This is a genomic window from Micromonospora lupini (assembly GCF_026342015.1).
GTDB lineage: Bacteria > Actinomycetota > Actinomycetes > Mycobacteriales > Micromonosporaceae > Micromonospora > Micromonospora lupini_B.
In genome coordinates this window covers 737,641-850,494 of sequence record NZ_JAPENL010000002.1, presented here as the reverse complement: position 1 = coordinate 850,494, position 112,854 = coordinate 737,641, and the positions used below count along the sequence as shown (strand labels likewise).

Here is a 112,854-nt window from a genome sequence, read left to right as displayed (position 1 = left end):
GATCCCCGGTCCATGCCCGGCCTGCCCGCGAAGGAGATGGGCGGCGAGCGCCGCAAGACCTGGGCCCGTACGCAGGTGGAGCTGGTCGGCGAGGAGCTGGGCCGGCAGCAGGAGATGCTCTTCGCGATGGCCAAGGCCGGCTCGGCGCAGCCGGCGCATCGGGTGCTGCTGGTGCTCCAGGCGATGGACTGCGGCGGCAAGGACGGCACGATCAAGCGGGTGGCCGGCGCGATGAACCCCCTGGGCCTGCACATCCGCTCGTTCGGTCCGCCGACCCCGCAGGAGCTGCGGCACGACTTTCTGTGGCGGATCCGCCGGGCGCTGCCGCCACCCGGGTACGTGGGCATGTTCAACCGCTCGCACTACGAGGACGTGTTGATCGCCCGGGTCGGGTCGTTGGTGCCGAAGGCGACCTGGCGAGCCCGCTACGACCAGATCAACTCCTTCGAGCGGCACCTGGTCGACGACGGGGTGACGGTGCTCAAGGTGATGTTGCACATCTCGTACGCCGAGCAGGGCGAGCGGCTGCTGGAGCGGCTCACCGACCCGCAGAAGCACTGGAAGTACAACCCCTCGGACATCGACTCCCGGTCGCACTGGGACGACTACCAGGCCGCGTACGCCGAGGCGCTGAGCCGGTGCACGACGGACGCCGCGCCGTGGTTCGTGGTGCCGGCGGACCGCAAGTGGTATCGGGACTGGGCGGTGGCCCACCTGCTGCGGGAGACGTTCGACACGCTCGATCTGGGGTATCCGCCTGCCGATTTCGACGTGGCGCGCGAGCGCGAGCGGTTGGCCGCTGGGGGAGCGGGGACGGTTGGGACGCCCGAGATGAACAGCAGGTGAACGAGCGGTGAATGTCGCCTGGCCAGGGGTGGGCCGGCGAATTCGCGGTTCTGGCGTTTCCTAGCATTCACCGAGCGGACGCCTACGGACGCCGCCACCCTTCCACCGACGCGACGAGGTCTGTGCTGTGAAGTTTTCCTTCCGCCCCACCGAGGGCGCCTTCTACGAGCTCTTCACCAGGGCCGCGCAGAACCTGGTCCGGGGCACCGCGCTGTTGAACGAGCTGGCTCTGCCCGGTGTCGATGTGCAGTCGGTCAGCGAGCGGCTGACCGAGGTCGAGCACGACAGCGACCAGATCACGCACGATCTCTACAAGAAGATCAACTCGACCTTCATCACGCCGTTCGACCGGGAGGACATCTACCGGCTCGGCTCGCTGCTGGACGACGTGATGGACCACCTGGAGGCGGTCGGCGACCTGCTGTACCTGTACGGGCTGACCGAGCTGCCGGCACTGCCCCGGGAGCTGCACGAGATGGTCAACGTGCTCGACCAGCAGGCCAAGCTGACGGCCGAGGCGATGCCCCGGCTGCAGTCGATGAAGGACCTCGAGGACTACTGGATCGAGTGCAACCGGCTGGAGAACGAGGGCGACCGGATCAACCGGCAACTGCTCGTCCGCCTCTTCTCGGGTGAGTACGACGCGTTGACCGTGCTGAAGATGAAGGAGGTCGCCGACGAGCTGGAAGCCGCCTGCGACGCCTTCGAGCACGTGGCCAACACGGTCGAGACCATCGCGGTCAAGGAGTCCTGAGCCGGTGACACCCGAACTCATCGCCGTGCTGGCGGTGATCGTCGCCGCCATGGCGTTCGACTACACGAACGGCTTCCATGACGCGGCGAACGCGATCGCCACAAGCGTCTCCACCCGGGCGTTGACACCCCGGCTCGCCCTGCTGCTGGCCGCGGTCGGCAACTTCATCGGCGCGCACTTCGGCGCCGGGGTGGCCAAGACCGTCGGTGACGGCCTGGTCACGCTCCCGACCGGCGTGAGCAGCCTCGGCGTGGTCTTCGCCGGTGTGCTGGGCGCCATCGCCTGGAACCTGATCACCTGGTACTTCGGCCTGCCGTCGTCCTCCTCGCACGCCCTCTTCGGTGGCCTCGTCGGCGCGACCCTGCTGTCCGCGGGCGGTGTGGTGCAGTGGGCCACCATCGGCGAGAAGGTCATCCTGCCGATGGTGCTCTCCCCGATCGTCGGCCTCACCCTCGGCTACCTGCTGATGCTCGCCATCCTCTGGCTGTTCCGGAAGGGGCAGCCGGGCAAGCTCAACCGGGGGTTCCGGTGGGCACAGACCCTGTCGGCGGCGGCCATGTCCGTCGGCCACGGCATGCAGGACGCGGCGAAGACCATGGGCATCATCGTGTTGGCGCTCTACACGGGTGACTTCCAGAGCGACAAGACGCACATCCCGGGCTGGGTGTTCTGGACATCCGCGACGATGCTTGCGCTCGGCACCTACTCGGGCGGCTGGCGGATCATCCGTACCCTCGGCCGCAAGATCATCGACCTCGGTCCTCCGGAGGGCTTCGCCGCCGAGACGGTGGCCAGCGCGGTGCTCTACTTCAACGCCCTGGTGTTGAAGGCGCCGATCTCCACGACCCACACGATCACCTCGGCGATCATGGGTGTCGGCGCGACCAAGCGCCTCTCCGCGGTCCGCTGGAACGTCGCCGGCAACATCGTGCTCGCCTGGATCATCACCTTCCCGGCGGCCGCGCTGATCGCCTGCGTCGCCTACCTGCTGGTCCGGCCGCTCTTCGGCTGACCCGTCCCCGCACGCAGGAAGGCCCCCGGTCCGGGGGCCTTCCTGCGGTCACTCGTACCGCACGCCGATCTGCTCGCGGACCGTGTCCAGCAGGGTCATCACCTCAAGCGTCGTGGTGTGCGGCACCAGCGGGCTCTCGGTCAGCCCGGCGGCCAGGCAGCGCTGCACCTCGATCGCCTCGTACTGGTAGCCGTTGCCGGCCTCCTCGGCGGAGATCGTCTCGGGCTCGAAGCCGTCCCGGTGCAGGGTCACCGAACCCGGCCGGAAGAACGGGTCCGGCAGGTCGATGCGGCCCGTGCTGCCGGTGATCGAGGCGGACAACTCGCTCGCCCCGACCATGCCGCAGCTCAGCGTGGCCACCGCCCCGCTGTCGTACCCGAACAGGATGCCTGTGTTCTCGTCGGTCCCCTCCGGGCCCAGGTGCGCCCAGGAGCGGACGTGCTGCGGCACGCCCAGCAGCAGGTGGGCCAGGCTGATCGGGTAGATCCCGAGGTCGAGCAGCGCGCCTCCGCCCAGCGCCGGGTTGCGCATCCGGTGCTCCGGCGGGAACGGCCCGGCAACCCCGAAGTCGGCCCGGACGGTGCGCAGCGTGCCGATCGCCCCCTGCTCGACCAGCTCGACCACCCGCCGGATGATCGGATTCAGGCGCATCCACATGGCCTCCATCAGGAAGACCCCGGCCGCGCGGGCAGTGTCGACCAGCTCGGTGCTGGTGGCCAGGTCGAGGGTGAACGGCTTCTCCAGCAGCACCCCCCTGCCGGCGGTCAGGCAGGTCATCGCCGCCTCGTGGTGCGCGGCGTGCGGCGTGGCCACGTAGATCACGTCGATCTCCGGGTCGGCGGCCAGCTCCACCCACGAGCCGTACGCGCGCTTCGCGCCGTACGTCTCGGCGAAGCGCTGCGCGCTGTCGGCGGCGCGGGAGCCGACCGCCACCAGTTCGGCGTCCGGCACCAGCCGGAGGTCTTCGGCGAAACGGCTGGCGATGTGGCCGGTGGCCAGGATGCCCCAACGAGTCATGCTCGGCACGCTAGCCGAGCCGGGTGATCCGTAGGCCCGCCGGCCCTTACCTGATCAACACGAGGTCGGCGATGTCGCGGTATACCTCCGCGTCGGATGCCCCCACATCGCCGATCTCGCGTCGATCAAGCCACGAAGAAGCGCGCCGTCTTGGGGAACTAGGCTCGCGGCATGACGATCGACAGCGAGGGCTTCGCCGCGCCGGCCGCCCTGGTCGAGCACGCCCGCCGGTTCCGGACCGAGGGCGGCACCCCGGCGACGCCGCGCGTCGCCGCCACCGTGCTGCTGCTGCGTCCGACCGGCGCCGACTTCGAGGTGTACGTCATCCGCCGCGTCGCCGCGATGACCTTCGGCGGGATGTACGCCTTCCCCGGCGGCGGGGTGGACCGCTCCGACTCGGCGGCGCACCTGGACTGGGCCGGCCCCACGCCGACCGAGTGGGCGGGGCGGCTCGGGGTGGCCCCGGACGCCGCCCAGGCGGTGGTCTGCGCCGCCGCCCGGGAGGTCTTCGAGGAGGCCGGCGTGCTGCTCGCAGGGCCGGACCCGGCGACCGTGGTGGGTGACGTGAGCGACGACGACTGGGAGGCCGCCCGGCAGGACCTGGAGGGGCGCCGGGTGGGCTTCGCGGCGCTGCTCGCCGACCGGCACCTCACGCTGCGGTCGGATCTGCTGCTGCCGTGGAGCCGCTGGGTCACCCCGGAGTTCGAACCGCGCCGCTTCGACACCTACTTCTTCGTGGCCCTGCTGCCGGCGGGGCAGCGGACCCGCGACGTCTCCGGCGAGGCCGACCACACCCTGTGGATCCGCCCGGCGGACGCGCTGGCTCGCGCCGAGGCGGGCGAGCTGACCATGCTGCCACCGACCCTGGTCACCCTGGCCCAGGTGGCGGCTGCCGGGGACCTGGCCGGCGTGGCCCGCGCGGCGGCCGAGCGGGACGCCGCCACCCCGATCACCCCGCGCCTGGACCTCCCGGCCGACGGCGAACCCCGCTTCGTGCTCGGCTGAACCGGCCGGCGGTCCGCCGTACCCCTGCGGGTACGGCGGACCAACGGCAGGTCAGTAGTGCCCGACGTATCGGTAGTTGGCGTTGAGGCTGCCCGGGGCGGCGTGCGCCGGCGCCAGCGCGTCGAACGGCGACACCGTGAGGAAGCGGACGAACTGCTCGTCCGGCTCCTCGTTCGGCGCGAAGGTGAGGACGTCGATGTCGCCAGGCGCGACGTCGCGTTCGACCCAGTCCATCAGCGGCTGGAGGAACTCCGGGATGCCGACCTCCGACGGGTGCTCGGTCGGCTCCGGCCCGAACAGGCAGTGGTAGCCGGCGGGGACCATGTACAGCCGCGTGAACGCCTCGCTGCCGCCGCGCCGCTGCACCGCCGCGTAATAGTCGACTGTGGAGAACGGCGGGACCGACGGGTCCGCCCAGCCGTGGTAGAGGATGAGCTTGCCGCCCTGGCTGCGGAACGCGGACAGGTCCGCGTCGGTGGCGTTGTAGATGGCGTCCCCGAGCACGTTCAGCCGGTCGAAGGTGGCCCGGGTGAACCGCACGTCGGTCAGCCGAAAGTCGGCAGGTGGGTTCTGCGGGTACGCGAGGTACCTCAGGTAGTTGAGGGCGATCTTCCCGGCAATGCCGTCCACGGGGGAGCCGGAGCGCACCACGAACTGGTCGATCCAGCCCAGCTCCGACCCGTACGGCATGCCCCCCGGGTAGAGGCCGTTCGGCCCTCGGTAGAACGCCACCACGGCCGCCACCTGGGCCGCCGTGAGGCAGTCCGGCCGGTCCGTGCCACGCGGACAGCGCAGCGACGACGGCTGGAAACCGCACCGCCGCGGATCCTCGATGACCGCGCCGCACTTCTCGACCACCGCCTCGTGCAGCGCCGGAATCTTCTCCGGGCCGAGGATCTGCCGGCCCGCCGCGTCCGTGTTCCGCAGCGCCACCCAGGCGTTCAGCAGCGCCATCGGCGCCAGGTTGTGCACCGGCGCGCCGGCCAGGATGCCGTCGAAGTCGGCCGGGAACCGCTGCGCCAGCATCAACCCCTGCCGCCCGCCCGTCGAGCAGCCGTCGAAGTACCGGTACGTCGGGCCGTGCCCGTAGTACGCGACCATCACGGCGTCCGCGACCCGCCGCAGCCGGTGCTCGGACAGCAGCCCGAACTCCAGTCGGGCCCGCGGATCGGCGCCCCAGGTCGCCGGCTCGCTTGTCATCGGATCGCCTGCGTGCCCGGTGTCGTCGGCGGCCAGCACCAGCCGGCCGTCCCGGGCGGCCGCGCACTGGAACCCGAAGAGCGGCAGGGTGAGGTCGGGCACCGTGCCACACAACCCGCCACAGCCCTGTTGTACGTACTGCCCCGTCCATCCGGAGACGGGGAGCTTGACGGTGAACCGAGTCTGGGGCCGGATCACCCCCTGCACCACGCAGAACTCCTGGCCCTCGTCGTTCGTGTCGCGCTCCGCCGAGGACACCGACACCTGCGGGATTCGCGCCCCGGCCAACCCCGCGCAGCGGTCGGCGGGCGGGTCGGTGGCGGCTCCGGGCGTGACGAGCAGTGGTACGGCGGCCAGCAGTGCCAGCACTGAACGGATCATGCTTCCCTCCTCTTTGGAGGGAGATTAGGCAGCTCGGCGGGTCCGCCGGATCGGTCCCGGGACGGGACTCCCGGTCATCCCCGAGGCGGAGCGGTGCCCGGCCGGACCAGGCCGCACTCGTAGGCGAGCACGGCCGCCTGCACCCGGTCGCGCAGGCCGAGCTTGAGCAGGATCGCCGACAGGTGGGTCTTCACGGTGGCCCGGCTGAGGACCAGACGCTCGGCGATCTCGTCGTTGGAGAGCGCCCGGGCGACAAGCGTGAGCACCTCGATCTCCCGGGCGCTGAGCGCGTCGAGCGTCGGCGGGGGAGTGCCGCCGGGCAGTTCGTTGGCGAACCGGTCGAGCAGCCGCCTGGTGACCGTCGGCGCGAGCAGTGCGTCACCGCGTGCCACCACCCGTACGGCAGCGGCCAGTTCGTCGGGTCGGATGTCCTTGAGCAGGAAGCCGCTGGCGCCGGCCCGCAGCGCCGCGAACACCGGCTCGTCCAGGTCGAACGTGGTCAGCATGATGATCCTCGCCGGCTGACCGGAGGCGACCAGCCGACGGGTCGCCTCGATGCCGTCCAGCCGGGGCATCCGCACGTCCATCAGGATCACGTCGGGTCGCAGGCGTCCCGCGAGCGCGACGGCCTCCAGACCGTCGCCCGCCTCGCCGACCACCTCGAGATCCGCGCGGCTCTCGATGATCATCGCGAAGCCGGCTCGGACGAGGGCCTGGTCGTCGGCGATCAACACCCGGATGGCAGTCGTCGTCATGCCGGGGTGAGCGGCAGGTCCGCCCGTACCCGAAAGCCGCCGCCCGGCACCGGCCCGGCGTCAAGCGTCCCGCCCAGCAGGCGGGCCCGTTCCTGCATACCCACGATGCCACGGTGGGCGGAACGGTCGACCCTGCCGCTCGGACGGGCCGGACCGTCGTCGCGGATCTCCAGCCGCACCGACCGGGGCGAGCATCGCACCGTCACCCGGGCCTGGGTGGCCTGGCTGTGCCGCAGCGTGTTGGTGAGCGACTCCTGCACGATCCGGTACGACGAGAGGTCCACAGCCGCCGGCAACGGCGACACGGCCGGTTCCCGGTCCAGCTCGACGGTCAGCCCGGTGGCCCGCAGCGACGCCGCGAGGGTGTCCAGTTGCGCCAGGCCGGGCTGCGGGGTTGCCGAGTCGGGTTCGGTGTCGGCGCTCATGGTCTGCAACAGCACCCGCAGTTCGGAGAGGGTGGACCGGGCCGCCAGATCGATCGAGGTGAGCGCCGCGCGGGCCAGGTCGGGCCGGCGGTCGAAGATGTCCTGGGCGGCGCCGGCCTGCACCACGATCACCGACACCGTGTGCACCAGCACGTCGTGCAGCTCGCGGGCGATCCGTTCGCGCTCCTGGGCGACGATGCGGCGCTCGGAGTCCTGCCGGCGCAGCGCCCGGGTCCGGCCCAGCTCACCGAGGGTCCAGCCGAGCGCCGGGCCGGCTATCGCGAGCAGGACGTTGCGCCAGTCGCCGTGGGCCAGCTTCCACGGCGTACCGGCGACCAGCAGGCCGAGCACCCACAGCGACCGCGACGGCGACCGCATCCGCGCGTACGCGGCCAGCACCGCGGCGACCTGGCCGAGCCAGCCGATGGCCGGAGCGAGCGACTCGATGCCGATCCCGGCGAGGATGGCCGCCGCCATCGCGCCCTCCGGGTGGCGGCGCAGCACCGCGATGGTGCTGGCCTGCACCGCCGCCAACGCGACGGCGGCGGCGTAACCGATCAGGTGGTGCGGGCCGTTCGGCGTGACCAGGATCAGTGTCGCGAGCACCACGAACAGGCCGACGGCGACCCGCAGGTCGGGCCGACATCCGCGCGGGAGTCCACCGGGCGTACGCACCCGGTGATCGTAGGCAGCGCACGGGGCGACGGTCATCCGCCGCGGGAACGACGAAGCGGTCCGTCCGGAGACGGACCGCCTGCGTCGCGGAGGACAGTGGAGGAGACCAGCGGCTCAGCCGAAGCGGCCGGTGATGTAGTCCTCGGTCTTCTTCACGCTCGGGTTGCTGAAGATCTTCTGGGTGTTGTCGTACTCGATCAGGCGGCCCGGGTCGCCGGTCTTCTCGATCGAGAAGAAGGCGGTCCGGTCCGACACCCGTGCGGCCTGCTGCATGTTGTGCGTCACGATGATGATCGTGAACTTGTCCTTGAGCTGGAACATCAGGTCCTCGATGGCCAGCGTGGAGATCGGGTCCAGGGCCGAGCACGGCTCGTCCATCAGCACGACCTGCGGCTCGACGGCGATGGTCCGGGCGATGCAGAGCCGCTGCTGCTGACCGCCGGAGAGGCCCGCGCCGGGCTTGCCGAGCCGGTCCTTCACCTCGTCCCACAGGTTCGCCGAGCGCAGCGCCTTCTCGGCCGCCTCGTCCAGGATCGACTTCTTCCGGACGCCGTTGAGCTTCAGCCCGGCCACCACGTTCTCGAAGATGCTCATGGTGGGGAACGGGTTCGGCCGCTGGAAGACCATGCCGATGGTGCGCCGGACCGCCGTGACGTCCACGTCCCGGTCGTAGATGTCCTGGTCGTCGATGGTCAGGCTGCCCTCGACACGGGCCCCCGGCAGCACCTCGTGCATCCGGTTGATCGACCGCAGGAAGGTGGACTTGCCGCAGCCGGACGGCCCGATGAGAGCGGTGACAGTCTTCGGCTCGACGGTCAGGTTGATGTTCTCGATCGCCTTGAACCCGCCGTAGTAGGCGGTGACGTTCGAGGCGGAGACGCGCTTGGCCATTGTGGTACCTCCGGGGTTCATCGGCTGAGCCTGTTGCGACGGGCCAGCAGCTTCGCCGCGATCGTCAGGATGAGCACGAGGGCGACCAGGGTGAGTGCCGCGGTCCACGCCCGTGCCGGCGCGTACTTCGACGCGTCACCGGCCTGCTGGTAGACGAAGAGGGACAGCGACGACTGGTTGTTCTCGAAGGGGTTGGTGTTGATCGCGGCGCCGCCGCCGGCGACCAGGAGCACCGGCGCGGTCTCGCCGGCCGCGCGGGCGATGGCGAGCATGACGCCTGTGACGATGCCGGGCAGCGCCGTCGGCACCACCACGCGCAGGATGGTCTTCCACTTGGGTACGCCGAGCGCGTACGCGCCCTCGCGCAGTGGCGCCGGGACGAGGCGGAGCATCTCCTCGGTGGACCGGACGATTGTGGGCAGCATGAGCACGCTCAGCGCGAGCGCGGCGGCGAAGCCGGAGAAGCTCGGTCGGCCGTCGTTGAACCACGGCGACACGACAAGCACCCAGAAGGCCAGCACGAAGAGGCCGGAGACGATCGACGGGATTCCTGTCATCACGTCCACGAAGAACCGGATCGCGAAGGCGAACTTGCCCCGCCCGTACTCGACGATGTAGATCGCGCAGAGAACGCCGAGCGGGACCGTGATCAGGGTGGCGATGCCTACCTGCTCCAGCGTGCCGACGATCGCGTGGTACGCGCCGCCGTTCGGATCCCGGGCCCCGATGTTGTTCATCGAGGTCTGGAAGAAGTTGCCGTCCAGCCGCTCGGTGCCCTTGCTCACAAGCGTCCAGACCACCGAGACGAGCGGCAGCACCGCCAGCACGAACGCGGAGTGGATCAGCGCGCTCCAGGTGCGGTTGCGAGCAGACCGGCGTCCCTCGACCACGTTGGCGGCGGCGAAGAGCCCCACCAGGTAGAGGATCGCGCCGAGGACGACGACGAGGACCGGGCCGCCGATGTCGGCGCCGTAGACGAGCGCGGCGGAGAGCGCGAGAGCCGCCACGGCGATGGCCGGAGCGGCGTACCGGGGCAGCCGCCTGGTCCGCAGCGAGGCGGGCTGGGCCGGCGGCCGGGTGCGGTGGGAGGTGACGGTTGTGGTCATGCGGCCGACTCCGTGAACTCCCGGCGGCGGTAGATGATCGCCCGCGCCGTGATGTTGACGATCAGCGTGATGGTGAACAGCACCAGGCCGGAGGCGATGAGCGCGCCCCGGCCGGTCTCGTTCGCCTCGCCGAACGCGTTGGCGATATTGGCGGCGATGGTGTTGCCGCCGTTCTGGATCAGGTTGAACGAGATGCCGAACGTGATGCCGAGGGTCAGCGCCAGGGCGATTGTCTCGCCGAGCGCCCGGCCCAGGCCGAGCATCACCGCGGCGATGATGCCGGGGCGGCCATAGGGGAGCACCGCGGTGCGGAGCATCTCCCAGCGGGTGGCGCCCAGGGCGAGGGCGGCCTCCTCGTTCGCGGTCGGCGTCTGGAGGAACACCTCGCGGGAGAGCGAGGTGATGATCGGCAGCACCATGATGGCGAGCACCAGGGCGCCCAGCATGATCGACTTACCGAACGGGCCGTCGCCGCCGAAGATCGGGAGCCAGCCGAAGTACTCGTTCAGCCAGACCGAGAAGTCCCGGACCGGGTTGCTGAAGATGTCGCGCCCCCAGAGTCCGAAGACCACGCTCGGCACGGCGGCGAGGAGGTCGACCAGGAAGCCGAGCGCGGTGCCCAGCCGGCGGGGCGCGTAGTGCGAGAGGTAGAGCGCGATGCCCAGCGCCACCGGCACCGCGATCAGCAGCGCCAGCGCCGAGCTGAGCACGGTGCCGAAGGCGAGCGTGCCGATGCCGAACTTGGGCTGTGTGTCGTTGGGGGACCAGCCCTCGTATGACCAGAAGTTCTCGGTGTTGGCGCGTAGGGCCGGCACCGCCTTGGCGATCAGGAAGATCGCGATGGCGGCGATGATGACCAGAACGGCGGTGCCGGCGGCCAGTGTGAGGCCGCGGAAGGCCCGCTCGGCGCCGAACTTCCGGCTGCGCGGCAGCGCGCTGCCGCCGCCCAGCCCGGCGCCGCCCGGGGAACGGGTGCTGACTGGTGCCTCGGCCACACGCGCCGAGGCACCGGCGGGCCACTCGTGACTCTGCGTCACGCGCGTCCCACCGGTGCCGGCGTCGGCCGAGCGGTGAGGGGTTTCACCCATCTGCTCGCTCGATTCGGTTGCGGAGGTGTGGGGTCGGGTCAGGAGAGGTTCTTGACCGCGGTCTCGACCTTGGTGCGGACCGTCTCGGGCAGCGGGGCGTAGCCCAGGTCGGTCAGCGAGTTCTGGCCCTCGGTGCTGGCGGCGTAGCCCAGCAGACCCTTGACCAGCTTGAGCTTGTCGGCGGCGAGGCCCTTGCTGCAGACGATCTCGTACGTCGCCAGGACGATCGGGTACGCCCCGGCCTCCTTGGTGTTGTAGTCGATCGACAGCTTGAGGTCGTCGCCCTGGCCCTCGATCTTGGCGCCGGCGATGGTCTTGCCAGCCGCCTCGGCGGTCAGCGCGGCGAACTCGCCGGCGCCGTTACCGATCTTGGCCATCTTCAGGCCGGCGTTCTCGGCGAACGACAACTCCATGTAGCCGATGGAGCCGTCCGCGCCCTTGACCGAGCTGGCCACGCCGTCCGAGCCCTTGGCGCCGGTGCCGCCCGGGGCCTTCCATGCCTTGGCGTTGCCAAGCGTCCAGTCCGCCTCGGAGGTCTTCGAGAGGAACTTGGTGAAGTTGTCGGTGGTGCCCGACTCGTCCGAGCGGTGGACGGTCTGGATGGTGGTCGCCGGGAGCTTGGCGTCCGGGTTGTCGGCCTTGATCGCCGCGTCGTCCCACTTGGTCACCTTGCCGGCGAAGATCTTCGCCAGGGTGGCCGGCTTGAGCTGGAGGTTGTCCACGCCGCTGACGTTGTAGGCGACGGCCACCGGGCCGATCACCATCGGCAGGTGGATGGCCTTGCCGCCGACGCACTTGGCGTCGGCCTTCGGCTGCTCCTCCGGCTTGAGCGCGGAGTCGGAGCCGGCGAAGTCGGCGGTGCCGGCGATGAACGCCTGGATGCCGGCGCCCGAGCCGGAAGCCTCGTAGTTGATCGTGGTGCCGGCGCACTTCTGCTGGTACGCCTTGATCCACTCGGCCATGGCGTTCTTCTGTGCCGACGAGCCCTGAGCGTTGACCGTGCCGGTACCGCAGTCGACCGCGGCGGCGGAGCCCGAGGCGCTGGCGCCGGAAGTGGGCTCGTTGTTGTCCGAGCCGCATGCACTGAGGCCGAGCGTCGCGGCAAGAGCGAGGCAGGCAATAGTGCCGTACCGCTGGAGCTTCACCTGAGGGGTTTCCCTTCGCGTCTGACTTGGCGCCCCGATACCGGGGCCCGAGGACCGGCACTGACCGGCTGACACGAAAGTTAGGAGGGCCAGGTAGCCGGTTCGCCGGTCGCAAGTGAACGCAGGGTGAACACGTACGGCCCCCGAGATGACCGCTTGCTGAGGGTGAGTTGTCCGTTAAGTGAACCGGGGTACACCTGTCGGAAGTATGGGTATATTTCCGGTTCGCTGTTATGCCGCCGAGGCTCGGCCGTTACCCGTCGGTGACCCGGTCCTCGCGGTGCCCGCGCGTCAGCCCAGGTGGTAGTTGATGTGCGCGGACCAGCGGGCGAAGCCCAACCGCTCGTAGAGCGCGACCGCACCGGTGTTCGAGTCGTCCACGAAGAGCATCACCCGGTCGAGACCGCGCTTGTCCCGCAGGTAGGCGAGTCCCGCGGTGGTCAGTGCCCGACCGAGCCCGCCGCCGTGCGCGGTCGGCTCCACACCGAGCACGTACACCTCGCCGATGCGGGCCGACCCGGGCCGCTCGTGCACCTTCGTCCAGTGGAAGCCGAGCAGCCGCCCGGTCGAGGTCTCCTCGGCGAGCAGGAAGCCGGCCGGGTCGAACCACGGCTCGGTGAGGCGGACCCGCAGGTCGTCCGACGTCCACCGACCCTGCTCGGGGTGCTCGGCGAAGGCCCGCGCGTTCAGGGTCAGCCAGGCCCCGTCGTCGGCCCCCGGCCGGAACGCGCGCAGCGTCACCCCGTCGGGCAGGCGCGGCTCGCCCAGCGGGGCGGCCAACGGCCTGCGGAGCTGCCAGAGCACCCGGGCCCGGGTGAACCCGAGGTCCACGGCGAGCGCCGCCGCCGACGGGTGGTCGCCGTGCGCCCACGCCCGCAGCGGTCCGGTGGCCGAGGCGAGCACGCCCCGGGCCAGCGCCCGACCGGTGCCCCGCCGCCGGTACGCCGGATGCACCACCAGCTCCACCCCGATCCCGCCCACCGGATCGGTGGTGTCCAGGTGGGCGTACCCGGTGAGGGTGCCGTCGTCGGCGCGAGCCAGCAGGTGCACCGCTGGCGCCTCCGGATCGCGCAGGCGGAGCAGGACGTGCTCGTCCAGCGGGTCCGCGCCGTCGGTGTCGCCCGCCGTTCGGGCCAGGGCCAGCACGCCGGCGATCTCCGTCGGGGCCAGTCGGTCGGTCCGGGTCACCTGGTCGCTGGTCGGCTCCGCGCTGCTCATTCCGTCACCGTAGCGGCTGCGCCTCGTACGCCCCGGAGGGTCGCCGAGTAACGGGCCGTGGGTCACGTCGGGTTGGTGGGAAGTGCCTCCAACTCGAACCGCGCGCTGAGTTCGGGCAGGATCTTGCGCAGCGCGTCGACGGTGCCCTGCCGGTCCCCACCGGCGTCGTGCATGAGGACCACCCCACCGGGTCGCGCCTGCGTGAGCACCGTCGTGGCGATCTTGCTGGCACCGGGCGCCTGCCAGTCCGACGGGTCCACCGACCAGTGCAGCGGGGTCATGCCGAGCCCCGTACACACCGACACCACGGGATGGGTCCAGGCGCCACCGGGTTGGCGGTACCAGACGATCGGCGCGTCCGGTACCGCGGCGCGGATCGCCTCGTTGGTGCGTACCAGGTCGGCGCGGATCTGGTCGGCGGAGCGGTTGCCCAGGGAGACGTCGTGGTGCCAGGAGTGGTTGCAGAGGGTGTGGCCGTCGGCCACGATCGCCTGGATCAGGTCGGGATGGTCCTGGGCGTTCTCGCCCACCACGCAGAACGTGGCCTTGACGTCGTACTCGCGCAGCGCCGCGAGGACCTGCGGGGTGTAGCGCGGGTCCGGCCCGTCGTCGAAGGTCAGCGCGACTCGGCCGCTGCCGGTGCTGGTGTGGGCGCCGAACAGTCCACCGCCGCTGGTGTCCTGCCCCGAGCCGTCCTGGCCGGCCTCGCTGGGACCGGCGCTCTGCCCCGTGGTCGGGATGCCGGTCGGAGTGCCGGCCGGGGTGTCGGCCGGGGTGTCGGTCGACGGCTTTTCGGCAGGCTGGTCGGCGTAGTGCGGCCCGTCGCCCTCGGTGGTGACACCTGTGGCGTGCTGCTGGGCCTGGTCGGGGACGAGGCTGCGGCCCAGCACGTACGCCGAGCCGAGCAGCGCGACCACCACCACCGTCACGATCCCCGCCGCCCGCGCGGTCGAGCTGACCCGCGTCACGGCTTCCACCCGGCCGGCCGGACGTGCCGGCCCCTCGCCCCCGTGCTACCTGCCCGCACAGTCGCCCCCCTTTTCCGACAAACCCGGCAGTCAGAATAGGACTGGCGAGCAGCGCAAAAGGGGCATATGGGAAATCGCCCCAGGCGGAGGGCTAGACGGGCAGCGGCGCGTGCTCCGTCTCGGGCAGGGAGCGCGACGGCGGCACGACGAACTTGTAGCCCACCTGGCGGACCGTGCCGATCATCGACTCGTACTCCGAGCCGAGCTTGGCGCGCAGACGCCGGACGTGCACGTCCACAGTCCGGGTGCCGCCGAAGTAGTCGTAGCCCCAGACCTCGCGCAGCAGTTGATCGCGGGTGAACACCCGGCCCGGGTGCTGGGCCAGGAACTTCAGCAGCTCGAACTCCTTGTAGGTGAGGTCGAGCGGACGGCCCTTCAGCTTGGCCGCGTACGTGTCGGGGTCGATGTTCAGCTCACCGGCCCGGATCGAGCCGCCGGCGCCGGCTGTCGCGTTGCTCAGGCGGCCGACCGCGAGACGCAGTCGGGCCTCGACCTCGGCGGGACCGGCCGACGCGAGGATGACGTCGTCGACGCCCCAGTCCGCGTTGAGCGCGATCAGGCCGGCCTCGGTCACCACCGCGACCAGCGGCACCCCGAGCCCGGTGGCGTGCAGCATCCGGCAGGTCGCTCGGGCCTCGCTCAGCTCCGAGCGGGCATCGACGAGCACCGCGTCGGGGCTGGGCCCGGCAACCAGGGTGCGGACGTCGCGCGGCGCGGTGCGAACCGAGTGTGGCAGCAGGTCGAGCGCCGGCAGCACAGCCGACGGCTCCCCTGCGCGCGCGGTCACCAGCAGCAGGATCTCCACGATCACCTCCGTCCCGGCGGCGCGAGGCCGCACGCGACCAGACACACTCGTGGCAGAGTGCGCTGAGAAATTGCGTGGTCCCGGCGTCGCTGACGGGCGGGTAACGCGTTGAGAGTAACCGATCGCCTCGGCCGCGCCTTCAGGTCATTTCCCGTTTGTCTAGCTTGCCCCTGATCGTGGCGCAGGTTTTAACGTTGCGGAAACCCGTGACCGCCGTGTCGGGCAGCCGATCTGGCACGATCGGGGCGTGTTCCCCTCCACCTCGCCCGACGCCGGCCGCGAATCGTGGTCCGACGGCCCCCGCCCGGGTCCGGCCGCTCCGACCCGTGGCCAGCCCCCCGCGCCTCGCACCGGACCGGCAGTCGCCGACGGCGAACGTCGTGAACGGGGTAAGCCGCGCCGGGCCCGCCGCGCAGGGGAGCCGGCCCGCAAATCCGAGGACGAGGTCGACGAGCCGGAGGAGGAGGCCGCCGTCCCGGTGGACGTGCACCGCCCGCTGGCGTTGACAATCGCCGGTTTCGCCGCGCTGCTCGGGGTGGGCCTGGTGCTCGGCGCGCAGACGTCCGGGCCCGGTCACCGCCTGCCGTTCGCCTTCATCGTCTTCGGCGTCCAACTGCTGTTCGTGCTCGCCTGGACGATGGCCATGCGCCCACCCGCGCTGCTGCTGGTCGGCGGGATCAGCGCCGTGGTCGCCGCCGCCGCCGACATCGCCGCCGTCCAGAGCGACGTCGCCGGCCTGGCGCCGCTGGGCTACCTCGCCGTCGGCGGCTTCCTGGCCGCCGTGCTCGGCCAGCTGGTCCGCCGGGTCGACCGCGTCCGGGTCACCGACTCACTCGGCGCCACACTGCTCATCGTGGTCGGGGTCGTCGCCTTCGGCACCCTGATCGTGCTCAGCCGCATCCCGGCCGGCACCCAGGCGATCACGGTCTGCCTGACCGCGAGCGGGGTGGCGCTTACCGTCGCCAGGCTCACCGACGCCGTGCTGCCGTGGCCCCGACTGGCCCCGCAGGTGCCCCGGGGCGCGGCCGGCGTCGTCGCCGGCGCGATGGTGGGCACGCTTGGCAGCGCGGTCCTCGGCAGCTATCTGGTGGCCCCCTTCACGCCGACCCGGGCCGCCGTGATCGGCCTGGTCGCGGCCGTCACCGCCGTCCTCTCCGATCTCGCCGTGGGGTACGCGGAGGCGGGCCGCCTGATGGCCGGCGAACCGCCCACCATGTGGGTCGCCCGGCACATGCAGGGTCCGCTCGGCGGGTTCGCCCTGGCCGCGCCCGCCGCGTACGCCATGTGCATGCTGTTCCTCTGAGCCCACGGTTGAGGCAGGTGTCGGTCGGGTACCTACGGGTGCGCCGCGCTGCGGCACCGGTTCGGACGTCCCGTCGCATCGCGGCGGGCGAAGACAGGAGGCGGCGTGGCCCAGGAGTATCCGGCTGGCGAAGCCCGGCCCCGACGGCGCGGCCGCAAGCTGCTCATCGGCCTGGTCGTCCTGCTCCTGGTGGTGGCGGGCCTGCTGGTGGTCGCCGACCGGGTGGCGGTCGGCGTGGCCGAGCGGCTCATCGCCGAGCGGGTCAGCCAGGAGATCAGCAAGCAGGGGGCGCAGTCGGCCAAGCCCGACGTCGAGGTCGCCGGGACGCCGTTCCTCACCCAGGTGCTGGACGGCCGGTACGAGCGGATCTCCATCACGCTGCGTGACGTGCAGGCGTCGGTCGAAGGTGACGCCGTACGGCTGCCGGTGCTTGACGTGGACGCCCGCAACGTGCGGGCCTCGCTGGACACGCTGCGGTCCGGGCAGGGCGACGTCGTCGCCGACACGGTCAACGGCACCGGCACGATCAGCTACGAGAGCCTCGCCGCGCTGCTGAACCGACCCGGGCTCACCCTCGGCGAGCAGGGCGGCAAACTCGCCGTCACCGCCCCGGTCGACATCCTCGGCCAGAAGTTCACAGTGGCCGGCACCGCCGACGTCACAGTCGCCAAGAACGGCGCCGTGGCCCTGCGCTTCAGCAACCTGGACGCCGCCGGCCTGCCGAACCTGCCGCTGGCCCGCACGATCCTGAACAAGTACGCCGAGGGCATCTCCATCGACGTGCCGCTGCCCGACCTGCCGTTCCAGCTCGCGGTCCGGGAGGTTCGGCCGTTGCCCGAGGGGCTGGCGGTCACCGCCGACGCGAAGAACGTGCCCATCAACTCTGCCGGCTAAGCGGCGCGTCAATGGTCCGGACCGCGGGACGCCGCAGCGGCCCCGCGGCCCGGACGATCCCGGATGGTGGTCGGTCCAGTGGCAGCCCGGTCACTGGCTGGTAGGCTCCGTGCTCATGGGGACCCACCTCACCAAACGGCGCGCGGTCGACCTGTGCCGCGTGGCCACCTGCCTGTGTCGCCCTGTCATCTGACGGCGGGGCTGTTTCTGGCCGCCTGACGGCGGCCACCGGCACGCAGGGTCCTCGACCCTTTGCGGTGATCCCACCGAACGCCCGGCAGCGGCGCCGTCGCACGAACCAGTGATCCCGTCCTTCCGCTGGGTCCCGCGCGCGGTGCGACAGTTCAACCCATCGATATTCGCGCGTTGGCTCACCATCCATCCTCACCAGGGAGTGATTCGATGAGTCGCGACACCGCACTCGTCTCGGTCGAGTGGGCCGAGAAGAACCTTGACGCCCCGGGCGTCGTCTTCGTCGAGGTCGACGAGGACACCTCGGCCTACGAGACCGGCCACATCGCCGGCGCCATCAAGATCGACTGGAAGACCGACCTCCAGGACCAGGTCCGCCGCGACTTCGTCAACAAGACGCAGTTCGAGGCGCTGCTGTCCGAGCGGGGCATCAGCAACGACGACACCGTCATCCTGTACGGCGGCAACAACAACTGGTTCGCGGCGTACGCCTACTGGTACTTCAAGCTCTACGGCCACCGCGACGTGAAGCTGCTCGACGGCGGTCGCAAGAAGTGGGAGCTGGACGCCCGGCCGCTGGTCACCGAGACGGCGACCCGCCCGGCCACCCAGTACGTCGCGCAGGAGCCGGACACCTCCATCCGGGCCTTCCGCGACGAGGTCGTCGCCGCGATCGGCACCAAGAACCTTGTCGACGTGCGCAGCCCCGACGAGTTCGCCGGTCGGCTGCTCGCCCCCGCCCACCTGCCGCAGGAGCAGGCGCAGCGGGCCGGTCACATTCCGACCGCGATCAGCGTCCCGTGGTCCAAGGCCGCCAACGAGGACGGCACCTTCCGGTCCGACGACGAGCTGCGCAAGATCTACGGCGACGCGGGGCTTGACGACGGCAAGGAGACCATCGCGTACTGCCGGATCGGCGAGCGTTCCTCGCACACCTGGTTCGTGCTGCAGGAGCTGCTCGGGCACCGCAACGTGAAGAACTACGACGGTTCCTGGACCGAGTACGGGTCGCTCGTCGGCGTGCCTGTCGCGCTCGGCGACGAGCCCGGGGAGGCGTGATCGCCATGACTGCTCCCACAGCTGCGGGTTGCGCCGCACCCGACCAGGCCGCGCCGCTGCCGGCCAGCCTGGACCTGGAGAAGGAAACCGTCATCACAGGCATCGTCCGCTCGGCGGAGGACGAGGCCGTGCCGGGCGCGTACGTCCGACTGCTCGACTCGACAGGTGAGTTCACCGCCGAGGTGGTCACGTCGGCGGCCGGCCAGTTCCGGTTCTTCGCCGCGCCGGGTTCCTGGACGTTGCGGGCGCTGTCCCGGCACGGCAACGGCGACGCCGCCGTCACCGCCGGCCGGGGCATCAACGAGGTAACAGTCACCGTCGCCTGACCCACTGCTCTGATCGACCGGGGCCGGTCACCCTCCTGGGTGACCGGCCCCGGTCGTCGTCACCGCAGGTGGCCGGGGACCGAACGGTCGCCGGCCACCCGCTGGTGTCGGTCAGATGCCAGTGGCTTTCGTGCAGGGCGAGACCGGGTCGAGGGTGACGTCGAGCGTGTCGACGATGCCGGCCTCGATCCGCGTGCGCTGCGTCTGCGGCACCCAGGCGTCCTTGGCGACGATCACCTCGTAGCGGCCCTTCGGCAGCCACCAGGCGTACCGGCCCTGGGCGTCCGCGATCAGGGTGTAGCCGGTCGTCGTACCCTGCAGGTTCACCCGGACCGTCGCCGCGACGCCGACGGTGGCTCCTCGGCAGGTGACCCCGGTGACGGTGCCCTGGATCCTGCCCCAACTGGCCGGCGGCGACACGTTCATTCGCACCGGCACCGCTGCGACCGGGTACGGCGTGTCGGAGGCGACGCCCAGCTCACCGGAGTAGGTGCCCGGCTGGGCCACGCCGGCAGTCGCCGTGGCGGTCAGCTTGACGGTGACCGTGCGGGAGGAGCCCGGGGCCAGGGTGAAGGTGCCGGGCGTGGTGGCGAGCCAGGGGAGGTCCGCCTCCCCGCCGCACAGGTCCAGGCCGCTGAGCCGCTCACTCTCGGCGCTGCCGACGAAGGGCGTCGGCGAACCACCGATCTTGTACGCGCCGCAGGCGGCGGCGCCCCGGTACCTGCCGAACTGGACGTTGGGCAGGTCCCGCCAACTGCCGGCCACCGGGTCGTACGCGATGGTCCGGTTGGTCACCGTGGTCGAAGCGCCAGTGACCCCGCCGGCCAGGACCAGCAGGTCACCGGCCGCCGTGTACTGGGAACCCCAGAGGTCCACGGGCAGGTTCCGCAGCGGATGCCAGGTGTCCGAAGCTGGGTCGTAGCGGTAGGCGTCGGTGTGCTCGGTGCTGCCGGTGCCGCCGGCGCAGTAGATCGCGCTGCCGATCCCGCCGCAGGAGAGCCAGGAGACCGGATGCGGGTAGGCGGCGCCGGTGTGGAACGCGCCGGTCGACGGGTCGAAGACGACGAGCCGGTCCGAGTCGGTGCAGTCGCTGTCCAGGCAGCCACCGACCAGGTAGACCTTTCCACCTGTCACCGCGCCGCCGGCCGCCGCGGCCGGGAACGGGTTGGTCGCCCCGGCCACCGTGCTCCAACTCCCCGTGGCCGGGTCGAACACGTCCACCGAGGCGACCGTGTCGTCGTCGGCGCCCCAGCCGCCGAGGACGTAGAGCTTGCCGCCGACCGCTGCCGCGACCGGCTTGGCCCGGGCGGTCGGCAGGTCGGGCAGCGCGGCCCACGCGTCCGTGTCGGGGTCGTAGCGCCAGGCCTTGCCCTCCAGGCCACTGCCGCCGCCACCGCCGACGGAGTAGACCTTGCCGTCGAGGGTGGCCGCCGCGTTGTCGTAGACCGCCGCCGGCAGGTCGGCGATCCCGGTCCAGGCGTCCTGTGCCCGGGGCGCGGCCGAGGTCCTCGCCCCCGCCCCGCCGTACGCGGTGCCCGCGCGGGCCTTGCTGACCCCCTTCATCTTCTGCTCCCGCAGAGGCGCACCGGCCCTGGACAGCCTGTCGAACCGCCCGCCGCGCTCCACCAGGTTGACGGCGGCCGGCGCGCTGCCGGTGTTGCGAACCGTCACCGTCGTGGTCCGGTTGCTGGCGTACGGCTGGTACGACTCGACGCTCGTCGGGCTGACCGTGAGTCGACCGGCGGCCAGCGCGACGTCAAGCCGTCGGGCCTCGTCGGCGGTCACTGTCGCCGTCTTCGTGCTCGTCTGGTACGGATTTCGGCCGGCGGTGAACGGATGTGCCCCGGTCAGTCCGGAGAAGAGCCAGTAGAAGCCGTCTGGCAGGGTCGGGTCGTCAGGTGTCGACGCCGACGTCCCGTGGTCGGTCGGCCGGTCGGCGCTGACCACGGCGACCCCGTTGAGCGGCGTGCCGGTGTTGCGGTCGGTGGTCACGCCGAGCAGCAGACCACCGGCGGCCGGCACGCAGTCGCGGTTGACCAGTTGTACGTCGTCCACCTGCCACCACCAGGCGAAGGTGCCGTGGAAGCGGAACCGGACCCGCACCGTGGAGGCTCCCGCCGCCGGGTCCAGGGGCACCTCCTCGAGCAGCGGTCCACGCCGACTGCCGGTCTGGTGCCAGACCGTGGTCCAGGTGGCGCCGCCGTCGGTGGAGACGTCCACGTCGGCGGCGTCGGTCACGCCTACCGCCCGCCAGTCGCTGCGGAAACGCAGCACCGGCGCGGGCGTGGCGCGCAGGTCGACGGTCGGGGACACCAGGTCGGTGTCCTGGGTCTTGCCGGAGCCGAGACGGTCGCTGTCGGCGATGGCGAAGGCACCGCTGCCGCCTGTGAGGTTGCCCCGCTCACCGGGGTCGGTGAAGGCCCAGCCACCGTCGTCGGTGCGGTTGCGCACCGACCAGCCGTCCGGCGCGGTGCCGCCGTCGAAGCTCTCGGCCAGCACCGGGGCGCCGAAGCTGCTGGCGTAACCGGAAGCCGTGCAGACGGCCTCAACCGGTACGGCGACGTCGGCCGTTGCCGGCCCGGCGCCGGTGACCACGTCCCGGGTGACCGTGCGGTAGCCGGGGTAGCGGGAGGTGACGGTCAGCCGGTACGTGGTGTCGCCCGGCACGGTGAACGAGTACCGCCCGGTGGCCGGGTCGGTGAACACCGGTCCACCGGGACGCCCGGCGACATCGATCCGGGCGTACAGCGGCCAGCCGTGCCCCGAGCCGTCGGTGACCCGGCCGCGCACGGTGACCGACGGGTTCGCCGCCAGGGCGAAGTCCTCGGTGACAGTGCCGCCGTCGGTGACGGTGACGGTGGCCGTCTGCCCGGCGTACCCGTAGGCGCTGACGGTGACAGTGGCCTCGCCTGCCGGCAGGGTGAGCGCGTACCGGCCGTCCGTGCCGGTGGTGACACTGCGGGTGCCGTCGCCGACTGTCACGCCGACGATCGGGTCGCCGTTCCCGGCGGCGGTGACCGTGCCGATGATCCGCCCGACGGCGCCGCGCGGGGCGGCCCGCACCGCCGCGTACGCGTCCAGCCGGCCCTCGCCGAAGACGTTGTTGTCGGCGGCGGTGCCTCCGCAGGCGGTGGCGTCGACGTCGCGTGCGGTCCGGTCCAGCAGCTCCTCGGTGGCCGTGACGTCACCCTTCAGGCTCGGAGCCGCCGACCAGAGCAGCGCGACGGTGCCGGAGACGTGCGGCGCGGCCATCGAGGTGCCGTCGAAGGCGGCGTAGGTGTTGCCCGGGACGCTCGAGCGCACGTTGCTGCCCGGAGCGGCGACGTTCGGCTTGTACGAGCGCGCGTCGGTGCCGTCGCCACGGCCGGAGAAGTCGGAGATCGCGTCGTGCACGTCGTACGAGCCGACCGCGTACGCGTTGGCGTTGTCTCCGGGTGAGCCGGCGCTGCCGCAGTCCGGGCCGTCGTTTCCCGCCGAGAAGACCCCGAAGATGCCGGCCGCCCGCCAGGCCGCGATGGTCTGCTGGAACCACGGGTCGCCGCCGGCGCCGCCCCAGGAGTTGTTGACCACGTCGGGGCGCAGGTCGGGGCGGGGGTTCTGTCCGTTCAGGTCGGTCGGGGCCAGCACCCACTGGCCGGCCGCGAGCAGCGAGGCGTCGGTGCAGGAGTCGGTCTCGCACCCCTTCGCGGTGATCCACTTCGCGCCGGGGGCGACACCGATCTGGTTGCCGGCGTGGTCGTCGCCGACCATCGTGCCCATGGTGTGCGTGCCGTGGCCACTGTTGTCGCAGGGCTCGGCGCTCGGGCACACGCCGGCCGGGTCGTACCAGTTGTGGTTGTGGTCGAAGGCGCCACCGCCGAGGTTCCCACGGTACGCCCCGACCAGCGCCGGATGGTCGTACTGGACGCCGCTGTCGATGTTGGCGACCACCAGGCCCTCGCCGCGGTCGCCGAGCTCGTTCCACACCTGCGGGGCGTTGATGTTGGTGAGTCCCCACTCGGTGCCGTCGGCGTCGACGTGGCTGGCGGCGGTCGGTGTCGGGCGCACCAGGCGGTAGCTGCGGGTCGGCTCGATCCGGCCGACCTCGGGCCGCTTGGCGATCTCGTCGAGCAGCGTGCGGTTGCCTGTCACGCGTATCGCGTTGGCGATCCAGTAGGCGGTGTGTGGCGCCTTGCGGGTCGTGAGCAGCGAGCGCAGGCCCTTCTGGGTGCGCTGCGCGGTCGTCGTGAGCAGCCGGTGCACCTCGCGCGCCCGGTCGTCCGGGTCGCGCAGCTTCGCGGTCCGCGCCACCGGCGCGGTGTCCCGCAGGTAGACCAGGAAAGTCGCGCTGCCCGTCGTGCCGAGCTGGCGGATCAGTCGCTGGTCCACGCGGGCCGGCGCGGGCGCGGGTCGGGCGGCGACGGCGGGCTGGGCGGTGAGGGCCAGCAGGGCCGCGCCGCAGGCCACGGCCGTCCGCCAGAGAGCGGACCTCAGGGTTGATGGTCGGAGCACTGTTCCTCCCCACATTGGGTCCCGATGTGTTCGGGACTGGCGCGCACCGCCGGGACGGCCGCGCAGCGGGCGGTTGGGGTGGGGTGGCGCCCCCACGTCCGCTGACAGTCCTGCTCAGGCGTGCTCGGACGGTGCTCACTGAATAACGCCGTTCGGTACCTGGTCAGTGACGTGGCGTCGTTTCGGGAGTGGACGGGGTCCCGAAATACATCGGCATGCGTCACTATCATCGGGTGGTGGTCGCGGGTGGTGCAGAGGTCCCGATCGTCGTCTGCGTCAGTGCGGACGTCTCGGTGCGCGAGCGGGTGCTACGGCAGCTCGACGGGATCGGGCCGGTCGTGACCTGTGCCGACCTGACCCAGCTGCGGGCAATGCTGTTCCCACAGTCGGGAGGCTCGACGCCGGCCGTCGGGCCGACCACCCCGCCGGCGCCGCCGCAGGGGCGGGTCAGTTGGGGTGAGCTGGTCGTCGACCGGGCCGGGCACCTGGTCACCTGGCGCGGCGATCCACTCCCGCTCACCCGTAACGAACGGGAGCTGCTCGCCCGGCTCGTCGGTCCGCCGCTTGTGGTGTGGAGCTACGAGCAGCTCTTCGCCGCGGTCTGGGCCGGCGCGTACCTCGGCGACACGGCGATCCTGCACTCCGCGATCAAGCGGCTCCGGCACAAGCTGCGCGGCCTTCCGGGAGGGCCACGGGTGCACACCGTGCGCGGGGTCGGCTACCGGCTCGATCCGCCGCCCCCGCCGGCCTGACCCGTCGTCGTCCCGGCCCCCGACCGCTGCCTCCGGCGCGGCGGACCGCCCGTGACACCATGGCCGGGTGAGCGGTGCTGTCCAGACGGGGTGGGCCCCGTCGAGCGATCCCGCCACGCCGGCACCCGCCCGGCGTGGGCGGCGCTGGCTGCTGGTCGCGACAGTGCTGTGGGCCGTGCTGTTGGCCGGGCTCGCCTGGATGTCGGTCCGCGACGACCCGCCGACCGTGCGCGAGCAGCGCTCCGTCGACGAGGCCGCCCCGGTGGTCGACCGGGCGGTCGGTGAGCTGGCCCGGGCCGCCGGCGCGGCCGGGCTGCTGGAGCTGGGCGCGATGCGGATCAACGCCGGCTGCCGTGTCACCCCGTTCTCCGACGGGGCGGCGTTGCGCCGCGAGGTCGGCGTGCTCGCGGCCGTGGGCACCGAGCAGGCCGTGCTGAGAGGCATCGCCGATCGGCTTCCAGCGACCTGGCGGGCCGGGGTCGGCCCCGGCCTGGACGGCCCGGAACTGCACGCCGACGCCGGGGACTTCGTCGCCGTCGAGGGGCGACCGACCGGGGACGGCCGGCTCCGGTTGACAGTCGACACCGGCTGCCGTCCGCTTGGCGCCGGTTACGACCCGAAGCCCGCCACCGGCGCCGGCCCGGAGGCCACCGCCCTGACGGCCGCCCTGACCGCGCTCGACCGCTCGAGCGACGCCGCGCCGGAGCTGGTCACCGCGCCGTGCCCGGACGGCGCCCTGGCCCGTACCGCACGGTCCGCCGCCGGGTCCGGCCCGGCCGCGGCCGGCGCCCTCGCCCCGCTTGCCGGCGGCACCCCGCTGCTGGACAACCCCCCGGTGTACGCGTACCGCGCCGGCGACGTCACAGTGCTTGCCGAACTCGGCCCGGACTCCGCACGGGTGGCCGCCACCGTCGGCTGCCCCGGTTGAGCCGGGCGTCGCGTCCGGGTCAGCCGTCCGTCTCCTGATCCTGCGGACCGCGGCTGCGACCCAGGGCGTCCACCCGGCCCCAGCGACCGGGAATGTCCAGCAGCTCCACCCGGCCCATGCCCGGTGGCACGGCCGGATCGATGATCAGGTGCTCGCCCTGCGGCTCCAGCCCCAGTATCACCCGCAACAACAGCAGCGGGGTGCCGCTCGACCAGGCCTGCGGGCTGCACGCGGTCGGATACTCCACCGGGTAGCCGGTGCGGCTGCGGGCGTAGCCGGCGAACGCCTCCGGCAGCCGCCCGTCGAAGTAGTGCGACGCCGCGAGCATCGCGTCGCAGATCCGCCCGGCCTCGTCCCGGTAGCCGTACCGGCCCAGGCCCCAGGCGATGATCGAGTTGTCGAACGGCCAGACGGTGCCCACGTGGTAGCCGATCGGGTTGTACCGACCCTCACCCTCGGCGAGGGTCCGCACCCCCCAGCCGGAGAACAGTCGCGGCCCGAGCAGGTGGTCGACCACCTTGCCGGCCCGGGACTCGTCAACGATCCCGCTCCACAGCAGGTGCCCGATGTTCGACGTCAGCGCGTCCACCTGCCGGCCGTCGGCGTCCAGGGCGAGCGCGTAGTACTCCCGGTCGGCGATCCAGAAGTCGTGGTTGAACCGCTGCTTGAGCGCCGCCGCCTCCCGCTCCAACCGGTCGGCGTACTCCGGATCGTTCCAGACCTTCCGAGCCAGCCGGGCGGCCCGGACCTTCGCGTCGTACGCGTAGCCCTGCAACTCGCAGGTGGCCCGGGGGAAGTCCGGCATCCGACCGTCGGCGTACGAGATGGCGTCCCAGGAGTCCTTCCAGCACTGGTTCTGCAACCCGGTCTCCGGGTTACGGGTCCGATACCAGAGATAGCCGGTGCCGAGCAGGTCGCCGTACGTGTCGATCCACTCCAGGGCCGCCCGGACCTGCGGCTCCAGCCGCTTGACAAGCGCGGTGTCGCCGGTCCAGCGCTCGTACTCGTCGATCAGGATGACGAACAGCGGCGTCGAGTCGGCCGACCCGTAGTACGGCGAGTGCGGCTGCTCCTCGAAGCCGGCGGTCTCGCCGTACCGCAGCTCGTGCAGGATCTTGCCGGGCTCCTCGTCCCGGAAGTCGTCCACCCGGTGCCCCTGAAGGCCGGCCAGCATGAGGATCGTCGGCGGGATCAGCTCCGGCAGGAACGGCAGCACCTGCAACGAGGTGATGATGCTGTCCCGGCCGAACAGGGTCATGAACCACGGCAGACCGGCGGCGATCAGCCGTACGCCGAGCGCGATCGACTCGTACCGCAGAGCGGCCAGGTCGTTGAGGCTGCGCCGGTACGCCCCGGCCAACGGCTCGCAGTCACAGCCGAGCTTCGGGGCCCGGTCGATCAGCTTCTGCTGCTCGGCGCGGATGGCGTCGCCGCCGCGGCTGCCCGCGTACGGCAGGGTGGCTCGGATGTCCTCGCCGCGGGCCCCGTAGACGACTGTGGAGACGTGCAGCCCTGTGGTCCACTCGCTGTTGCTGTCGATCCGGACCCGGAAGGTCATCCCGGAGGCGTCCACCTGCGCCGGCACCGTGGAGCGGACCACTGTCTCCCGGTGGAACGCCTCCCGCCGGTACGTCAACCGCAGCTCGTTGTCGGTCACCGCGATTGTCGTCCGCCCGACCTTCTCCTGGGCGTGCTTGATCTCGAACAGGTCGGCGAAGTCACTGCCCATCTCGAGTCGGACTGTGAAGTCGACCTCCTCGCCGGAGTGGTTGAGCACGGTCAGCTCCTCGTCAAAGCTGCCCCCGATCGCTCGGCTGCGGATCACCGACGCCTTGGCGTCCAGGTAGTGGGTGGGTTCGCCGGGGGCGAGGAAGAACGTCGTCCGGTACGACTCGCTGTCGTCGACGGAGAGGGCGTGCAGGCGCTCGCCGTTGAGAGTGAGCACCCAACTGGACAGGAAACGCGTGTCGAAGGAGAACAACCCGGTCGGGAAGGCGAAGGACGGTTCGATGTCTCCGCGACGGTCGCTGACCAGGAAGGTGTTGCCGTCCAGGATGCTGACGAGATCCTTCACGCCCGCCGCCCGACTGCCTCCCGGGCCACCTCGCGTGGGTCGCGGGTGCCCGGAGGGCTCGGGAAGAAGCGGCGGAAGGCCAGGAAGAGCACCACGTCACCGCTGAACGTGCTCTCGTTGCGCAGCACCGCCGCGAGCGCCTGAGCTTCTCCGCTGATCAGCCTGTCGAACAGGGCGGAGCTGCTGTACCAGATGGCGTCGGCCGGGCCCCGCTCACGGCTGCTCTGTACCGCCCCCGGCCGCATCCGGACCAGCCAGTGCTCGGTCCGGTGGTCGGTGCCGAGATCGATCTGGAGGGTCCCGGTGGCCAGGCCGCCCAGGACGGCGGGGGTACGCGTCGGCAGTGATTCGAAGAACCTCTCCGTCGCCTCGGTCACATCCGAATCGTAGGCAGCCGTCCGAGATGTCGGGTCGGTATCCGTACTCCGCCCACGCCGCAGCCCGAGGGGTGCCGGTGGTCAGTAGACAAGTGCCTGCGCGCCCTCGGCCAACGCCTCCTCGACGAAGACCGCGGCGCCCGCGATCCGCACACCGGGCAGTACGTCGTCCGGGCCGATCTCCCGCCGGGCCGCGCACTGGGTGCAGGCGGTGACCCGACCGCTGGTCAGGATGACGTGCAGCAGCTCGGCCAGCGGCGCGGAGTGCGGCAGCTCGAACTCCTGGGCGCGGCCGGGCAGCGCGAACCAGGTCGACTCCCCGGTCAGCCAGAGCGAGACGTCCACACCGGCGGCGACCGCCGTGGCGGCGACCGTGAACGCCTGCGCGCACCGTTCCGGGGCCTCCGCCCCAGCGGTGACCTTGACGACGAGAGAGCGGGCCATGAGACCCAGCATAGGATGGTCACGATGGTTACCGAGATCGGGTTCGTCAGCCTGCTGGTCGCCGGCCTGGGCGGGCTCGCGGGTGGCCTGGTCTACCTGGCCGTACGCATTTCGAGGGGACGCTGGTGAGCGACGAGAACCCGCTGCAGCCACCGTGGCTGAACGCGCCGCCGGTCGAGGAGTACCCGTTCGAGGAGAGTCACGACCTGCGGGTCGGCCCGAAGCTGCACCCGGCGCTCGACGGTCTGCTGCCGTACGTCGGTCTGTGGCGCGGCCGGGGCAAGGGTGGCTTCCCCACCATCGAGGACTTCGACTACGCGCAGGAGATCCGGATCAGCCACGACGGCCGGCCGTTCCTGCACTACGAGTCGCGTGCCTGGATCCTCGACGAGCAGAGCAGGCCCGTCCGCCCGGCCGGGCGCGAGGTCGGCTGGTGGCGACCGGTGCTGGTGGACGGTCGGGCGACCGACGAGCTGGAGGCCCTGCTCACGACCCCCACCGGGGTGATGGAGCTGCACCTCGGCAAGCGCACCGGCACCCAGATCGAGTTCGCCACCGACGCGGTGGTCCGGACGGCGACCGCCAAGGAGGTCACCGGCGGGCTCCGCCTCTTCGGCATCGTCGAGGGCGCGCTGCTCTACGCCCAGGAGATGGCGGCGGTGGGTCACCCGCTCAGCCCGCACCTCTCGGCCCGGCTCGTCCGGGTCGGCGGCTGACGCTCACCGTCCGGGTCGACGGCTGACGGTCAGTCGACGGGGAAACCCAGCAGCGCGTGCAGGGCGGGAGTCCGCGGGCAGCGGTCCCGGCGCACCCCGTCCAGCGTGTGCACCTCGGTGAGCCCACGCACCGACGAGGCGAACCACACCCCGTCGGCGGCGTGCAGCTCGGCCGGCGTGACCATCCGTTCGGCGGCGCTCAGGCCCAGCTCGCCGACGTGGGCGAGCAGCCAGGCGACTGTCGTTCCGGGCAGGATGCCGGTGCTGGCGGGCGGCACCGTACGGAGCGTGTCCCCGGTGAGCCACACCACGTTGGCCGTGGGTCCCTCCAGGGCGTACCCGTCGGAGGAGACCCAGAGCACGTCGTCCACCCCGTTGCCGCGCGCCCAGCGGCGGGCGGCGCTGTTGACGGCGTACGAGGTGGACTTGATCCCGGTGGGCAGCCAGGTCACCTCGGCGCGGGCGGTGGCGGGCACCCCCAGCGGCAGGGTCGCGACGCTGATCCCGTCCCGTCGCGCCCCCCGCGCCGCCACCGGCACCTCGCTCAGCGTGGCGTAGACCGTCGGCCCGCCGCCCTCCGGGCCCCGCGTGCAGACCAACCGCAGCGCTCCCTCGACACGCGCCGGCCAGTCGGCGCAGACCGTGTCGAGCAGGTCGGTGAGCGCGGCGGCGTCGGGCAGGGCCAACTCGATGGCGGCTGCCGACGCGGCCAGCCGGGCCAGGTGCTCGTCGCGCAGCCACGGCCGGCCCTGGCGCAGGTGCATGCTCTCGAAGAGCCCGTCGCCGTGCAGGACGCCACGGTCGTCGCCGCGTACCACGGGCTCGGCGGCGGGGACCGGGCCGTGTCCGAGTACGGCGATCCGCGTGGTCGGGCCGACCGGGTCCGGGTCGGTGAAGGACGTCGCCATGAGGGTCGAGGGTAGCGACGGCAGTCGCGCGGCGGGGCAGTCACGGCTGCCGAACTATGATCGGACGGTGTCCGAATCCTCCCTCGCGGAAATGCTCCGGGCCCGTGGGCTGCGGCTGACGGCCCAGCGGCAGCTCGTCCTCCAGGCTGTGCTCGATCTGGGCCACGCCACCCCGGAGCAGGTGCACACCGCCGTCCGGGAGGTCGCCGCCGGCGTCAACATCACCACCATCTACCGCACGCTGGAGCTGCTGGAACGGCTCGGCCTGGTGACCCACACCCACCTCTCGCACGGTTCGCCGACCTACCACGCGGCGGGTGAGCACCAACACGTTCACCTGGTCTGCCGGGAGTGCGGCGCGATCGACGAGATCGATCCGGAGCTGCTCCGCCCGCTCGCCGAGCAGTTGGCAGCGCAGCGGGGTTTCCGGGTGGACATCGGGCACGTGTCACTCTTCGGTGTCTGCGACCGCTGCGAGAACGGGGATCACAAATGATCGACATCGCGGGCGCGGTGGCCGTCGAGAGCATCGACGAGGCCAGCCGCGACCAGCCGGACCCGGCGCACGTCGCGGCCGGGGTGCGGGGGGTGGCCGCGCACTACGGCGACCCGCTGCGGGAGCAGCGCACCCTGGACACCGAGGTCGGCCTGGTCGACAGGTCGCACCGGGGGATCATCGCGGTGCCCGGCGAGGAACGCGCCGGCTGGCTGCACACGATCACCTCGCAGCACCTGTCGACGCTGGCCGCCGGCGAGGGCACCGAGCTGCTGGTGCTCTCCCCGCACGGGCACGTCGAGCAGCACGCCCTGGTCGCCGAGGACGGCGAGACCACCTGGTTGGACACCGAGCCGGGCGCGACCGAGGGTCTGCTGTCGTACCTGGAGAAGATGCGGTTCTTCAGCAGGGTCGAGCCGCGCGACGCGACAGCCGAGCGGGCGCTGTTGTCGCTTGTCGGGCCGGCGGCGACGGAGGCGCTGGGCACGCTGGGCGTGACCGGGCTGGCCGCACCGGACCTGGTCCCGGTGCCGGGTCCGAAGTTCGCCGCCGGGGCCGTGCCGCCCCGAGCGGGCATCCGGTACGACGTCCGACCGCTGCCCATGGGCGGCTGGGCGCGACGTGGCGTCCTCGGGGTGGACCTGCTGGTCCCCCGTTCGGCGATGGAGCAGGTGGTGGCGGAGCTGCGCGGCGCGGGCGTGCCGGCCGCCGGCCTCTGGGCGTACGAGGCGATCCGGGTCGCCGCCCGGCAGCCCCGGGTCGGGGTGGACACCGACCACCGGACGATCCCGGCCGAGGTGGACCTCATCGGCCCGGCGGTGCACCTGGACAAGGGCTGTTACCGGGGTCAGGAGACGGTGGCCCGCGTGCACAACATGGGCCGTCCGCCGCGTCGCCTCGTACTGCTGCACCTGGACGGGGTGACCACCGACCAGCCGCCGGCCGCCGGTACGCCTGTGACCCTCGACGGCCGGGCGGTGGGCTTCGTGGGCACCGCCGTGCTGCACCACGAACTGGGTCAGGTCGCCCTCGCGGTCCTGAAGCGGAACGTCCCGGACGACGCCGCGCTGCTGATCGGCGAGACCGCGGCGGCGATCGACCCGTCCTGAACGTGGCGTCTAGGATCGCCGGCATGACGACAGGGACGTTGATCACGGTGGCGCCGACCGGCGCGGAGTCGGCCAAGGCGGAGGTGCCGGCGCTGCCGGTGACCCTGGACGAGCTGCTGCTCACCGCCAAGGAGTGCGAGGCGCTCGGCGCCGCCGTGATCCACGTCCACATCCGCGACGACGCGGCGCGGCCGACCCTCGACCCGGCCCGACTGGCCGAGACGGTGGCGGCACTGCGGGAGAGCACCGACCTGATCGTGCAGCTCTCCTCCGGCGGCGCGGTGACCGACCCGGAGGCGTCCCGGCTGGCCGTGCTGAACGCGGGTCCGGACATGGCCTCCTGCACCATGGGCACCGTCAACTTCGGCGACGACGTCTTCCTCAACCGCTGGGAGTTCATCGTCGACCTGCACACCCGGATGCAGGAGCGCGGCATCGTGCCGGAGTACGAGATCTTCGACCTCGGCCACCTGTCCGCGTTGCAGCGGCTGCTGGGCAAGTACGGCCTGCCGGCGGGCGGGCACGTGCACGTCGACTTCGTGATGGGGGTGCCGGGCGGCATGCCGGGCACCACCGAGACGCTTGTCGCCGCCCATCGGATGCTGGCGGACCTGCCCGCGGGCACCACCTTCTCGGCCACCGGCATCGGCCGCAGCACGATCCCGGTGCTGTTGGCCTCGCTGTCGACAGGCGGGCACCTGCGGGTCGGCATGGAGGACACGGTGACGTACGCCAAGGGCCGCCCGGTCGAGTCCAACATGCAGTTGGTCGCCCGCGCGGTCGGCTTCGCGCAACTCGCCCAGCGACCGCCGCTGACCACAAGCGAGGCCCGCGAGTTGCTCGGGTTGTAAGGCCGGGTCGGTTGCGCGCTCCTGTCACCCGGGCGGTGGACCCGCTGGTCACCCCGCCGTCGAGCACCCCCGGACCGTCGGTACCGTCCAGCGCGTGACGAAGACGTACGAGGGCGGCGTGCCGCTCGCCGAGGTGGTCCGGTCCGGTTTCGTGGAGGGCGGCCACCGTGGCTCGGTGGTGGTGCTGGACGCCGCCGGGGAGCCGCTGGCGACCGCCGGTGACGTGACCGCGCCGATCTTTCCGCGCTCGGCCAGCAAGCCGATGCAGGCGATCGGGATGCTCCGCGCCGGCCTGATGCTCACCGACCCAGCCGACCTGGCGTTGGTCTCGGCAAGCCACGCGGGGGAGGACTTCCACCTGGCCCGGGTCGGCGCGCTCCTCGACCGGGCCGGGCTGGACGCCTCGGCGCTGCACTGCCCGCCCGACCTGCCGGCGGGCGCGGCGGCCCGGGAGGCGGTGCTGCGGGCCGGGGGCGGGCCGAGCCGGGTGCAGATGAACTGCTCCGGCAAGCACAGCGGAATGCTGCTGACCTGCGAGGCCGCCGGTTGGCCGCGGGACGGCTACTGGCGGCCGGAGCACCCGTTGCAGCAGGGGTTGCGCGCCGCCATCGAGGAGTTCACCGGCGAGCAGGCAGCGGCTGTGGGAGTGGACGGCTGCGGCGCTCCGGTGCTCGCGGTGTCGCTGACCGGCCTGGCCAGGGCGTACCTCCGGTTGGTCGACGCCGAGCCCGGCTCGTCGCCCCGCGCGGTGGCCGACGCGATGCGCGGCCACCCGGAGATCGTCGGTGGCACCCAGGCCGACGACACCCGGCTGATGCGCGGTGTTCCGGGCCTGCTGGCCAAGGTCGGCGCCGAGGGCGTGTTCGCGGTGGGACTGCCGGGCGTCGGCGCGGTGGCCCTGAAGATCGACGATGGGGCCGACCGGGCCCGGATGCCGGTGCTGGTCTCCGCGCTGCGCCGGCTCGGCGTGGACGCCCCGGTGCTGACCGAGTACGCCGAGGTGCCGCTCTTCGGCGGTGGCCTTCCGGTCGGGGCGGTCCGCCCGCTCTGGTGACCCCGCCGGCCGCCTGGCCCGCCGCCCGTCTGGCCCGCCGCCCGTCTGGCCCGCCGCCCGTCTGGCCCGCCGCCCGCCTGGCCGGCGGCCGATGACTGGTCGAGCGCTATACCTCACAGGTATGAATATGACTCTGAGGTATAGCGCTCGTCGGGGCGACAGTCACCCGTCAGCGGCGCGAAGGCGCGGGGCCGCGCTCAGCTCAGGAAGTTCAACAGCGCGGCGCTGACAGGTTCGGGGCGTTCCAGCGGCAGCAGGTGCGCGGCGTCCGGCACGTCGGGCAGCCGTGTCGCGTGGGGAACCTCGGCGGCGATCCGGTCGGCGAGCCGGCTGATGTCCGGTACGTCGGCGGCGCCGGCGGTGACCAGGACCGGCACCCGCAGCTCGCCGAGGCGGCCGATCGCCGGAGGGGTCAGCTCGCCCACCTCCACCGCGCCCAGCGCCAGCTCGGCGGCAAGGGCGCGCTGGTCCATCTCCTGCGCGAACGCCAGCAGTTCGGGGTCGACGTCGGCGGGCTCGCGGCCCGGCCCGACCACCCAGAACCGCACCTCGCCGGCCGCTCCGGCGACGAAGTCGTCCGGGTCGACCTCGCCGACCAGGTCGTCCCAGAGGTCGTTGGCCTCGTCGGACCACTCGTTGCCGGAGACCGCCGTGTCGAAGAGGGCGAGCGCGCTCACCCGGTCCGGATGCGCGAGCGCGGTGTCGACGGCGACCGACCCGCCGAAGGAGCAGCCGACCAGTGCGGCCCGGGGCAGGTCGAGGGCGTCCAGCAGGCCGGCCACGTCGTCGTGGTGCGCGAACGGTGTCGGCGGCAGCCCGGAGTCTCCGTATCCGCGCAGGTCCGGGACGATCACCCGGTGCCGGGCGGCGAGCGCGGGCACGACGCCCCGCCACATCCGCCGGTCCGCGATGCCGGCGTGCAGCAGCACGACTGGCGAACCGGTGCCGGCCTCGTCGTACGCGAGAAGTGCTCCGTTGACTGCGATCTTGTGCACCAACGGACCGTACGGATCCGGCGAGCGGCGCGCAAACGGGATGCTGAGACCTTGCTAACTATGGCTAGCATTTCGCTTGCAGGAGCTAGCAGGTCGCACTAGCGTCGGGGCCATGGCCACACCCAAGGACCTTCCCGATGTCGGCGGGTTCATCCGCGATCTACGGCGTAACGCCAAGATCTCGCTGCGGCAGCTCGCCGAGCAGGCGGGGGTCAGCAACCCGTACCTCAGCCAGATCGAGCGCGGGCTGCGCAAGCCCAGCGCCGAGGTGCTCCAGCAACTGGCCAGCGCGCTGCGGGTCTCGACCCCGGCGATGTACCTGCGGGCCGGGCTGCTCGACGACAAGGAGGGCCACGGCGTGCTCGCCGCCATCGCGGTGGACCCCGACCTCACGATGGCCCAGAAGCAGTCGCTCAGCCAGATCTACGAGACGTTCCGCCGGGAGAACGCCCGGCTCTCCGAGGCCCAGGCCGCCGCCGAGGGCACGGCCACCGGGAGCCCGGCCGCCGAGGGCGCGACCACCCCGACCGACGTCGCCGACGAGCCGGCCGACGTGGCCAACCTCGCCGCCACCGGCCCGACCACCGCGGGCGGCACTCCGACCGAGGCCGTGCTCGAGTCGGTAGCCGTCACCGAGGCGGGCGCCGCCCCCGCCCCGAGCAGCACCAGCACCCCCGCGAAGAGCAGCACCAGCACCCCCGAGAAGAAGGCCGCCGGACCGGCGGTCCGGAAGGCCGCCGAGGCGGCCGAGGAGGAGACGTCATGACCGAGCCGAAGACCAACCGCATCCCCGCCCCGATCTACGCCGCCGCCGGTGCCGCCGAGCTGGCCCTCGAGCAGTTGCGCAAGCTGCCCGCGGCCGTCGGTGTGCACGGCACCCGGGTCGTCGCCGACCTGGGCGGTCGGGCCGTGCTGACCGGCTTCGAGCTACGCCAGAAGGCCACCGAGACGCTGCGTACCGCAAACGAGACCGCCGGCACCCTGCGTGGCCGCGCGCAGGCCGAGCTGGACCTGACCAAGCTGCGCGAGTCGGCAGACCTGGCCAGGCTCCGCGAGGTCGCCGACCTCGCCAAGCTCCGCGAGGTCGCCGACATCGACAAGCTGCGGGCCGCCGCGACCCGCAACGCCGCAGTCGTGGTCGCCGGCGCCCAGGCCGCGCAGGAGCGGGCGTTCGCCGCGTACGGCGCGCTGGTGGCCCGTGGCGAGCGGGTCGTCGGCGCCGGCGTGCTGGAGGCCGCCGAGACGGTGAACGCCGACATCGAGGCCACCCAGGCTGCCCCCGTCGCGACGACGGCCCCGACGACGGCCGCCCCGACGGAGGTGCCGAGTCCGGCCGAGGTGGCCGAGATCGCCGAGGCCAAGCCGGCCGCCGTCAAGAAGGCCGCTCGGGCGAAGGCCGCCACGCCGGCCGAGACCCCGTCGGCGAAGCTGCCCCGGGCCACCAAGCGGACCCGCCCGGCGGCCGAGTAGTTCGGCGTGTCGACGATCCCGGCGGCGTCCTTGCCGGACGTAGTCGGGGTCGTCGACATAAACTTGCCGGCATGGCCAACGCCGCGCCGATCTTCGCGTTCGAAGTCCGTTACGTGATCGAGCTGATCCTGCTCGTCTTCGCGCTGATCATCCAGGGTGTCGCGCTGGTGCACGCCATCACGCAGCGCTCCGACGCATTCGCCGCCATCGGCACGCTGCCCAAGGGCGGCTGGATCGCCATCCTGGCGGTCTGCCTCGTGCTGATCCTGCTCAGCCGTGGTCCGATCAGCCTCTTCGGACTGATCGGCATCGCCGCCGCGCTCATCTATCTGCTCGACGTCCGGGTCGGTCTCCGCGACCTCAGTGACGGCAAAGGGTTCTGGTGAGAGGTTTTCGCTGGCCGCCTCCGCCCGACAGCGGTCCCCGCACCTGGGGGCCGGGCCCGGGTGGGCCGCGTACCGGCCGGCCCGCTCTGCCGGAGCCGGAGACCGACCTGGTCGCCACCCCGCACGGCGTGCAGTTGGAACGCCTGGTCACCGGCATCGGTGACCCGGTCACCGTGTTCGCGCACGGGCTGGGCAACGGGATCGCCACCACACGCCCGTTCGGCAGTGGGGTGACCGGTCGCCGGGTGTTCTTCCAGTTCCGGGGTCACGGCCGCTCGGATGCACCGGCCGGCCCGTGGACCTACCTCGACCTCGCGCGGGACCTGCGGGCCATCGCGGATCTCGGCGGCGCCAGCCGGGCGTTCGGGGCGAGCCTCGGCGCGGGCGCACTGTGCAGCCTGCTCGCCGAGAGCCCGGAGCGCTTCGAGAAGCTGGTGTTCTTCCTGCCGGCGGTCCTGGACCAGCCACGCGGCCCGGTCGCCCACGACCGCATCACCGCCCTGCTGGACGCCGTCGAGAGCGGAGAGGCCTCGGCGGTCGCCGACGTCGTCTCGCTGGAGCTGCCGGCGGCGGTCCGCAACACGCCTGCCGGGTGGGCGTACCTGCGGCAGCGGCTCGACCAGCTGCTCCGCGACGGTCTCGCCGACGGCCTGGCCACGCTTCCGGAGCAGGCGCCGCTGCGCGACGCGTCAGTCCTGGCGGCGGTCACCGCGCCGGCCCTGGTGATCGGCTGCGCGGGCGACGACCTGCACCCGGTCGAGGTCGCCGAGCAGCTCGCCGCCGCGCTGCCCCAGGCCACCCTGCACGTGTACGACCGGCCGGGGGTGCTCTGGTCGGAACGCGCCGACCTGCGGGAGCGCATCTCCGGCTTTCTCAACGAGTAATCTGCCCTGTCATGGGCGTCACACAACATGGCCGGACGCACCGGCTGGACCTCGCCGACCCGACCCTGCGCGAGTGGACCTGCACGGTCCTGCACGCCGACCCGGAGCAGGGCATCGTGCTGGACCGCTCGGCGTTCTACCCGGGCGGCGGCGGCCAACCGCCGGATCACGGCGTGCTGCTCTGGCAGGGCGTGCAGACCCGGATCGTGGGCACCCGCAAGGGCGACGACCCGTACCTGATCCCCGCCGAGGGTGACCCGCTGCCGCCGGTCGGCACCGAGGTCGTCGGCGCGGTGGAGGACGAGCGCCGCACCCGTCTGATGCGTACGCACTCGGGGCTGCACGTGCTCTGCGGTGTGGTGTTCCGCGACTTCGGCGCGCTCGTGACGGGCAACTCGATGGAACCGGGCGAGGCGCGGATGGATTTCAACCTTCCCGAGGTGCCCCCGGACTTCAAGAGCCGCATCGAGGAGCTGGTCAACGCGGAGGTCGCAGCCGACCGTTCGGTCGCCACCCGGGTGCTGCCGCGCACCGAGGCGCTGGCCCTTCCGGACATCATCCGCACCCAGTCCAACCTCATTCCGCCGGACGAGCAGGAGGTCCGGATCGTCGACATCGTCGGCCTGGACGTGCAGGCCGACGGCGGCACCCATGTCGCGTCCACCGCCCAGATCGGCAAGGTGCAGGTGGTCAAGGTGGAGAGCAAGGGTCGGGCCAACCGCCGGGTGCGCGTCAGACTTGTCGACTGACAAATTCGGACGGCGGTTGTCAGGTATCGCTGACAGCCTCGCAGGCATGACACAACCGCTCGCAGGAAAGATCGCGCTCGTCGCCGGCGCCACGCGGGGCGCCGGTCGACAGATCGCGGTCCAGTTGGGTGCCGCAGGCGCCACCGTGTACGCCACCGGTCGGAGCAGCCGCTCCGGCCGTTCGGAGATGGACCGGCCGGAGACCATCGAGGAGACCGCCGAGCTGGTCACCGAGGCCGGCGGCACCGGCATCGCCGTGCGTGTCGACCACCTGGTGCCCGAACAGGTCCGTGACCTGGTCGCCCGGATCGAGGCGGAACAGGGCCGACTCGACGTGCTGGTCAACGACATCTGGGGTGGTGACCCCCTGGTGACCTGGGACAAGCCGGTCTGGGAGCAGCCGCTGGAGGCGGGTTTCCGGACCCTGCGGCTGGCCGTCGACACGCACATCATCACCAGCCACTTCGCCCTGCCGCTGCTGATCCGTCAGCCCGGTGGCCTGGTCGTGGAGATCGGTGACGGCACCAAGGCGTACAACGACGAGAACTACCGCCTCTCGGTCTTCTACGACCTTGCCAAGGTCTCGGTCAACCGACTCGCCTTCACGCAGGCGCACGAACTGAAGCCGCACGGTGGCACGGCCGTGGCGCTCACGCCCGGCTGGATCCGCTCCGAGTCGATGCTGGAGCACTTCGGCGTGACCGAGGAGACCTGGCGCGACGGGGCCGCCACCGACCCGAACTTCCTCATCTCGGAGACCCCGGCCTTCGTCGGCCGCGCGGTGGCCGCGCTCGCCGCCGACGAGGACAGGGCCCGCTGGAACGGCCGGTCCGTCGACGCCGGCACGCTGTCGAAGGTGTACGGCTTCACCGATGTGGACGGCAGCCAACCGGAGGCGTTCCGCTACATCGTCGAGGTGGTCGACGCCGGCAAGCCCGCCGACGTCACCGGCTACCGCTGACCCGTCGGCCGGCGGGCTGAGGGCCGGCGGGCCGGTGTCACGGCAGGGCCGGGCCGTCGTAGCGCGCGGCGGCCCGGCGTGCCGCGTCCGCCAGCCGTGCGCGCAGCTCCGGCGGGTCGAGCACCTCCACCTCGGGGCCCAGCGCCAGCAACTGGGCGTACGCGACGTCGACCGACTCGACGCGCAGTCGGGACGCCACCCAGCCCTGCTCGTCGGGCTCGCCCGCGGTGGCGACGACCTCGTCGTACACGTGCGGGGCATCGACCAGATGCCGGAGCTGGCGCAGGCCGGCGGGGCTGAGCCGGACGCTCACCTCGGCCCGCAGCATGGTGCGCAGGAACGTCCCGGCCTGGTCCCGCCAGTGCCCGGCGAGGTCGAAGCCCTCGTTCCGCTCGAAGTGCTCCTCGCCCACCTCGACCCCGGTCACCCGGTCCACCCGGTAGGTGCGCGTGTCGTCGCCGACCCGGCCGACCAGATACCAGACCCCGTTCTTGAGCACCAGCCCGTACGGCTGCACCTGGCGGGTCACCTCGTCGGCGCCGCGCCGGTACCGCAGCCGCGCCACCCGGTCTCCCCAGACCGCCCGCGCCAGCTCGGCCAGCCACGGCGGTGGCGGCGTCTCCCGGAACCAGCCCGGCACGTCCAGGTGGAACCGTTGCCCCGCGCGGACCGGCGCGTCGCGGAGCGCCGGCGGCAGCGCGGCGAGCACCTTCAACTCGGCGGCGGCCACCGCGTCGGCCAGGCCCATGTCGCCGGCCGGGCCGGGCAGCCCGGCGAGGAACAGGGCCTCCGCCTCGTCGCGGGTGAGCCCGGTCAGCCGGGTCCGGTAGCCGCCGATCAACCGGTAGCCACCGGCGCGGCCCCGGTCGGCGTACACAGGCACCCCGGCCGCGGACAGCGCCAGCACGTCCCGGTAGACGGTCCGCTCGGAGACCTCCAGCTCGCGCGCCAGCTCGCCCGCGGTCATCGACCCGCGCGACTGCAACAGCAGCAGCAGGGAGATCAGCCGGGACGCGCGCACCCGCCCATCCTGCCCGGTGCCGCTCACCTCCGGGGCGCGCTGCCCGGCGGTTTCGATCACCTGTCGTTAGGCTGCTCGATCGTGGACGCCAGCAGAATCGCCAGTCCGGTGACCGGGGTCGTCGGACGCTTCTTCCTCGGGGTCAGGCTGCTCCTGCGCGGGCTGGGCCTCTACGTCCGCAGCCCCAAGCTGATGTTGCTCGGCCTGATACCGGCGGTGATCTCCGGTGCGCTCTTCGTGGCCGCGCTCGCCGCCCTTGTGTACTTCGTGGACGACCTCGCCGCGCTTGTCACCCCGTTCGCCGATGACTGGTCGAGCAGCGCCCGCAGCCTGGTCCGCGTCGTCGCCGGCCTGGCCTTCCTGGGGCTCGGTGGCCTGCTCGGTGTCCTCGGGTTCACCGCGGTCACCCTGGTCATCGGTGATCCGTTCTACGAGAAGATCTCCGAGCGGGTCGAGGAACGGCTCGGTGGCACCCCGGACGCCGTGGACGTGCCGTTCTGGTCGTCGATGCGCCGCAGTCTCGCCGACTCGGTACGCCTGCTGGCCCTCACGGCGCTCGTCGGCATCCCACTCTTCGTCGCCGGCTTCATCCCGGTGGTCGGTCAGACTGTCGTCCCGGTGATCGGCGCGGCGGTGGGCGGCTGGTTCCTGGCGGTGGAGCTGGTCGGAGCGCCGTTCTACAGGCGTGGGATGCGGCTGCCACAGCGCCGGACGATCCTCAAGGCGGACCGACCCATGGCGCTCGGCTTCGGGGTGGCGGTCTTCCTGTGTTTCCTCATTCCGCTCGGCGCGGTGCTGATCATGCCGGCCGCGGTCGCCGGCGCCACCCTGCTGGCCCGCAGATCGCTCGGCCAGCCGATCGAGGAGAGCTGACGTGGAGATCACCCTGGTCGAGGGCGACATCACCGCCCAGCAGGTCGACGCCGTCGTGAACGCCGCGAACTCGTCGCTGCTGGGTGGTGGCGGTGTGGACGGTGCGATCCACAGGCGCGGCGGCCCGGCGATCCTCGCCGAGTGTCGGGCGCTGCGGGCGTCCCACTATGGCCGGGGCCTGCCCACCGGCCAGGCGGTGGCGACGACTGCCGGGAAGCTACCGGCCCGCTGGGTGATCCACACGGTCGGCCCGGTCTGGTCGGCCACCGAGGACCGGTCGACGTTGCTGCGCGACTGCTACGCCAACAGCCTCCGGGTGGCCGACGACCTGGGCGCGACGACAGTTGCGTTCCCGTTGATCTCCGCCGGCATCTACGGGTGGCCTGTCGACGACGCGGTACGCCAGGCGCTGTCCGTGCTCCGCGCGGCCGCGCCGGCCGCCGTCACCGAGGCCCACCTGGTCCTGTTCGGCGCCGACACCCACGCCACAGCGCGCGAGGTATTCGACTTCTCGTAGGGCCTGCTTGATCACTTGATGCTCACCAGTTCGGCGCGGCTTCGAAGAACTGGTGAGCATCAACTAAAGACCCCCGAGTTCACCCGAGGGTCTTTGTAGAATCGGCTGGTCAGAGGGCGGTGGTCTTCACCATCTCGACGAAGCCCTGCCAGGTGTGACGGTCGAACCGGAGGGTGCCGCCAGCACGGTCCTTGGTGTCCCGGACGAGGACGACGCCCGGCAGGTTGTCGGCAACCTCGACACAGGAACCGCCGTTGTTGCCGCTCTTCGTGCTCTTACGCCAGTGTGCGCCGGTCATGTCCATGATCCCGCTGCTTTCCTGATCAGGTCTAGGGACTGGAGACGGGACAGGGCCTCGCTCCTGATGCGCTCCCATCTGCGATTGAGCGTAGCAACGTCCGCAGCCTCATTGACGATCTGCGCGCGGGCCTGGCTGTCGACGTGTGCCACGTGCTCGCCGCTAGGCAGCTCGGCAACGATGAATCCGCCTCCGAGACCGGGATACATCCCGACGTCCCGGGGCACGACCAGTATTTGAACCGCGGGCAACTCCGCGCACTTGGCGAGGTGATCGCACTGTTCGCGCATGAGTGACCTGTCGCCGTACGCCGACTGATGCAGCACCAGCTCGTGCACGACAGCAACCAGCAGCGGCGGACGCTCACGACGAAGGATGGTTTGCCGGTCGATGCGAGACGCGACGACGTCGTCAACCTCGTTCGCCGTCAATGCTTCACCCGCGAGCGTGGCCCGCGCGTACGCCTCCGTCTGCAACAGGCCCGGTATCCAGGTGTGCTCGAACCAACGAATTGCGACTGATTCCCGCTCCCAGTCGACCCATGCCCGCAGCCAGTGCGGCTCACGTCGCTTCAGGACATCGGGCCATAGGTCCCCAACGTCCCGGCCGAGGAGAGACGCCAGTATCGCGCGCCGACGTGGCTGCGGTACACGTCCTGGGCTTATCCACCGTGCGGCAGTCTTGGGATCAACACCTGTCTGAGCTGCCAAGCTTTCGGCTGTCTCGCCGGCTTCGATCATCGCCGCCTGAAGAGCGTGATTCATCCCGCCTCCATGGTGGACGTCACGAACGTCCCTGGAGAATAAACCAACGTCGTGTACTGATCCCATAACTCTTCGCGATGGTGTCAGGTGAGCGGCATCGCTGGTGGAGGCGTAGCCCGGCGGCGGTGTCAGCCCGGGGGCCGTCCCGTGGGCGAGCACTCAGGGGCGGCCCCTCCCGACCCACCCGAGGGGGAGACATGCCCGCAGCACCAGGACCGACGTTCCGGGCCGGCGACCTGCTACGCCTGTCGGCCACCGCGAGCGTGCAGTTCCTGCGCCCGATAACTGTGCGGGTCATCCGCGAGTTGGAGTGGGACACCTACGACGGGTGGGTGTGGCTCGACGCGTACGAGCTGGGCGCACGCGGTGACGCGGTCGCCCGGCGGGAGCTTTACGTGCGGCGCGAAGGCGTGCAACTGCTGGACGCTTACGCGCCGGCCCGCGAGCCCGCGTACGCCCGATGAGCCCGCGACCCCGCCCGCATCACGCCGGCCTGCCGCACTGGCGCTGTACCCGCTGCGGCGTCCACTGGCCGTGTTCTGCGGCGCGGCTGTCGCTGTTGTCCCGCTGGCGCAACGACCGAGTCGGGATGCTGCTCATGTTGACCACTCTCGCGCGGGAGGCGTTCGCCGACGCGCTGAAGCTGGGCCTGCGGCCGGACCCCGCGGTGTACGTCGCGCGGTTCCTGGAGTGGACGCGCCCGCGCGGCGACAACCAAGCTGACTGATCAGGTCAGCTCGGCCAGGCAGGACCACTGGGACACCACCGGCCGGTAGCCCAGCCGGGCGTTGATCGCGAGCATCGGTGCGTTCGCCTCGTCGTTCGACGTGTACGCGACCCGGACGCCGGTGGCGGCGGCCCGGTGCAGCGCCGCCGTCTTGGCCAGCCGAGCCAGCCCGCGACCCCGGTACGCGGGGATGGAGCCGGTGTAGTCCGACCACATCCGGTCCCCGTCGCGCTTCACGAGGCTGAAGGCGACCACCGCGCCGTCGACCTCGACTGCGGTGCTGGCTGCCTTGTCCAGCCCGAGGTTGTCCCACACGTCGTACTGCCAGCTCTCGTAGCTCTTCGCGTCGACAGGCACGTCGCCCGGTTCGTCGGCCGCCGAGGCCACGTCCGCCACGTACAGCAGGTGTGGGTCCAGGTCAGCGATCGGGCGCAGCCGTACGCCCGGGGGCGACTCGGGCAGCGCCGGCGCCGGATCCAGGTCGAGCGCCGAGTAACGCACCTCCCGACTGGGCTCGTACCCGTGGTGCCGGGCGAACGGCAGCGCGTCCGGCTGTGCCATGGCACGCACCCGGCGGATTCCCAGCGGGCGAAGGTAGTCGGTGGCGGCGGTCAGCAACGCCGTACCTATGCCCCGCCGCCGGTGCTCCGGGTGCACGTGCAGCAGGTTGATGCCACCGACGTCCATCGCCGAGGTCGTCCCGATGCGTTCGGCGGAGACCCAGCCAACCACGCGGCCATCCACGTCGGCGACGAACGCGGTCCAGTCCTCCCCGGGCGGCGGTTCGGCGATCATCCTGCGGGTCGAATCGACCCCGCGCACCAGGTACGGGTGAACGATCGCCCGCAGGGTCACCACGGCTGCGGCGTCATCCGGCCGGGCTTCGCGGATACGCATGTCAGGCCCCCGTCCGTACGGCGGCGACGGCCTCGACCTCGACGAGTTGGTCGGTGTAGCCGAGCACGGCCACCCCGAGCAGGGTGCTGGGCGGATCGTGGTCGCCGAAGAAGTCCCGTACCACCTCCCAGACGGTCGCCAGGTCCGCCTGCCGGGACGACGCCACGTACACGGTGGTCTTGACGACGTCGGTCAGCCGGGCGCCGGCCGCGCCGAGCACGGTCTCCAGGTTCGCCAACACCTGCCGGGCCTGCGCCACATGGTCGCCGGGCGCGACGGTACGGCCCTCGGCGTCAAGCGGACACGCGCCGGCGGTGAAGACCAGCCGGGCGGGCGGCTCGACGGTGGCCGCGTACGCGTACTCGGCGACGTCGGACAGGGCGGGGACGTGCAGCAACGCGACAGGATCCGGCATGCCGGCGACGCTAACGACGATCACCCGCCCGAGCGAACCATTAACGCCGCAGGGCACACCTCTGTCGGAGGCGACAACTTCCGGGAAATAGTGGCCTCAGGACGGCCCGAGGCCACTATTTCCCTGAAGATGCGCGGATCTTGGCGCGGAGGGAGCCGGACCCCTCAGGCGGACGCGCGGAAGACCAGCTCGGTCGGGAGCATGACGGCCGGTTCGATCGTTTCGCCGGCGGCGAGACGGAGCAGTTGCTTGGTCATCCGTCGGCCGAGTTCCACGATCGGTTGCCGGACTGTGGTCAGCGGCGGTTCGGTGTAGGCGGCGGTCTCGATGTCGTCGAAGCCGATCACCGCGACGTCCTCCGGCACCCGCCGACCGGCCGCGCGCAGGGTACGCAGGGCGGCGTGTGCCATCAGGTCGGAGGCGGCGAACACCCCGTCCACGTCGGGATGGTCGGTGAGCAGGCGGTCCATCGCCGCCGCACCGGACTCCCGGGTGAAGTCGCCGACGGCGATCAGCTCGGGCAGCCCGGCGGCGGCGACCGTCTCCCGGTAGCCGATCAGTCGTTCGATCCCGGCGACCATGTCCTGCGGGCCGGCGATGGTGGCGATCCGCCGGCGCCCGCCGTCGATCAAATGTCGCACGGCGGCGGTGACCCCGCCGACGTGGTCCACGTCGACGTACGGCACGGGGACGTCGCCGAGCGGCCGGCCGCTTACCACCACGGGGATGCCGAGCCGGGCCAGCGTGCCGGGCAGCGGGTCGGCGCCGTGCAGCGAGGCGAAGAGCACCCCGTCGACGTGGCGACCCGTGGTGTACCGCTCGACCCGCTGATGCCCGGCCGGCGAGCCGGCGAGCATCAGCACCAGTTGCTTGTCGGCCGCCTCCAGCTCCTGGCTGACGCCACGGATGATGCCGGGGAAGACCTGGTCGTCGGAGAAGACCCGGGTGGCCGCCTCCGGCATGACCAGGGCTATCGAGTCGGTCCGCTGGGTGACCAGGCTGCGGGCGGCCAGGTTGGGCACGTACCCCAGCTCGGCGACCGCCCGGTTGACGGCTTCCCGGATGGGCTCGGCGACGGTGGTGGAGCCGTTGACGACCCGGGAGACGGTGGCCCGGGAGACCCCGGCCCGGGCCGCCACCGCCTCGAGCGTCGGCCGCTGCGCCGTCGTCATCGCGACTTTCCCCCGCTCGTCACAGCCCGTTCCGGGAGATCACCTCCTGGTACCACCGGGCGCTGGCCTTCGGTGTGCGCCGCTGGGTCAGGTAGTCGACGTGCACGATCCCGAACCGCTTGCGGTAACCCTCCGCCCACTCGAAGTTGTCCAGGAATGACCATACGAGATACCCGCGCAGATCCACGCCCCGGGAGATCGCCTCGTGCGCCGCCCGCAGGTGCCCGTCGAGGTACGCGATCCGGTCGTTGTCGATCACCTGTGCCGGCCCGTGGGGCGAGTCGGTGCCCGCCTTGTCGGGGAACGCCGCGCCGTTCTCGGTGATCATCAGCGGCACGCCTGGGTAGTCGGTGGCGATCCGCTCCAACAGACGGGTGAGCCCGGACGGCTCGATCATCCAGCCCATGTCGGTGAGCGGCCCGGCCGGCGGCAGGAAGTGCACAGCGCCCCCGGTCCCGGGGTAGGCGCCGTCGCCGTCGCCGTCGGGGCGGCCGGCGACGTAGGTGGGCGCGTAGTAGTTGATGCCGAGCAGGTCGATCGGGGCGGCGATCACCTTCTCGTCGCCGTCGCGGATGAACGTCGGCTCGACGATGCGGGCCACGTGCTCGCGTACGTCGTCGGGATAGCCGCCGGCCAGCAGCGGGTCGAGGAAGATCCGGTTGTGCAGGCCGTCGACCAGGTGGACGGCGGCGGCGTCGGCCGCGCTCTGCGGGTCCGCCGGTCGTACGTCGGCCGGGTTGACGGTGATGCCGACGCTGCGGGCGCCGGCCGCGCGCAGCGCCCGCGCCGCCAGGCCGTGCCCGAGCAGCAGATGGTGTACGGCGGTGAAGGCCGCCGCGGGGTCCTGCTCGCCCGGCGCGTGCACCCCGTTGGCGTAGCCGAGGTAGGCCGAGCACCACGGCTCGTTGAGGGTCGTCCAGACGTCGATCCGGTCGCCGAGGCGGGCGTACACGGCGGTGGCGTACGTGGCGAAGTGCTCGGCGGTGTCCCGGTTGGTCCAGCCACCCCGGTCGCCCAGGCTCTGCGGCAGGTCCCAGTGGTAGAGGGTGACGATCGGGTCGATGCCCCGGGCGAGCAGCGTGTCGGTGAGCCGGTCGTAGAAGTCCAGCCCGCGCGGGTTGACCGGGCCGCTGCCGTCGGGCTGGATCCGGGGCCAGGCGACCGAGAACCGGTACGCCCGCATCCCCAGCTCGGCCATCAGCGCCACGTCGTCGGCGGACCGGTGGTAGTGGTCGCAGGCGACGTCGCCTGTGTGACCCTGGTACACCTTGCCTGGCGTACGGCAGAAGGTGTCCCAGATGGACGGACCGCGACCGTCGTCGCGGGCCGCGCCCTCGATCTGGTACGCGGCGGTGGCCGCTCCCCAGAGGAAGTGCTCAGGAAACCGGATCTCATTCACGCCTTGACCGCACCTTCCATGATCCCGCCGATGATCTGGCGGCCGAACAGCACGAAGACCAGCAACAGGGGCAGCGTCGCGATGGCCGTCCCGGTGAACACCTGGGACATGTCCTGGTAATACCCGTCGGAGAGCGCTCGCAGGGAGAGCTGAACGGTCGGGTTCGCCGGGTCGTTCAGCACAGCGTACGGCCACAGGAAGTCGTTCCAGGTGGTCATGAACGTGAGTAGACCGAGCACCGCGGCGGCCGGGCGCAGCGCCGGCAGCACCACGTGCCACCAGATCCGCGCGGTGCCGCAGCCGTCCATCCGGGCGGCCTCGATGAGCTCGTCGCTGATGGCCTGGCCGGCGTACTGCCGCATCATGAACACCCCGAAGCCGGTGACCAGCACCGGGACGATGACCGCGGGCAGCCGGTCGTTCCACTGCAACTTCGTCATGAGGAGGTAGAGCGGGATCACGCCGAGCTGCGTCGGCACCATCATGGTCGCGATGATCACCAACAGCAGCGCGTTGCGGCCCCGGAAGCGCAGCTTCGCGAAGGCGAATCCGGCAAGGCTGGAGAAGAACACCACCGACACGGTGACCGTGGTGGCCACGACCACCGAGTTGATCAGGCCGATGAGGAAGTACGCGTCGGTGTTGTCGAACAGCCGGGCGATGTTGGCGCCCAGATTGTTGCCGGGTGTGATCGGAGGCGGCAGTTGGCCCATCGCGTCGCTGGTGCGGCTGGCGACGACGAACATCCACCAGATCGGAAAGATCGACAGGACGGCGGCGCACACCAGGGCCAGGTAGGTGAGCGGGCTCGCCCGCCAGAGCCGGCTCATCGGGTGGCTCCCTTCCGTGGGCCGGCCCCGCCGCCGAGGCGGCGCAGGACCAGCACGTTTACCGCCGCGACGAGGGCGATGAGCGCGAAGAGCAGCCACGCCACCGCCGAGCCGTAACCGAAGTTGTAGTGCGGCGCGAAGGCGTTCTCGAACATGTACATGGTCAGGGTCTGCGACTCGCGCAGCGGTCCGCCCCGGATCGGGTTGGTGCCGGAGTGGAACATCCGGGGCTCGGTGAAGAGTTGAAGTCCACCGATGGTGGCGATGATGGTGCAGAAGATGATCGTCGGTTTGAGCAGTGGCACGGTGACCGACCAGAACTGCCGGGCCCGGTTGGCGCCGTCGATCGCCGCCGCCTCGTACAGGTCGCGGGGGATGGCCTGCATCGCGGCCAGGAGGATCAGCGCGTTGTAGCCGGTCCACCGCCAGTCGACCATTGCCGAGATGGCCACCCAGGAGGCGACCCGGTTGGACTTCCACTCGATCGCGTCCATGCCGACCAGGTCGAGCAGCCAGTTGACCATGCCGAACTCGCGGCCGAAGAGCACCCCGAAGACGATCGCCACGGCGGCGGTGGAGGTGACGTTGGGGACGAGCACCGCCATCCGCCAGCCCGTACGCCCCCGCAGCCCCCGATTCAGCAGGTTGGCCAACCACAGCGCGGCGAGTAGCTGCGGCACGGTGGAGATCACGAAGATGCCCAGCGTGTTGACGAGCGCGTGCCAGAAGTCGACGTCGGCGAGCAGCCGGGTGTAGTTCTCCGCGCCGACGAACGGGTGGTCGGTGCCGAGCAGGTCCCAGTCGTGCAGCGAGACCCAGAAGGTGTACGCCAGCGGGTAGACCCCGAACACCGCGAAGAGCAGAAAGAACGGGGCGATGTAGAGGTACGGCGAGAGGCGGGTGTCGAGCCGGCTGAGCCGACCCGACGATAGGCGTTGGTGCCCGGCCGCCGGTGCGGCAGGGGGGCGGGCGTCGAGCTGGACGGTCATGCCCTCAGGACTCCTTTCCGTCGTGCGGGCGGGATTCCGGTGCACGGAGCCCGCCCGCACGCTGGCTCGGGCTACTTGGCGGCGGCCTTCTTGGCGTTTGTCACCGCGTCCGTCCAGCCCTGTGCGGGGCTGCGTTGTCCCAGCTCGACAGTCCGTACGGCGTTCTCCACCTCGGTGCGGACGGCCTGGTTCTTGGGGCCCATGTAGACAGGCTTCAGGCTCTTCGCGCCGGTGCCGAAGATCGCGCCCACGGGCGCACCGGAGAAGTACGCGTTCGTCGAGCCGGCGATCGCCGGGTCGTCGAGCGCCTGGGGCGAGGAGGGCAGCGGGCCCTTGGCCTTGAACGCGCCGATCTGGCCCTTGGCGCTGGTCAGGAACGTGGCCAGCTCGATGGCCTCGGCCTGGTGCTTGCTCTGCTTGGGCACGGCGAGGTGCGACCCGCCCCAGTTGCCGCCGCTGCCGGGCACCCGGGCGATGTCCCACTTGCCCTTGGCGGCGGGGCCGGCGTTGCCCTCGATGACTCCTGTCATCCAGGCGGGGCAGGCGATGGTGGCGAACTTCGTCTGCTTGAAGGCGGACACCCACTCCTCGGACCACGAGCCGTACCTGCCGGAGAGGCCCGAATCGATGATGTCCATCGTGGTGTCCCAGGCCTGCCGTACCGCCGGGTTGCTGTCGACGACGACGTTGCCGCTTGTGTCGTAGTAGCTGTAGCCGGTGGTGTTGCCGGCGGTCTGCAACAGGATCGTGTTGAACGTGTTGGTGGCCGCGTCGAGGAAGGACGCCCCGGTCTTGGCCGCGACGAACTTCTCGCCGGTGGCGATGTAGTCCTGCCAGGTCGGCCAGAGCTTCGAGACCGCGTCCCGTTCGGTGGGCAGGCCGGCCTTCTCGAAGAGGTCCTTGCGGTAGCAGATGGCGATGCCGCCGACGTCGGTGCCGAGGCCGATGAGCTGCTTGCCGTCGGCGGTCAGGCCGGCGTTCCACTTCCATTCGAGGAAGTTGCCCTTGAGGTCGGCGGCGCCGTGGTCCAGCAGGTTGACGAAGTTGCCGGGGTTCGCCTTGTACTCGACGAGCAGGCCCTCCTCGATGGCCACGATGTCACCGGCGCCCCGGCCGGCGGCGAGCCACTGGGTCAGCTTCGGCGAGTACTCGTCGAGGTTGCTGCCGGTGCCCCGCTCGACGATCTTCACGTCGGGGTGCGCGGCCATGTACTCCTGGTAGAGCTGGTCGTAGCCGAACTGGCCGAAGACGTCGACGGTAAGTGTGATCGGCCCGTCGGCCTCGGCGTCGTCACCGCCGCCGCAGCCGGCGGTGACGAGCAGGGCGGTCGTGGCGGCGAGGGCCACTGCGGCGAGGCGGCGGCGCGGAAGGACAGCCATCGGATATTGACCTCTCTCAAGGTGGTCAGGTGGTGGCAGAAGGCCAAGAGAGCGCTCTCACGCCAGGGTGGTGCGTCGATGCGTCGCTGTCAAGAGAGCGCTCTCTCCGGTCGCCACCGGACACGCGACGAGGGCGTCACCCCGGTGGGGATGACGCCCTCGTCGAGTCGATCCGGTCAGCCGGTACGCAGGCCGTCGAGCAGCGCGCGGTCGCCCGTGACGTCGAGGGTCTCGAAGCTGACCCGGCCCCAGAGCGCCAGCAGCAGATCGCTCGCGGTGCCGCTGACCTGCGCACGAGCGTGGTGATCGTCGTGGTCGAAGATGGTCGCCGTGTCCAGCAGGGCCACCCCCTCGCCGCGCAGCCGCAGATACCACTCCTGATCCGCGTCCGTCGCCGCGAGCTGCACCACCCCGTGCCAGTCGCCCTTGCGCTGCCGCCGGCCGGCCGGCAACCAGGTGTCCAGCACCTCGCTCACCCCGTCGGCGGCGAGCTTGGCCTCGACCGGCTCACCGGCGGCGATGGCGAGCTGGGCGTCCCAGCGGTGCACCGCCGTCTCGTGCGCCATCCGGCGCGGCCAGAAGCCGGCCTTCTTCGGCTGCGGCGCCCAGTTCCACGCCGGCGCCTCCGGGTCGAGACCCTCGAAGAGGGTCATCAGTTGGTCGTACCCCTGCTGCCAGAGCTGGAGCGCGCTCAGGCCCGAGGGTGCCACGGACGTGTCCCGGCGGGGCGGCGCGTCCGTCTGCCCCGACCCGGCGAACGAATAAACCCAGTGGTAGATGCCCGCGAGGTGCAGGGTGAGATCATTGACTGTCCAGCCCGGACAGGACAGCACGGGTGTCTCCGGCGGCGCCTCGGCGACCGCCGCGGCGAACGCCGGGCCCTCAGCCCGGAGCGCCCCAATCCAGAAATCCTTGCTGCCCTGCAGTCTGCTCATCGCCATCCTCCCGGGGGTGCCGGGCCACCAGTAGGTGCCACGGCTGCCCATCAGCCTAAGGTGAAAGACGTGTCAGACGCCTACGCCCAGCCGACAACCGAAGCCGATCGTGCCATCCCCGGTCCACTGGCCGGCTACACCACGCTACGGATGGGCGGGCCGGCCGAGCGGATCGTGGCCGCGACAAGCGCCGACGAGATCATCCGGGCGGTCCAGGCCACCGACGGGCCGATCCTGGTCCTGGCCGGCGGCAGCAACGTGGTGATCGGCGACGCCGGCTTCCCCGGCACTGTCGTACTGGTGCGCTCCCGTGGCCTTCGGGTCCTCGCCCAGGACGCCGAGTCCGTCACCGTACGCGTCGAGGCCGGCGAGCCCTGGGACGACCTGGTCGCCACGACGATAGGCAACGGCTGGGCGGGCCTGGAGTGTCTCTCCGGCATCCCCGGCTCGACAGGCGCCACCCCGATCCAGAACGTCGGTGCGTACGGCCAGGAGGTCGCCGAGACGATCACCGGCGTCGAGGTGTACGACAGGCTCGACGGCACCCGTCGGGTCATCCCCGCGGCGGAGTGCGGCTTCGCCTACCGGGGCAGCATCTTCAAGTACCAGGACCGCTGGGTGGTGCTCTCGGTCGACTTCCGGCTCACCCGCTCGCCGCTGTCCGGCCCGGTGCGCTACGCCGAGCTGGCCCGGGCGCTCGGCGTCGAGGTGGGCGAGCGGGTGCCGCTGGCCGACGCGCGGGCGACGGTGCTGCGGCTACGCGCCGGCAAGGGCATGGTGCTCGACGCCACCGACCCGGACACGCGTTCGGTCGGCTCCTTCTTCACCAACCCGGTGCTCGACCGGGCGACGTACGAGCTGCTCCGGGAGCGCGCCGCCGACCTGGGCGAGCCCCCTTCCTGGCCCGGGGCGGACGGCCTGGTCAAGGTGAGCGCGGCCTGGCTCATCGACAGGGCCGGCTTCACCAAGGGCCACCCCGGCCCGGACGGCGTGGCCATCTCCCGCAAGCACACCCTCGCCCTCACCAACCGCAGCGGCACGGCCAGCACCAGCGACCTGCTCACCCTCGCCGGCACCATCCGTGACACCGTGCACGCCCGCCTCGGTGTGACCCTGCACCCCGAGCCGGTCCTGATCAACTGCGCCCTCTGACCCCCACCGCACGTCAGGGCAACGGCCAGCGGAGGGTCAACTCGCCGTGCCGCCAGCGGTGTGGGCCGTCACGTACGGGCCAGCCGTCGTCTCTGAGCCTGCCCACGGCCCGCAGCCAACGCTGGCGCGGGCCGAAGGTGGCGTAGGGGGCCGCGGCCTGCCAGGCATCGTCCAGGGCCCGGATCAGGTCGTGCACCGCCTCGCCCGGGACGTTGCGGTGGATAAGCGCCTTGGGTAGCCGCTCGGCCAACTCGGCGGGACTGCCCAGCGTGGTGAGCTTCGCGGCGAGGGTGAGCGTCTGCGGGCCGTCCGCGTCGACAAGCAGCCAGCTCGCCAGCCGGCCCAGCTCGTCGCAGGTGCCCTCGACGAGCGCCCCACCCGGGGCGAGCGCCGCGGTCATCGTGCGCCAGGCGTCGGGCACCTCGCTCTCGTCGTACTGCCGCAGGACGTTGAACGCGCGGACCAGCACCGGCCGGAGCCCGGCCAGCTCGAAGCCACCCCGGGCGAAGATCAGGCCGGGCGGGTCGGCGGCAGGCGTCGCGGCGGCCACCCGCGCCGGGTCGATCTCCAGCCCGACCAGGCGTACGTCCCGACGGACCCCGGCGGCCAGCCGGGCCCGCAGCTCCACGGCGGTCACCGGCGTGGCCCCGTACCCGAGGTCCACCACGAGCGGATCGGCCGCCGCCCGCAGCCGGTCGGCGCATGTCGCGACGATCCAGTTGTCCACCCGGCGCAGCCGGTTCGGGTTTGTGGTGCCCCGGGTGACCACGCCGAGCGGCAGGCGTCGTGGAGCCCTGTTCATGGGTCCTGTCCCCGACTCAGGAGACCCGGTGCACCTTGTGCTGCGCCGCCTGCGCCCGTGGCCGGACCACCAACCGGTCGATGTTGACGTGCTCGGGACGGGTGGCGCACCAGGCGATGCAGTCGGCCACGTCCTCGGCGACCAGCGGTCCCGGCACCCCGGCGTAGACGGCAGCCGCCCGCTCGGCGTCGCCCTCGAAGCGGACCAGCCCGAACTCGTCGGTCTTCACCATCCCGGGGTCGATCTCGATGACCCGCAGGGGCCGGCCACACAGCTCCAGGCGGAGCGTGCCGGCGATGGCGGTCTGCGCGTGCTTCGCGGCGGTGTAGCCGCCCCCGCCCTCGTACACGGTCAGACCGGCGGTGGAGGAGACCACCACGACGGTGCCGGAACCGGAGCCCTCAAGCGCCGGCAGCAGCGCCTGGGTGACCCGCAGCGTGCCGAGCACGTTGACGTCGTACATCCACTGCCAGTCGGCGACCGAGCCGGACTCCACCGGGTCCAGCCCGCGCGCTCCGCCGGCGTTGTTGACCAGGAGGGTGACCGTCCCGGGTGCCCGCGCGGCAGCCTCGGCGAGCCCCGCCACCGACTCGTCCGAGGTGACGTCGCAGGTCACCGCGGTGGCCTGCCCGCCGGCGGCGGTGATCTCGGCGACCAGCTCGGCGAGACGGTCGGCGCGGCGGGCGGCGGCGAGGACGTGGAAACCCTCGGCGGCCAGCCGGCGGGCGGTGGCCGCCCCGATCCCGCTGGACGCTCCGGTGACGATGGCGACAGAGGTCATTGCGTCATTGTCGCCCCGGCCGTCCGGAGCCCTCCGATCGGGCGCGGGGTTCGCCGCGGGCCGTCTGTTGATGAGGTCCGTCACCCCGGCCGGCCGCGCCGAGGCATTTCCGTTGCCCGATGGGGAAGATGACATCCGGCGTACAGGTTGAGCGAGAAGCGCCGGTCGTGCGAGACGGCATTAACCGTGACTGAAGGAGCGGACGTGGCGGAACTGCACACCGGCGTTGGTCGTCAGCGAGGTGCCCGACCGTGGCCCCGGCCCCGCCGCATCGCCACCCTGTCGGTGCACACCTCGCCGCTGCACCAACCCGGCACCGGCGACGCCGGCGGAATGAACGTCTACATCCTGGAGGTCGCCCGGCGGCTCGCCGAGGCCGACGTCGAGGTGGAGATCTTCACCCGGGCCACCTCGGGTGATCTCCCCCCGGTGGTCGAGATGGCCCCCGGCGTGCAGGTTCGGCACATCACCTCAGGCCCCCTCGAAGGGCTGACGAAGGAGGAGCTGCCCGGCCAGCTCTGCGCCTTCACCGCCGGGGTGCTGCGCGCCGAGGCGTCCCGCCCACCCGGGCACTACGACCTCATCCACTCCCACTACTGGCTGTCCGGCCAGGTCGGCTGGCTGGCCAAGGAGCGCTGGGGAGTGCCGCTCGTGCACACCGCGCACACCCTGGCGAAGGTCAAGAACGCCCAACTCGCCGCCGACGACAGGCCGGAACCCAAGGCCCGGGTGATCGGCGAGGAGCAGGTCGTCGCCGAGGCCGACCGGCTGGTCGCCAACACCCGGGTGGAGGCCCGCGACCTCGTCGAGCGGTACGACGCCGACCCCGGCCAGGTCTCCGTCGTGCAGCCGGGCGTCGACCTGGCCCGGTTCCGGCCCGCGCCTGGCGACCGGCTCGCGGCCGCCCGCGCCGCCCGCCGCCGGCTGGGGCTGCCGGTCGACGGGTACGTGGTGGCCTTCGTCGGTCGGATCCAACCACTCAAGGCGCCGGACGTGCTCATCCGCGGGATCGCCGCCCTGCGCGAGCGTGATCCGGCCCTGGCCGACGAGGTGACAGTGGTGATCTGCGGCGGACCCAGCGGCAGTGGGCTGGACCGGCCGACCGCCCTGATCGAGCTGGCCGCGACGCTCGGGGTCGCCGACCGGGTCCGTTTCCTGCCGCCGCGTACCGGCGACGACCTGCCTGCCCTGTACCGGGCCGCCGACCTGGTCGCGGTGCCGTCACACAACGAATCCTTCGGGCTCGTCGCCCTGGAGGCCCAGGCCTGCGGTACGCCGGTGCTGGCCGCCGCCGTCGGCGGTCTGGTCACCGCCGTCCGGGACCAGGCCAGCGGGGTGCTCATCGACGGGCACGACCCGGTGGACTGGGCCCGCGCCCTGGGCCGCCTGTTGCCGGACCGTGCGCTGCGGGACAGGTTGTCCCGCGGCGCCGCGCAGCACGCCCGACACTTCTCCTGGGACCGCACCGTCTCGGACCTGCTCGACGTCTACGGCGAGGCGATAGCCGCGCGCCGGGCCCGCCTCGCCGCCGACCTGGCCGGAGGCCCCGCCCTCTCCTGCTCCTGGTGACCGCGCGGTCGTGCCGGTGGTGACCGCGCGGCGGTCGTCAACCGGTGCGTGGGCCGGGGCGGTCGTAGAGTGGGTCCGGTGAGCCCGAAGAGCGATCTTGCGACCCTGATCGAGTCGGTCTGTGCCGAGCGTGACCTGGCCTGGGAGTCGACCGGGCCCGGCTCGTACGCGGTCACCCTGCCGGGCACCCACAAGCTCAAGACGATCTGCAACCTGATCGTCGGTGAGCACGCGCTGCGGATCGAGGCGTTCGTCATGCGCCAGCCCGACGAGCGGCGCGAGGAGTTGTGGGCCTGGCTGCTGCAACGCAACGCCCGGATGTACGGCGTCTCCTTCTCCACGGACGCGGTCGGCGACGTGTACCTGACCGGGCGGGTCAACCCGGCCGGTGTGGACGCCGACGAGCTGGACCGGCTGCTCGGTTCGGTGCTCACCTACTCCGACGAGTCCTTCGACACGATGCTGGAGATCGGCTTCGGCAGCTCGATCCGGCGCGAGTACGAGTGGCGGGTCAAGCGTGGCGAGTCGACCGCGAACCTGGCCGCCTTCGCCCACCTCTTCGAGCCGTCCGGGGCGGGCCCCGACACCGCCTGACGTCCTGCCGGCCCTCCCACCCTGCGTCGCCGGCCGGCTTGCGGCGTGCTCGGACGTCGGTTCGAGCTGGTGCGTTGCTGGAGGTTCGGACTGCTCCTGACGGGTATGCCGCACCGCGCGGTGCGGCATAGGGACCCCCGCGCGCCGAGGACGGAGTGTCGAGGAGCGTGAGCGTCCCATGGCTCAGCGGAACAGCTCAGGTCGCGGCGGGACTGCGACAAGGACCAAACGGCAGGCAGGCAACCAGAGCCCGGCTACTCCCGGGGTCTCCGAGTCGGAGATCTCCCGGATGCGGGTGGACGACATCCGCGGGCAGTTGCGCAAACGCGGGGTCTCCGGGATCTCCGCGTTGCGTAAGCCCGACCTGGTGAAACAGTTGGTGCGCTCGCTGCGTTCCGACGCCGGTGGCGCGGGCCGGCGCAGCACCGGACCGGCCGGTCGGGCCGCCGGCACCAGGGCGTCGGCCGGTCGGGCCGCCGCGACGAAGAAGTCGGCGTCGAGGGCGGTACCGAGTCGCGCGAAGGCCGCGCCCGCGAACAAGAGCGCTCCCGCGAAGCGGGCCGCAGCAAAGAAGACGACCGCCGCGAAGCGGACCACCGCCGCCAAGAAGACGACCGCCGCGAGCAAGGCGACCGCCACAAAGCGGACGACAAGCGCACGGACGTCGACGGGGGCCCGTAAGACGGCTGCGGCGAAGAAGACGACACCGGCGGCGAAGTCGACAGCCGCACGCAGGACGTCGACGTCCGCGCGTACCGCGCCGGCACGGAAGGCGCCCGCGAAGAAGGCGTCGTCGCGACCGGCCGCCAAGCGGTCGGCTCCCGCCAAGCGAGCCACGGCCAAGCGGGCGACGCCTGCCAAGCGGGCCACGGCGAGCCGGCCGGCGACCGGCGGTACGGCTACCGGCGGGATGGCGGCCGGTGGGATCCGGACCGGACGGGGCACCGGACGGTCGGTCCGCAGCTCGCAGGTGATCTCGTCGATCGCGGACCGGCCGGAGCGGCCTGGACGAAGCCTCATCACCGCGAATCACGAGGTGATCAAGCACTGGGCGGCGGAGCGCGGCGCGAAGCCGGCGACCATCGCGGGCACCGAGCGGGACGGTCGGGCCGGAGTGTTGACCTTCAACATCCCCGGATACCGGGAAAGCAGCCGGATTCGTGAGATCACCTGGGATGACTGGTTCTACACGTTCGATCTGCGCCGGCTCAACCTGATCTATCAGGAGCAGCTGCGCGACGGCCGGCAGAGCAACTTCTTCCGGACGGAGTCACCCGATCGTGAGGACGGCTGACGTGTTTGCGGGAATGCGCGACGGGTACCCGGCTGTTGCCACAGACCGAGGCCCGAGCTGGGGATACTCGCCAGTTGTGACCGGCGAGACAGCCCATCTGGGTTGAATCCAGAATCCGGCCGAACTAGCTTTATTGCACCGCGCCACGCTTGGAAACGTTCGGGGGAGCGGCGGATCGATCAGATCCGCGCACCAGGCGAGGCGCGATGGGACGGGTGGACCAACCGTTGGGGGACGGTGCCCACCTGTTTGGACCGGCGGCGCGAGCGGGCGATGCTTACGGGGGTGAGTGTTGCCCGCCGCCGCCGGCCCCACCGGCGAGCGCCCACCATGACCTTCGGGACACGGTGGGCGCTTTGCCGTCGTACGGTCGATCAACCCCGTCGTACGGTCGATCAACCGGTCTGGACGCGGTCCACGCGCGGCGTCGGCTCCCGGCCGGCGGCCCGGCGCAGCGCGGCGACGTGCCGGTCGCGGGCCGGCCCGGCCAGCAGGTGCCCGAGCGCGGCCAGCAGGCCCAGCCCGCCCACGATCAGCCAGTGCCGGTCGCCGAGGTGCTGAAGGCTCACCCCGCCCAGCGTGGGGGCGACGAACGCCGCGGCCGGGAACGTCAGGTAGAAGACCGACTGGTACCGCGCACGCAGTTGCGGCGGTGCCAGATCCGCGTTGATCTGCGCGTTGGGCGGCGCGGCCAGCATCGAGCCGACCGTCCAGACCACCGCCGCGCCGAGGTAGACGCCCAGGTCGTCGGCGACGGCGAGCACGCCGAAGCCGATCGCCAGCAGGGCCGTGGAGGCGGCCAGCACGACGTCCTTGCGGTGCCTGTCGATCAGCCGGGGCACGAACAGTTGCCCCAGCACGATCAGCGCGCCCCCGAGTGCCACCACCGCCCCGTACGCCGACGGTCCCAGCCCGTCGGCGCGCATCGCCAGCGGCATGATCGTCGAGGTCTGCAGGGTGAGGACGGCCAGCACGAAGGTGAGCCCGACGAAGACCAGGAAGGTCCGGTCGGTGAGCGCGGTGTGCAGCCCCTCTCGACGGGAGCGAGCGGCCGTCGAGGGGTCGGCCGGCGGGACGCCAGTGGCCTGTCGCAGGGTCTCCGGCACCTTCGCGCCGATGACTGCGGCGGCGGTAAGGGTGGCGGCGGCGTCGACCAGGAACAGCGCGGTGAAGCTCGCCTCGGCCAGCACCCCGGCGAGCAGCGACGCGACCGCCATGCCCAGGTTGAACGCCCAGAACTGGAGGTTGAACGCGCGTGAGCGGCGCTGCGCGGGCACCACGTCGACGATCGCCGCCACGAAGGCGGGGCTGGGCATCGAGTGCACCACGCCGACAAGCGCGGACAGCGCCGCGATCAGCAGGAGGGGCCGGCTGAAGGCCAGCGCCACCATGAGGGCGGCGGTGGCCAGGTGGGCGGCGAGCAGGGTGGCCCGGCGACCCCACCGGTCGGCAAGCACCCCGCCGAGCAGCACGCCGACCGCCCCGCCGGCGCCGTACGCCCCGACCACCATGCCGGCCGTCGACTCGCTGGCGCCTCGGGCGTCGGTGAGGTAGAGCGACAGGAAGAGCATGGCGAACGCGCCCGCGCGGTTGATCAGCAGTCCTGCCCAGAGGTACCAGAAGGTGGCGGGTAGCCCGCCCGCGGTGTCGTGCCACAAGCGCCGCAGGGCGTGCATCCGACCTCCCGACAGTTCAGTTTCTTAACCGTTTCTCCTGGACGGTAGGAAGTCGGGCCGGGTCGCGCCAGTCGGTTCCCCGATCATGAGCCGTACGTCTCAGTGGTCGCGCCTTGCTTCAGGCTGCCGCCTCGGCGGGCTGCGGCGCCGCGGGGCGGGTACCGACAGGTGCGGACGCGTCGGCGGCGTGACGCAGCGCGACGGCCCGCCGCTCCCGCGCGGGACCGGACGCCAGGTGGGCCACGGCTGTCAGTACGCCGATCACGGCGCAGCCGAACCACAGCGCGGCGTTGCCGACGTGCTCCCGTACCAGGCCGCCGAGAATCGGGGCGCTCGCCCCGGCGATCTGCCAGGAGAGCCCGAACACGCCCTGGTAGCGACCGCGCAGCTCGGCGGGGGACAGCTCGGCGATCAGCGTGGAGTTGGACGGCGAGTTCAGCATCTCGCCGAGCGTCCAGATCAGCACCGTCAGCCCGTAGAACCAGGCGCTGCCGGCGAACGCGGTCATCCCGAACCCGACACCCATCACCACTGCGGCGAGCGCGAGCACGTACGAGCGGTTCCGGCCCCGGATCAGCCGGGGCACGAAGAGTTGGCCGACGACGATGAGGAGGCCGTTGAGCGCGATCACCGAGCCGTAGGTGGCCGGGCTGAGGCCGGAGTCACCCATCGCGATCGGCAGCATCGAGATGTGCTGGAGGAAGACCATCGCGGCGAGCAGGTTCAGCGCCACGAAGCCGAGGTAGACCCGGTCGGTGAGGATCGTGCGCAGGGCGCCGCGCGGGGCCGTGGTCGCCGCGACCGTGTAGCCGCCGTGGCGGGTCTCCGGCACCCGGGCGAAGATGATCAGGGCGGTGATCAGCATCGTGCCCGCGTCGACGACGAACAGCAGCAGGTAGTCGGCCTGCGCGGCGAGACCGGCGAGGACGGCGGCGCAGGCGAAGCCCAGGTTGATCGCCCAGTAGTTGAGCGAGAAGGCGCGCAGCCGGTCCTTGGCCGGCACCACGTCGATCATCATGGCGCCGAACGCCGGACGGGCCGCCTCGGCGAACATGCCGAGCAGCAGCGCGCCAAGCGCCACCGCCCAGAGGTCACGGGCCAGCCCGAGGGCGAGCATCATGGCCGCCGCGCCGACATGCGCGGTGAGCAGCGTCGGCCGCCGCCCCCACCTGTCGGCCAGGGTGCCGCCGGCAGTGGTGCCGAACGCCCCGCCGACGCCCCAGAGGCCGATCACCAGACCGGCCTGCGAGGCGGAGAAGCCCCGTTCCTGGGTCAGGTAGATGGCGAGGAAGACGAGGACGAACGAGCCGAGCCGGTTGATCAGGGTGCCCGACCACAGGTACCAGAAGGTGGCCGGCAGTCCGCCTGTGGTGTCCCGAAACCAGCTCCGCATCGTCCGCACGTGGTGCCCCCGCTTGCAAGTAATGACCGATGTGACTACAGCGCCTTACAACCCTAGTGGCGGCCGGATTCGCAGGTCACTCGCTTTTTCACGTGGTGGTCGTCACGACGGGTGCCCGCGTGTCCGGTACGGGGTTGAGGCAGGATGATCCGCATGACTGCGAGCGAGGGGCCCACCGTCGGGACGCTGGTCCTGCTGCGGCACGGCGAGAGTGACTGGAACGCCAAGAATCTCTTCACCGGCTGGGTGGACGTCGACCTGACCGAGAAGGGCGAGGGCGAGGCACGGCGCGGCGGGGAGCTGCTGCGCGAGCACAGCCTGCTGCCGGACGTCGTCCACACCAGCGTGATGCGCCGGGCGATCCGCACCGCCGAGTTGGCGCTGAACGCCGCCGACCGGCACTGGATCGCGGTGCGTCGGTCGTGGCGGCTCAACGAGCGGCACTACGGCGCCCTACAGGGCAAGAACAAGAAGCAGACCCTCGACGAGTACGGCGAGGAGCAGTTCATGCTCTGGCGCCGGTCGTACGACACCCCGCCGCCGCCGATCGCTGACGACGACGAGTGGTCGCAGGTGGGCGACCCGCGCTACGCGCTGCTGCCGACCGAGCTGATGCCGCGTACCGAGTGCCTCAAGGACGTCGTCGAGCGGATGCTGCCCTACTGGTACGACTCGATCGTGCCGGACATCCTGGCCGGCCGGACGGTACTGGTGGCCGCGCACGGCAACTCGCTGCGCGCCCTCGTGAAGCACCTCGACCAGATCTCCGACGAGGCGATCGCCAAGCTCAACATCCCGACTGGCATCCCGCTGCGCTACGACCTCGACCCGCAGCTGCGCCCCCTCACCCTGGGCGGCACCTACCTCGACCCGACGGCAGCGAAGGAAGCCGCCGCCGCGGTCGCCAACCAGGGCCGCTGAGAGAGCAGAGAAAGGGGGCCCCTGCGACGCAGGGGCCCCCTTTCTGACGTCTGTCAGTTGCCGGTGGGCGTACTCTCCCCGGTGATCAGGTAGATCACGTGCTCGCCGGCGTTTACCGCGTGGTCGGCGAAGCGTTCGTAGAAGCGGCCCAGCAGGGTGGCGTCGATTGCGGTCTCCACCCCGTACGGCCAGTCGTCGCCGAGCAGCACCGCGAACAGGCTCTTGTGTAGCTCGTCCATGGCGTCGTCGTCCCGGTCCAGCTCGCCGGCCAGGTCGACGTCGGGCTTGGCCAGCACCGAACCGATCTTCACCGCCATCCGGTCGGCGATGTCGGCCATCTCGGTGAAGATCGTCCGCAGCTCGGCAGGTACGGCGGGCGAGGGGTGGCGGCGCAGCGCCGTCTTCGCCACGTGGTCGGCCAGGTCGCCCATCCGCTCCAGGTCGGCCGCCACGTGCAGCGCGGTGATCATGGCACGCAGGTCGGAGGCGACCGGCGCCTGCCGGGCGAGCAGGTCACACACCCGCTCCTCGACGTGCCGGTAGAGGTCGTCGATCTCGGCGTCCCGCTCGATGACCGTCTCGGCGGCCTGCCGGTCGGCGGTGAGCAGGGCCCGGGTGGCCTGGCGCATGGCAGCGCGGACGCCCTCCGCCATGTCCACCAGCAGTTGGCTGACGATCTGGAGGTCGGCCCGGAACTCGTCGCGCATCATCACGTCCTGTGGTCGGTCGCCGCCGACGGGTGTCGGCGCAGGGGTTGAGCAGGTGCGACGCCAACGGTAGGGCGCGCGAACGGATCCCGGATGAACCACGGTGAACGACTCCAGACGTGGGGGTGAACACTTCCGAAAGTGCGGGTGGTTCGTCCCGTTCTGTGTGGTAGCCAGGTTAACAATGACCCTACGATCGCCGGGTGGAGTGGGCGGTGGCGGTCGTGGTGGCCGTGGCGTTGGCGACCGGACTGGTCGTCGGCCTCCTGCTGCCCCGGTTCCTGCCGGCGCGCGGCCGCTCCACGTCGACGGGCAGCGCGAGCTCCCGCTGGAGCAGGGGGAGGCCCGCGATAGCCGACGAGCAGCAGGCCGGGCTCGGCCGCCGGACGATCGATTCGCTCCGGGCCGGTGTCGTGGTACTGGACAACGACGACGTGCCCGTGCTGATCAACCCGGCCGCCCGCGCGATGGGTCTGCTGCGTACCGGCAGCACCCCGGGCTCGATCGCCGCGCACCCGTTGATCCGTACCCTCGCGGGCCAGGTGCGGCGCACCGGCGTGCGGCGCGAGATCGAGCTGGACCTGCCGCGGGGTCGCGACAGCGCGGGGGAGAACCCGCTGGGCGTGCACCTGCGGGCCATGAGTATCGGGAACGGGTTCATCGCCGTGGAGGCGGTCGACGTGACCGAGTCGCACCGGTTGACCCGGGTCCGACGTGACTTCGTGGCGAACGTGAGCCACGAGCTCAAGACACCGATCGGCGCGCTCCAACTGCTCGCCGAGGCGCTGCTGGACGCCACCGAGCCGGCCGACGCGGCGGTACCCGACCTCTCCGAGGACCTGGTCGCCGCCCGCCGGTTCGCCGAACGGATCCAGCACGAGTCGACCCGGTTGGGCCGGCTGGTGCAGGAGTTGCTTGAGCTGACCCGGCTCCAGGGCGCCGAGCCGCAGCCGCCACCGGAGCCCGTCGCGCTCGACTGGGTGATCGCCGAGGTGGTCGACCGCACCCGCACCACGGCCGCCGCCAGGGGGGTCGAGGTGACGGTCGACGGCCAGCGCGGTCTCACCGCGTACGGCAGTGACAGTCAGCTCGCCACGGCCGTGGCGAACCTGGTGGAGAACGCCATCAACTACTCGGGCGAGGACACCACCGTGCGGGTCACCCTCCGCGGGGACGACGAACATGTCGAGGTCGCGGTCGCCGACCAGGGCATCGGCATCGCCCCGACGGACGTGGACCGGATCTTCGAACGGTTCTACCGGGCCGACCAGGCTCGCTCGCGCGCCACCGGTGGCACCGGGCTCGGCCTGGCCATCGTGAAACACATCGCGAGCAACCATGGCGGTCGGGTGGAGGTGTCGAGCACTCTTGGGGGTGGATCGACGTTCACCCTACGGTTGCCCGCCAGCCCACCTGACGACCTGCTGGCGACACTGCCGCCGGTTGGGATCGAGGCCGGTCCGGCCGAGCTTCGGCAGGTCTGACAGCAATGGAAAGGAAATCCCCGTTGAGCCGCGTTCTGGTGGTCGAGGACGAGGAGTCGTTCTCCGACGCCCTGTCGTACATGCTCCGTAAGGAGGGCTTCGAGGTCTCGGTCGCCGCGACCGGCACCGATGCCCTCACCGAGTTCGACCGAACCGGCGCCGACATCGTGCTGCTCGACCTGATGTTGCCCGAGATGTCGGGGACCGAGGTGTGCCGGCAGCTCCGGCAGCGCTCGGCCGTACCGATCATCATGGTCACCGCGCGGGACAGCGAGATCGACAAGGTGGTCGGCCTGGAGATCGGCGCCGACGACTACGTCACCAAGCCGTACTCTCCCCGGGAGCTGGTCGCGCGGATCCGCGCGGTGCTGCGCCGGCAGAGCCCGGAGGTGGCCGAGGCGGGCGCCCCGACGCTGGCCGCGGGCCCGGTCCGGATGGACATCGAGCGGCACGTGGTGACCGTCGAGGGTGGGGCCGTGCAGCTGCCGCTCAAGGAGTTCGAGCTGCTGGAGCTGCTGCTGCGCAACGCGGGCCGGGTGCTGACCCGTGGCCAGCTCATCGACCGGGTCTGGGGCGCCGACTACGTAGGCGACACCAAGACGCTTGATGTGCACGTCAAGCGGCTGCGCTCCAAGATCGAGCCGGAGCCGTCGGCGCCGCGTTTCATCGTCACGGTGCGGGGCCTGGGGTACAAGTTCGAGCCGTGATCGGCCGATCCGAAGGGGGCCCACGCTCGGCGTGGGCCCCCTTCGGGCTGTCGGGGTCCGCTCAGCGGACGACCTTGAAATTGAAGTCGGCGGTGCCGAGCCTGCCGTAGAGCCGCAACCAGAGCGGCATCAGCATCTCGGTGCCGCGAGCGGTGGAGAGGTCACCGAGGTCGATCACATCGGTGTGGCCGAAGCTGACGAGCAGCCCGGTGACGATCCGCTTGGCCTCCGCGTCGTCGCCGGAGACGAACACGCTGTGCGCGCCGTCGGCGAGCCGGCGCGGGCGCACCATCAGCTCGGCGGTCAGCGTGTTGAGTGACTTGACCACCCTGGCCTGCGGAAACTCCCGCTGGATCTGCTCGGCGAGGGAGTCGGTGTCCGGCACGGTCAGGGTGGGCGGGAAGCCTGCGCTGAAGTCGAGCGGGTTGGCGATGTCGAGCAGAACCTTGCCGGCCAGGTTCGCCGCGCCGGCCGCGGTGAGCGCCGGCAGGGAGCCGCTGCCACTGGTGGCGTTGACCACCAGCTCGGCGCCTGCGGCGGCGTCTGCCTGGGTTGCCAGGCCCACTTCGGGGTGCTCCGCGGTCCAGGCGGCGTAGTCGCCGGCCAGGGTGGTCGCGACGTCCCGGGTGCCGATGGTGACCTGGTGGCCCAGCTCCGCCGCGCGGGCGCTGATGGTCCTGCCGACCGAGCCGGTGCCGAGAACTGCGATGCGCATGTCGATCGATCCTCCACTCGGGCGCGGAGTGGCGTCGCGCCGGTTGCGAGCAGGCTAACAGACAGGTCTGTCTGCCCGCTGCCCCTGGCGTCTCCGGAGGTGGCCTGCGACCCGGCCCGGCCCGGCCCGGCCCGGCCCGGCCCGGCCCGGCCCGGCCCGGCCCGGCCCGGCCCGGCCCGGCCCGGCCCGGCCCGGCTCGGCTTGGCCCGGCTCGGCCCGGCCCGGCTCGGCTTGGCTCGGCTTGGCCCGGCTCGGCTCGGCTTGGCTCGGCTCGGCTTGGCTCGGCTTGGCTCGGCTCGGCTCGGCCCGGCCCGGCTCGGCCCGGCCCGGCTCGGCTCGGCCCGGCTCGGCTCGGCCCGGCTCGGCTCGGCTCGGCATGGCTCGGCTCGGCTCGGCTCGGCTCGGCTCGGCTCGGCTCGGCCCGGCTCGGCCCGGCTCGGCCGGCTTGGCTTGGCCCGGCCCGGCCCGGCCGGCTTGGCCCGGCCCGGCCGATTCCCGGCCGATTCCGGGCCGCTGTCGGCCGGGCATGCTGCTGTGCCTTTGGAGCTGATGCCGCAAACGAATCAGTCGCTGATCCCAATCAAGCCGTCGGCCGTTGATGGTGGACCGGTCCTCCGGCGTTGATGGTGGACCGGTCCTCGGGCGTTGATCGTGGACCGGTCGTCCGCCGTTGATCGTGGACCGGTCGTCCGCCGTTGATCGTGGACCGGTCGTCCGGCGTTGATCGCGGACCCAGCATTTGTCGTTGATCGTGGACAGGTCATTCGGCCTGGATCTCGGATGTGTGATCCACCGGATGTCCGGACGAATGATCTGCCGATGACGTCGGAGCTCTCAGCTCCAAAGGCATTGCGACCCATGCCGGCGGCTGCTGGCGACGGGGTGTTGCGGCGCTTGCAGGCAGCACGCAGGCAGCATGGAGGCAGCATGGAGGCAGTGGGAGTTGCCCCTGGGGACGTCGGCCGGGGTGCCGGCATCGCCATGTCGCGGACGCAGGTACTCGTCGAGGCCGGGCGGCCCCGCCGCGGGGGCAGGGGGCTCGGGCGGCGGCAGTAGACGGAGCTGTCTGTAGAATCGGCCCGCCACCAGCACCACGAGGGAGTGCCGATGCCTGCCCAGCGCACACCGGCCGGCTCGGCCCGGGACCGGATCCTGGAGACCGCGTTCCGGCTCTTCTACGCCCACGGGCCCCGGGGCGTCGGGGTGGACACGGTCATCGCCGAGTCGGGCGTGGCCAAGGCGACGCTCTACAAGCACTTCCCGCGCAAGGACGACCTGGTGCTGGCGTACCTCGACCGGGTCGACCAGGCGTGGTTCGGCGCGCTGCGCGCCGCGGCCCGGGATGCCGGCGACGAGCCGCGCGACCAGTTGGTCGGGATGTTCGACGCGTTGGCGGGCGCCTGTCGGCGGGACGGCTACCACGGTTGCGCGTTCATCAACACGGCCGCCGAGTCACCGGCCGGCGGGGCGGTGCACGCTCGCACGGTCGAGCACAAGACCGTGGTCCGGGCCTGGGTGACGGAGCTGGCCCGGCAGGCCGGTGCGCCCGACCCGGAGTTGCTCGCCCGGCAGCTCACCCTGCTGCTCGACGGCGGGCTCGCCGGCGGTGTGCTGGACGGCGACCCGGTGACCGCCGACGCGGCCCGGCGCAGCGCCCGCACGCTCGTCGACGCGGCGTTGCGCTGAGAGCTACAGATTGTCGGCGGGGTGGGGGGCGACCATGCCCTGCTTCACCCGGGCCGCGCACAGCTCGGCCAGCCGTTCGTACGCGGCGGTGCCGATGAGCGCGGTCAGCTCCGGCCCGTAGGACAGGTACATCGGCTCGGTGCCCACGTGGGCGTCCGTCGAGGAGGTGCACCACCAGTCCAGATCGTGGCCGCCTGCGCCCCAGCCCCGCCTGTCGAACTCGGACAGCGTGGAGACCAGCACCTTGGAGTTGTCGGGGCGCTTGACCCAGTCCTGGTCCCGCCGGATCGGCAGTTGCCAGCAGACGTCCGGCTTGTATTCCAGCGGGTGCACCCCGTCGCGCAGCGCCTGGGCGTGCAGCGCGCAGCCTCCGCCGCCGGCGAAGTCGGCGTCGTTGAGGAAGACGCACGGCCCGTCGGCGCCCTGGGTGGCGGTGCGGCGTGCCGGATTCTTGCCGTCGATCGTGTCCTCGTCGGTCCAGTTCTTGAAACCGCGGCGGAAGTGCTGCCAGGTCGACGGGGTGAGCCGCTTGACGGCGTTGCGGACACGTTTCTCGTCGTCCGAGTCGGTGAAGAACGCCCCGTGCGAGCAGCAGCCGTCGGCGGACCGGCCGGCGATGATGCCGTGACAGCCCTGACCGAAGATGCAGGTCCAGCGGGACAGCAGCCAGGTCAGGTCGGCCCGGATCAGGTGGGTCTCGTCCGCCGGGTCGGCGAACTCGATCCACTCCCGGGGAAAGTCCAGCGGCACCTCGCGGCTGCGCGGGTCGCCCGGATCGTCCACCAGCACGCGAAGCTCCATCGTCACCCGGACCAGCGTACGCGCGGTGACGTCGGCAGGCCGGCGAGCCGCACGAACGTGTTGCACCTAGGGTCTTCACCATGCGACTGGGTGTCCTCGACGTCGGATCCAACACGGTGCACCTCCTGGTGGTCGACGCGCACCACGGCGCGCACCCCTGGCCGGCGCACTCGGAGAAGGTCGTCCTGCGTCTCGCCGAGCAGATCGGCCCGGACGGCGCGTTGACCGAGGCCGGTTCGGACGGCCTGGTCAAGGCTGTCGGCATGGCCAAGGCGGCGGCCACGGGGCTGGAGGCCGACGACCTGATCGCGTTCGCCACGTCGGCGGTGCGTGACGCGACAAACGCGGCCGACGTGCTCGCCCGGGTCCGCGACGAGACCGGCGTACGCCTGGAGGTGCTCTCCGGCGCGGACGAGGCGCGGATGACCTTCCTGGCGGTGCGGCGTTGGTTCGGCTGGTCTGCGGGGCGCCTGCTGGTGCTCGACATCGGTGGCGGCTCCCTGGAGATCGCCGCCGGGATCGACGAGGACCCGGACGCGGCGATCTCGCTGCCGCTCGGCGCCGGCCGCCTGACCCGGGAGCGGCTGCGGGTCGACCCGGACAGCGCGACGCCGCCGTCCGCCGAGGCCGTCGACAAGCTGCGGGAGTACGTGGACGGCCGGCTGGACAAGGTGGTCGACCAGATGACCGAGGTGGGCTGGGGTCGGGCGGTGGCCACCTCGAAGACGTTCCGCACCCTGGCGCGACTGGCCGGCGCGGCGCCGTCCGGGGCCGGGCTCTGGGTGCGGCGGAGCCTGACCCGTGCCGGTCTGCGGCAGGTCATCGGCTTCATCCGGCACATTCCGCCGACCCAGTTGATGGAGTTGGAGGGGGTCAGCGCGGGCCGGGCCCACCAGTTGCTGGCGGGCGCGGTGGTCGCCGAGGCGGTGATGCGCAGGCTCGACCTGGACTCGCTGGACATCTGCCCGTGGGCACTGCGGGAGGGGGTCATCCTCCGCCGACTCGATCAACTGGAACCGATCTGACCGGGCTGCCGGGTTGCGTGTGGTTTGCCGGCGCTCGTCCTGATGGCCCAATGACAGCCGGGCTACGCTGGCTGATGTGACTTCCCGCGTTCCGGTGCTCCTGTCCAGCTCGTCGGTCTTCCCCGAGCCGACGGCGGCGGCGTTCCAACTGGCCGCGGCGCTCGGCTACGACGGCGTCGAGGTGATGGTCTGGACCGACGTCGTCAGCCAGGACGCGGGTGCGCTGCGCGGCCTGTCGGCGCACTACGACGTGCCGGTGCTCTCGGTGCACGCGCCCTGCCTGCTGGTCACCCAGCGGGTGTGGAGCCCGGACCCGTGGCAGCGGCTGCGCAGGGCCGCCGAGCTGGCCGAGACGCTGGGAGCGCCGACGGTCGTGGTGCACCCGCCGTTCTCCTGGCAGCGTGACTACGCGCGTAACTTCGCCGAGGGGCTGGCCACTGTCGCGGACCGTTTCAACGGCCTGCGCTTCGCTGTGGAGAACATGTACCCGGTGCGGATGGCGGGCCGGCAGTTCGTCCCGTACGTCCCCGGGTGGGATCCCACCGACGCCGGCTACCCGTCGTACACCCTGGATTTGTCGCACTGCGCGGCCTCGCACAGCGACCCGCTCGCGATGGCCGACCGGATGGGCGCGGGCCTGGCCCACGTGCACCTCGGCGACGGCACCGGCGAGGGCCGCGACGAGCATCTGGTGCCCGGGCGCGGCACCCAGCCCTGCGGGGAGCTGCTCTCGTCGCTTGCGGCGCGTGGCTTCACGGGCGCGGTGGCGGTCGAGGTGGCGACCCGGGGCGCGAAGAGCCGCGCGGTGCGCGAGGCGGACCTGCGCGCCGCGCTGGAGTTCGCCCGGCAGCACCTGACCGCGCAGTCACCTGTCGACGTCTGACCCACCCCGCGGGCGGGGACGCGTCGGGCGGTCAGCTCACCGGGGTGAGTGACTCGGTGGTCGCGGTCGGCTGCGGGGCTACCGGCGGCTGCTCCCCGGTGGCGGCCCGCTTGCGAGCCCGGTGCGCCGCCACGTGCGAGCGGGTGGCGCAGCGCTCGGAGCAGAACCGCCGGCAGCAGTTGGACGACGTGTCCAGGTAGACGTTGCCGCACCGCTCGTCGGCGCACACCCCGAAACGTGCGCTGCCGTACTCGCAGAGCCAGACCGACAGCCCCCAGACCGCGCCGGCCAGGTATTCGGCGCTTACCGACGCGCCCCGGCTTGTCACGTGCATGTGCCAGTCGCTGGAGTCGTGCCCGGAGATGCGCGGCTGAACCGGGAACGCCTCGAGCAGCGCGTTCAGCTCGGTCACCGCCTGGGCGTCGCGCCCCGAGGTGCCGTACTCGAAGACGTCGCGGAGCCGCTTCTGCGCCCGCCGGAAGATCGCGACGTCGCGATCGGCGACCTCGTCGCGCATCCAGGCGTTGTCGTCGGGGAAGAGGGCCCGCAGGTCGTCGAGGTCGTCCAGGCGGGCGTTGACCAGGTCAACACCGGTCCGGGCGTACGCGTCGAAGTTCACGCCCCCAACGGTAGACGACTCACGGTGTACGCGCCGCGTCGATGTAGTGCGGCAGGAACCGCGCGTAGCCGTCGGTGATCAGACTCGCGCTCTCCCGCACGCCCACCCCGGCCGACTCGCCGTCGACGATCCAGCTGCCCAGCACCGTCCGATTGCCGGCGAACTGCGGCAGCGCCCGGAACTCCTGGTAGCACCAGCCCTCGTCGCCGTAGATCCCCGGGTTGGTGATCTCCTGCTCGGCGGTCACGATGCGTACCGAGCCGCCCTCCCGGCCGAGCAGCGGCTTGGCCACGTACTCGGGCATGCCGCGCGGCGAGTCGAGGTACGCGGGGAGCAGGTACTCGTGGTCGGGGTACAGCTCCCAGAGGATCGCGAGCAGCGCCTTGTTGGACAGCAGGAGCTTCCACGCCGGCTCGATCCAGGTGGTCGGGGTGCCCGGGGCCAGCGCGGGCGGCCCGTACGGTTCGGCCAGCATCCACTCCCACGGATAGAGCTTGAAGCAGGTGGTCACCGGTCGGTCGTCGGCGTCGACGAAGCGCCGGCCGTCCCAGCCGATCTCCTGGATGGGTTGCAGCTCGACGCTCAGGCCGGCCTGCCGGGCGGTCTCGGCGAGGTAGCCGGCCGTCATGTGGTCCTCGCCCGACTCCTCCTCGTTCGACCACAGCACGTGCACCTGGGGGTCGTGCAGTCCGGCGCCGATCTTGGCCCAGGCGCCGACGAGCCGCTCGTGCAGGCTGTTCCACTGGTCCAGCTCGGGGCGGGTCTGCTCCAGCCAGTACCACTGGATGATGCTCGCCTCGACAAGCGCCGTGGGCGTGTCCGCGTTGTACTCAAGCATCTTCGGCGGCCAGGTGCCGTCGTACGCCAGGTCGAAGCGCCCGTAGAGGGTGGGTGGGGCCTCCCGCAGCGACCGGGCGACCGCCTCGGCCGCCCAGGCGGGGATGCCGAACTCGGCGTACCGGCCGTGGGTCACCACGTGCTCGGCGGCGGCCACGGACATCCGGTGCAGCTCCTCGGTGGCCTCCTCCAGCCGTAGCACCTCGTCGAGGTCGAAGGCGTACGCGGCGGTCTCGTCCCAGTACGACATGATCTCGCCGTCGGGCAGCTCGGTGTCGACGTACACCAGCCCCTGCGCGCGGATGGTGGCGTCCCAGTCGGGGCGGGGCGGCACGGACTCGCGGCGCATCTCAGCCGCCGCAGGAGGCGAGGTGGGTGCCGAACCCGCCGCGCTCGGGCAGGGCGGCGGTCGTCGGCTCGCCCGCGGTGCGCGCCGCGACGGGGGCGGACACCCGCATCGCCAGCGCGACCGTGTCGCCGCCACCGACGGGCCCGAGGGCGCAGTCGTCATCGTCGTCGTCCGAGGTCATGTTGCAGCCGGAGAGGGCGAGCGCGAGAGCGGTGAGCGCGCCGAGCTGCACGGAGGCCGACCGGAGGCGGCGGCGGGGGCGTTGGTCCACGGGATCGTTGTAGCCGATCGACGCCAGCACCGCAGCCCCGGCCGCCCCTCGGCGGGGGTCCTGGCAGGGGCGATACGCTCGGCTCATGCTCCGTTCCGTCATCCTCGCCGCCTCCCGGTCATCCCAGGTCGAGCGGCTCGTCGCGACCGCCCCGTACACCCGGGACGTCGTTCGCCGGTTCGTCGCCGGCGCCGCCACCGACGACGCGTTGCGCGCGACCCGCGGGCTCGTCGACGACGGTCTGGCCGTCACCCTCGACCATCTGGGCGAGGACACCGTCCGGCCCGAGCAGGCCACGGCCACCCGGGACGAATACCTGAAGCTGCTGAAGATGCTCTCCGGCGCGGGGCTCACCCCGGCCGCCGAGGTGAGCGTGAAGCTCTCCGCGCTCGGCCAGATGTTCGACGAGCAGTTGGCGTACGACAACGTGCGGGCGATCTGCGCGGCAGCCGACGCGGCGGGCACCACAGTCACCCTGGACATGGAGGACCACACCACCACCGACTCGACGCTTGAGGTGTTGGCCAAGCTGCGCAAGGACTTCCCGTCGACGGGCGCGGTGCTCCAGGCGTACCTGCGGCGGACCGAGTCGGACTGCCGGGAGTTGTCCTCCGCCGGTTCGCGGGTGCGGCTGTGCAAGGGCGCGTACCGGGAGCCGGAGTCGGTGGCGTACCAGTCGGCCCGCGAGGTGGACAAGTCCTACGTCCGCTGCCTGAACATCCTGATGTCCGGCGACGGGTACCCGATGCTGGCGACCCACGATCCGCGGATGATCGCGATCGGCGAGGACCGGGCCCGCTGGTTCGACCGAGGGCCGGAGCGCTTCGAGTTCCAGATGCTCTACGGCATCCGTCCCGAGGAGCAGGCCCGGCTGGCCGGCGAGGGCTACACGGTGCGCACCTACGTCCCGTACGGCGACGAGTGGTACGGCTACCTGATGCGTCGGCTCGCCGAGCGCCCGGCGAACCTGGTCTTCTTCGGGCGGGCGCTGGTCTCCAAGAAGTAGCAGGGCTTGACGCGGCTGGCTAGTGCGCTTAGCTTTATGGCTATGACAGCTAGCCAGGTGCGGCGGGACGGCGGACACATCGCGTACGAGGTGCACGGCGAGGGCCCACCCGTCGTCCTCGCGCACGGCATGGGCGAGAACAGGGCGAGCTTCCGACACCTGGTGCCGCTGCTGGTGGCCGCCGGTCACCGGGTCGCCTCGGTCGACGTACGCGGGCACGGGGAGTCGAGCGTCGGTTGGCCCTCGTACGCCCCGGCGGAGGTCGGCGCCGACCTGCTGGCCGTCGTCCGCGACCTCGACGCCGGGCCGGCCGTGCTGGTCGGCAGCTCGTCCGCCGCCGCGGCTGTGGTCTTCGCCGCGATCGACACGCCCGAGCTGGTCTCCGGCATCGTGCAGATCGGCGCCTTCGTCGGCCAGCCGAAACTCAACCCGCTGCTGCGGGTGGCGATGGGAGCCGTGCTGCGCAGTCCACGACTGTTCGGGATGTTCCACAACACGCTCTTCCCGGTGCACCGGCCGGCCGACGACGCGGCGTACCGCCTGTCGATGGTGGCCAACCTGCGCGAGCCCGGCCGGATGGCCGCGACCCGCGGTGTGATCGCGCCGGCCGAGCCGCACTGGACCACCCGCGCGCCGCAGGTAGGCCAACCGGTGCTGGTGCTGATGGGCACCCGGGACCCGGACTTCCCCGACCCGGGCGCCGAGGCGCGGGCGGCCCGCCGGCTCTTCCGCGTGGCCGAGGCCCGGATGATCGAGGAGGCCGGGCACTACCCGCACGCCGACCGGCCACGGGCCACCGCCGACGAGCTGGTGGGTTTCCTGGCGGTGTGTGCGGGTGCCTAGGGCCGGGCTCAACCAGCAGACAGTGGTGCGGGAGGCCGCCCGGCTGGCCGACGAGGTCGGCTACCAGCAGCTCACCCTCGCCGCCCTCGCCAGCCGGCTCGGTGTCGCGCTGCCCAGCCTCTACAAGCACATCCGTGGGGCGGACGCGCTGAGCCAGAAGCTCGCCGCCCTGGCCAGCGCCGAGCTGGCCACCGAGCTGACCACGGCCTCCGCCGGCCGCGCCGGTGGGGACGCGCTGCGGGCGATGGCGGACGCCTACCGCGCCTACGCCCACCGGCACCCCGGGCGCTACCCCGCCACCCAGCGGGTGCCCGACCCGTCGGACCCGGAACACGTCGAGGCGGGCGAACGCGCGGTCGGCGCGATCTTCGCGGTGCTGCGCGGCTACGGACTCACCGGCGACGACGCGGTGGACGCGACACGGGCGCTGCGCAGCGCCCTGCACGGTTTCGTCGCCCTGGAGGCCGCCGGTGGCTTCGGTCTGCCCCGCGAGGTCGACCGCTCGTACCACCAGTTGGTCGCCGGCCTGGACGTGGCACTCCGCTCCTGGCCGGCTCGCGAAGCCTGAGGCGGTCCGATCGGCCCGGGTCGGCCTCGCCCGATCCGGCATTTGGTCGTACCCTTCGGCGGGTGACTGACGGGGTGCAGCAGCCGGCACCACGGCGGCTCTGGCTGTTGTGGACCGTGCTCGTCGTGGTGGTCCTGCTGCTCGGCTGTGGCCTTCCGGCGGCGTTGGTCGTCGGCGCGGTCCGCGAGGCCGGCGGCCGGGCCACGCTCAGCCGGGCCGGGGCACACGCCTCCGACGACCCGGCCACGGCAGTCGCCCGCGGGCTGTCCGACCGGATGACCGCGCAGCTCCAGCGGCAGTCCACGGCGCTGCTCGGCGGCGACCGGGCCGCCTTCCTCGCCGTCGCCGACCCCGCTGCGCAGCCCGACCTGCGCCGACGCTTCGCCGCGCTGCGAGCCCTGCGGGTGACGGTGTGGCGGGCCGAGCCGAGCGGCCTGCCCGTGCCGGTCGTCGGTAGGCCGGGCGAGTGGCGGCTGCTGGTGCGCTTCCAGTACTGCTTCGTGGCGCCCGGCTGCCGACCGAGCCCGGTGCTGATCGGCACCCGTTGGCGGGAGAACGGCGACCAGCCCCGACTGGTAGCCCTGGAGGAGTCCAAGTCCGCCGAGACCGGCACCCGACCGTGGGAGATCAGCGAGCTGGCCGTGGCGGTCGGCACGCGGACCATCGTCGCCACCACACCGGCGCTGCGCGGCAAGCTGCCCGGCCTGCTGGCCCAGGCGGAGGCCGCCGCCACCGTCGCCGACACCTACGCCGTGACCGGCACGGCACCGGACCGCTACCGGATCTTCTACGCCGGGCGGACGGAGTGGCAGCGCTGGTACGGCGGCGGACGCCCGCAGTGGACCGGCGGCTACGCGGTGACCGTTGGCGGTGGCCACCACGAGGTGGTGCTCAACGCCGACGGGCTGTCCAGCAGCGGCGCCGACGACCTGCTCCGGCACGAGCTGACCCACGCCGCCTCGCTGCCGGATCGCGGTTACCCGGGCAAGACGACCTGGTGGCTGGTCGAGGGACTGGCCGAGTTCGCCGGCTCGGGCGGTCAGCCGGTCGACAGGTACGAGGGGCTCGCGGAGGTGCGCAAGCTGGTCCGGGGTGGTTGGGACGGTCGGCTGGAGGGCGTCACACCCGCCGACGACGCTCCCGCCGAGCGGGTCGGTGGCAGCTACGGCGTCGGCTACCTCGCCGTCCGACACCTCGTCGACCGGTTCGGGCCGGAGCGGCTGCTGACCTTCTTCAAGGCCGTGGTGCACGAGCGCAAGACGCCCGACGCCGCCGCCGAGCAGGCGTTCGGGGAGCAGTGGTCGATGTTGCACGACGAGTGCGTGGCGTACGTCCGCGCCACCGCCGCCTGACCGTCGGGACGGGACGCGCGACGGTGCGCCGTACGATCGATGGGTGCGCCGCCCTGACCTGCCGCGGCCCGTGAGCGCCACGCGGCCCCGCCTGCTCATCGCCCTGACCGCCGTCGCCGTCCTCACCGTCACCACCGCCGCCTCGTGCGGCGACGACCAGCCGCCGGTTGCGCTCGCCTCGGCGGCCCGCAACCAGGTGAGCGAGGTGATCGACGCTCCGGCGACGGTGACCGCGCGGGCCGCCGCCACCCTTACCGCACCCACCGACGGCACCCTGGCGAGCCTGCGCGTCCAGCCTGGACAGCGGGTGAAGCGAGGCCAGGTGTTGGCGGTTGTCGCGTCCCCGTCGGCCCAGGCCCGGCTGCGCCAGGCGAAGGAGGCGCTGGACGCCGCCAAGCGCGCCGGTCGGGGTGTCTCCACAGGCAACCTGAGCAGCAGCCGGCGCAGCACCGACAAGGCCGCCGACGAGGCGTTCGACGCTGCCCGCGAGGCCGCCGAGAAGATCGCCGACCCGCAGTTGCGCGATGCGCTGCTGACCCAGGTGACGTCCGCGCAGCGGCAGTACGCCGCCGCCGCGCGCAGCGCCGATGCGGCCGTCCGCTCGGTGCAGCGGGGGATCAACGGGCTGAACTCCGCGGTCGGCTCGCTCTCCGCGGCGCAACGGCTCCAGGCCCAGCAGGCGTACGACCTGGCGAAGGCGACTGTCGACGCGCTGACCCTGCGCGCCCCGGTCGCCGGGGTGGTGCAGCCGGGCGGCACCCGGGCCGGCGGCGGTTCGAGCGGCGGCCTGGCCGGGCTGTTGGAGCAGGCCGGTGGGGCCGGCCTCGACCCGTCCGCGCTGGCCCCGGCCCAGACCGGACCGCCCGCCGGGGTCGACGACGCCGTCGCGGTAGGCGGTCTGGTCACCGCCGGCACGCCGGTGCTGACAGTTGTGGACACCGGGCAGTTGGGGCTGCTCGCCGACGTGGACGAGACCGACGTGCTGCTGGTCAAGGCAGGCGTGACAGCCACTGTCGAGTTGGACGCCGTCGCCGGCGCCAGCTACGACGCGACGGTCCGCTCGGTCGACGTGCTCCCCACCAGCTCCGCGCAGGGCGGCGTCACCTATCGGGTACGCCTCACGCTGGGCGCCGGGAAGCTGGCCGAGGACGCGCCGGCCCCGACGCCCCGCCCCGGCATGAACGCGATAGTGCACCTGCGCGTACGCGAGGCCGCCGACGCGGTGACGGTCCCCGCCTCGGCGGTGTTCTCCGCCGACGGCCGGGACGCGGTGTGGGTGGTCCGCGACGGCAGGGCCGACCGGGCGCCGGTGACTGTGGGCGTCCAGGGGTCCGACCTGGTGCAGATCCTCAACGGGGTCCAGGCCGGTGACCGGATCGTCGTGCGCGGCACCGACCAGGTGCGCGACGGCCAGGAGGTCCGGTGACCGGACCTGCCGGCGACCGGTCGGAAGCCGGGTCGGCGGAGGAGCGTGTGCCCGCGATCGAGGCGGTCGACGTGTCCCGCACCTACCACCTCGACGGGGTGTCGGTGGAGGCGCTGCGCGGGGTGTCGCTGGTCGTGCAGCCCGGTGACTACGTGGCGTTGGTGGGGCCGTCCGGCTCGGGCAAGTCCACGCTCATGCACCTGCTGGGCGGGCTCGACCGACCGACAGGTGGCCGGTTGGTGATCGGCGGGCGGGACGTCAACACCCTCTCCCCGCCGGAGATGGCCGCCCTGCGCAACGAGACGATCGGGTTCGTCTTCCAGGCGTTCCACCTGCTGCCGCGTACCTCGGCGGTGGAGAACGTGGCGCTGCCCCTGGTCTACCGGGGCGTGTCGGCCCGGCAGCGCCGGGAGCGGGCGGCGGCGATGCTGGGTCGGGTCGGTCTCGGGCACCGGCTGGACCACCGGCCCAACCAGATGTCCGGTGGCGAGCAGCAGCGTGTCGCCATCGCCCGGGCCCTGGTCACCGAGCCGACGGTGCTGCTTGCCGACGAGCCGACAGGCAACCTGGACAGTGTGACAGGCGCGGCGGTCCTTGAGCTGCTGGAGCGGCTGAACGCGGAGTCCGGGGTGGCGTTGGTGATGGTCACCCACGACCAGGAGGTGGCGGCTCGGGCCGCCCGCCGGATCACCATGCGCGACGGTGTGGTGGTGGCGGACAGCGCCACCGACGTTCATGATCGACCGCTGTCCGTCGACCACGGTCGACCTGAGACACTGGTCCCCGCTCCCAGCGCGGAGCCCCGGTCCGTTTCCGGAAGCGGCCCGGGGCACCCGTCCGGTGGCTCCGGTGGCGCCGCCGGGGCCACCGGGCGCCTTCCGCAGCCGCCGACCGGCGACGGCACCACCGATCAGGCCGTCAGCGCCGGCGCGACGCACGAGCCGACAAGTGCCGAGGCCGTGGAACCGTCGGCCGCCGACAGCCGGAGCGGGTCGTGAGGGTCGCCGAGGCGTGGCGGGTCGCGCTTGACGCGTTGCGGGCCAACCGGCTGCGCAGCTCGCTCACCATGCTCGGCGTGATCATCGGGGTGGCCTCGGTGGTGCTGCTGGTCGCCATCGGCACCGGCACCAAGCAGCAGGTCGAGCAGCAGGTCGAGGGGCTCGGCTCCAACCTCCTGCTGGTCGTTCCCGGCAAGATCGAGGTGGGCACCGCGCCTGTCGTCTCGCCGTTGACGCTCAAGGACGTGGACGCGGTCTCCCGGGTCGTCGGCGATCCCCAGCGGGTAGCGGTCACCGTCGCCTCCGGGGCGACCGCACGGGCCGGCGCCCGCTCCGACTTCACCACGGTGCAGGGCGTGCTGGAGACCACCCCGACGGTGTTCACCCGGTCGCTGGCCCGGGGCCGCTACCTCACCGGCACGGACGTGGACACCAGCCGACGGGTCGCGGTCCTCGGTGACTCGGTGGCCCGCGCGCTGTTTCCCGACCGCGATCCGCTGGGTCAGCAGGTGACCCTGGCCGGGGTGCGGTTCCGGGTCATCGGCGTCTTCGCGCCCCTCGGGCAGAGCCTCGGCGTCGACCGGGACGACGAGGTGCACGTGCCGGTGACCGCCGCGCAGCGGCTGTGGGGCACCCAGCGGGTGGACGGCATCGCGGTGAAGGCGCCGGACCGGGAGCGGATCGACGAGTTGGGCGAACGCATCGTCGCCGAGCTGAACCGCCGCCACCCGGACACCGAGTTCAGCGCTGTCACGCAGCAGCAGATCCTCGGTGTGCTCGGCGACATCCTCGGCGTCCTCACCGGCGTGCTCGCCGCCATCGCCGGCATCTCGCTGCTCGTCGGCGGCGTCGGCGTCTCCAACATCATGCTGGTGAGCGTCCGGGAGCGGACCCGGGAGATCGGGCTGCGCAAGGCGGTCGGCGCCCGGCCCCGCGACATCGGCGTGCAGTTCCTGCTGGAGGCGGTGCTGCTCACCACGATCGGCGGGTTGACCGGGATGGCGCTGGGCGTGGGGACGGCCCTGTTGGTGGACGCGTTGTCACCGATCCCGGCGGCGATCACCTGGTGGTCGTTGGCGCTGGCCTTCGGTGTGTCGGCGGCGGTGGGGATCGTCTTCGGGGTGGTTCCCGCGCAGCGCGCCGGCCGGCTCGACCCGGTGGTGGCGCTCCGCGCCGAGTGAGACCCGGCCGGGCCAACCGGACGACCGACGCGGGCGGGGGGATAGCGGATGCATGGATCGGGTGAACCGACGATCCGGGCATGATCAGTTGTACGAAGGGATCGCGCCGGTCACAGCCGCCCCGCTACCGTACTGGTAACACGCGCGTCGCCGCCCGACCCGGAGCATCCGTCGGGTTGGCACGCGCCGGGCATGGGATGGGTTGGTGAGCCATGGCCGGGTCGCAGTCCGATGGACGGCTGTCGGAGGTCAAGTTCCTGACCGTCGCGGAGGTGGCGACGGTCATGCGTGTGTCGAAGATGACCGTCTATCGCCTCGTGCACAGCGGTGAGCTGACCGCCGTCCGGGTGGGGCGGTCGTTCCGGGTGCCCGAGCACGCGGTGCACGAATACCTGCGGGGCGCGTTTCAGGAGACCGCCTGAGCCACCGGTCCGCCGATCGAGTGCCACGTAGGCGGCATGGACGGGGGCGCGTTGGTCCTGCTGACGCTCTCCGGCTACCCTGGAGCCCGACCGAGACCCCACCGGTGCGCCCCGCCGCCCAGACTGGTCCGGTCCGTTGTCCGCATGCGGTCGCCGTCGCCACCTGCGTGGTGTCATCCGGTCCGCCCCGCACGTTGTATCGAAAGGCTGTCGTATGGGCTCGGTGGTCAAGAAGCGCCGTAAGCGCATGGCTAAGAAGAAGCACCGCAAGCTGCTGCGCAAGACCCGCGTCCAGCGTCGCCGTCTCGGCAAGTGACCCGCGCCGGGCGCATGCCCGGCATTCGGCGTCACTTGCCAAACTGTCGACCTCCGGAGGCTCAGGTGATCAGGCCGTGGTCGTCCCGGCTCGATCCTCCCTGTCGGCGTAGGTGCGTCAGATGACCCCCGGTAGCACCCCAGGTGCTCCGGGGGTCGTCGTCGTCACCGGGGTCGGCCGGTACCTGGGCGCGCACGTGGCGGCCCGGCTGGCCGCCGACCCCCGCATCGAGCGGGTCATCGGCGTGGACGCGCCGGAGCCGGGCGCCGAGTTCACCGATCTCCTGGATCGGGTCGAGCGGATCCGCGTCGATCCGGGGTCGCTCGGCGGGCTCCTCGCCGACCTGGACGTCGACGCGGTGGTCCACCTCGCGTTGGTAAGCGCCCCCGACCAGCAGCACGGCGGCCGGTCGGCCATGAAGGACCAGAACGTCATCGGCACCATGCAACTGCTCGCCGCCTGCCAGCGGGCGCCCCGCCTGCGCAAGTTGGTGGTCAGGTCGTCGACCGCCGCGTACGGGGTGTCGTTCCGCGATCCGGCGGTGTTCACCGAGGAGACCGAACCGCGCGAGGTGCCGCGCGGCGGCTTCGGCCGCGACATCCTCGACGTCGAGGGGTACGTTCGCGGCTTCCGCCGCCGCCGTGCCGACGTGACCGCGACTGTGCTGCGCTTCGCCCCGTTCATCGGTTCGACAGCCGACACGACGTTGACGCGCTACTTCGCGCAGCCGTTCGTGCCGACCGTCTTCGGCCGCGATCCCCGGCTGCAGTTCCTGCACTTCGACGACGCGTTGGAGGTGCTGCACCTGTCGATCGTGGAGGATCACCCGGGCACCTACAACGTCGCCGGTCCGGGGGTGCTGTCGCTGTCCCAGGCGATCCGGCGGGCCGGTCGGGTGGCGGTGCCGGTGCTGGAGCCGGGTCTCTCCGGCGCCGCGGCGCTGGCCCGCACCATGGGCTTCGGCCGCTACGGCCTGGACCAGGTCGATCTCTTCGTGCACGGGCGGGTCGTCGACACCACGCGCCTCGAGCAGGAGTACGGCTTCACACCCCGCTCCACCGCCGCCGCGTTCGACGACTTCATCCGCGCCCACCACGGTGGGGTGGTGCTCAGCCGGGGGCAGTTGGCCGCCGCCGAGCAGCTGGTCCTGGACGGCATCCGACAGGTCCGGGCCGCCGTGCGGGAGCGGACGTCATGAGCGCGAGGCGTACCCCTGCCGTGCGCGTCGCCGAGGTGCCGACGTGACCGGGCCGGCGCAGGGGCGCGAGCCGGCGGGCCTGGGGCCGTTCGACGTACCGCCGGGGCCACCCGTGCCGGACGCGGAACCGGCGCGGCGCAACGGCCACCGACCGGCGAGCCGGCTCGCGCCCGCCGCGACGCCTGACGACGAGGTCGACACCGCGACCGACGAGCCGGCGAGCGCGGGCGGCGCCCCGACCGCCGACGAGGCCCACCCGGCGACCGACGAGCCGGCGAGCGTCCCGCCCACCGGCGGTCCGGCGGTGCCGGATCGGCCCGGGGACCAGTGGGACCGCAGGGTCGCGAACGGGCTGGCGTTCCTGCGTCGGCGGCTGGCCGGTGACTACGAGGTCGACGAGTTCGGGTTCGATCCGGAGTTGACCGACGCGGTCTTCCACCCGCTGCTGCGGCTGCTCTATCGGGACTGGTTCCGCACCGAGGTCAGCGGGGTCGAGCACGTCCCCGTCGACGGGCCGGCGCTTGTGGTCGGCAACCACTCGGGCACCGTGGCCCTGGACGCGTTGATCCTCTCGGCGGCGTTGCACGACAAGCACCCCTCCCACCGCTACCTGCGCCTGCTCGGCGCCGACCTGGTCTTCCGGATGCCCGTGGTGTCGGAGATCGCCCGCAAGACCGGCGGCACGGTGGCCTGCAACCCGGACGCCGAGCGGCTGCTCGGCGGCGGTGACCTGGTCGGTGTGTTCCCCGAGGGTTTCAAGGGCATCGGCAAGCTCTACGCCGACCGGTACAAGCTGCAACGGTTCGGTCGGGGCGGCTTCGTCTCGGCGGCGCTGCGCACCGGCACGCCGATCGTTCCCGTCGCGATCGTCGGCGGCGAGGAGATCTACCCGATGCTCGCCGACATCAAGCCCCTGGCCCGGCTGCTCAAGCTTCCGTACTTCCCGGTCACGCCCACCTTCCCCTGGCTCGGGCCGCTGGGCATGGTGCCGCTGCCCAGCAAGTGGCTGATCGAGTTCTGTCCGCCGATCCCCACCGCGCACCTGACCGACTCGGCGGACGATCCGCTCGTCGTGTTCAACCTCGCCGACCAGGTGCGGGAGACCATCCAGCAGACCGTGCACTCGCTGCTGGAACGGCGACCCGACCCCTTCGGCCCCTGAGTCAGCCGGCGCGACGGCGGCGCTGCAACGCCAGGCCGGCGGTGACCGCGCCGGCGACCAGGCCGGCCGCCGCCGTCGACGGTACGGCGATCTTGACGGCCCGACGCCCGGTGCGGAAGTCCCGTACCTCCCAGCCGTGCTGCCGGGCCTGCCGCAGCAGGGTGCCGTCCGGGTTGACCGCCACCGCACGGCCCACGGCGGAGAGCAGCGGCAGGTCGTTTGCCGAGTCGCTGTAGGCCGCGCACCGGCTCAGGTCCAGCCCCTCCACGGCGGCGAGCTGGGTGACCGCCTCGGCCTTCGCCGGCCCGTGCATGAGGTCACCCACCAACCGCCCGGTGTACGCCCCGGCCCGCACCTCGGCCACCGTGCCGATCGCGCCGGTGAGGCCGAGTCGGGTGGCGATCACCCGGCCGATCTCCACCGGAGCGGCGCTGACCAGCCACACGCGTTGACCGGCGTCCAGGTGACGCTGGGCGAGCTGTCGGGTGCCGGCCCAGATCCGGGGTGCCATCAGCTCGTCGAAGATCTCCTCCGAGAGGCGTTCCACGTCGTCCACCCGCCATCCCTCGACGAAGGCGAGCGCGGCGTCCTTCGCCTGGGACATGTCGCCGGCGTGCTCGCGGGCGAGCAGCCGGAACCGGAGCTGCTGCCAGGCGAAGCGGGCCAGGTCGGCGGTCGTGAAGTAGTTCCGGGCGGCGAGCCCGCGGGCGAACCAGTAGATCGATGCGCCCTGCATCATCGTGTTGTCGACGTCGAAGAACGCCGCGGCGGCCGGGTCCGGTGCGGGTGGTGTCACCGGGGCCAGCTCGGTCTCCGCCCACCCGGCGGTGTGACCGTGGGCGTCGGTGCTGACCGTCACCTTGCGGCTGCGCGCCACGCGACTCCCCTCCTGACCAGGTACGACGGATGCCTCCAGCGAGGGTAGCCGGAGCGCACGGTCGACCGGCCGGACCACAGGGAACTGTGGCCCGGCCGGTCAGGCGTGCGGTATGAGGGGGAGTGCCGGGGCTGGCGGGTCAGCGGTCGCCGGGACAGGTGGTCGGGGTGGGCCCGAGCGCGTCGCTGCCGGTCGGTGCCGGCAGGCCACAGGCGATGGCCGCGCGCACCGAGTCCGAGCGCTCCCGGATGCTGTCCAGCAGGGCCAGCGACCGCCGGGTCCGTTCGCGGTCGGCCCGGCTGGCGCCGTCGAGCAGGTTTGTCACAGCCCGGCGCTGGCTGGCGACGAACGTGTTGACGGTGTCCAGGCTGGTCGGCTCGGCCCGCTGCACGGCGGCGGCGGTGAGCAGGCGGACACCCTGCCGGGTGTCGGCGTCCATGTCGTCGAGGACGGCGCTGTAGCCGATGCGGTCGCCGCGCAGCTCGGCGGCTTCGCCGAGCCTGGTCCGGGCGAAGTCCAGGAACAGTTGGCCGCGGCTGATGTCCGAGCTGGCCAGGGCGAGCTGGGCCCGCTCGGTGGAGCGCTTCATGCCGTACAGCGCGTCGCCGGGAACGGCGTTCTCGCTGGCGGCGGAGATCCCGGAGACGGCGATGGCGCCGGCGGCGATGCCGATCAGGATCGCCCCCCGGGCGCGGGCCCGCCGGGCGGTGACCGCGGGCAGTAGCGAGCCGCGGCTCGTTGCCGCGGCCCGCGGGGCAGCCGGCTCGGCGGTCGACGGTGTGACGCCCATCCCCTCGCGCTCGGCGGTGGCGAGCAGCATCGCTCGCAGGCCGGTGCGGAAGTCGGGGTTCACCTCGGTCGTGGGGGGATCGACGCTGAGTCGCTGGCCTACTGCGACGAGCGGGGCCAGTTGGCTGTCCACTCGGGACCGCACGTGGTGCCGCCGGCCGCCGTTGGCCTCGTCGAGAAGCTGCGCGAAGCGCTCGGCGCGCCGGCGGGAGAAGAGGATGTCGTCCACCGCAGGCACCTCCTCTCGCTGGTCACGGCCGGTCGGCCGCCATAGTTGCCAGCGACCGGGCGGCGGTGTGACACCACGGAGGTGAGGCGCCGCCCGGCGTGCCGGTCGGACCTCGGTGCCCCGGGCCTGCCGGGACAACCACCGGTCGCACCCGGAGAAACGCGGCGGACCGGGCACGGGTTACGGGCCTGGCGGGGCCGAAATCACAGAAAGTGATCGGTGTCACCGGGTGCGACCGGCCCTGAGCTACCCAGACATTGATCGACGCCCGTCGGTCCGGTAGGCGAGAATCACGGTTGGAAGCCGTCGGGCAGGAGCCGGGCAAGCGCGCGAACGGCGCGGTACTGCAGGGCCTTGATGGCACCCTCGTTCTTGCCCATGGAGCGGGCGGTCTCGGCGACCGAGAAGCCCTGGAGGAACCGGAGCACGATGCACTCCTGCTGCTCCGGGTTGAGCTGCTTCACGGCGGTGAGCAGGGCGACGTTGGTGATGTGTTCGACCACCGCGGCTTCCGGGCTGCCCTCCGGGCCCCGGTCCTCGCGGTCGGCGTCGAGCACGTCGCCGGTCGTGACCTCCAGCCGGTACCGGCCGGACTTGAAGTGGTCCGCGACCAGGTTGCGGGCGATGGTCACCAGCCAGGCGCCGAGATCGCGGCCCTGCCAGGTGAAGCTGCCGATCCGCTTGAGGGCACGCAGGAACGTGTCCGAGGTGAGGTCCTCGGCGAGCTGACGGTTGCCGACCCGGAAGTAGACGAACCGGAAGACGGTGTCGACGTACCTGTCGTAGATGAGGCCGAACGCCTCGGACTCGCCGGCCTGCGCCCGCTCCACAAGCGTCCAGACCTCGGTGGCCGGGTCGGACGGGTCCGGGCGGCTGGGGAAGCCGGTCGGGGTGGTCGGGGCTTCGGCCGGGACCACCGGGATCACCGCCGTCTCGCCCGCCGCCGGATCGGTGACGGGCGCCGGAGCGTCGCCGACCCGACGGCCCTGGGAGGGCATGGTCGGTCGGGTCGGCGCGGCGACACGGCCACCCGTCGGCATCGCGTTGCCACCGGGGGCCGCCGGTCTTGGTGGTGGCTCGTTGGTGTGCGGACGGTTGCGGGTCCGCTGGGCGGCGTTGTCACCGCGCGTCGCGGCGTGCGGCTCGCCCAGTGGCGCGCGGGCCGCCTGTCGTTCGTTGATGGGGGAGCGGGGCGTCTGGCCGGTCAGGCCGACCGGGCGTTCCGCGTATCCGAAGGTGGTCACCGCGCGGCCCCCGTCCCGTTGGTCGCCGGCCGGGCCGGTTTACGGGTCGTCGGTGCGGACCGACCGGGCAACCGGTCGGGCAGGACGGTTCCGGGGTGTGCCGACGGGCGGCAGTTCCCCTTGAGGTGCTGGTCCAATGCGCTCACAGGCACGGGGGCCTCCTCGGGCTGAGGGGTGTCGACTCACGGCAAATGGGGTGAGCCGACCCGAGTGATAATAGGGCCAACGTCACCCGCGCGTGGCAAGTCCGTTACACAGGGCGGAAGTATTTCCCGCTGTGTCGCACAGGTGGCGGACCGGTTGTCCGTCGTGTGCGTTTGACTTTGCCGCGAGCCGGTGTTCCAGGATGGATAACCAGGTGGGGGGCGGTTTGGCCGATCGGCTGCGCCGTCCGGGCCGGCGGCCGCGCGGGCCGGCCAGAAGCGTCGGCTGGGCCCGCCACTCGTCCCGTCGACCGGACCGGATCGGAGCACCGACGGCACGGCCAGTGTCCCGTTGACGGGACGCCGGGCGACCCTCGTGGCCGGACCGTCGGGCGTGGCCTGTCGACCGCCGCTGTGCCAGACTCGACCACCGTGCAGGACTTCTCGGCAGACCCCGCGCCGAACCTCGCCGACCGGGTCCGTCGGGCGGCTCTCGACCACGGCGACCGGCCCGCGCTGTACTGGCGGGAGGAGCGCCTCACCTGGTCCGAACTGGACGCCGCCGTGACCGCCGCCGCGTACGGCCTGGCCGTCGCCGTGCCGCCCACCGACAGCTGTGGCACGCCGCCCCGGGTCGCCATCGCGCTGCACAACACCCCCGACTTCGTCATCGGCTGGCTCGGCGCGCTGCGAGCCGGGCTGGTAGCGGTCCCGGTCAACCCCGGCTTCACCGCCCCGGAGCTGCGGCACGTGCTTGCCGACTCCGGCGCGTCGGTGCTCATCGGCACCGAGCGGGTCCGTGGCCTGGTCGCCGAGGTGGCCGCCGACCTGCCCGCGCTCACCGCCGTGCACGGCACGCCGCCGACCGCCGACGCACCCGATCCGCGCCCCCGTCCGCGCCGAGGCGGCGACGACCTCGCCGTACTGCTCTACACGTCCGGCACCGAGGGTCGCCCGAAGGGCGCGATGCTCTCCCACCGTGCGCTGCTGGCCAACCACGACCAGGTCGACGCGATCGAGCCGCCGGTCGTCGGGCCGACGGACACTGTTCTCCTCGCGTTGCCGCTGTTCCACGCGTACGGGCTCAACTCGGTGCTCGGCGCCGTCGTCCACCACGGCGCCACGGGCGTGCTGCTCGACGAGCCGGGGCCCACGGCGGGGCTGGCCGAGGTCGCCCGGCACCGGGTAAGCGTGCTTGTCGGCGTACCGTCGATGTTCCTGGCCTGGGCCGACGCCGACGGGGTCCGCTTCGGTGCGCGTGGCGGTGTGCGGCGCGGCGCCGCTGGACCCCACGGTCGCGGCGCGCTTCAGCGAGGCCACCGGCCATCAGGCGCACGTGGGGTACGGCCTCACCGAGACCGCGCCGGTGCTCACGTCCACCCTGGTCGGTCCGGTGGCCAAGGCCGGTTCGATCGGCCGGCCGCTGCCCGGTGTGGACCTGCGCCTGGTCGGTGCGGCGGGGGAGGACCTGTGGCGCGACGGCCAGGCGGTCCCCGACGACGACCCGGACGAGCTGGACATCTCCGACGTCGCCCCGGGCACCGACCCGGGGCGGATCGTCGTGCGCGGTCCCAACCTCTTCGCCGGCTACTGGCCCGACGGCCGGGGCGGCCCGGACGCCGACGGCTGGTGGGGCACCGGCGACATCGCGTACGCCGACTCCGACGGTGACCTCTTCCTGGTCGACCGGCTGGGGGAGTTGATCCTGGTCAACGGCTTCAACGTCTATCCGCACGAGGTCGAGCTGGTGCTCGCCGGGCACCCCGGGGTGGTCGAGTCGGCGGTACTGGGTGTGCCGCACCCGCGAACCGGCGAGACTGTGCGGGCGTACGTGGTGCCGGTGCAGGGCCGACCGGTGACAAGCGAGGACCTGCTCGCCCACTGCGCACGCCACCTGGCCCGGTTCAAGTGCCCGACCACGGTCGAGTTCGTCGGTGCCCTGCCGCACTCGGCGATCGGCAAGGTACGCAAGACCCAGCTCCGGTCGGCGACGCCGACCGATCGCACGGAGGTAACCGATGGCAAGTGACGCCCGACTCGCCCTGATCACCCGACCCGGCTGCCACCTGTGCGACGACGCCAAGGCGGCGCTCGACCGGGTGGTCGCGGTCACCGGCGACAAGTGGGTCGAGTGGGACGTCACAGGCGACGAGGGGCTGGAACGGGAGTACGGGGACCGCCTCCCGGTGGTGCTGCTCGACGGCAAGGAGCACGGCTACTGGCGGGTGGAGGAGGATCGGCTGCTGCGGGACCTGACCACCCCGCAGCTCTGAGCGGTGCCTATGGTGCTCTGATGACCCCTGCGCACCCCCACCTGGTCTGGGACTGGAACGGCACCCTGCTCAACGACCTCAGCCTGGTGGTGGCCGCCACCAACGCCGCGTTCGCCAGCGTGGGCGGGCCGACTGTCACCCTCGACGAGCACCGGACGCGGTTCCGCCGGCCGATCGCCGACTACTACGCCGAGGTGCTCGGCCAGGCCGTCGACGACGACGCGTTCGGCCGCCTGGACCGGATCTTCCACGACGCGTACCGCGACGGCCTCACCACCTGCGAGCTGGCCGCCGACGCGCGTGTCGCGATGGCCGCCTGGCAGGGCAGCCAGAGTCTGCTCTCCATGTGGTTCCACGAGGAGCTGGTGCCCACCGTGCGCACCTACGGGCTGACCGGCCACTTCACACGCGTGGACGGGCTGCGGGCCACAGTCGGCGGTGACCGCAAGGCCGAGTCGCTCCGGCGGCACCTGGCCGAGCTGGGCGTGGACGGCACCTCGGTGGTGCTGATCGGCGACTCCATCGACGACGCGGACGCGGCACTCGCCGTGGGCGGCCGGGCGGTCCTCTACACCGGCGGGTTCACCGACCCGGCCCGGCTGCGCGCCTCCGGCCACCCGGTCGCCGACACCCTCGCCGACGCGGTGGCCCTGGCCGCCCGGGAGGTCAGTTCCGCAGGTAGGTGAGGACCGCCAGCACCCGCCGGTGCTGCTCGGTGTCCGGCGGGAGCGTGAGCTTGGTGAAGATGTTGCGCACGTGCTTCTCCACCGCGCCGTCGCTGACCACCAGGGCGCGGGCGATGGCCGTGTTCGACCGGCCCTCGGCCATCAGGGCGAGCACCTCCCGCTCGCGCGGGGTCAGCTCGCTCAGCGGGTCGTCGCGGCGGCGGCGGGCGAAGAGCTGGCCGACCACCTCCGGGTCGAGCACCGTGCCGCCGCCGGCCACCCGGCGCAGCGCGTCCAGGAACTCGTCGATCGCGGCCACCCGGTCCTTGAGCAGGTAGCCGATGCCACCGCCGGCGCCGCCGGTGGTCGCCAGCAGGTCATCGGCGTACGAGACCTCGACGTACTGGGAGAGCACCAGGATCGGCGTACGCGGCACCAGCCGGCGTGCCTCCACCGCCGCCCGCAGCCCCTCGTCGGTGTGCGACGGCGGCATCCGGACGTCGACGATCGACACGTCCGGCCGGTGCTGCACCACCGCCTCGACGAGCGCGTCACCGTCCCCGACGGCGGCCACCACCTGGTGCCCGCTCTCGGTCAGCAGCCGTACCAGCCCCTCCCGGAGCAGGACGGCGTCGTCCGCGATCACGATGCGCATGGCTGTGGTGTCTACCACGTCCGGCCCGCCGTCCGGGCTCGGCGCGGCGTCCGGGGGCTCACAGCGGTAGCTCCGCGCGGATCTCGGTGGGCCCTCCGGTCGGGCTCACCACTGCCAGCTCCCCGCCGGCCGCCCGGACCCGGTCGGCGATGCCGGCCAGCCCGTGGCCCTTGGCGAGGTGGGCGCCACCCTGCCCGTCGTCGCCCACCCGCACCTGGAGCTGGGTCTCCTGGCGGGCCACGGCGACCACGGCCTCGGTGGCCCGGCTGTGCTTGGCGATGTTGGTGAGCGCCTCGGCCACCACGAAGTACGCCGTGTTCTCCACCGCCGGGTCGAGCCGTCCGCCAGGCGTGCCGAGCTGCCGGTCCACCTGAAGCTCGATGGGGATCAGCCCGCGGCCGGCGAGCGCGGCCAGGGCGCTGGGCAGACCCCTGTCGACCAGGATCGGTGGGGCGATGCCCCGGGACAGCGCCCGCAGCTCGGCAAGCGTCTCCCGGGTCTGGGTCACCGCCTCGTCGATGGTCCGGCCGGCGGCCTCCGGGTCGGAGGCGAGCTGAATCCGGGCCCGGCTGAGGTCCATCGCGAGCCGGACCAGGCGCTGTTGGGGGCCGTCGTGGATGTCGCGTTCCAGCCGGCGCAGCGCGGACGCCTCGGCGGACACGGCGGCCCGCTTCTGCTCCTCCAGCACGGTGATCCGGTCCCGCATCTCGGCCACCCCGGTCAGCAGGGCCTTGCCGAAGCTGGCCTGGAGCAGCGCACAGCCCCGGGCCACGATCGGCAGCGTGATCAGGAAGAACACCCCGATCGCGGTGGTCACCCCGATCCGGGCCGTGGTGGAATCGCCCAGGCCGAGCAGTTGGGCCAGGTCGCTGTCGTCCTTGCCGTGCGGCAGCGCCCAGTCGTACACCCAGTAGAGGGAGCCGGCGGCCGCGGCGATCCACCAGGCCAGCGTCAGCGCGAAGGTGACAAGCGCCACGATCACCCGCAGGATGCCGTGCGCAAGATCGAGCCAGGACTGGGCGTCGCGCATCGGCAGGAAGATCCGCCGCCAGGCGTTCGCGCCAGCCTCGGGCAGTCGGTAGTGCGGCCGGATCCGGGGTTGTCGCAGCACGGCGGGCAGCCGCAGTCGCTCGATGTCGGCCAGCCCCCGGGCCGCGTACAGGGTGCCGCTGAGGATCGGCAGGCCGATCACGGTGACCACCAGGCCGACACCGGCCACGAGGCCCACGACGAGGACGACGAAGCTGGCCACCGCCAGGGGGAGGCCGACCAGCACGTACCCGGAGTCGACGAAGAGCTGGCGGGGGATGCTCGGTGCCAGCGTCGGATGGTCGCTGGCGGCAACGGCGGTCATAGCCCACAGGCTAGGCATCCGGGCTCGGTGTCCCCATCCCGAAGCCCCGCCTCTCCCCCGTAGTGCTGTCCCTACCGCCGCCCTGACCAGGCCCTGTCGCCGTGGGGAACGGGCCGACGCGGGATTGGTCAGAGAAGTCGGGATTGAGCAATAATCGCCCCGGGCGGCGGGCGTACAGGGCCGCTCAATCGATCTTGTGGAATGGAGGGGCTGGTGGGGTCGCGTCCCGCAGCGACAAGATCGCGATTTGTGCACGTCTTCACAAGCGCCTACTCTGTAGTTCCGACGCGCCCTGCTAGCACAGCCGGCAACCTCGGTCGCCAGCGGGAGTCCATAAGCGGCCTACCAGCGGAGTTGGCCGAGGATCGCACCGCACGGAGTCTCATGAGTCAGCACCGTCAGCCAGGTGCGCCCGGCCGCGCCGGTGCCGTACCGGCGCTCCCGGATCTTCCCGAGGCGACAGTCGCTCGGCTCCCGGAATACCTGCGCGCGCTGCACAACCTCGCCGACGCCGGGCACGAGACGGTCTCCAGCGAGGGCCTCTCGGCCGCCGCGGGGGTCAACTCCGCCAAGCTCCGCAAGGACCTCTCCCACCTCGGCTCGTACGGCACCCGGGGCGTCGGCTACGACGTCGCGTTGCTGATCGAGCAGATCGAGTACGTGCTCGGGCTCACTCAGCGTCGCGCGGTCGCCCTGGTCGGCGTGGGTAATCTCGGTCACGCCCTGGCCGGCTACGACGGCTTCGCCGGCCGGGGCTTCCGGATCGCCGCACTGCTCGACGCCGATCCCTCCCGGGTCGGCGAGGAGATCAACGGCCTGGTTGTCAGGCATATCGACGAGCTGCCGGCGGTCACCACGGAGGAATCCATCGCGATCGGCGTGATCGCCACCCCGGCCGCGGCGGCCCAGCGGGTCGCCGATCAGCTGGTCGCGGTCGGCGTGACGAGCATCCTCAACTTCGCGCCGTGCGTACTCTCTGTTCCGGAGGGGGTCGACGTGCGCAAGGTCGACCTCGCCATCGAGCTGCAGATTCTGTCCTTCCACGAGCACCGCAAGGCGTCGCTGACCGCGCTGCCCGCCACCGGCGGGTCCGCTCTCACCGCTCTGCCCGGCGGGTTCGCGGCCACCGACACCCAGGAGGCGATCGGCACGTGAAACTGCTCGTCGTCGGCGCGTCCTACCGGACCGCCCCGGTCGCCACGCTGGAGCAGCTGGCCGTGCCCCCCGCCGACCTCACCCGCACCCTGGACCGCCTGGTCGCCCAGCCGTACGTGAGCGAGGCGGTGCTCGTCTCCACCTGCAACCGGGTGGAGGTCTACGCCGCCGTGTCCGGTTTTCACGGCGGGCTCGGCGACATCTGCGCCGTCCTGGCCGAGCAGGCCGGCAGCCCGCCGGCGGCGCTCGCCAGCCACCTGTACGTGCACTACGACACCGCCGCCGTGGACCACGTCTTCCGGGTCGCCACCGGCCTGGACTCGATGGTCGTGGGCGAGGCGCAGATCCTCGGCCAGCTGCGTGACGCGTACCACTGGGCCACCGGCGCCGACTCGGCCGGCCGCCTGCTGCACGAGCTGATGCAGCAGGCGCTGCGCGTCGGCAAGCGGGCCCACGCCGAGACCGGCATCGACCGGGCCGGCCAGAGCGTGGTCACCGCCGCGCTGGAGCTGGCCGCCGGGCACCTCGACGGCGACCTCGCCGGCCACCCGGCCCTGGTTATCGGGGCCGGCGCGATGGGGTCGCTCGGGGTGGCCACGCTGTCCCGGCAGGGTGCCGGCCCGCTCACGGTGACCAACCGGGGCGCCGACCGTGCCGTCCGGCTCGCCGAGTCGTACGGGGCGGACGCCGCGCCGATGACCGAGCTGGCCGCCACGCTCTCCACAGTGGACATCGTAGTGGCCGCCACCGCGTCCACCGAACCGGTCCTCACCCGGGCGGTGGTAAGCGCCGCGCTCGCCGAGCGGGGCGCCTCCCGGGGCCCGCTGGTGCTGCTCGACCTGGCCGTCCCCCGCGACGTCGAGGAGGGCGTCGCCGACCTGCAGGGCGTCGAGGTGATCGACATCGACCGGATGGCGGCGCTGCTCGCCGACGGTCCGGCCGCGGCCGACGCCGCCGCCGTCGAGCGGATCGTGCTCGGCGAGGTGGAGGGCTTCCTCACCTGGCTGCGCGGCGCCGACGTGGCGCCCACCGTGGCCGCGCTGCGCGGCCGCGCCGACGACGTCGTCACCGCCGAGCTGCGCCGCCTGGCCCAGCGCCGCCCCGACCTCGGCGACGACCTGCGGGCCGAGGTGGCCCGTACGGTGCACCGCGTGGTGCAGCGACTGCTGCACCAGCCCACCGTCAAGGTCCGCCAGCTCGCGGCCGAGCCCGGTGGCGACCAGTATGCGGCCCTGCTGCGCGAGCTGTTCGACCTTCAGGTGCCGCAGACCTCGCCGGTGGACACCGTCCCCGACGTGTTGAGCCCCGACCTCGGCGCGGCACTGCCCGGCGCCGAGCCGGTGACCGGAGCCGACACCGTCGAGCCGACCCCGCCCACCGGAGGAGTGCGATGACCGCCCCCCTGCGCCTCGGCACCCGGGGCAGCACCCTGGCGATGGCCCAGTCCGGCCAGGTCGCCGAAGCGTTGACCGCCGCCACCGGCCGCCCGGTCGAGCTGGTCGAGGTGGTCACCGCCGGCGACCGCTCCCACGCGCCTGTGCACCGGCTCGGCGTCGGGGTGTTCGTCTCCGCGCTGCGTGACGCGCTCACCGCGCGGACGATCGACTTCGCCGTGCACTCGTACAAGGATCTGCCCACGGCCGGCGCCCCCGGGCTGCACATCGCGGCCGTGCCGGCCCGGCAGGACCCGCGCGACGCGCTGATCGCCCAGGGCGGGCGGACACTCGCCGAGCTGCCGCCCGGCGCCACAGTGGGCACCGGCGCGCTGCGCCGCATCGCCCAGTTGCACGCCCTCGGCCTGCAACTGGAGGTCGCCCCGATCCGCGGCAACATCGACACTCGCCTGGCGCGGGTGCTCGGCCCCGAGGCCGACCTCGACGCCGTCGTGCTGGCCCGGGCCGGGCTGGCCCGGATCGGTCGGACCGACGTGATCACCGAGACGCTCGACCCGATGCTCATGCTGCCCGCGCCCGCCCAGGGCGCGCTGGCCGTGGAGTGCCGGGCCGACGATCAGGACCTGGTCGAGCTGCTCGGGACGCTCGACCACGCACCGTCGCGCTCCACGGTCACCGCGGAGCGCGCGTTGCTGGCAACCCTGGAGGCCGGGTGCACCGCACCCGTCGCCGCCTATGCGGAACTCGCCGAAGGTGACGCCGGCGATGAGATCTACCTGCGCGGGGCGGTGATCAGCCCGGACGGCACTCGTGACCTTCGGCTGTCCCGCACCGGAACGCCCGCCGACGCGGCGGAGATCGGTAAGGCACTCGCCGCCGAACTCCTCGAACTCGGCGCCGACTCGATCCTCGGCCACGAAGGACACACCGGCCCGGGGACCCAGCAATTTGGGAGCACAGAATGACCCGCACCCGTAAGCCCGTCGGCCGTATCGCGTTCGTCGGGGCGGGCCCCGGCGACCCGGGCCTGCTGACCCGCCGGGCGCACGACGCCCTGGTCGACGCCGACCAGGTGATCTACGACCGGGGAGTCCCGGAGTCGTTGCTCTCCGTCGTTCGCGCCGAGGCCAGAGACGACGCCGAGTTCACCCCGGCCGAAGGCGCGCCGGGGGACGTGGCGAAGGTGCTGATCTCCGCTGCCCGATCCGGGCTGAACGCGGTGCACCTGGTTGCCGGCGACCCGTTCGGCCACGACTCGGTGGTCAAGGAGGTGCAGGCGGTGGCCCGCACCGCCGCCCACTTCGAGGTGGTGCCCGGCGTCGGCCAGGCCGAGGGCGTCGCCACCTACGCGGGAGTCCCGCTGCCGGGTGTGCGTACCGCCGCCGACGTCGAGGACGTCGGCACGCTGGACTTCGAGGCGCTGGCCGCGGCCGTCGGCCGGGGTTCGCTCGCGCTCGCGGTGGACGCCGGTGACCTCGCCGCCGTCCGGGACGGCCTGCTGGCCGCCGGGGTCGACGGCACCACAGGTGTCGGGGTGACAGGCGACGGCACCGGCGAGACCCAGTACACGACCACGTCGACCGTGGACAGCTTTGTGGCCGCCGCACTCGGCTTCACCGGCCGGGTGGTGCTCACCGTCGGCGCGGGTGTGGGCCAGCGCGACAAGATGAGCTGGTGGGAGAACCGCCCGCTGTACGGCTGGAAGGTGCTGGTGCCCCGCACCAAGGAGCAGGCCGGCGCGATGAGCGCCCGGCTCCGGGCGTACGGGGCGATCCCGTGCGAGGTACCGACCATCGCCGTCGAGCCTCCGCGCACCCCGGCGCAGATGGAGCGGGCGGTCAAGGGCCTGGTCGACGGCCGGTACGCCTGGGTGATCTTCACCTCGGTGAACGCGGTCCGCGCGGTCTGGGAGAAGTTCGCCGAGCACGGTCTGGACGCCAGGCACTTCGGCGGCGTCAAGATCGCCTGCATTGGCGAGGCGACCGCGGACGCCGTCCGCGCGTTCGGCATTCAGCCGGAGCTGATCCCCGCCGGGGAGCAGTCCTCCGAGGGGCTGCTTGCCGAGTTCTCGCCGCACGACGAGATCCTCGACCCGGTCGGCCGGGTGCTGCTGCCGCGCGCCGACATCGCCACCGAGACGCTCGCCGCCGGGCTCACCGAGCGCGGCTGGGAGGTCGACGACGTGACCGCGTACCGGACGGTGCGGGCCGCGCCGCCGCCCGCCGAGATCCGGGACGCGATCAAGTCGGGCGGGTTCGACGCGGTCCTCTTCACGTCCTCTTCCACAGTGCGGAACCTGGTCGGCATCGCCGGGAAGCCGCACGCACGGACCGTTGTTGCCGTGATTGGGCCCAAGACGGCGGAGACCGCGACTGAGTTCGGCCTTCGGGTCGACGTCCAGCCACCGCACGCCTCGGTGCCCGACCTGGTGGAGGCGCTCGCCGCCTACGCCGTCGAGCTGCGCGAGAAGCTGGCCGCCATGCCGGCCAAGCAGCGCCGTGGCTCGAAGGTGCAGGGGCCGACCGCCCTCCGCTTCCGGTAGTCGTCTTCAGGAGGGCCCTTCCATGTCGCACCCCGAGATCCGGCCCCGCCGCCTGCGCCGCACCCCGGCGATCCGCCGGCTGGTGTCCGAGACCCGGGTCGACCCGGCCGAGCTGGTCGTGCCGATGTTCGTCAAGGAGGGGCTTACCGAGCCTCGGGCCATCGGGTCGCTCCCGGGGGTGCTTCAGCACTCCCGGGACTCCCTGCGCAAGGCGGCCACCGAGGCGGTCCAGGCCGGCGTGGGCGGGATCATGCTCTTCGGGGTGCCCGAGCGGCGTGACCCGACCGGGTCCGGCGGCATCGACCCGAACGGCATCCTGAACGTCGCCATCCGCGACGTGGTGTCCGAGGTGGGCGACAGCACTGTCGTGATGAGCGACCTGTGCCTGGACGAGTTCACCTCGCACGGGCACTGTGGCGTGCTCACCCCCGACGGTGCGGTGGACAACGACGCCACCCTGGCCGCGTACGCCGAGATGGCGGTGGCCCAGGCTGCCGCCGGGGTCCACATGGTCGGGCCGTCCGGGATGATGGACGGCCAGGTCGGTGTGGTCCGCCGGGCGCTCGACGCCGTCGGCCACCAGGACGTGGCGGTGCTGGCGTACGCGGTGAAGTACGCCTCCGCCTTCTACGGGCCGTTCCGCGAGGCGGTGGAGTCGGCGCTGGAGGGCGACCGGCGCACCTACCAGCAGGATCCGGCCAACCTGCGGGAGTCGCTGCGCGAGGTCGAGCTCGACGTCGCCGAGGGCGCCGACCTGGTGATGGTCAAGCCGGCGCTGCCCTACCTCGACGTGGTGTCGGCGGTGCGGGCCGCGGTGGACGTCCCGGTCGCCGCCTATCAGGTCTCCGGGGAGTACGCCACCGTCGAGGCGGCCGCCGCGAACGGCTGGATCGACCGGGAGCGGGTCATGCTGGAGACGCTCACCTCGATCAAGCGGGCCGGCGCACAGATCATCCTCACCTACTGGGCGGTCGAGGCCGCCGGTCTGCTCCGCCAGCGCTACTGACCGACTCGGCGCGTACCGCCGGGGTGGTCACCTCGTCGGTGCCCGCGACGGCGGCCGGCAGTCGCCGGCTGGTCAGCCAGGCGAACGCCAACAGCACGGCCGACACCGCCAGCGCGAGCCGGGTGGCCTGCGCCAGTTCCGGCGCGAGGCCGAGCCGGCTCGCCGGGTCGAGCCGGTTGGCGGCCGTGATGCCCCCGCCGCCCAGGTTGGGGGCGAGCCGGTCCGCCAGCCAGGACAGGGCGGCGGCGATCAGCGCGGTGCCGGCCGCGACCGAGGTGTGCGACACGGTGGTGAGCAGCGTGGAGCCGGACGGCAGGTCGTTGGGCGGAAGCGACCGGCTGGCCGCGGTCATCGTCGGCATCAGCGTCGCGCCCATGCCCAAGCCGATGACCGCGCCCAGCGTGGCCAGCAACGGGTACGACGTGTCGGCGTCGAGCACCAGCACCCGGGCCACCGTGCCGGCCACCGCGGTGGCGATGCCGAGCCCCACGACCCGCCGCGCCGAGACGTGGTCGACGAGCCGGGTCGCGACCTGAAGCATCAGTCCGGTGGTCAGCGCCTGCGGAATGCCGATCACCCCGGCCAGGGTTGCCGAGTCACCGCGTACCACCTGCACATAGGCCGGGATGATCAGGAACGAGCCGAAGTATCCGGCGGCGAAGAACGCCACAGTCGCGGCGCCGGGAGCCATTCCCGGGGCGCGCAGCACGGCCAGGTTCAGCAGCGGCTGTCGTATCCGGCCGGCCCGCCAGGCGAACGTGACCACCAGCATGGCGCCGAGCGCGAGGGGCAGCAGCACGGACGCGGTGACGACCCCGCCCCGCTCGCCGGTGACGCTGAGCCCGTACACCGCAAGCGCCAGGCCGGGACAGAGCAGCAGCAGCCCGACGACGTCCAGCCGGACCGGTGTCCGTCGCGGGTCGGCGACGGGCAGCACCGACCGGCCGAGCAGCACCGCCAACAGCCCCACCGGCAGGTTGATCCAGAAGATCCACCGCCAGGACGCGTGATCGAGCAGCAGTCCACCAAGCACCGGCCCGATCAGGGGCCCGACCAGCACCGGAAGGCCGAGCAGGCTCATCATCCGTCCGCGTCGCCCGGGCGGCACCGCGGCGAGCGCGACGGCCATCCCGACCGGGTTGAGCAGCCCGCCACCCAGCCCCTGGAGCACCCGGAACGCGATAAGCGACTCGACGTTCCAGGCGGCACCCGCCAGCACGGAGCCGGCGGTGAACAGCAGCAGCGCGGTCAGGTAGGTGCGGCGGGCACCGAAGCGGCCGATCGCCCACGCGGCGGCGGGCATCACCGCGACCAGGGCGAGCGCGTAGCCGCTGGTGACCCAGCCGATCGTGGTGAGGTTGGTGTCGAGGTCGTCGACCAGCTTCGGAAGGGCCACCACGGTGACCGTGGTGTCGATCACCGCGAGCAGGCCACCCAGGGTCAGGTACCAGCCGAGCCGTCGCGCGGACGCGTCCATGTCGCGGCTCAGGGCTGGACCCGGCGGGCGGCGCGCAGCGCCTCGGCCCACCAGGCCAGCTCGCTCAGCGTGGCGTCGGCGGCCTGCCGCAGCGGCTCGTCGTCGACAAGCCGACCGGTGTCGTCGAGCCGCTCCCAGGGTGCCCGGAGCACCACCCCGGAGCGGGTCGTGGCGGCCTGCACCTCGGCGAAGACCAGCCGGAGCTGCTCGACAGCGCGGATGCCGCCGGAACCGGCGCCGTACGACACGAAGGCCACCGGCTTGCGTGCCCACTCCCGGTAGTGCCAGTCGATGGCGTTCTTCAGGGCGGCCGGGAAGCTGTGGTTGTACTCGGGTGTCACCACCACGAACGCGTCGGCGGCGGCCAACCGGGCACTGATCGGGCTTGCCGCGTTGCCCCCGGGAGGGGTGTCGGCGAAGGGCAGCGGCACGTCGGCGAGGTCGACGAGGTCCAGGTCGAGGTCCGCGCGGCGACCGGCGTGGGCGACGAACCAGTCGGCGATCGATCGGCCCACCCGAGGTTGACGGACGCTCCCGACGAGCACGGCGACGGTCGGCGGTGCGGTGTCCTCTTGCGTAGTCATGTCTTGGACGCTAGGACTTGAAGTAATGGTGAAGTCAATGGCGGCGGGGGAGTGGCGATGGGCACGTTGACGGTCGGCGAGGTGGCCCGGGAGAGCGGGGTCAGCGGCTCCGCCGTGCGGTTCTACGAGCGGCAGGGCCTGATCTCGGCTGCCCGCACCGGCGGCAACCAGCGGCGCTTCGACGCGGACGCGGCCTGCCGGATCAGGGTGGCGCGAGTGGCCCAGCGCATCGGCCTGACCGTCAACGACATCCGCGACCTGCTCGCGGCCCTGCCACCCGACCCCGAGCTGACCGACTGGGAGGGTCTGCACGATCGGCTGATCGCCGAGGCCGAGCGGCGCATCCGCGATCTGCACGCGGCACTCGACGACATCCGCTCCGGCCGCCGCCTCTGCGACCTCTGACCCCGCCCAATCCGCAAGCCGTCGCCGCCGTCGCCCGCGCCGCCCGCCCCCGTGCCCGCGCCGGACGGTCAGGGCAACTGCCCCGGCTTGTCGACTATCGCCATCCGCGTGACGGCGGTGCTCGTGTAGAGCGACTCCTTGCCGTCGCGTACCAGGACATCGCGGTCGCCGAGGTAGGCGTGGGTCTCCCGGTCGAAGATCAGGTCGATGTGGGCACCGATCACGCCCGGCGTCCGCAGCGCCACGCCCCGCCGGCCGGCGGCGTCCCGAATCTCACCGGGCAGCACGGTGGCACCGGGCACCCGGGCCATCGCCTGGAACAGCGCGCCGCGTGACTGGGGCGGCACGTAACCTCCGAGCATCCACTTCCCGTCCCCGAAGATCGTCGTGGGGTCGTTCCTGATGGCCTCCAGGTCCGCGCCGGCCGGCAGGTCCAGGATGACTGGGTGATCCCGCAGGTACTGGGCCATCTGCTCCGGCTCGGTGGGTAGGCCCTGGTAGTAGCCGGGCGGCGGGGACAGGTCCGAGACGTCGTCGGTCCGCCACTCGTCGGGGCGGCTCTCCAGCCGTCGCCGCTGCTGCCAGGACGTGCCGTCGCCGACCGGCACCCAACGCTGGAGCCGCTCCTCGACGTACGGGCCGGACACCGGTCGCTCCCGGTAGGTCAGTCGCATCTCGACGAACAGGAACTGGCCGGGGCGGGCCACCAGGTCGGGCTGCTGGCGGGCCGACTCCGCGGCCTCGGTCAGGATCTCGGCCGCGCTCGCCGTCGGTGGGGCGTCGCCGAGCGTCTGGGCCAGCAGCCCGCCGATGGTGAGCAGGGCGACCAGCCCACCGACGCCGGCCAGCCGCCAGCCCGGTGCGCGCCACCGTGCGCTCCGGCGGGTGGTACGGGCCGGAGGCGCGATCGACGCCGCGTCGGCGGTCCGAGTGGTGATGTGTTCCCGCAGCTCGGTGAGGAGTCGTTCCTCGAAGGTGCCCAGTGGCTTCTCGGTGTGGGTCATGGCGCTCATTCCTCCGGTCAGACCAGCGCGGATTCGGACGTGGCGAGCGCGAGGCGTACCGCCCGGCGGGCCCGGTGCACCCGGACCCGGGCCGCCACCGGGGAGATCCCGAGCGCGCCGGCCGCCTCGGTCAGGGACAGGCCGTCGACGGCGACGAGTTCCAGCAGGGCTCGCGTGTGCTCCGGCAGGCCGTCGAGGGCCCGGTAGGTGCGGCGGGCAAGCGACTCCGCGTCGATGCGCTCCTCGATCCGGGCGATGTCGTCGGCTTCCAACAGCCGTCGACCCGCCACGCGACCACTGGCCCGTAGGAGTCGGGTCGCCCGGCGGTGTTCGGCCGCGATGACGTTGCGGGCCACCCCGAAGAGCCAGGCCCGTTCGTTACCGCGCTCGGGCCGGTAACCGGCTGCGGAGTCGATCACCGCCAGGAACACCTCGGCCGTGAGGTCCGCGGCGGTGTGTGGATCGTCGACGCGGCGGGCGACGAACCGACCGATCGTCTCGACGTGCCGACGGTAGAACCGCTCGAACGCCGCTGGATCCGTACCGATGGCGGTCAGGTCGTCCCCGCCGGGGCTCGGGCTGTTCACGGGCCGTCCTCTCGTTGGCCGTCCTTACACCCCTTCATTGGCTCGGCAGCGAAGCGGCGTTACATCCGCGAGCGTCGCCGGTGCTGTCCGAGCGTGAACGGAGAGCGGCCCGCCGCCCGGGGAGAAACCCGGACGGCGGGCCGCTGACGGCGCCTGCGGATCAGTCGTCGTTGGTGATCGTGCCGACCGCCAGCGGGTCGGCCAGCCGCAGGCCGGGTACGCCGGCCACCAACAGCGTCAACCTCTCGTCCGCTTCCCGCTTCCGGTCGCCGCGCACGGTCACCGGGAACGCCACCGACGTCTGGCCTGCGGCCAACACCCGGCAACCGGCGTACGCGTCGAAGTCCGAGCCTGCCTGCGCCGTGAGCCCGACTGTTGCGGCGCAGAGCAGCACCGGCTGGGACGACGGCCGCGACACGGTCGCCGTGAAGGTGAGCTGCCGGGTGCCCTGGTCGCCCTCGACCACAGTGGTGTCGGCGACCGTCAACGACGCCCGGGACCGGAACCTCGCCACCTGCGGGTCGTGGTCGCTGGAGCCCCGCGACCCGTCACCGGTGAACTCCGCCGGCCAGTCGGCGTTGATGTGCGCCGCCCGCACCTGCACCAGGTCGCCGTAGAGCGCGTCGTTGACGAACAGGTGGTCGAGCGTCTGCGCCTGCCCCTCGAAGCTGTACGAGTAGGCCGACGCCGGCACCTGGGCGACGAGGGTGTCCCACAGGTTGTGCAGTCCGGCCTCGTAGAGCGGGGCGAGCTGGTCCGACGGCGTCGGCTGAGCGGCGGTGGCGATGGGATCGTCCGGGCGGGGGAAGACGTTCAGGTCCCCGCCGTAGACCACCCGGGCGCTCTGGTCGGCCGCCTCGATCGCGGTGACGATCGCCGCGCCGTACGCCGCCTGCTCCCGCCGCTGCCCGATCCGGCCGTCCGGCCCGGAGGAGTAGTGGTTGCTCAGCGCATACAGCGTGAACCGCTCGGTCGAGCCGGGCGCCGCGGCCACAGTGAATTTGCCCAACTGGGGGGCGCGGGTGAAGACGTTGTTCCCGTCCCTGCCTGTCGACGTGTCCACGTCGGCCGGCAACACCGCGTTGAGGGCCTTCGGGTTCTGCACGTCGGCGTTGCCGGGCAGCCCTGCCGCGCGGTACTGGACCGTCGGCGCGGAGCCCAGCAGCGGGTCGTCAGCCGTCGCCGCCGCCACCGACAGCCTGTCGGTGCGGTACAGGAACGCGGCGGTGATACCGCGGGCGTCCGCGCCGGTCCGGTCGTAGGCGGCGGCGTACGCCGGCCCGCCGGCCGCCGCCACCGCGAGCGCCAAATCCTGGATGCTGTCCGGAGCGCCGTCTGCGTTGTTGGTGTCACCGCAGGCCAGCGCCGTCCCGGAGATCGTGCAGATGTCCTGGTCCTCGGCCTCCTGCACCAGGATCAGATCGGGCGCGTGCAGATCGGAGACGATCTGGTCGGCGAGCGACGTCAGGTGCTCGCGGTAGTCCGCCTCGCTGCTCGGCACGTAGTCGAACGGCGGGTCGACGCCCGGGCAGCCGGCGTTACCTGTGAAGTCGCAGCCGTCGAACGGGTCGTCGCGGTAGTCGTACAGGTTCTCCACGTTGTACGTGGCGACCGCGACCTCCTGGGAACGGTCGGCCGGCTTCGGCGGGTTGTTCTTCGACGGGTCGGCCCCGGCGTCGAACTCGGCCCGCTCGACCTGCACGCCGTATTTCTCGAAGGAGTAGTAGACGCCGCCCACCGCGTCCGCGCGCAGCGTGTCGAAGGTGTGGGCCGGCGGGAGCAGCGCCGTGCTGTCTCTGGCAGTGCCCTTCACGCCCATGCTGCCGAGCAGCACGCGCTGACCGTTGCCGTCGTCGAAGCGCCGTGTCGGGTCGTTGTCCAGCGGGTGCGAGTCCCGGAAGACCCGCCTGGCGTACGGGTCGGCGCGGTCCCGCAACGGATCGTCCCGGTCGACGACCCACAGCTCCGCGTCCGCAGTGGACGAGAAGACGTCGCGACCGCTCACCGCACCGCTGCCCGCGCGTACGCGCAGGCGGGCGCCCTCGTGCCGCTCCCAGAAACGCTGCGCGTCGGTCAGCTCGACCGGCGGCACCGCGTCGGTCACCGTGACAGTCGTGTCCACGTCCAGGCCGGTGGCGATCCGGCGGACCAGCGACGCGCCGGAGAGCTGGGTGAAGGTGTAGTACTCCGACACCCGGGCCCGGAGCACCACCTCGTCGCCGACAGTCGGCACGTAGCCGCCGATCAGCGACGTGAACGCGCCCATGAACACGAAGATGCCGTCGGAGCTGGTCGGGTCACCGTCGGTGTCACCGCTGCGGCTCTGCAGGAAGAACCCGTTCTGCTCCGCACCGGCCGACGTACGGGCCAGCGTCAACTGGGTGATCACGCCACGGACGTCGTACAGCGTGCTGCTCGTGCCGTTGCCGCTCGCCGGTGCGAGCGGCGACCGGTCGGCGGGGCCGGACTCGGCGTCGGTGGTCGGGCCCTGCACCTCGCCGACTGTCAGCTCCCGGGTCACCTGCACGGCCAGCACGCAGCTTGCGGTGCCGCCGCCCGCGTCGGTCGCGGTCACGGTGACTGTGTACGCCCCGGCGGTGAGGTCGGCGCTCGCGCCGATGGTGGCGCGGGCGGTGCCACCCACCTGCTCGGCAGGGGTGAGGGCGGTACGGGTGATCGAGCCGGAGGTGGGGCTCGGACTGACCGCGGTCACCGCCAGGTCGACGATCGTGTCGTCGGGGTCGGTGGCGGACACCTCGCGGCTCGCTGCCGTTCCGGAGGCGGTGACCAGCGGTCCGCCGCAGGTAAGCGTGGCCGGCACGTCGGTCGGGCCACCGCCGTCCACGGTGTGCGAGCCGAGCCCGTCGAAGGTGTCGACCGGGAGACCGGCCCACTGCGCGGCGGGGTCGAACGCGTCCGTCGGGTCGGTGTCGCCCGCCGTCACCGAGGGCAGCCGGCGCAGCGTGTTGTCGGCAGTGCTGGTCGCGCCGGCGCCCCACTCGGCGCCCGGGTCGACGCCCACCTGGCCGATCGAGTCGAGCACTGTGGCGCCCCGGCGCAGCACTATCGCGTCGTCGCCGTTGAACAGGCTCGCCCCGGTGGTCTGGTCGGCCTGGGCGAGGATGGCCGCCCCGGCCGACGCGCTGGCGAACACGAACACGTCCCCGGCGGCCACGTTCCCGGCCAGCGCGACGGTGGTCGCCGTGGTGGCGCCGTTGAAGTAGAGCTGGAGCTGGTAGCCGCCCGCGGTGAGGTCGACGGCGGCGCCGGTGCCGTTGAACAGCTCGATCGCCTTGTTGTTCGACGAGCCTTCGACGTACTCCGAGATGAACAGGTCGGTGGGCGCGGCGCTGGCCGCGGTGGGTGTGACGCCGAGGGCCGTGACGGTCACTGCGGCGGTGGCGATCGCGAGCGCTGCTGTCGTGCGGCGCGGGCGCATAGGGCCTCCACGATGGGTGGATGGGAGTCAACGCACGTTAAGGTGCCTAACCGTCCATCGTCCATCCCCCACCGGACAGTTTCGTGAACTTCCTCAACGGGGCTGGTCGATGCGGTGCACCAGCTCCGCGACATCGACGCTGTATTCGCACCAGTCCCGGTCGGGCCGGTAGCCCAGCTCAGCGTTGACCTTGAGCATCGCCTCGTTGGCCTGGGCGTTCCAGGTCTGCACCTCGGCCAGCTCCGGCTCGGCGGAGCGCAGCTCCAGCAGCATCCGCGCCTTGATCGCCCGGTCGATGCCGTAACCCCGGTGGTCCTGCGCGACGATCGTGTCGTACTGGTCCGCGCGGGTCGGGTGCTGTGCCGGCACCACGACCTCGGTCAGGCCGGCAACCTCGCCACTCTGCTCGTGCCGGGCCAGCACGATGTACGGCTTCATGCCCCGCCGGTGCAGGGTGTCCAGGCTGTCCCGCAGCCGCTCCGGGTCGTACGAGCTGGGACGCAACTCGCCGTCGTCGACGTCGCGCACCTCGGCCTTGGCCCGCGCGTACGACTCGATCAGGTCGTCCGGTGGCCCACCGGGGTAGAACTCCAGGTGGTAACCCGCGCCGATCCCGCCGGCCATCTCGGTCAGCTCGACCCAGTCCACCGAGGTCAGATCGAGCACGCTGCGCGTCTCCACGTACTCCCGGGTGAAGCCGAGCGACTCGTAGAAGCCCACCGCCGGCGTGTCGCCGACCACCTCGACCCCGATCGACTGGAAACCCTCCTGGTAGACGCGGCGGGCGGCGCGCAGCACCAGCTCACGGCCGAGACCGTTGCGTCGTACGGAGGGGTGCACCAGCACCTCGAGCACCCCGATGTCGCCGAGGAGCAGGACGTGGACCTGCCCGAGAACGGTGCCGGTCTCGCCCGGATCGCCCGGCTCGGCCTGGGCGAGCCAGGAGATCCGCCGCTCACCGGGCATGACCTCACCGAGATACTCCCGCAGGGAGGTGTCCCGCCACGGCGGGTCCTGCGGCAGGTCGGCAGCCAGCACCGCGTTCAGCGCGGTCAGCAGCGACGCGATCTCGGCGGACGAGGCGGTCCTGGGGTCCCACTCGCGCACCATCACTCGTCTAGCTTGCCGCTAACGGCTGCTCGGGGGAAGTGTCCAGTTCTCCAATGTACGCGGACGATCACATCACGCGACTGGCCCGTCCGTACCGGTCAGCGGTGTCGTAGACGGCCTGGGCGTACCGGCGCACATCGTTGTACGACAGGATCGCGTTCCACCAGTCGCCCGGGATGCTGAGGTTGCGGCCGCCCTTGCACAGGTAGTTGCCGGCCGCCAGGGCGGCGTCGTCCAGGTCGTGCGGGTCCTTGACGCCGTCGTTGTCCGCGTCCGCGCCGATCTCCTGCCAGGTCGTCGGGATGAACTGCATCGGCCCGATCGCGCGGTCGAATGTGCTGTCCTTGTCGAGGAGCCCGTGGTCGGTGTCGATGATCCGCATCCGGCCACCGTTCCCGTCCAGCGGCAGCCCGATGATCTGGGGCAGTGCCTTGCCGTCCGACCCCAACCGTGCGCCGTTGGCCGAGCCGTGCCCGGACTCGACCTGGCCGATCGCGGCCAACGTCGTCCAGCTCAACGCGCAGCTGCGGTTGGTCTGGGCGAGCATCAGCTCGGCGTACCCGTACGCCTGCACCGCGGCGGCGGGGATGTTGACCTTGGCTCCGACCTGTTGCGCCCACGCGGCCAGGGAGTCCGATGGACGACCGCCGCCCGTCGGCCCGACCGCCGGCCCGGTCGGCATGCCACCGCTCGGGAACGCTCCGGTGGGAAGCGGCGCGGTCGGCATCGGCCCGGTGGGCAGAGGGCCGGTGGGCTGCGGGTCGAGCGGCACCGCCGGCGGCAGGGCCACGGTCGGTGCGGCCGTGACGTCGGCCGCCGCCGGTCGGGACCCGCGGATGGTCGCCGGGACGAGCAACGCCCCCGCCGCGGCGGTCGCGGCCACCAGTACCAGGAGGAAGACCCCCGGGACCGTGAGCCGACCGCTGGGTCGGCGGGCCCAGGCGCGGGTCGCCCGGGTGGCGGTAACCGCGGCCTGACGTGGCGGTGGCAGACGTACGGCGTGCGCGAACGGCACGCGCCGCCGGCGGCCACGCTCGGGCGTCGGCACCACGGCGACACCGTCCACCCTGGTCGCCGTCAGGTCGCTGCCGGTGGCGCCCGCCGCGATCGTGGCCGTCGGGTCGTCGCCCTTCGGCCCGGCGGGTTTCGCGTCGTCGGTCGTCGCGGTCGCGCCCGCCGCGATCGTGGCTGTCGCGGCGTCGCCCTTCGGCCCGGCGGTCTTCGCGTCGTCGGCCTTCGCGGTCTCGCCCTCGGCGTCGTCGCGCTTCGGGCTCCCGGCCTTCGCGTCGTCGGCTGCCGCGTCGACGCTGCCAGCTCTGGCGTCGTCGGCTGCCGCGTCGACGCTGCCCGCTTTGGCGTCGTCGGCTGCCGCGTCGACGCTGCCAGCTTTGGCGTCATCGGCGTCCACGGCTGCGGCGTCCGCGGCTGCGGCGTCCGCGGCGGTCGGGGCGTCGGCGGCGGCGTCGGTTGGGGCGGTCGGTGCGGCGGCTGTGGTGTCCGAAGAGGTCTTCGCCGCGGCGAGGTCGCCGGTGGCGGTGTCTCCCGGCTGGTCACCGGTCGCGGCGTCGACGCTCGGCGGGACGGTCGCCGGCGTGGTCACGGGCGGCGTGGGGGTCCTGGTCTTCGCGTCGGTCGTGCCGCCGCCGAGCCAGGGTCGGCGGGGGCGGGGCACGGCTGCGGGCACCGGATCCGGCGCGGCGCCCGACTCGGCCAGCGGCCCGTCCAGCGGCGCGGCCGGCCGAAGCGGTTGCACACGCGTCTTGTCCTCGCCGTCCACCACCCGTCGAGTATCACTCATCTCCCCGGGGAGCGTCAGGCCCACGTACCCTGGGCGTCATGCCCCGATACGAGTTCCGCTGCCGCGCCTGCGGCGACACTTTCGAGGTCAACCGTCCGATGGCGGAGGCCGGCGCGTCGGCCACCTGCCCGCAGGGCCATGTCGACACGGTCAAGCTGCTCTCGGCGGTGTCGGTCACCGGTCGGGGCGCCGGTGGCGCGCAAGCTCCCACTGGTGGCGGCTGCTGCGGTGGCGCCTGCGGCTGCTGAGCCGGGCGTAGCGGCGGCCGGCTGGTGGACCGGCCTTGCCGGGAGCGGGTTCGAGTGGCACCTTGAGGCGGCACGTGCCCGGCCGTTCTCACGATGCGTGACCGCTCGGAGTCAGGCAGCATGAACCCGACGTTACGGGCGGAGGTTCCACGCATGTCGCCACGGATCCAGCTCCCGAGCGGTTGGGTGACCTTCGTGTTCACCGACATCGAGGGCTCGACCCGGCTGGCCCAACTGCTCGGCGCGGACTACCGCCCGGTGCTCGCCGAGCACCGCCGGTTGCTGCGCCGCACCCTGGCCGCCACCGGTGGCGCGGAGCTGCTGACCGAGGGCGACTCGTTCTTCCTGGCCTTCGACGACGCGGCGGCGGCCCTGACCGCCTGCCTGACCGCCCAGCGGGCGTTGGCGAGCCACGACTGGCCCACCACCGAAGCCGCGCCCCGGGTGCGGATGGGCCTGCACACCGGCTACGCCGAGCCCCGCGACGGGGAGTACGCCAGCCCCGAGGTGCACCGGGCCGCCCGGGTGGCGGCTGCCGCGCACGGCGGGCAGGTGCTCTGTTCGGCGTCCACGGTTCGCCGGGCCGATCCGTTGCCCCCGGGCGCCACCCTGCTGGACCTGGGCCTGCACCGGCTGCGGGGCTTCGACGATCGGGAGCGGCTGTTCCAACTGGTCGCGCCCGGCCTGGAGCGACAGTTCCCCCGCCCCCGCACCGCCGACGCGGTGGCGCACAACCTGCCGACCCAGGTGACCTCGTTCGTCGGACGGCAGGTCGAGCGCGCCGAGCTGGGCCGGTTGGTGGAGCAGCACCGGCTGGTCACCGTGCTGGGCGCGGGCGGCGCGGGGAAGACCCGGCTCGCGGTGGAGTTGGCCGGTGGCGTGGTCGAGGCGTACCCCGACGGGGTCTGGTTCGTCGACATCGCCGCGGTGACCGACCCGGGGTTGGTGGCGTTCGCCATCGCCGCGGTGCTCGGGCTGCGGCCCGAGCCGGGCCGTCCGATGCTTGACACCCTCGTCGAGTACGCGGCCGCCCGCCGGATGCTTGTCGTGCTGGACACCTGCGACACGCAACCGGCCGCCTGTGGCGAGGTCATCTCACGGCTGCTCTCCGGCGGGGGCGGCGTGCGGGTGCTGGCGACGAGTCGGGAGTTGTTCAGCCTGCCCGGTGAGGTGGTGTGGCGGATCCCGCCGCTCTCGGTCGATCCCCGCCCGGACGGCGTGGAGAGCGACGCGGTCGCGCTGTTGCTGGACCGCACCGCCGCGGCCCGGGGGGGTCGGCGGCCCGACCCGTCCGAGTCGGCCGACCTGCGCCGGGTGGTGCAGCGGCTGGACGGGCTGCCCCTCGCCATCGAGTTGGCGGCCGCCCGGCTGCGGGTGCTCTCCGTGGGTCAGCTTGCCGAGCGGTTGGACGACGTCCTCGGCACGCTTGACGCCGGCCGGGAGGATCCGGATCCGCCGCCTGTGGAGCGGGGCTGGTCCGGCAACCAGCAGGACACCGTGGACCTGGTGGCCGCGGCGATCGGGACACCGCCGCCCACCCCGGCGAGCAGGGCCGTGCAGCGCTCGGCCACCGAACGGCACCTGACCATGCAGGCGACCGTCACCTGGTCGTACCGCACGTTGGGGCCGCGGGCCGCGCGGCTGCTGCGCTGGTTGGCGGTCTTCGCGGGGCCGGTGGACCTGCCGACGGTGGAGTGGCTGCTGGGCGACGATCCGCTGGATCCACTGTCGGTGCTTGTGGACAAGTCGATGGTGCTTGCCGAGCCGCGGGCCGCCGGCAGTTCGTACCGGATGCTCGACCCGATCCGGGCGTACGCGGCGCGGCGGCTGGCCGAGGCGGGTGAGGAGCAGGCGGCCCGGGACCGGCACGTGGCCTGGTCGGCACACGCGTTGGAGCGGGCTCACCTGGGCCCGGACGGCCGGCCCGTGACGTTGTCGCTCTACACCCTCGACCCGCTGGCCGACGAGCTGCGGGCCGCGCTGCGGTGGTGCGCCACCGGCGGCAGCGCCCGTGCCGGTCTCCGCCTGGCCGGTGGGCTGGACCAGTGGTGGCGTGAGCGCGGCCTGGCCCGGGAGGGTCGGCTCTGGCTGTTCCGGCTGTACGGGCGGATCGCCGAGACCGGCGAGCGGATCCCGGACGCGGAGCTGGCGGCGGCGTACCACATGCATTCGCTGCACGCCGGGGCCGACGGCGAGTTCGCGGAGGAGCTGCGCTACTCGCAGCGGGCGGAGGCGGCCGCCCGACAGGCTGGTGACGCCGGGCTGCTGGCCCGGGTGCTCGCCGGCCGGGCCGCGCCGTTGGTGGACATGGGTCAGTTCTTCGAGGCCGAGCGGGTCTGCCGGGAGGTCATCGACTGGGCGCACGGGCAGGACGTGGTCGGCGAGGCGCTGTTCGCGGTGTTCAGCCTGGCCGAGCTGCTGTGGCGGCGCGGCGCGCTGGACGAGGCGGCGGAGCTGCTGGGCGCGGCGCGTCCGGTGGAGGCCGCCCGGCCGATCGAGCGGGGCCGGCGTTCGGTGGACATGCTGCTCGGAATGGTCGCACTGGCGCGGGGCGATGTGATCGCCGCGCACGAGCACCTGCTGGTGGCGCTGCGCTCGCGGATGGGTCACGGCTACCACGGCCGGGCCTGCGACACGCTCAACGCGATAGCTGTGCGCTGCGCTCTCGGTGGGGACCGGTTGACCGCCGCGCGGCTGTTCGGGGCGGCGCAGGCCACCCGGGCGAGCATGCGTGCGACGCCGGGCATCTACGGCGGTTACTGGGCCGAACAGCAGGCGGAGCTGCGGTCGACGGCGGGTGACGCGGCGTTCGACGACGCGTACGGGGAGGGCGCCGAGATGGGCCTGGACGAGGCCGTCGCGGTGGCGCTCGACGTGGAACACCCGGACCTGGCGGCGGATTCGACTCGCTTCAGCACCGACCTGTCCCCCCACACAGGACCCCCGGCCCACCCCGCAACCCGAACCGAACGCGCCTAACCCCCCCCCGGGCCTCCCGGCCCCCCTCGCCCCCCTTGGTGATCAAGAGGTTTGCGTCAGAATCCGCGCTTCCGCTGACGCAAACCTCTTGATCACCGCGGGTGGGGTGGGGTGGGGTGGGGTGGGGGGTTAGTTGAGGGCGGCGTGGCGTTCGGCTTCGGCCTTCATGCGGGCGGCTCGGTCGATGTCGGCCTGTTGGACCGCCGCCACCGAACCGAAGATGTGGACCGCCTGGTAGTACGTCCAGGCCAGGCTGTAGCAGGCCGGGCGGACGACCGCGTTGTACGTGACGCAGACCCGCTTCAGGTCGGCGTAGAAGGCGTTGTCCAGGCGGGCCTTGTTGTCGGAGAACTGGCCGACCGCCTTGTAGTTGCGGTAGCCGAAGTCGTGCCGGTAGCAGCCCAGGTTGAAGGTGAACCCGAGCGGATTGTCCGGGCTGGACGAGCAGTAGTCGGTGGACCAGTTGAAGGCGTACTCGGCCCAGGGTGCCCGGTTGACGCGGGCGCTGTTCCACGAGTTGTAGCTGGACGCGCTGGTCTGGGTCCAGCTCGACAGCACGGACAGCTTCTCTGCGGGGGTGACGGCGGCGGCGGGGGAGGCGACGGTGAGGGTGGCGAGCAGCGCGAGCGCGCCCGAGGCGAACAGGGTGGCGAGACGTCGGGGCACGGGTGACCTCCGCGGGGGTGAGCGGTGGGACGGAAGTTACCGGCGGGTTACCGGATGTCGATAAGTTTCGATCAAGGGGTCGACCAGCGGGAATGCACCTCGCCAACTATTGGTGACATCCGTCGAAACAGGCGAATGCCCCGGGCGTGCGGAACGCCCGGGGCACTCGGATGCGCGGGTCAGCGCCTGACGAACGCCGGTGGGCTGGCCGGGCTCTCGTTGGCGGTACGGTCCAGCGCGGTCACCTGGTAGGTGTAGCGCCGGCCGGGCTCGGCCGATGTGTCCACCCAGGACTGGGCGCCGCCGGGGGTGGCCCGGACGGTGTCGACCAGGTGCGTGGCGTCCGCGGTGGCGCACCGCCCGGGCAGCGTGGTGCCGTCGAACCGGTAGATCGCGTACGACGTGGCCGTGCCCAGCGGGCCCACGCCGTCGGCGGGCTGGCGCCAGGTCAGCCGTACTCCGTCGGCCTGTCGGGCCGCCTTGGTGACCACCGGGAGGAGCAGCGGCTTGGCCGGCAGGTGCGGCATGGCCGGCACGAGGGCGGGGCGGGAGTAGTGCTCGGCCGCGTAGATGTCGGTGGCGCCGAGCCGGTTGGCCCGCACCTGGACGGCCGAGAAGTGCACGTTGCCCTGCACCTCGGGGTACGACCTGTTGAGCGTCAGGTGGTCGGACAGCTCACGCGGGTTCTGCCAGTACGGCCCGTACGCGGGATCGCCGCTCTTGTAGTCGGCCTGGCCGATGTAGAGCTGGACACGGGTGCCGCGTACGGTCTCGGCCCACCACGGGACCAGCCGCGCGTAGTCGGCCGCCGGGTACTGGCCGATGTACCAGTAGAGCTGCGGCACCACGTAGTCGATCCACTCCTGCTTGATCCACTTACGGGTGTCGGCGGAGATGATGTCGTACGACTGGCTGCCTGTGGTGTCCGAGCCGAGCGGGTCGACCGTCTTGTTGCGCCAGATGCCGAACGGGCTGACACCGAACTTCACCCACGGCTTCGCCGCCTTGATCCTGCCGTTCATCTCCTGGATCAGCAGGTTGATGTTGTCCCGCCGCCAGTCCGCCCGGTCCGTGAAGCCCCGGTTGTACGCCGCGAAGGTGGCGTCGTCGGGCACCTGCCAGGTGCCGCTGGGGTAGGGGTAGAAGTAGTCGTCGAAGTGCACGCCGTCGATGTCGTACCGCTGGACCGCGTCCATCATCGCGGTCTGGACGAACTCGCGGACCTCGGGGATGCCGGGGTTGTAGTAGAGCCGGCTGCCGGCCACGCCGGCCGGCGGGTAGGCGAAGGTCCAGTCCGGGTGCTGCCGGGCCGGGTGGCCGGGAGCGAGCTGGCCGGGGTCGGCGCCGGCGCCGCCGGGGGCCGGCATGGAGACGCGGTACGGGTTGAACCAGGCGTGGAACTCCAGGTTGCGTTTGTGCGACTCGTCGACGAGGAAGGCCAGCGGGTCCCAGCCCGGGTCCTGGCCGCGCACGCCGGTCAGGTACTCCGACCACGGCTCGTACGGCGAGGGCCAGAGCGCGTCGGCGGTGGGCCGGACCTGTACCACGACGGCGTTGTGGTGCAGGCGTTCGGCGAGGTCGAGCAGTTCCCGGTATTCGGCCTGCTGGGCGGCCACCCGGTCCGGGCTGGTCTGGGATGCCTTGCTGGGCCAGTCGATGTTGACCACCGACGAGATCCACATTGCCCGGAACTGTCGTTTCGGCATGGCGGGGTCGGTGACGCAGGTGGTGGTGGCGGCATCGGTCGCGGCGCTCGCGGGATTGGCGGGGGCGGCGGCGACAAGCGTGCCGAGCAGGGCTGCGACCAGCCCTGCCGCTCCGAGTCGAGGTGCCTTCATGCGGTGTGTCCCTTCGGTGGGGCTCCCGGTGCGCAGGGGCGACAGGATTCGGCAAGATTCGCCGCTGCCTATCTGCGCCTAGAAGGAAATTTTCATACTCCGGGTCCTCACCGCAAGGTCTCGCCACACATCGGTGCGAGCGTCGGTTACCGGGCCGAACGTCTGATTGCGTCCCGTGACCGGTCTCGTACGCCTCGTTATCGCGCCAGCGTGATTGGCGGAACCCGCCGCTGGGTAGCAACCCCGATCGCCGGCCGCCGCGGTGGCGGCCGCACGGTGGGGAGGGGTGAGCGCATGTCCGTGCTGCGAACCAAACCAATCAAGGACGTCATAGCCCAGGGCGACGCCGACGGCAGCGACGGCCGGCTCGGGCTCAAGCGGCGGCTCGGCGCCATCGACCTCACCGGCTTCGGCATCGGCATCGTGATCGGCACCGGCATCTTCACGCTCACCGGGATCGAGGCCCGCGACAGCGCCGGTCCGGGCGTCGTGATCTCCTTCGCGATCGCCGGCGTGGTCGCCCTGCTCGCCGCCCTCTGCTACGCCGAGCTGGCCTCCAGCGTGCCGACGGCCGGCAGCGCCTACACCTACGCGTACGCAACGATGGGCGAGATCGTCGCCTGGATCATCGGATGGGACCTGCTGCTGGAGTTCGCGCTC

Annotated in this window: 109 protein-coding genes and 4 pseudogenes (2 of these 113 cut by a window edge); 61 read left to right on the top strand and 52 right to left on the bottom strand. The window is 72.3% G+C overall.

Annotated elements, in window-relative coordinates; genetic code table 11:
* The 3 genes from OOJ91_RS18860 to OOJ91_RS18850 all read left to right on the top strand — a co-directional run.
* Positions 1-846, top strand: the 3' portion of a protein-coding gene (locus OOJ91_RS18860; RefSeq protein WP_266246668.1) for a PPK2 family polyphosphate kinase. Its footprint begins 105 nt before the window's first position; only the last 846 of its 951 coding nucleotides appear in the window; its start codon lies off the left edge, out of view; the stop codon is at positions 844-846.
* A 127-nt stretch (positions 847-973) separates the two neighbouring features.
* Positions 974-1,600, top strand: a complete 627-nt coding sequence (locus OOJ91_RS18855) for a DUF47 domain-containing protein (RefSeq protein WP_007465788.1) — start codon at positions 974-976, stop codon at positions 1,598-1,600.
* A gap of 4 nt (positions 1,601-1,604) precedes the next feature.
* Positions 1,605-2,612: an inorganic phosphate transporter gene (locus OOJ91_RS18850; protein WP_266246666.1), complete on the top strand. Its 1,008-nt coding sequence runs from the start codon at positions 1,605-1,607 to the stop codon at positions 2,610-2,612.
* 48 nt (positions 2,613-2,660) lie between these two features.
* On the opposite strand, the gene OOJ91_RS18845 is transcribed toward OOJ91_RS18850, so the two are convergent.
* On the bottom strand, positions 2,661-3,629 hold the full coding sequence (locus tag OOJ91_RS18845) for a Gfo/Idh/MocA family protein (RefSeq protein WP_266246665.1): 969 nt from the start codon (positions 3,627-3,629) through the stop codon (positions 2,661-2,663).
* Between the two features lie 171 nt (positions 3,630-3,800).
* Here OOJ91_RS18845 and OOJ91_RS18840 point away from each other — a divergent pair, with 171 nt between their 5' ends.
* Positions 3,801-4,634 carry an NUDIX hydrolase gene (locus OOJ91_RS18840; RefSeq protein WP_266246663.1) on the top strand — a complete coding sequence of 278 codons (834 nt, stop codon included), beginning with the start codon at positions 3,801-3,803 and terminating at the stop codon, positions 4,632-4,634.
* A 51-nt stretch (positions 4,635-4,685) separates the two neighbouring features.
* Here the strand turns inward: OOJ91_RS18840 and OOJ91_RS18835 are convergent, their stop codons facing one another.
* The 10 genes from OOJ91_RS18835 to OOJ91_RS18790 all read right to left on the bottom strand — a co-directional run bounded on the left by OOJ91_RS18835 (position 4,686) and on the right by OOJ91_RS18790 (position 15,357).
* The gene (locus OOJ91_RS18835) at positions 4,686-6,215 is read right to left on the bottom strand and encodes a tannase/feruloyl esterase family alpha/beta hydrolase (RefSeq protein WP_266246661.1); all 1,530 of its coding nucleotides are present in this window, start codon (positions 6,213-6,215) and stop codon (positions 4,686-4,688) included.
* Between the two features lie 74 nt (positions 6,216-6,289).
* Positions 6,290-6,970: a response regulator gene (locus OOJ91_RS18830; RefSeq protein WP_266246659.1), complete on the bottom strand. Its 681-nt coding sequence runs from the start codon at positions 6,968-6,970 to the stop codon at positions 6,290-6,292.
* Entirely contained in the window at positions 6,967-8,070 is a 1,104-nt protein-coding gene (locus OOJ91_RS18825) for a sensor histidine kinase (RefSeq protein ID WP_266246658.1), read from the bottom strand. Before OOJ91_RS18825 ends, OOJ91_RS18830 begins: the two co-directional genes overlap by 4 nt.
* Before the next feature lie 114 nt (positions 8,071-8,184).
* Complete coding sequence (pstB, locus tag OOJ91_RS18820) at positions 8,185-8,961, bottom strand: phosphate ABC transporter ATP-binding protein PstB (RefSeq protein WP_266249760.1); 777 nt, start codon at positions 8,959-8,961, stop codon at positions 8,185-8,187.
* Between the two features lie 17 nt (positions 8,962-8,978).
* The gene (gene pstA / locus OOJ91_RS18815; protein ID WP_266246657.1) at positions 8,979-10,067 is read right to left on the bottom strand and encodes a phosphate ABC transporter permease PstA; all 1,089 of its coding nucleotides are present in this window, start codon (positions 10,065-10,067) and stop codon (positions 8,979-8,981) included.
* Positions 10,064-11,155 (bottom strand): phosphate ABC transporter permease subunit PstC, encoded by a 1,092-nt coding sequence (gene pstC, locus OOJ91_RS18810; RefSeq protein WP_266246656.1) that lies wholly within the window; start codon positions 11,153-11,155, stop codon positions 10,064-10,066. The genes pstA and pstC overlap by 4 nt, the downstream gene beginning before the upstream one ends.
* Positions 11,156-11,193: 38 nt before the next feature.
* Positions 11,194-12,300, bottom strand: a complete 1,107-nt coding sequence (gene pstS, locus OOJ91_RS18805) for a phosphate ABC transporter substrate-binding protein PstS (RefSeq protein ID WP_266246655.1) — start codon at positions 12,298-12,300, stop codon at positions 11,194-11,196.
* 291 nt (positions 12,301-12,591) lie between these two features.
* A complete protein-coding gene (gene mshD / locus OOJ91_RS18800; RefSeq protein WP_266246654.1) occupies positions 12,592-13,518 on the bottom strand; it encodes a mycothiol synthase in 927 nt (308 codons plus the stop codon).
* Positions 13,519-13,580: 62 nt separating this feature from the next.
* A complete protein-coding gene (locus OOJ91_RS18795; RefSeq protein ID WP_439117078.1) occupies positions 13,581-14,495 on the bottom strand; it encodes a polysaccharide deacetylase family protein in 915 nt (304 codons plus the stop codon).
* Positions 14,496-14,637: 142 nt separating this feature from the next.
* A complete protein-coding gene (locus tag OOJ91_RS18790) occupies positions 14,638-15,357 on the bottom strand; it encodes a winged helix-turn-helix transcriptional regulator (RefSeq protein WP_193376656.1) in 720 nt (239 codons plus the stop codon).
* Positions 15,358-15,598: 241 nt separating this feature from the next.
* Between OOJ91_RS18790 and OOJ91_RS18785 the strand changes: the two genes are divergently transcribed.
* From OOJ91_RS18785 to OOJ91_RS18770, 5 genes are all read left to right on the top strand, one after another.
* Entirely contained in the window at positions 15,599-16,654 is a 1,056-nt protein-coding gene (locus OOJ91_RS18785; RefSeq protein WP_266246652.1) for a hypothetical protein, read from the top strand.
* Positions 16,655-16,759: 105 nt separating this feature from the next.
* Positions 16,760-17,548, top strand: coding sequence for an LmeA family phospholipid-binding protein (locus OOJ91_RS18780; protein WP_266246651.1), 789 nt, complete (start codon positions 16,760-16,762; stop codon positions 17,546-17,548).
* A gap of 115 nt (positions 17,549-17,663) precedes the next feature.
* On the top strand, positions 17,664-17,741 hold the full coding sequence (locus OOJ91_RS34475) for an Ms5788A family Cys-rich leader peptide (RefSeq protein ID WP_310503780.1): 78 nt from the start codon (positions 17,664-17,666) through the stop codon (positions 17,739-17,741).
* 209 nt (positions 17,742-17,950) lie between these two features.
* Positions 17,951-18,799 (top strand): sulfurtransferase, encoded by an 849-nt coding sequence (locus OOJ91_RS18775; protein WP_007465753.1) that lies wholly within the window; start codon positions 17,951-17,953, stop codon positions 18,797-18,799.
* 5 nt (positions 18,800-18,804) lie between these two features.
* Positions 18,805-19,125, top strand: a complete 321-nt coding sequence (locus OOJ91_RS18770; protein ID WP_439117077.1) for a DUF1416 domain-containing protein — start codon at positions 18,805-18,807, stop codon at positions 19,123-19,125.
* A 111-nt stretch (positions 19,126-19,236) separates the two neighbouring features.
* On the opposite strand, the gene OOJ91_RS18765 is transcribed toward OOJ91_RS18770, so the two are convergent.
* On the bottom strand, positions 19,237-23,631 hold the full coding sequence (locus OOJ91_RS18765; protein WP_266246647.1) for a S8 family serine peptidase: 4,395 nt from the start codon (positions 23,629-23,631) through the stop codon (positions 19,237-19,239).
* A gap of 200 nt (positions 23,632-23,831) precedes the next feature.
* On the opposite strand from OOJ91_RS18765, the gene OOJ91_RS18760 reads away from it, so the two are divergent.
* Together OOJ91_RS18760 and OOJ91_RS18755 are read left to right on the top strand one after the other, a co-directional pair.
* Positions 23,832-24,368: a winged helix-turn-helix domain-containing protein gene (locus tag OOJ91_RS18760; protein ID WP_266246646.1), complete on the top strand. Its 537-nt coding sequence runs from the start codon at positions 23,832-23,834 to the stop codon at positions 24,366-24,368.
* 67 nt (positions 24,369-24,435) lie between these two features.
* Complete coding sequence (locus OOJ91_RS18755) at positions 24,436-25,296, top strand: hypothetical protein (protein ID WP_266246645.1); 861 nt, start codon at positions 24,436-24,438, stop codon at positions 25,294-25,296.
* Between the two features lie 19 nt (positions 25,297-25,315).
* On the opposite strand, the gene OOJ91_RS18750 is transcribed toward OOJ91_RS18755, so the two are convergent.
* From OOJ91_RS18750 to OOJ91_RS18740, 3 genes are all read right to left on the bottom strand, one after another.
* Positions 25,316-27,370 (bottom strand): amylo-alpha-1,6-glucosidase, encoded by a 2,055-nt coding sequence (locus tag OOJ91_RS18750; RefSeq protein ID WP_266246643.1) that lies wholly within the window; start codon positions 27,368-27,370, stop codon positions 25,316-25,318.
* Complete coding sequence (locus OOJ91_RS18745) at positions 27,367-27,747, bottom strand: SCP2 sterol-binding domain-containing protein (protein WP_266246641.1); 381 nt, start codon at positions 27,745-27,747, stop codon at positions 27,367-27,369. The genes OOJ91_RS18750 and OOJ91_RS18745 overlap by 4 nt, the downstream gene beginning before the upstream one ends.
* An 81-nt stretch (positions 27,748-27,828) precedes the next feature.
* Complete coding sequence (locus tag OOJ91_RS18740) at positions 27,829-28,203, bottom strand: DsrE family protein (RefSeq protein ID WP_266246639.1); 375 nt, start codon at positions 28,201-28,203, stop codon at positions 27,829-27,831.
* 12 nt (positions 28,204-28,215) lie between these two features.
* Between OOJ91_RS18740 and mtfM the strand changes: the two genes are divergently transcribed.
* Both mtfM and OOJ91_RS18730 read left to right on the top strand, forming a co-directional pair.
* Positions 28,216-28,320, top strand: coding sequence for a small membrane protein MtfM (mtfM, locus tag OOJ91_RS18735; protein WP_030327764.1), 105 nt, complete (start codon positions 28,216-28,218; stop codon positions 28,318-28,320).
* Positions 28,317-28,907: an FABP family protein gene (locus tag OOJ91_RS18730; RefSeq protein ID WP_266246634.1), complete on the top strand. Its 591-nt coding sequence runs from the start codon at positions 28,317-28,319 to the stop codon at positions 28,905-28,907. Before mtfM ends, OOJ91_RS18730 begins: the two co-directional genes overlap by 4 nt.
* 29 nt (positions 28,908-28,936) lie before the next feature.
* Here the strand turns inward: OOJ91_RS18730 and OOJ91_RS18725 are convergent, their stop codons facing one another.
* The gene (locus OOJ91_RS18725; protein ID WP_266246632.1) at positions 28,937-29,815 is read right to left on the bottom strand and encodes an aminotransferase class IV; all 879 of its coding nucleotides are present in this window, start codon (positions 29,813-29,815) and stop codon (positions 28,937-28,939) included.
* 67 nt (positions 29,816-29,882) lie between these two features.
* On the opposite strand from OOJ91_RS18725, the gene OOJ91_RS18720 reads away from it, so the two are divergent.
* The 4 genes from OOJ91_RS18720 to OOJ91_RS18705 all read left to right on the top strand — a co-directional run bounded on the left by OOJ91_RS18720 (position 29,883) and on the right by OOJ91_RS18705 (position 33,325).
* Positions 29,883-30,311 carry a Fur family transcriptional regulator gene (locus OOJ91_RS18720; RefSeq protein ID WP_266246631.1) on the top strand — a complete coding sequence of 143 codons (429 nt, stop codon included), beginning with the start codon at positions 29,883-29,885 and terminating at the stop codon, positions 30,309-30,311.
* Entirely contained in the window at positions 30,308-31,420 is a 1,113-nt protein-coding gene (ygfZ, locus tag OOJ91_RS18715) for a CAF17-like 4Fe-4S cluster assembly/insertion protein YgfZ (protein WP_266246629.1), read from the top strand. The genes OOJ91_RS18720 and ygfZ overlap by 4 nt, the downstream gene beginning before the upstream one ends.
* 23 nt (positions 31,421-31,443) lie before the next feature.
* Positions 31,444-32,271, top strand: a complete 828-nt coding sequence (locus tag OOJ91_RS18710) for a 3-keto-5-aminohexanoate cleavage protein (RefSeq protein ID WP_266246628.1) — start codon at positions 31,444-31,446, stop codon at positions 32,269-32,271.
* Positions 32,272-32,365: 94 nt separating this feature from the next.
* A complete protein-coding gene (locus OOJ91_RS18705) occupies positions 32,366-33,325 on the top strand; it encodes an asparaginase (RefSeq protein WP_266246627.1) in 960 nt (319 codons plus the stop codon).
* A gap of 197 nt (positions 33,326-33,522) precedes the next feature.
* Here OOJ91_RS18705 and OOJ91_RS18700 read toward each other — a convergent pair whose 3' ends face one another.
* Complete coding sequence (locus OOJ91_RS18700; protein WP_266246625.1) at positions 33,523-34,320, bottom strand: alpha/beta fold hydrolase; 798 nt, start codon at positions 34,318-34,320, stop codon at positions 33,523-33,525.
* A gap of 112 nt (positions 34,321-34,432) precedes the next feature.
* Here OOJ91_RS18700 and OOJ91_RS18695 point away from each other — a divergent pair.
* From OOJ91_RS18695 to OOJ91_RS18670, 6 genes and pseudogenes are all read left to right on the top strand, one after another.
* Positions 34,433-34,924, top strand: a pseudogene (locus tag OOJ91_RS18695) (helix-turn-helix domain-containing protein); the annotation flags it as partial.
* 158 nt (positions 34,925-35,082) lie between these two features.
* Positions 35,083-35,790 carry a hypothetical protein gene (locus OOJ91_RS18690; RefSeq protein ID WP_266246621.1) on the top strand — a complete coding sequence of 236 codons (708 nt, stop codon included), beginning with the start codon at positions 35,083-35,085 and terminating at the stop codon, positions 35,788-35,790.
* 71 nt (positions 35,791-35,861) lie between these two features.
* Positions 35,862-36,176, top strand: coding sequence for a DUF2516 family protein (locus OOJ91_RS18685; RefSeq protein WP_266246618.1), 315 nt, complete (start codon positions 35,862-35,864; stop codon positions 36,174-36,176).
* Positions 36,173-37,060: an alpha/beta fold hydrolase gene (locus OOJ91_RS18680; protein WP_266246617.1), complete on the top strand. Its 888-nt coding sequence runs from the start codon at positions 36,173-36,175 to the stop codon at positions 37,058-37,060. Before OOJ91_RS18685 ends, OOJ91_RS18680 begins: the two co-directional genes overlap by 4 nt.
* Before the next feature lie 11 nt (positions 37,061-37,071).
* Positions 37,072-37,809, top strand: a complete 738-nt coding sequence (locus OOJ91_RS18675) for an alanyl-tRNA editing protein (protein ID WP_151488505.1) — start codon at positions 37,072-37,074, stop codon at positions 37,807-37,809.
* 46 nt (positions 37,810-37,855) lie between these two features.
* Positions 37,856-38,770: an SDR family oxidoreductase gene (locus OOJ91_RS18670; RefSeq protein ID WP_266246614.1), complete on the top strand. Its 915-nt coding sequence runs from the start codon at positions 37,856-37,858 to the stop codon at positions 38,768-38,770.
* A 37-nt stretch (positions 38,771-38,807) separates the two neighbouring features.
* Here OOJ91_RS18670 and OOJ91_RS18665 read toward each other — a convergent pair whose 3' ends face one another.
* Complete coding sequence (locus OOJ91_RS18665; protein WP_266249759.1) at positions 38,808-39,791, bottom strand: helix-turn-helix transcriptional regulator; 984 nt, start codon at positions 39,789-39,791, stop codon at positions 38,808-38,810.
* 81 nt (positions 39,792-39,872) lie between these two features.
* Here OOJ91_RS18665 and OOJ91_RS18660 point away from each other — a divergent pair, with 81 nt between their 5' ends.
* Complete coding sequence (locus OOJ91_RS18660) at positions 39,873-40,664, top strand: EI24 domain-containing protein (protein WP_266246611.1); 792 nt, start codon at positions 39,873-39,875, stop codon at positions 40,662-40,664.
* Between the two features lies 1 nt (position 40,665).
* Complete coding sequence (locus OOJ91_RS18655) at positions 40,666-41,181, top strand: O-acetyl-ADP-ribose deacetylase (RefSeq protein WP_266246610.1); 516 nt, start codon at positions 40,666-40,668, stop codon at positions 41,179-41,181.
* Positions 41,182-41,290: 109 nt separating this feature from the next.
* Here OOJ91_RS18655 and OOJ91_RS18650 read toward each other — a convergent pair whose 3' ends face one another.
* Both OOJ91_RS18650 and OOJ91_RS18645 read right to left on the bottom strand, forming a co-directional pair.
* On the bottom strand, positions 41,291-41,479 hold the full coding sequence (locus OOJ91_RS18650; RefSeq protein ID WP_266246609.1) for a DUF397 domain-containing protein: 189 nt from the start codon (positions 41,477-41,479) through the stop codon (positions 41,291-41,293).
* Positions 41,476-42,243, bottom strand: coding sequence for a DUF5753 domain-containing protein (locus OOJ91_RS18645; protein WP_266246607.1), 768 nt, complete (start codon positions 42,241-42,243; stop codon positions 41,476-41,478). The genes OOJ91_RS18650 and OOJ91_RS18645 overlap by 4 nt, the downstream gene beginning before the upstream one ends.
* 197 nt (positions 42,244-42,440) lie before the next feature.
* Here OOJ91_RS18645 and OOJ91_RS18640 point away from each other — a divergent pair, with 197 nt between their 5' ends.
* Positions 42,441-42,707: a hypothetical protein gene (locus tag OOJ91_RS18640; RefSeq protein WP_266246606.1), complete on the top strand. Its 267-nt coding sequence runs from the start codon at positions 42,441-42,443 to the stop codon at positions 42,705-42,707.
* Between the two features lie 125 nt (positions 42,708-42,832).
* Positions 42,833-42,970 (top strand): hypothetical protein, encoded by a 138-nt coding sequence (locus tag OOJ91_RS18635; protein WP_266246605.1) that lies wholly within the window; start codon positions 42,833-42,835, stop codon positions 42,968-42,970.
* Here OOJ91_RS18635 and OOJ91_RS18630 read toward each other — a convergent pair whose 3' ends face one another.
* The 8 genes from OOJ91_RS18630 to OOJ91_RS18595 form a co-directional block, all read right to left on the bottom strand.
* Positions 42,971-43,867, bottom strand: coding sequence for a GNAT family N-acetyltransferase (locus OOJ91_RS18630; protein ID WP_266246604.1), 897 nt, complete (start codon positions 43,865-43,867; stop codon positions 42,971-42,973). It lies immediately after the preceding gene.
* A gap of 1 nt (position 43,868) precedes the next feature.
* Positions 43,869-44,282 (bottom strand): RidA family protein, encoded by a 414-nt coding sequence (locus tag OOJ91_RS18625; protein WP_266246602.1) that lies wholly within the window; start codon positions 44,280-44,282, stop codon positions 43,869-43,871.
* 164 nt (positions 44,283-44,446) lie between these two features.
* Positions 44,447-45,454, bottom strand: a complete 1,008-nt coding sequence (locus OOJ91_RS18620; protein ID WP_266246601.1) for a LacI family DNA-binding transcriptional regulator — start codon at positions 45,452-45,454, stop codon at positions 44,447-44,449.
* A gap of 19 nt (positions 45,455-45,473) precedes the next feature.
* A complete protein-coding gene (locus tag OOJ91_RS18615; protein ID WP_266246599.1) occupies positions 45,474-46,853 on the bottom strand; it encodes a GH1 family beta-glucosidase in 1,380 nt (459 codons plus the stop codon).
* Entirely contained in the window at positions 46,850-47,683 is an 834-nt protein-coding gene (locus OOJ91_RS18610; RefSeq protein ID WP_266246598.1) for a carbohydrate ABC transporter permease, read from the bottom strand. Before OOJ91_RS18610 ends, OOJ91_RS18615 begins: the two co-directional genes overlap by 4 nt.
* Positions 47,680-48,672 (bottom strand): carbohydrate ABC transporter permease, encoded by a 993-nt coding sequence (locus OOJ91_RS18605; protein ID WP_266246597.1) that lies wholly within the window; start codon positions 48,670-48,672, stop codon positions 47,680-47,682. Before OOJ91_RS18605 ends, OOJ91_RS18610 begins: the two co-directional genes overlap by 4 nt.
* Positions 48,673-48,743: 71 nt before the next feature.
* Positions 48,744-50,051 carry an ABC transporter substrate-binding protein gene (locus OOJ91_RS18600; RefSeq protein ID WP_266246596.1) on the bottom strand — a complete coding sequence of 436 codons (1,308 nt, stop codon included), beginning with the start codon at positions 50,049-50,051 and terminating at the stop codon, positions 48,744-48,746.
* 176 nt (positions 50,052-50,227) lie between these two features.
* On the bottom strand, positions 50,228-50,986 hold the full coding sequence (locus OOJ91_RS18595) for a maleylpyruvate isomerase family mycothiol-dependent enzyme (protein ID WP_266246595.1): 759 nt from the start codon (positions 50,984-50,986) through the stop codon (positions 50,228-50,230).
* Between the two features lie 69 nt (positions 50,987-51,055).
* Here OOJ91_RS18595 and OOJ91_RS18590 point away from each other — a divergent pair, with 69 nt between their 5' ends.
* Positions 51,056-52,138, top strand: a complete 1,083-nt coding sequence (locus tag OOJ91_RS18590; protein WP_266246594.1) for a UDP-N-acetylmuramate dehydrogenase — start codon at positions 51,056-51,058, stop codon at positions 52,136-52,138.
* A 13-nt stretch (positions 52,139-52,151) separates the two neighbouring features.
* Here OOJ91_RS18590 and OOJ91_RS18585 read toward each other — a convergent pair whose 3' ends face one another.
* Positions 52,152-52,940, bottom strand: a complete 789-nt coding sequence (locus OOJ91_RS18585) for a class I SAM-dependent methyltransferase (RefSeq protein WP_266246593.1) — start codon at positions 52,938-52,940, stop codon at positions 52,152-52,154.
* Between the two features lie 16 nt (positions 52,941-52,956).
* The gene (locus OOJ91_RS18580; RefSeq protein ID WP_266246592.1) at positions 52,957-53,721 is read right to left on the bottom strand and encodes an SDR family oxidoreductase; all 765 of its coding nucleotides are present in this window, start codon (positions 53,719-53,721) and stop codon (positions 52,957-52,959) included.
* Positions 53,722-53,925: 204 nt separating this feature from the next.
* Here OOJ91_RS18580 and mshA point away from each other — a divergent pair, with 204 nt between their 5' ends.
* From mshA to OOJ91_RS34415, 3 genes and pseudogenes are all read left to right on the top strand, one after another.
* Positions 53,926-55,290: a D-inositol-3-phosphate glycosyltransferase gene (mshA, locus tag OOJ91_RS18575; RefSeq protein ID WP_266246591.1), complete on the top strand. Its 1,365-nt coding sequence runs from the start codon at positions 53,926-53,928 to the stop codon at positions 55,288-55,290.
* A gap of 78 nt (positions 55,291-55,368) precedes the next feature.
* Positions 55,369-55,884: a YbjN domain-containing protein gene (locus OOJ91_RS18570; RefSeq protein ID WP_266246589.1), complete on the top strand. Its 516-nt coding sequence runs from the start codon at positions 55,369-55,371 to the stop codon at positions 55,882-55,884.
* Positions 55,885-56,773: 889 nt separating this feature from the next.
* Positions 56,774-57,178 (top strand): annotated as a pseudogene (locus tag OOJ91_RS34415) (hypothetical protein); the annotation flags it as partial.
* Positions 57,179-57,573: 395 nt separating this feature from the next.
* On the opposite strand, the gene OOJ91_RS18555 reads toward OOJ91_RS34415, so the two are convergent.
* Together OOJ91_RS18555 and OOJ91_RS18550 are read right to left on the bottom strand one after the other, a co-directional pair.
* Entirely contained in the window at positions 57,574-58,854 is a 1,281-nt protein-coding gene (locus tag OOJ91_RS18555; RefSeq protein WP_266246584.1) for an MFS transporter, read from the bottom strand.
* Between the two features lie 118 nt (positions 58,855-58,972).
* The gene (locus OOJ91_RS18550) at positions 58,973-60,256 is read right to left on the bottom strand and encodes an MDR family MFS transporter (RefSeq protein WP_266246583.1); all 1,284 of its coding nucleotides are present in this window, start codon (positions 60,254-60,256) and stop codon (positions 58,973-58,975) included.
* Between the two features lie 153 nt (positions 60,257-60,409).
* Between OOJ91_RS18550 and OOJ91_RS18545 the strand changes: the two genes are divergently transcribed.
* Positions 60,410-61,177: a phosphoglyceromutase gene (locus OOJ91_RS18545; RefSeq protein ID WP_007465667.1), complete on the top strand. Its 768-nt coding sequence runs from the start codon at positions 60,410-60,412 to the stop codon at positions 61,175-61,177.
* A gap of 53 nt (positions 61,178-61,230) precedes the next feature.
* Here the strand turns inward: OOJ91_RS18545 and phoU are convergent, their stop codons facing one another.
* Positions 61,231-61,884 carry a phosphate signaling complex protein PhoU gene (gene phoU, locus OOJ91_RS18540; RefSeq protein WP_266246581.1) on the bottom strand — a complete coding sequence of 218 codons (654 nt, stop codon included), beginning with the start codon at positions 61,882-61,884 and terminating at the stop codon, positions 61,231-61,233.
* A gap of 224 nt (positions 61,885-62,108) precedes the next feature.
* On the opposite strand from phoU, the gene OOJ91_RS18535 reads away from it, so the two are divergent.
* Positions 62,109-63,368 (top strand): sensor histidine kinase, encoded by a 1,260-nt coding sequence (locus OOJ91_RS18535; RefSeq protein ID WP_439117118.1) that lies wholly within the window; start codon positions 62,109-62,111, stop codon positions 63,366-63,368.
* 23 nt (positions 63,369-63,391) lie between these two features.
* Positions 63,392-64,075 carry a response regulator transcription factor gene (locus tag OOJ91_RS18530; RefSeq protein WP_039906992.1) on the top strand — a complete coding sequence of 228 codons (684 nt, stop codon included), beginning with the start codon at positions 63,392-63,394 and terminating at the stop codon, positions 64,073-64,075.
* A 61-nt stretch (positions 64,076-64,136) separates the two neighbouring features.
* Here the strand turns inward: OOJ91_RS18530 and OOJ91_RS18525 are convergent, their stop codons facing one another.
* Entirely contained in the window at positions 64,137-64,790 is a 654-nt protein-coding gene (locus OOJ91_RS18525) for an NADPH-dependent F420 reductase (RefSeq protein WP_266246577.1), read from the bottom strand.
* A 1,107-nt stretch (positions 64,791-65,897) separates the two neighbouring features.
* Here OOJ91_RS18525 and OOJ91_RS18520 point away from each other — a divergent pair.
* Complete coding sequence (locus OOJ91_RS18520; RefSeq protein ID WP_266246575.1) at positions 65,898-66,476, top strand: TetR/AcrR family transcriptional regulator; 579 nt, start codon at positions 65,898-65,900, stop codon at positions 66,474-66,476.
* A gap of 3 nt (positions 66,477-66,479) precedes the next feature.
* Here the strand turns inward: OOJ91_RS18520 and OOJ91_RS18515 are convergent, their stop codons facing one another.
* Positions 66,480-67,277: a hypothetical protein gene (locus OOJ91_RS18515; protein WP_266249758.1), complete on the bottom strand. Its 798-nt coding sequence runs from the start codon at positions 67,275-67,277 to the stop codon at positions 66,480-66,482.
* A gap of 80 nt (positions 67,278-67,357) precedes the next feature.
* Between OOJ91_RS18515 and OOJ91_RS18510 the strand changes: the two genes are divergently transcribed.
* Complete coding sequence (locus OOJ91_RS18510; protein ID WP_266246573.1) at positions 67,358-68,302, top strand: Ppx/GppA phosphatase family protein; 945 nt, start codon at positions 67,358-67,360, stop codon at positions 68,300-68,302.
* A 76-nt stretch (positions 68,303-68,378) separates the two neighbouring features.
* Positions 68,379-69,185, top strand: a complete 807-nt coding sequence (locus OOJ91_RS18505) for a sugar phosphate isomerase/epimerase family protein (protein ID WP_266246572.1) — start codon at positions 68,379-68,381, stop codon at positions 69,183-69,185.
* Positions 69,186-69,216: 31 nt separating this feature from the next.
* On the opposite strand, the gene OOJ91_RS18500 is transcribed toward OOJ91_RS18505, so the two are convergent.
* The 3 genes from OOJ91_RS18500 to OOJ91_RS18490 are packed head-to-tail and all read right to left on the bottom strand — an operon-like array spanning position 69,217 to position 71,348.
* Positions 69,217-69,804 (bottom strand): CGNR zinc finger domain-containing protein, encoded by a 588-nt coding sequence (locus tag OOJ91_RS18500; RefSeq protein WP_266246571.1) that lies wholly within the window; start codon positions 69,802-69,804, stop codon positions 69,217-69,219.
* A 19-nt stretch (positions 69,805-69,823) separates the two neighbouring features.
* On the bottom strand, positions 69,824-70,990 hold the full coding sequence (locus OOJ91_RS18495; RefSeq protein WP_266246570.1) for a glutathionylspermidine synthase family protein: 1,167 nt from the start codon (positions 70,988-70,990) through the stop codon (positions 69,824-69,826).
* A gap of 1 nt (position 70,991) precedes the next feature.
* Positions 70,992-71,348, bottom strand: coding sequence for a hypothetical protein (locus OOJ91_RS18490; protein WP_266246568.1), 357 nt, complete (start codon positions 71,346-71,348; stop codon positions 70,992-70,994).
* Here OOJ91_RS18490 and OOJ91_RS18485 point away from each other — a divergent pair.
* The 11 genes and pseudogenes from OOJ91_RS18485 (at position 71,347) to OOJ91_RS18435 (ending at position 81,733) form a co-directional block, all read left to right on the top strand.
* Positions 71,347-72,267, top strand: a complete 921-nt coding sequence (locus tag OOJ91_RS18485; RefSeq protein ID WP_007465638.1) for a proline dehydrogenase family protein — start codon at positions 71,347-71,349, stop codon at positions 72,265-72,267. The genes OOJ91_RS18490 and OOJ91_RS18485 overlap by 2 nt on opposite strands.
* A 42-nt stretch (positions 72,268-72,309) precedes the next feature.
* The gene (locus OOJ91_RS18480; RefSeq protein ID WP_266246567.1) at positions 72,310-73,110 is read left to right on the top strand and encodes an alpha/beta fold hydrolase; all 801 of its coding nucleotides are present in this window, start codon (positions 72,310-72,312) and stop codon (positions 73,108-73,110) included.
* Positions 73,103-73,678, top strand: coding sequence for a TetR/AcrR family transcriptional regulator (locus OOJ91_RS18475; protein WP_266246566.1), 576 nt, complete (start codon positions 73,103-73,105; stop codon positions 73,676-73,678). The genes OOJ91_RS18480 and OOJ91_RS18475 overlap by 8 nt, the downstream gene beginning before the upstream one ends.
* A 62-nt stretch (positions 73,679-73,740) precedes the next feature.
* The gene (locus OOJ91_RS18470) at positions 73,741-75,030 is read left to right on the top strand and encodes a hypothetical protein (RefSeq protein WP_266246564.1); all 1,290 of its coding nucleotides are present in this window, start codon (positions 73,741-73,743) and stop codon (positions 75,028-75,030) included.
* Positions 75,031-75,073: 43 nt separating this feature from the next.
* On the top strand, positions 75,074-76,456 hold the full coding sequence (locus OOJ91_RS18465; protein ID WP_266246563.1) for an efflux RND transporter periplasmic adaptor subunit: 1,383 nt from the start codon (positions 75,074-75,076) through the stop codon (positions 76,454-76,456).
* 47 nt (positions 76,457-76,503) lie between these two features.
* Positions 76,504-77,331, top strand: a pseudogene (locus OOJ91_RS18460) (ABC transporter ATP-binding protein); the annotation flags it as partial.
* Between the two features lie 119 nt (positions 77,332-77,450).
* Complete coding sequence (locus OOJ91_RS18455; protein ID WP_266246561.1) at positions 77,451-78,635, top strand: ABC transporter permease; 1,185 nt, start codon at positions 77,451-77,453, stop codon at positions 78,633-78,635.
* A 212-nt stretch (positions 78,636-78,847) separates the two neighbouring features.
* Entirely contained in the window at positions 78,848-79,057 is a 210-nt protein-coding gene (locus OOJ91_RS18450; protein ID WP_007465625.1) for a helix-turn-helix domain-containing protein, read from the top strand.
* Positions 79,058-79,271: 214 nt separating this feature from the next.
* A complete protein-coding gene (locus tag OOJ91_RS18445) occupies positions 79,272-79,373 on the top strand; it encodes a 30S ribosomal protein bS22 (protein WP_007465623.1) in 102 nt (33 codons plus the stop codon).
* A 121-nt stretch (positions 79,374-79,494) separates the two neighbouring features.
* Positions 79,495-80,571, top strand: a complete 1,077-nt coding sequence (locus OOJ91_RS18440; protein ID WP_266246546.1) for an NAD-dependent epimerase/dehydratase family protein — start codon at positions 79,495-79,497, stop codon at positions 80,569-80,571.
* A 304-nt stretch (positions 80,572-80,875) separates the two neighbouring features.
* A complete protein-coding gene (locus OOJ91_RS18435; protein WP_266249757.1) occupies positions 80,876-81,733 on the top strand; it encodes a lysophospholipid acyltransferase family protein in 858 nt (285 codons plus the stop codon).
* Position 81,734: 1 nt separating this feature from the next.
* Here OOJ91_RS18435 and OOJ91_RS18430 read toward each other — a convergent pair whose 3' ends face one another.
* From OOJ91_RS18430 to OOJ91_RS18420, 3 genes are all read right to left on the bottom strand, one after another.
* Complete coding sequence (locus tag OOJ91_RS18430; RefSeq protein WP_266246545.1) at positions 81,735-82,610, bottom strand: HAD family hydrolase; 876 nt, start codon at positions 82,608-82,610, stop codon at positions 81,735-81,737.
* 139 nt (positions 82,611-82,749) lie between these two features.
* Entirely contained in the window at positions 82,750-83,637 is an 888-nt protein-coding gene (locus tag OOJ91_RS18425) for a DUF5667 domain-containing protein (RefSeq protein ID WP_266246544.1), read from the bottom strand.
* Between the two features lie 281 nt (positions 83,638-83,918).
* Positions 83,919-84,872, bottom strand: coding sequence for an ECF subfamily RNA polymerase sigma factor, BldN family (locus OOJ91_RS18420; protein ID WP_266246543.1), 954 nt, complete (start codon positions 84,870-84,872; stop codon positions 83,919-83,921).
* Between the two features lie 311 nt (positions 84,873-85,183).
* On the opposite strand from OOJ91_RS18420, the pseudogene OOJ91_RS34410 reads away from it, so the two are divergent.
* The 4 genes and pseudogenes from OOJ91_RS34410 to OOJ91_RS18400 all read left to right on the top strand — a co-directional run.
* Positions 85,184-86,200, top strand: a pseudogene (locus OOJ91_RS34410) (AMP-binding protein); the annotation flags it as partial.
* A gap of 67 nt (positions 86,201-86,267) precedes the next feature.
* Positions 86,268-87,044 (top strand): AMP-binding enzyme, encoded by a 777-nt coding sequence (locus tag OOJ91_RS34405; protein ID WP_323178515.1) that lies wholly within the window; start codon positions 86,268-86,270, stop codon positions 87,042-87,044.
* Positions 87,034-87,288: a glutaredoxin family protein gene (locus OOJ91_RS18405; protein WP_234582371.1), complete on the top strand. Its 255-nt coding sequence runs from the start codon at positions 87,034-87,036 to the stop codon at positions 87,286-87,288. The genes OOJ91_RS34405 and OOJ91_RS18405 overlap by 11 nt, the downstream gene beginning before the upstream one ends.
* A gap of 20 nt (positions 87,289-87,308) precedes the next feature.
* Positions 87,309-87,974: an HAD family hydrolase gene (locus OOJ91_RS18400; protein WP_266246542.1), complete on the top strand. Its 666-nt coding sequence runs from the start codon at positions 87,309-87,311 to the stop codon at positions 87,972-87,974.
* On the opposite strand, the gene OOJ91_RS18395 is transcribed toward OOJ91_RS18400, so the two are convergent.
* On the bottom strand, positions 87,955-88,608 hold the full coding sequence (locus OOJ91_RS18395) for a response regulator transcription factor (protein WP_039906988.1): 654 nt from the start codon (positions 88,606-88,608) through the stop codon (positions 87,955-87,957). The two genes, OOJ91_RS18400 and OOJ91_RS18395, sit on opposite strands and share 20 nt — an antisense overlap.
* 58 nt (positions 88,609-88,666) lie before the next feature.
* Positions 88,667-89,962 (bottom strand): sensor histidine kinase, encoded by a 1,296-nt coding sequence (locus OOJ91_RS18390; protein WP_266246540.1) that lies wholly within the window; start codon positions 89,960-89,962, stop codon positions 88,667-88,669.
* Positions 89,963-90,346: 384 nt separating this feature from the next.
* Here OOJ91_RS18390 and OOJ91_RS18385 point away from each other — a divergent pair, with 384 nt between their 5' ends.
* From OOJ91_RS18385 to hemB, 5 genes are read left to right on the top strand one after another with little or no spacing between them, the layout of a single operon-like run.
* The gene (locus OOJ91_RS18385; protein ID WP_266246538.1) at positions 90,347-91,117 is read left to right on the top strand and encodes a redox-sensing transcriptional repressor Rex; all 771 of its coding nucleotides are present in this window, start codon (positions 90,347-90,349) and stop codon (positions 91,115-91,117) included.
* Positions 91,114-92,511, top strand: coding sequence for a glutamyl-tRNA reductase (locus OOJ91_RS18380; protein ID WP_266246537.1), 1,398 nt, complete (start codon positions 91,114-91,116; stop codon positions 92,509-92,511). The genes OOJ91_RS18385 and OOJ91_RS18380 overlap by 4 nt, the downstream gene beginning before the upstream one ends.
* Positions 92,508-93,476, top strand: coding sequence for a hydroxymethylbilane synthase (hemC, locus tag OOJ91_RS18375; protein ID WP_266246536.1), 969 nt, complete (start codon positions 92,508-92,510; stop codon positions 93,474-93,476). Before OOJ91_RS18380 ends, hemC begins: the two co-directional genes overlap by 4 nt.
* Positions 93,473-95,053, top strand: coding sequence for a uroporphyrinogen-III synthase (locus OOJ91_RS18370; protein WP_266246534.1), 1,581 nt, complete (start codon positions 93,473-93,475; stop codon positions 95,051-95,053). Before hemC ends, OOJ91_RS18370 begins: the two co-directional genes overlap by 4 nt.
* 22 nt (positions 95,054-95,075) lie before the next feature.
* Positions 95,076-96,059, top strand: a complete 984-nt coding sequence (gene hemB, locus OOJ91_RS18365; protein WP_266246532.1) for a porphobilinogen synthase — start codon at positions 95,076-95,078, stop codon at positions 96,057-96,059.
* Here the strand turns inward: hemB and OOJ91_RS18360 are convergent.
* Together OOJ91_RS18360 and OOJ91_RS18355 are read right to left on the bottom strand one after the other, a co-directional pair.
* Positions 96,010-97,536, bottom strand: coding sequence for a DHA2 family efflux MFS transporter permease subunit (locus OOJ91_RS18360; RefSeq protein ID WP_266246530.1), 1,527 nt, complete (start codon positions 97,534-97,536; stop codon positions 96,010-96,012). The two genes, hemB and OOJ91_RS18360, sit on opposite strands and share 50 nt — an antisense overlap.
* 8 nt (positions 97,537-97,544) lie before the next feature.
* On the bottom strand, positions 97,545-98,120 hold the full coding sequence (locus OOJ91_RS18355) for an NADPH-dependent FMN reductase (protein ID WP_266246528.1): 576 nt from the start codon (positions 98,118-98,120) through the stop codon (positions 97,545-97,547).
* A gap of 57 nt (positions 98,121-98,177) precedes the next feature.
* Here OOJ91_RS18355 and OOJ91_RS18350 point away from each other — a divergent pair, with 57 nt between their 5' ends.
* A complete protein-coding gene (locus OOJ91_RS18350; RefSeq protein WP_266246526.1) occupies positions 98,178-98,525 on the top strand; it encodes a MerR family transcriptional regulator in 348 nt (115 codons plus the stop codon).
* 68 nt (positions 98,526-98,593) lie between these two features.
* Here the strand turns inward: OOJ91_RS18350 and OOJ91_RS18345 are convergent, their stop codons facing one another.
* From OOJ91_RS18345 to OOJ91_RS18325, 5 genes are all read right to left on the bottom strand, one after another.
* Complete coding sequence (locus tag OOJ91_RS18345) at positions 98,594-99,529, bottom strand: CU044_5270 family protein (protein WP_266246524.1); 936 nt, start codon at positions 99,527-99,529, stop codon at positions 98,594-98,596.
* A 17-nt stretch (positions 99,530-99,546) separates the two neighbouring features.
* Positions 99,547-100,116 (bottom strand): RNA polymerase sigma factor, encoded by a 570-nt coding sequence (locus tag OOJ91_RS18340; protein ID WP_266246523.1) that lies wholly within the window; start codon positions 100,114-100,116, stop codon positions 99,547-99,549.
* 160 nt (positions 100,117-100,276) lie between these two features.
* Positions 100,277-103,555, bottom strand: a complete 3,279-nt coding sequence (locus OOJ91_RS18335; RefSeq protein ID WP_266246521.1) for a lamin tail domain-containing protein — start codon at positions 103,553-103,555, stop codon at positions 100,277-100,279.
* A gap of 93 nt (positions 103,556-103,648) precedes the next feature.
* A complete protein-coding gene (locus OOJ91_RS18330) occupies positions 103,649-104,665 on the bottom strand; it encodes a GNAT family N-acetyltransferase (protein ID WP_266249754.1) in 1,017 nt (338 codons plus the stop codon).
* Positions 104,666-104,732: 67 nt separating this feature from the next.
* Complete coding sequence (locus OOJ91_RS18325) at positions 104,733-106,463, bottom strand: lytic murein transglycosylase (protein WP_439117076.1); 1,731 nt, start codon at positions 106,461-106,463, stop codon at positions 104,733-104,735.
* 38 nt (positions 106,464-106,501) lie between these two features.
* On the opposite strand from OOJ91_RS18325, the gene OOJ91_RS18320 reads away from it, so the two are divergent.
* Together OOJ91_RS18320 and OOJ91_RS18315 are read left to right on the top strand one after the other, a co-directional pair.
* Positions 106,502-106,711, top strand: coding sequence for an FmdB family zinc ribbon protein (locus OOJ91_RS18320; RefSeq protein WP_266246519.1), 210 nt, complete (start codon positions 106,502-106,504; stop codon positions 106,709-106,711).
* 153 nt (positions 106,712-106,864) lie between these two features.
* Positions 106,865-109,690, top strand: coding sequence for an ATP-binding protein (locus OOJ91_RS18315; protein WP_266246517.1), 2,826 nt, complete (start codon positions 106,865-106,867; stop codon positions 109,688-109,690).
* A 129-nt stretch (positions 109,691-109,819) separates the two neighbouring features.
* On the opposite strand, the gene OOJ91_RS18310 is transcribed toward OOJ91_RS18315, so the two are convergent.
* Complete coding sequence (locus tag OOJ91_RS18310; protein WP_266246515.1) at positions 109,820-110,356, bottom strand: phospholipase; 537 nt, start codon at positions 110,354-110,356, stop codon at positions 109,820-109,822.
* A gap of 179 nt (positions 110,357-110,535) precedes the next feature.
* Entirely contained in the window at positions 110,536-112,194 is a 1,659-nt protein-coding gene (locus tag OOJ91_RS18305; protein ID WP_266246514.1) for a glycoside hydrolase family 10 protein, read from the bottom strand.
* Positions 112,195-112,488: 294 nt separating this feature from the next.
* Here OOJ91_RS18305 and OOJ91_RS18300 point away from each other — a divergent pair, with 294 nt between their 5' ends.
* Positions 112,489-112,854, top strand: the 5' end (the start) of a protein-coding gene (locus tag OOJ91_RS18300; protein ID WP_266246513.1) for an amino acid permease. The gene runs 1,131 nt beyond the window's last position; only the first 366 of its 1,497 coding nucleotides appear in the window; the start codon lies at positions 112,489-112,491; its stop codon lies off the right edge, out of view.

Bases quoted from the DNA above. Each gene is read 5' to 3' on its own strand.
- OOJ91_RS18845 (WP_266246665.1), bottom strand. From the start codon at position 3,629: ATGACTCGTTGGGGCATCCTGGCCACCGGCCACATCGCCAGCCGTTTC.
- OOJ91_RS18840 (WP_266246663.1), top strand. From the start codon at position 3,801: ATGACGATCGACAGCGAGGGCTTCGCCGCGCCGGCCGCCCTGGTCGAG.
- OOJ91_RS18835 (WP_266246661.1), bottom strand. From the start codon at position 6,215: ATGATCCGTTCAGTGCTGGCACTGCTGGCCGCCGTACCACTGCTCGTC.
- OOJ91_RS18830 (WP_266246659.1), bottom strand. From the start codon at position 6,970: ATGACGACGACTGCCATCCGGGTGTTGATCGCCGACGACCAGGCCCTC.
- pstB (WP_266249760.1), bottom strand. From the start codon at position 8,961: ATGGCCAAGCGCGTCTCCGCCTCGAACGTCACCGCCTACTACGGCGGG.
- pstA (WP_266246657.1), bottom strand. From the start codon at position 10,067: ATGACCACAACCGTCACCTCCCACCGCACCCGGCCGCCGGCCCAGCCC.
- pstC (WP_266246656.1), bottom strand. From the start codon at position 11,155: ATGGGTGAAACCCCTCACCGCTCGGCCGACGCCGGCACCGGTGGGACG.
- mshD (WP_266246654.1), bottom strand. From the start codon at position 13,518: ATGAGCAGCGCGGAGCCGACCAGCGACCAGGTGACCCGGACCGACCGA.
- OOJ91_RS34475 (WP_310503780.1), top strand. From the start codon at position 17,664: ATGGGGACCCACCTCACCAAACGGCGCGCGGTCGACCTGTGCCGCGTG.
- OOJ91_RS18775 (WP_007465753.1), top strand. From the start codon at position 17,951: ATGAGTCGCGACACCGCACTCGTCTCGGTCGAGTGGGCCGAGAAGAAC.
- OOJ91_RS18770 (WP_439117077.1), top strand. From the start codon at position 18,805: ATGACTGCTCCCACAGCTGCGGGTTGCGCCGCACCCGACCAGGCCGCG.
- OOJ91_RS18765 (WP_266246647.1), bottom strand. From the start codon at position 23,631: ATGTGGGGAGGAACAGTGCTCCGACCATCAACCCTGAGGTCCGCTCTC.
- OOJ91_RS18760 (WP_266246646.1), top strand. From the start codon at position 23,832: ATGCGTCACTATCATCGGGTGGTGGTCGCGGGTGGTGCAGAGGTCCCG.
- OOJ91_RS18740 (WP_266246639.1), bottom strand. From the start codon at position 28,203: ATGCTGGGTCTCATGGCCCGCTCTCTCGTCGTCAAGGTCACCGCTGGG.
- mtfM (WP_030327764.1), top strand. From the start codon at position 28,216: ATGGTTACCGAGATCGGGTTCGTCAGCCTGCTGGTCGCCGGCCTGGGC.
- OOJ91_RS18725 (WP_266246632.1), bottom strand. From the start codon at position 29,815: ATGGCGACGTCCTTCACCGACCCGGACCCGGTCGGCCCGACCACGCGG.
- ygfZ (WP_266246629.1), top strand. From the start codon at position 30,308: ATGATCGACATCGCGGGCGCGGTGGCCGTCGAGAGCATCGACGAGGCC.
- OOJ91_RS18710 (WP_266246628.1), top strand. From the start codon at position 31,444: ATGACGACAGGGACGTTGATCACGGTGGCGCCGACCGGCGCGGAGTCG.
- OOJ91_RS18690 (WP_266246621.1), top strand. From the start codon at position 35,083: ATGACCGAGCCGAAGACCAACCGCATCCCCGCCCCGATCTACGCCGCC.
- OOJ91_RS18685 (WP_266246618.1), top strand. From the start codon at position 35,862: ATGGCCAACGCCGCGCCGATCTTCGCGTTCGAAGTCCGTTACGTGATC.
- OOJ91_RS18675 (WP_151488505.1), top strand. From the start codon at position 37,072: ATGGGCGTCACACAACATGGCCGGACGCACCGGCTGGACCTCGCCGAC.
- OOJ91_RS18670 (WP_266246614.1), top strand. From the start codon at position 37,856: ATGACACAACCGCTCGCAGGAAAGATCGCGCTCGTCGCCGGCGCCACG.
- OOJ91_RS18650 (WP_266246609.1), bottom strand. From the start codon at position 41,479: ATGACCGGCGCACACTGGCGTAAGAGCACGAAGAGCGGCAACAACGGC.
- OOJ91_RS18645 (WP_266246607.1), bottom strand. From the start codon at position 42,243: ATGAATCACGCTCTTCAGGCGGCGATGATCGAAGCCGGCGAGACAGCC.
- OOJ91_RS18640 (WP_266246606.1), top strand. From the start codon at position 42,441: ATGCCCGCAGCACCAGGACCGACGTTCCGGGCCGGCGACCTGCTACGC.
- OOJ91_RS18635 (WP_266246605.1), top strand. From the start codon at position 42,833: ATGCTGCTCATGTTGACCACTCTCGCGCGGGAGGCGTTCGCCGACGCG.
- OOJ91_RS18630 (WP_266246604.1), bottom strand. From the start codon at position 43,867: ATGCGTATCCGCGAAGCCCGGCCGGATGACGCCGCAGCCGTGGTGACC.
- OOJ91_RS18625 (WP_266246602.1), bottom strand. From the start codon at position 44,282: ATGCCGGATCCTGTCGCGTTGCTGCACGTCCCCGCCCTGTCCGACGTC.
- OOJ91_RS18620 (WP_266246601.1), bottom strand. From the start codon at position 45,454: ATGACGACGGCGCAGCGGCCGACGCTCGAGGCGGTGGCGGCCCGGGCC.
- OOJ91_RS18610 (WP_266246598.1), bottom strand. From the start codon at position 47,683: ATGAGCCGGCTCTGGCGGGCGAGCCCGCTCACCTACCTGGCCCTGGTG.
- OOJ91_RS18605 (WP_266246597.1), bottom strand. From the start codon at position 48,672: ATGACCGTCCAGCTCGACGCCCGCCCCCCTGCCGCACCGGCGGCCGGG.
- OOJ91_RS18600 (WP_266246596.1), bottom strand. From the start codon at position 50,051: ATGGCTGTCCTTCCGCGCCGCCGCCTCGCCGCAGTGGCCCTCGCCGCC.
- OOJ91_RS18595 (WP_266246595.1), bottom strand. From the start codon at position 50,986: ATGAGCAGACTGCAGGGCAGCAAGGATTTCTGGATTGGGGCGCTCCGG.
- OOJ91_RS18585 (WP_266246593.1), bottom strand. From the start codon at position 52,940: ATGAACAGGGCTCCACGACGCCTGCCGCTCGGCGTGGTCACCCGGGGC.
- OOJ91_RS18580 (WP_266246592.1), bottom strand. From the start codon at position 53,721: ATGACCTCTGTCGCCATCGTCACCGGAGCGTCCAGCGGGATCGGGGCG.
- OOJ91_RS18555 (WP_266246584.1), bottom strand. From the start codon at position 58,854: ATGCACGCCCTGCGGCGCTTGTGGCACGACACCGCGGGCGGGCTACCC.
- OOJ91_RS18545 (WP_007465667.1), top strand. From the start codon at position 60,410: ATGACTGCGAGCGAGGGGCCCACCGTCGGGACGCTGGTCCTGCTGCGG.
- phoU (WP_266246581.1), bottom strand. From the start codon at position 61,884: ATGCGCGACGAGTTCCGGGCCGACCTCCAGATCGTCAGCCAACTGCTG.
- OOJ91_RS18525 (WP_266246577.1), bottom strand. From the start codon at position 64,790: ATGCGCATCGCAGTTCTCGGCACCGGCTCGGTCGGCAGGACCATCAGC.
- OOJ91_RS18520 (WP_266246575.1), top strand. From the start codon at position 65,898: ATGCCTGCCCAGCGCACACCGGCCGGCTCGGCCCGGGACCGGATCCTG.
- OOJ91_RS18515 (WP_266249758.1), bottom strand. From the start codon at position 67,277: ATGGAGCTTCGCGTGCTGGTGGACGATCCGGGCGACCCGCGCAGCCGC.
- OOJ91_RS18510 (WP_266246573.1), top strand. From the start codon at position 67,358: ATGCGACTGGGTGTCCTCGACGTCGGATCCAACACGGTGCACCTCCTG.
- OOJ91_RS18495 (WP_266246570.1), bottom strand. From the start codon at position 70,990: ATGCGCCGCGAGTCCGTGCCGCCCCGCCCCGACTGGGACGCCACCATC.
- OOJ91_RS18485 (WP_007465638.1), top strand. From the start codon at position 71,347: ATGCTCCGTTCCGTCATCCTCGCCGCCTCCCGGTCATCCCAGGTCGAG.
- OOJ91_RS18490 (WP_266246568.1), bottom strand. From the start codon at position 71,348: ATGAGCCGAGCGTATCGCCCCTGCCAGGACCCCCGCCGAGGGGCGGCC.
- OOJ91_RS18480 (WP_266246567.1), top strand. From the start codon at position 72,310: ATGACAGCTAGCCAGGTGCGGCGGGACGGCGGACACATCGCGTACGAG.
- OOJ91_RS18450 (WP_007465625.1), top strand. From the start codon at position 78,848: ATGGCCGGGTCGCAGTCCGATGGACGGCTGTCGGAGGTCAAGTTCCTG.
- OOJ91_RS18445 (WP_007465623.1), top strand. From the start codon at position 79,272: ATGGGCTCGGTGGTCAAGAAGCGCCGTAAGCGCATGGCTAAGAAGAAG.
- OOJ91_RS18440 (WP_266246546.1), top strand. From the start codon at position 79,495: ATGACCCCCGGTAGCACCCCAGGTGCTCCGGGGGTCGTCGTCGTCACC.
- OOJ91_RS18405 (WP_234582371.1), top strand. From the start codon at position 87,034: ATGGCAAGTGACGCCCGACTCGCCCTGATCACCCGACCCGGCTGCCAC.
- OOJ91_RS18400 (WP_266246542.1), top strand. From the start codon at position 87,309: ATGACCCCTGCGCACCCCCACCTGGTCTGGGACTGGAACGGCACCCTG.
- OOJ91_RS18395 (WP_039906988.1), bottom strand. From the start codon at position 88,608: ATGCGCATCGTGATCGCGGACGACGCCGTCCTGCTCCGGGAGGGGCTG.
- OOJ91_RS18390 (WP_266246540.1), bottom strand. From the start codon at position 89,962: ATGACCGCCGTTGCCGCCAGCGACCATCCGACGCTGGCACCGAGCATC.
- OOJ91_RS18385 (WP_266246538.1), top strand. From the start codon at position 90,347: ATGAGTCAGCACCGTCAGCCAGGTGCGCCCGGCCGCGCCGGTGCCGTA.
- hemC (WP_266246536.1), top strand. From the start codon at position 92,508: ATGACCGCCCCCCTGCGCCTCGGCACCCGGGGCAGCACCCTGGCGATG.
- OOJ91_RS18370 (WP_266246534.1), top strand. From the start codon at position 93,473: ATGACCCGCACCCGTAAGCCCGTCGGCCGTATCGCGTTCGTCGGGGCG.
- hemB (WP_266246532.1), top strand. From the start codon at position 95,076: ATGTCGCACCCCGAGATCCGGCCCCGCCGCCTGCGCCGCACCCCGGCG.
- OOJ91_RS18360 (WP_266246530.1), bottom strand. From the start codon at position 97,536: ATGGACGCGTCCGCGCGACGGCTCGGCTGGTACCTGACCCTGGGTGGC.
- OOJ91_RS18355 (WP_266246528.1), bottom strand. From the start codon at position 98,120: ATGACTACGCAAGAGGACACCGCACCGCCGACCGTCGCCGTGCTCGTC.
- OOJ91_RS18350 (WP_266246526.1), top strand. From the start codon at position 98,178: ATGGGCACGTTGACGGTCGGCGAGGTGGCCCGGGAGAGCGGGGTCAGC.
- OOJ91_RS18345 (WP_266246524.1), bottom strand. From the start codon at position 99,529: ATGACCCACACCGAGAAGCCACTGGGCACCTTCGAGGAACGACTCCTC.
- OOJ91_RS18335 (WP_266246521.1), bottom strand. From the start codon at position 103,555: ATGCGCCCGCGCCGCACGACAGCAGCGCTCGCGATCGCCACCGCCGCA.
- OOJ91_RS18330 (WP_266249754.1), bottom strand. From the start codon at position 104,665: ATGGTGCGCGAGTGGGACCCCAGGACCGCCTCGTCCGCCGAGATCGCG.
- OOJ91_RS18325 (WP_439117076.1), bottom strand. From the start codon at position 106,463: ATGAGTGATACTCGACGGGTGGTGGACGGCGAGGACAAGACGCGTGTG.
- OOJ91_RS18320 (WP_266246519.1), top strand. From the start codon at position 106,502: ATGCCCCGATACGAGTTCCGCTGCCGCGCCTGCGGCGACACTTTCGAG.
- OOJ91_RS18315 (WP_266246517.1), top strand. From the start codon at position 106,865: ATGTCGCCACGGATCCAGCTCCCGAGCGGTTGGGTGACCTTCGTGTTC.
- OOJ91_RS18305 (WP_266246514.1), bottom strand. From the start codon at position 112,194: ATGAAGGCACCTCGACTCGGAGCGGCAGGGCTGGTCGCAGCCCTGCTC.